Raw genomic sequence first — 99,291 nt, 5'->3', positions numbered from 1 at the left:
AACTTACACAGTTAATGAGATACTACCATCAAAATTTGAAAACCCGTTCCATAGAGAAAATGCGGTTCCTCCATTCATTACAGAGTTATTATCACCATTAGGTGTTCCAGCAATCAAATTAGCCCCCACGTTACCAGTTCCTTCTCCAAGAGCGACCCAATTGGTGTGTCTAAGACCTATACAATGACCCAGTTCATGCACCATATTGTATCTTTTTGTTCCGGTAGGAACAATCATATTATTCCAAAAATCTAAATTAATTAGTACAGTATGATGAGGTTGATTGTTAGAAGGCCACCCAGCACTTGCTATTGTATTATTGCGTAACGATCCATTATCACTGCGGACTACAATGTCTGCATCAGAATTGGTAGTTAGTACAAAATTAATACAGTTATTTACTGTGCTCCAGTCATTTATTGCTTGATTGATTTCGGTTCTCCAATTATCTGTTCCTGATGTAGGGATAGAACTATCAATGAAAACTGACATTGATGTTACGTTAGACTGAGAGACTAGATTATTAGTACTAGCCTGTTTATCAAAGATCTCATTGTTTTCATAGTCTTTTATGTTTTTTGAAAACATGAGATCTCCTTCAACTAAATAAAAATCATCTAATTCAAGGATTTGTTCTTTTATAAATCCCATTTCTAAAAGTTTATCTAATACGGGATTATCTTTTAACTGTAATTCATTCTCATGTTCCATTTCATTTTCCATGGTACAATTTTGTAGAGAAAATGTGATTACTGCGATAATCACTAATTTAAGCATGATACTAAAAAAATTGAAATTCATAACGTATAGTTTTAAAGTTTGTGTAAATGAAAATTTTTAGCAACCCTTAGGTATACATTATTTTGATGCATGAAATTTGATTTCTAACAAGTGCTAGATAGTATGAGTTCTATTCAATCTATCTTTATTTAAGAAAATTGTAACGACTAAATACATAAAAAATATTTTGTAAAATAAGGTTCTCTTAACTAATCAAAGTATTATGTAATTTTAATGATTGAAAAAGGGGATATGTGGGTTGGACTATTTTATTTTCTCAGTTATTTTTCTAAAAGAAGTTATAGAAATGAACCCTTTTAATGGCATTTATACCTGACTTTAAGAGTGGGAAAGAAGATTTAAAAATATGAACTCTATCTCGAACATAAAAAACCCCAAGAAGATCAAATCTTCTTGGGGCTTATTTTCGAATATCTTTTTTTAATTAATGGTCTTCTGGAGCTGGCCCATCACCATCACCTGGTCCATCGCCTGATCCTCCACAATTTACTACCGATATCACTTCGTAATATTCTGAAGAAGAACCACAATCATTAGTTGCTTTTACAAATATATTAGATGTATAAGGAAATCTTGTATAGGTTCTAAAATGAACTTCGGTTCCTTCTGGGTTCTGATCTACAAAACTATGGCTTCCCCCTCTCCACTCATAATGCACTCCGGCATATTCGGGATTGTTAGCCTGTAAAAGTGCTATCACATTTTGATTTAAACATGGAGAAGATGAGTAGAATGTAATATTGGTAGGGACCCTAGGTTTTCCTATCCAAACATTTTTGCTAACAGTTAGTCCTGCGATTTGGGCTTCAATAAGAGCCTCGCCATTTACAAAGCTATTGGCCGCTTGAATAGTAATACTGGTATTTGATGAAGATAAAATCTGAAGGTTTGAGGATACTGACCAATTTACAGGGCTATTGTTGGTATTTCCATCAAGACTATAAGTTAAAGATGAAGTACTGCATATAGGTGAAGATCCTGATATTTCTAATTTAGAACTAAAACAACCATACATGTCTTCAATCATTTCTAAATCTCCCGCTGAGAGCCCATTTCTTTGTATATTAAATGTGGAGCCATCAAGTCTAGTTATTGTAGGCAAGCCATTACTTGAAAAGAAACCTGATCCATACATCATAATAGAATTAAAATCAAAGTTCCCAGTTTCATATGCAGCGATTCCTGTTTCGGTATATGTTCTGAAATTATTGACTCTGATAGGTATAATATTATCCCAGTTTATAATTATCGAATCATCTCTATCTGCTCTTTGTTGTTCGTGTAATAAACCAAGTGCATGACCTATTTCATGAATAGTATTTCCGGTACTACACCCATCAGCTAAAATTATGAGCTGACGTCCACCAATCATTCCCAAAGAAGAGCCACAACCACCTCCTGGAGAAAATTCAATATAATTGGTTTGATTACTTCTTGGAATAAAATCAATTGAGGGGTAGTTTGTTTCCCAATGTGCAATCGCATTGGTTACCCTATTCTGATTTGGCAAAGAAGCATTTATAGTATAATAAACAGTACAATTGGTCCAGCGATCTGCAATTTGAGATAGACCTGTTCCTTTATTTAATGAGTGTCCTTTTGAAAGTAAATCAACTTGTTTTTCGGTTAAAAGGATATCACCAGACAGAACATATTCATTGTTAATTTTTTCTATTTGAATATCATTTGATTTACCATTACCCATAGAAATAAATTCTCCAACAGCATTTGGATATAACAATTCGGGCATTTCTTGAGTGAAATCTGAAATCAGATTTTCTTCGATTTCATCCTCACTATTTTCTTTTGTACAATTTTGAAGGGAAAACATAAATATAGCTGCCATAACTACCAAGAGAGGCCTTTTAAGTCTTTTAATTTTCATAAGTATAGAGTTTAAATAATTAATGTGAAGTGCCAATAGTAAATTAGCCGACGCTAAGAAAATTAATCTCTTTAACTTAATTTAGAAGAAAAGTATGAGCGTGCTCAAATATCAAATGAGCGTCTCTTATTTTGAAATAGAAAAAAGTATTCTTTAAGAAAATAGCTATGAAAGAATAGCTATTAAATTCGATAAATTAGGTTTATTTCTAGCCGAAATATTTATTTTTTCTTTATTCTTAAGAAGGATAGTTTCTTTTTTATAAATAGATGCTATGTAATCTATATTAATTACTACAGAACGATGTGCCTTAAAGAACCCTTGATCTTTTAATAATTCATAATAGTATTTAAGTATTTTCGAGGCTAAATAAGTTTCACCATTCAATAAATAAAACTTTGTATAATTTCCTTCTGCTGTAAACTTAATAATATCATTTACTCTTACTGAAATATATTCATTACCCGTATGCAATAAAAATTGTGGGTTTTCCCTATTTATAAAAGTTTGAAATAAATCATATTTCTTTTGAGTAAATAAACGTTCTTTTAAATTAGTATATCTTTTTACTGAAGGGATTAACTTTTGATGGTCTATAGGTTTAACGATAAAACTAAATGCAAAATGATCTATTGCTCTTTGTATGAAATGGTCATATGCCGTTATGAAAATGACCTCAAAATTAATATCATTTAGGTAATTAAATATCTCAAACGAAAGTCCATCCTTAAGCTCAATATCCATAAAAACAAGCTCAGGTTTTTCTTTGTTTATGAGCATTACGGACTTTTCTATACTATCTGCGTAACCTTTAATTTCGATATTATTAAAATTTTCATTAAGTATCGAAAATAAATATTCTTGAGCTTGAGAATCATCTTCTATAATAATAGCCTTAATTTTACTACCCTTTATAATCATAAGCCTAAAGTAATTATCATAAATGAAAACAACTATTTTTTTTATATCATTTTTGATGTTAAACCCTCTTTTTTGTCAGAAAAAAAACAGTGTAATTTTTAATCCAGAGAAAAATTATACCCAAGAGTTTGTAGACTCTATTATCAATAATCAGATTAGTTCGACTGCAGAGGAATATAGAAAAATTTTGGAATCTGATAAAAGCATTATTGGCTGGTCTACGTATTACATGAAGAAGGCTTCAGAAAGTTATTATAAGCAGAGTGATTCTACTCAACATTACGCAGATAAAAGTATTCAGCTTTTTAACAAAGCAGAAATTAAAAGACCGATTGATGAGAAAATTTTAATAACTACATACTATTTTAAGAGTGCGGATCAATTGGGTAAAAGAGAATACAAAAAAGCGATAACTAATAGTCAAAAAGCATTAGAATTAACAAATACACATTATTATAAAGGCAGAGCCCATATTCTTAATATTATTGCTGCCTCAAATTCTCATATGGGCAATGATAGCTTAGCTTTAAAATACTTCTTAGAAGTTGCTAAAGACACATTTTTTATGAGCCGCCCTTTAATGGCGATTAATACCTACAACGAATTAGGAGGGCTTTATAGAAATTATAAGAATGATAAGACCCAATCAAAAAAATACTATAAAAAAGCATTGCGTATATCAGATGATAGTAATATTAGCGATCAACTAGATGTAATCTACGGAAATTTAGGAGATATGAGCAGGGACGAAAACAAGGTTGATTCAACTATTTATTATTATAAAAAGTCTATAAAAGCTTTTGAAAAACTTGGCCCCAGTGATTATGCAGTATTGAATGATTTTGTCTTAGTCAACAAGTGCTATGTCAAAATATATGAAGGTTTGGTTAGCGAAGCTATAGACAGTTTAAAAAGTGTAATTTCTAGAACAGAAAAAGTGAAGAATTTTGATCGCAACAATAATGATCTTATGAGTATTGCAATTGAGACTCTTGCTATGGCATATCAAGAAATGGGAGATTCTAGTGAGTATACCCAACTTTTACAAATGTCTACAAGCTTTCAAAATAAGTTTTATAACCAGCAATTAAATGCCAATCTTAATGATTTAGAAATACATTACCAAAGTAAAGAAAAAGACGCTTCGATATTACAATTAGAAAAAAACAAAAAACAGCAGGAAGTGATTATAACTCAGCAAAGATATATTGCTTATGGTTTAGGGGGGTTTCTGCTATTATTCTCTGGATTTGCGTATCTTTTTTGGAGACAAAAGAAATTTAAAAATCAATATGAAAAAGAAAATCTAGAACAACGTCTATTACGTTCACAAATGAATCCTCATTTTGTATCTAATGCCTTAAACTCTATTTGTGGTTTAGTTAAAAACAATTCAACTCAAACTATTGAGTATATTAATAATTTGGGAGCTTTGTTTCGGCTTACTTTAACAAACTCTAGAGAAGAATTTGTAAGTCTAGAGGACGAACTAATTGCATTAAGAAGTTATCTAGAGTTACAATCAAAATTTTCTGTTGAATTCAAATTTAGTATTGAAGTCGAAAGCAATATAGATCAAGAAGAAGTACTAATACCTCCGATGCTTATACAACCTTTTGTTGAAAATGCTATTTTACATGGTTTTAAATACAGAAATGAAAATGCAGAAATTAGTATTAAAATATCTAAACATTTAAAAAGCGGTTTAGTGTTTTGCGAGATTATTGATAACGGTATCGGTTACTCAAAAGGTTTGAGTTTACATTCAAAAAAAAATCCTAAATCCGTTTCTGGAGATATTGTAAATGAAAGACTAAATATACTTAAAAAGAAGTTTAAAGTTGAGGCTAAGTATACTATCCAAGAGATTAGAGGTAAGGGAACTTGTATAGAAATCTATATTCCATACTTATTAGATAAATAAAACTCCAGAGAAGTACCAGCTAGAATTCATATCACTGTACATTCTGCATGTAATACTGTCTGCACAACCGAATTAATCGTGTTCTGAAAGTCTTTCGAAGGATATGTATTGTATGTCTTTCTGTTTGTAGGGGCATCAAGCCATTCACTATGATCCATTTCTAGAAAAGAAATGCGTAAAACTATGCGTAATACGTAAGAGAGGAATAATGGCTATAATTTTTTAATACAACATAAAAGAAACAAAAATTACTCCAACCATAGCTAGGGGTAGAACGATTAGCATATAAATAAAGGATATAAAATTAGCTTTAAAAAATGCTGACAACCAATGACTTTGGTAAAAAGTGCGTAAGGCAAGTGTTAAATAAATAATGAAAGACAAAAAGACGAGTACCTCAAACCAAATGGGAAGGTCTACAAATGTATTTGCCAAAATTAGGATACAAAAAGTAGTAAATAAGAAGGTGAAAAAATAAAAGCTAAATACCAAATGATGAGCAAACATTTTTCGAGTCCCGTAAAACAACTTCAATAATAAAGCAAATAAAGGAAGCATAAAAAACATAGTAATTGGAATGGTATCATAAAGTGTATTAATAATGCCTCCGCCCTTTTGTTCGTATACCTTCAATAGTTGTACATAGATCTTTGTAATAAAAACACTTGCATCTTCTTTCTTACCCATGGCCCTTAGTTTTTGGGCTTGCGAAGCTCCATTTATAATCAAAGAGTCTAATACTTTTGTTTGAAGACGTAAAGAGGTTGCTGGTATTTTTTGCGTGCTTGTGATGACTGAGTCAATGGTGCTAATTTCTTCATCAGACATTCTGCTGTGCACTTGGCTTTTCTTTAGTGCCTTTTTAACGGTTTCTACCCCTACAGAGTCTATTTGAGGTAATGAGCCCAAAGACATCTCTTTGTTAAGACTTTGTTTTAGAGCGTTAGATACTGCATTATCTGCCTTTCTCACGGTAAAAGAGAAAATGAAAAAAAAGACCACAGAAATGAAAAGGTAAAATTGTGCGGGATGTAAGTACAATAGTCGTTTTCCGTCCACAAAACGTTTGGCTAGTATCCCAGGTTTTATCATTAGAGGGATAAAACTTTTAAAAAAACGAGCATCGATACAAAAGTAATTGCTAATTGTGTTTCTAAATAGCACACCAAAGGTAAGGTTATCTGCAGTTTCTTGTCCGCAATGAGGGCAATAGTCAAAGGAAACATCAAAAGACTCCTCACAGTTTTTGCATTGATCAGTACTTGCCATAAATATGGTATTATTAAAATTATAAAAAATCTTAAACCAAAAGGTTTGAATTTCTCCCGATGCCAAAATTTATAAATAAAAAACCTGTCAACACTAATTATTTACGTACCCCTTCAGTATAATTTTCTAAAAAAAATATACAAACTATTTAAAAATAAACAAGCCTCACATCTCTGTAAGGCTTGTATTTGAAGGTGGTCCCACATGGGCTCGAACCATGGACCCCCTGATTATGAGTCAGGTGCTCTAACCAGCTGAGCTATAGGACCGCAAACGGACGGCAAATTTAAGTAATTGAAGTAAAGACGCCAAACTTTTTTCTACTATTTTATTGCAAAGATTTTTATTGTCCTAATGAACCGTTTTATGCCGTGCTCCTAATCAATTACTTGCTTGGAGATTAGGAGTTAATTTCTTGACATAATTCTATTAATACACCATTTGTACTTTTGGGATGTATAAAAGCAACCAGTTTGTTATCGGCTCCTTTTTTTGGCGTTTTATTAATTAATTGAAACCCTTCTTTTTCTAATCGTGCTAGTTCTTGCTCGATGTTATCAACATCAAATGCGATATGATGAATACCTTCTCCTTTTTTGGCAATAAACTTGCCAATAGGTCCATCTTCTTGTGTGCTTGCCAGTAGTTCTATTTTATTCTCTCCAACAGCAAAAAAAGAGGTGATTACTGATTCACTTTCTACAATTTCTTGTTTATAAGGAGGGACTCCTAATAGTTTTTCATACAAGGAATTTGCCTTGTCAATATCGTTGACTGCAATGCCAAGATGTTCTATTTTATTGATATGTTTCATAATCTATACGTACTAATATGTATCACAGTAAATTTACAATTAATATGATCAGTATATTCTAGAAAAGATACACATCTTTGTTCTAGAAGCTGGGTAGCATAATTATCCTTATTAATTATGTATTTTTGCACCATGGAAGAAACAAACAGACAGAAAAAAATTGCAGGAGTATTGCAGCGCGATGTTGCCGATGTAATACAAAATGCATTACGTGAAGCAGGAGTACAGGGGATTTTGGTTTCTGTAACTAAGGTAACAGTGACAACGGATCTCTCTATTGCCAAGGTGTACATGAGTGTTTTTCCGCATCAGGAAGGAGAAAATGTGCTTAAAGAAGTAAATGCAGTAAAGTCACAAATCAAACATCAGGTAGCACAGCGCACCAAAAATCAATTAAGACGGACACCAGAGATGGCCTATTTTATTGATGATTCTTTAGAGTACATTTCTAATATAGAAGAAGCGGTAAAGGGTAAAGAAAACCCAATAGCAAATCCAGACCTTCTAGAGAAACGAAAAAAGAAATAAACTTTTATTGATGAGACAGGATATTAAGAAAGAAACGCTGTTAGAAATGATATTTTAGTTTCCTAATTATTCACTTATCTTTAAAGCATTAAAGCAAAATATACTATTTATTTATACAAAAGGAGTATTACAAAGATTTGAATTTTTCATTACACATCGCTAAGCGGTATTTGTTTTCTCCCGGGAGTAGTAATGCCATTAATATAATTACAGGGATAGCAGCTTCTGGTGTTGTCATAGGGGCCATGGCTTTATTTCTTGTATTGTCTGGCTTTGCCGGACTCAAAGATTTTAGTCTCCAGTTTTCTACTTATTTTGATCCTGATCTTAAAATCTTTCCCGTTAGCGGAAAAACGTTTACCTGCACCCCATCTCAAAAAGACAAATTACAACAGTTAGAAGGGATTGCCCATTTTTCTGAAATTGTCGAAGAACGTGTTTTACTAAAATTTAAGGACAAACAAAAAATGTCTTTTATTAAAGGAGTTGATGCCCAATATCCCATGGTAGTGGCGACAGATAGTATTCTGGTTTTTGGAGATTGGTTAACATCTAATGACTTTCAGGTAGTGGCAGGTAATGGGATTAGTAGAGAGTTAAGTATGGGCGTTGAACAGACGTATACCAATTTATTAAGTATATATGTGCCAAAGCCGGGAACAGGAATTCCCAGTGATCCTACAAAAGCATTTCGTTCAGAAAAAGCAGTGAATATAGGCATTTATAGTGTTAATGAAGAGCTCGATAAGAAGTACATTTTTTCTACCATTGGTTTGGCCCGAAAGTTATTAGAGCTACCAGAAGACAGAGTAACGAATATTGAGATTAAACTGACACCACAAGCCAACGAATCCCAGTTAATAGATGCGCTACAGACTATATTTAACAATGAGGTGATTGTAAAAAACAGAGTACAGCTTAATGATACATTATACAAGATGCTCAATACCGAAAACTTAGTATCTTATCTGGTTATTACACTCATTGCTATCATTGCCTTGTTTAATGTAGCAGGTGCAATTATTATGATGATTATAGATAAAAAAAATAATATCAAAACACTATATAATATAGGGTCAACACTTCCTGCAATTAGAAAAATATTTTTGTTTCAAGGGTCGTTAATGACCATTTTAGGAACACTATTAGGACTCATATTAGGACTTATTTTGATTATCTGTCAGCAGCAATTTGGGTTACTAATGATCACCCCATCCTTACCATATCCTACTCGGATCACAGGTACAAGTTTTATAGTTGTGTTTTTTACAATTACTATTATAGGGTTTGTAGCCTCTTTACTGGCTTCGAGTAGAATTAACAAGCGATTACTAGCCTAAATTATACGTATAGCAGTTTCCTGGATATTATAAGAAAAGGTAGGGCGTGTCTTCCATTATATTACAGACCGGGCTCTCCGTTATATCTTTTTTATGGGTCTCTTTAGTGTATCGAGCAAAAAATAATAAATGTGCCAAGTGACCCATAAAAAAGGATGTCACTGCGATCCCTCACGCAAAAAATAATTGCGTCTTCGATCGGATATTTTTTAATTAGATTGGTGTTATTTTATGCTGTCAATCTGGGCTTGATAAAGTTTTTGATAGATTGATTTTTATAGTGATTTATACAAGCTCAGATTGACAAATTAAGACTTCAATGATCTTTGGTGATCCCTGCGTTAGTATAAAATATTCAAGGCATCAATATCTGAGGAGGTAAATTCACCATCCTCACTCGCACCAAAGCATGCGAGCATAATAGAATCTTCGTAAGGGGACCATGGTGTACCAGGGATCCATATTGCTGCTGGGCTTACAGATGGTTCGGCAGGAAGAGGTCCTGTATATCCACAACTCCAGCGGTTAAACCAATCTTGGTGTCTAAAACCGATACTATGTCCAATTTCATGTCCCATTACATGCTCGACCACATTGGTATTATAGGCGTCCAGACCAGAAAAAATGCGAATGTACCTATTCGGTTTACCATCAGAGGTCGGGAACCCTGCCGATCCGCCCGCAGCACCATTTAGTTTATAGATCACCATATCTGCCTGTGATTGATCGGTACCAAAAGTTAAGGTAAAATTAAGAGTATTAGGCAGCGCATTGTAGTTATTTACTGCCCATGATAAGGCTGTCTGCATTTTGCTAGTTAGATCATATCCTGCACCTGTCCAACCCAAAACACGGATATTTCTGTAGGCGGGTGCTACAATATAATCGGATTGATATTGTTTGTTATTTCCATCAAGAGATGTTAATTCTGCATATTTTTTTAGGTCATTGATTGGTATAGTAATATCGCCAGATACTAGGTGTTTTTCCTTCGACCCATCTGGTAATTCGATATCCTCGATGGTTACATTATCGGTATTAACTCCCATATTCGACAGTTTCTCAAGTTGTGACTTGCTGGGTTGTTGTGCTACTTCTTCTACTGTAGTGTCAGAAATGTCTTCTTTTTGGCAGGAAGTGAGATAGCCTGCTACAATGGCGCAAAGCGCCCATAGTTTTAAATTTTTCATTTGGTTGTGATTTTTAAGAATATAACATTCAGTTAGTAATACCCTAAGACTATATATCGCACGAATCTTTATTGCAAAACAAGATCTTCTAATGTTTTGAGTCCATTGAGATCGATGGTCTTTGGGATGCAATACAAGTTTGGGATAGAATACCTGTTTACTGCAGGTAATTTTGATTGTGTTTATATCATGTACCGCCGCGGTATGCTTGACTTGATATATTGACTCAAATATAGGGTAAAGATTGATTGTCAAAATTGAATTTGACTAATTTTGGAATCGTGTATAATTATAAACAACTGATATACAGTATATTAAATATGTTTTTAAGGGGAGATATCTCCTCAAAAAAATAGGTAAAAGGCCTTACAGGGCAACTGTTAAATGCCCCTTCGATTTTTGGTGATTTACCTTAGCATGTCTATGGTATCGGAGAAAACTATTCTTAGTTTTTAAACAAACTCAAAACCAGAAAATGTATCAAGTACTTCATCAAAAGCTGCAAAAACATCTGCAGAATCATCACTGGTTACCATTTTCATTCGGTATTCTTTAAAATGCGGAATCCCTTTAAAATAGTTAGTGTAATGCCTTCGGGTTTCAAAAACGCCTAATTTTTCACCTTTCCAATCAATCGCCATTTCTAGATGTCTTCTAGCAGCGGTTACACGTTCTTCTATAGTTGGTGGCGCCAGATGTGTTCCGGTTTCAAAAAAATGTTTTACTTCTTTAAAAAACCAGGGGTATCCGATACTGGCACGACCAATCATGGCGCCATCAAGTCCATAGGTATCGCGCATTTCTACGGCTCTTTCTGGAGTATCGACATCGCCATTACCAAAAACGGGGATGTGCATTCTGGGGTTATTCTTTACTTCTGCAATAGGACGCCAATCGGCATTTCCTTTGTACATTTGTGCTCTGGTACGACCATGTATGGCAATTGCTTTGGTGCCTACATCTTGCAATCTCTCTGCAACCTCTACGATGCGTATAGAGTCATGATCCCATCCCAATCGAGTTTTGACAGTTACGGGCAATTTGGTATGCTCGACCATAGCTTTGGTTAATGAAACCATTAGATCGATATCTTTTAATATCCCTGCACCAGCACCTTTGCTCACTACTTTTTTTACGGGACAACCAAAATTAATATCAATGATATCGGGTTTTGATGCTTCAACAATCTCAACAGATTTGAGCATTGAGTCTAGATTGGCTCCAAAAATTTGAATCCCTACAGGACGTTCCTTTTCGTAGATATCTAGTTTCATAACGCTTTTTGCAGCATCACGAATCAATCCTTCACTAGAGATAAATTCTGTGTATACTACATCTGCTCCCTGCTCTTTGCATAATGCACGAAAAGGGGGGTCACTTACATCTTCCATCGGTGCTAATAACAACGGAAATTCTCCTACATCTATGTCTCCTATTTTTGCCACGTCAATTATTTTTTGAGCAAAAATACGAATTCTCTATAGACTCATTGAGTTTTATAAATGATATAGGTTTAAATAATAGGATAGTTACGGTACAAAGCATCTAAAATAAATTATATTTGCAAGTCATTACTGCATGGTGGTTTTGCGTGAGGGATTGTCGTAGAAACCCCGCAGCCTGACGAAAGGAAGAGCGAGGCGTTGTAACAGAAAGCCCGGCCTGTAATGTAATGAAGGGGCACGCCCTCAAGCTTAATTGAAGAAACAGCATGAAGAAAATTAGAAATTTTTGCATTATTGCACATATTGATCACGGTAAGAGTACGCTGGCGGATCGACTTTTGGATTTTACAGGATCGGTAACTGCTCGTGAGGCACAAGCACAATTACTGGATAGTATGGATCTGGAACGAGAACGTGGGATTACTATAAAGAGTCACGCGATCCAGATGGAGTATACTTATAAGGGAGAGGAATATATACTTAATCTTATTGATACTCCGGGGCATGTTGATTTTTCTTACGAAGTGTCACGATCTATTGCTGCCTGCGAAGGAGCTTTGCTAGTGGTTGATGCTGCACAAAGTATACAGGCACAGACGATTTCTAATTTATATCTGGCCTTAGAAAATGACCTAGAAATTATACCAGTGCTTAATAAAGTAGATTTGCCCAGTGCGAATCCCGAAGAAGTAACAGATGATATTGTGGATCTTTTGGGATGTGATGCAGAAGAGGTAATTCCTGCAAGTGCAAAAACAGGTATCGGAATTGAAGAAATTCTGGCAGCAGTAATTGACAGGATTCCACCACCAGAAGGAAACCTGGATGAACCCCTGCAAGCATTGATTTTTGATTCGGTATACAACTCATTTAGAGGAGTAGAAACCTATTTTAAAGTGGTTAATGGCGAAATCAAAAAAGGACAGCAAATTAAGTTTGTTGCTACAGGAAAAACATATTTTGCCGATGAGGTAGGAACCTTAAAACTAAATCAAGTACCCAAACAGACTATAAAAACAGGAGATGTAGGGTATCTGATTACAGGTATTAAAGATGCCAGAGAGGTAAAAGTAGGAGATACTATTACAGATGCAAAAAAGCCAACCCAGAATGCGATTGAAGGTTTTGAAGATGTAAAGCCTATGGTATTTGCAGGGATTTATCCTGTAGATACCGAGGACTATGAGGAGCTGCGTTCATCTATGGAAAAACTACAACTTAATGATGCTTCTCTGATATTTGTGCCAGAGAGCTCCGCGGCTTTAGGTTTTGGTTTTCGTTGTGGTTTCTTAGGGATGCTGCATATGGAAATCATTCAGGAGCGATTAGAACGAGAGTTTAATATGACCGTTATTACTACTGTTCCTAACGTGTCCTATCATGCGTTTACCAATAAAGATCCTGATGATATTATTATTGTTAATAATCCTTCTGATTTGCCGGATCCATCGTCTATGAATCGTGTAGAAGAGCCATATATCAAAGCAACCATTATAACCAAATCTGATTTTGTGGGATCGGTAATGTCTCTATGTATAGAAAAACGTGGTGAAATTACAAATCAAACATATCTGACTACAGAACGAGTAGAATTGACTTTTGATATGCCGTTGGCAGAGATAGTTTTTGATTTTTATGACCGATTAAAGACTGTATCCAAAGGATATGCATCTTTTGACTATGCACCTATTGGGATGCGCTCTTCTAAGCTTGTAAAAGTAGATATTCTCCTTAACGGAAATATAGTGGATGCGCTTTCTGCATTATTACATAAAGATAATGCATATGATATAGGAAAGAAAATTTGCGAAAAATTGAAAGAATTGATTCCGAGGCAACAATTTGATATCCCAATTCAGGCAGCAATTGGGGCTAAATTTATAGCTCGTGAAACGGTAAAAGCGCTACGTAAAGATGTGACTGCCAAGTGTTATGGTGGTGATATCTCGCGTAAACGTAAGCTGTTAGAAAAGCAAAAGAAAGGAAAGAAGCGTATGCGTCAGGTAGGGAATGTAGAGATTCCGCAAGAAGCTTTTATGGCTGTTTTGAAGCTGAATGATTAAAATAGAGGTTTTGAAATAAGACCTTTCAGGCTTCTAAAACCTGAAAGGTCTGGAATAACTTTAATTCTTTTTATGGCGCAGGATTAGGAATTGCTGCATGGACTTCGTTAATTTCTTTGATAATCTCCTCAGAAAGAACAACATCAATACTCCCAATGTTTTCACTTAATTGTTCAATGCTTGTAGCCCCAATAATAGAACTAGTGACAAATGGTTGTTGGTTGATAAATGCCAGGGATAATTGCGTTAGGCTAATACCGTGTTTTTTTGCAATGTCATTATAGCGTCGTGTCGCTTTGTAACAATTCTCATTCATATATCGATTATAATTAGGAAAGAGATCTACACGAGAATTTTTCGGTATTTCTTCGAGGTATTTACCAGTTAGCATTCCGAATCCTAACGGAGAATAAGGCAGATGCCCTATTTGTTCTCTGTGCATGATTTCAGTAAGTCCTATTTCATCCTTTCTGTTGAGTAAACTATAAGGGTTCTGAACCGTAATCATTTTTGGCGCGCCTTTTTTAGATTCTTCTGTATATCGCATAACACCATAGGCTGTTTCATTTGATACCCCAATGTGTTTTATTTTACCTGCTTTTATAAAACTCTGTAAATGGTGTAAAATCTCTGCAAAATTGTCTTGCCAAGCATCATTAGGGTCATGAGTATACCCTAATTGCCCAAAATAATTTGTTTGGCGTTCTGGCCAGTGCAATTGGTATAAATCAATATAATCGGTCTGTAACCTTTGCAAACTTTTGTGAATAGCATCTTCGATTTCATTTTTTGTAAATCCAATATTTCTAATATGCTTAGAGAATTCTGCGGGTCCTACAATTTTTGAAGCAATGACAACCTGATCTCTTTTTCCAGTCTTTTTGAGCCAGGTACCAATAATTTTTTCGGTATCTCCATGTGTTTCTTTTTTGGTAGGTACAGGGTATAACTCTGCGGTATCAATAAAATTGACTCCAGCATTGATGGCATAGTCTATCTGTTCATGACCTTCTGCTTCGGGATTCTGTTGTCCCCAAGTCATACTGCCCAGACATATTTTACTTACGCGTATGTCAGTATTTGGTAGTGTCGTGTACTTCATCTTTTTAAGCTATTTTTTATTAGCGTATATCGTTTTGTGTATGAGTAGTTCCCAGAAAATAGGCAAGTACTTTCTGTAGTTGCTAAAGATAATTAATAGAAATGAATTCGCCGTTAGGGAAAGGGCTTTACATCGACCATGATGTTGCATAAATCGGGTTAAATCATTTGTACCCAAGCAAGCACTAAGGTGAAGAAAATTCCTAGAGAGAAAGCCTTCGTGTTGGTAATCAATATGTCGTCTGGATTAATACGATATACTTGTTGCACGATTTTTTTTCGGTTCATTATCCAAGCTAAAAGTAATGCTACAACTAATACTGTCGCAAAAAATAGGATTTCCTCATAGGACTTTAGTCCATCGAAGATAGTAGAATATGCGGAGGTAGTCAGTATAAAGTAAAAGTATGAGCAGGTCAAAATCCAACCGATTTTGTTCTGTATGAAAACGCCAATCAGTGGAAGTAACAAAAGGAGAGAAGGGCGAAAATAGGTTCTTTTTGTTGTGAGTTCAATGAAATCAGATATCGTATATTGATTTCTATGGTTAAGACCCAATTCAAATATAGTTTCTTGATACCCTCTAATCGAAACAAAAACAAATAAGTTGAGCATCAATAATTTAATTATTAAAATAGGATACTTTATTTTCTTTTTGGTGAGCGTCTGTTGCATGACATGTCGTATTGTTTATTAATAGGTATCATTATAAGACAAAATGTTACTATTGCGAGTTGTACTTTGTTGAATGGAATAAATTTTCTACTGCATAAATCGGGTTAAAATAACAAATCGGATGCGACTACCCCAAAGCCACATCCGTTTGCACTCCTAACTAACCTAAAAAAATTAACTTTTATATGAACCACTTTCCCGGTTCACGTTCTAGTACGGCATCTGTAATATGCTGTACCTGTTGTCAAATGTAATGTGCATAGACATTAAAAAAAATGCTTGTTGAGTAAACAACCGGTTTGATTGAGGGAATAAGTCGTTTGGGGTTTTTATTAGGTACATTTAAAGTGAAAGATGTCTTTCCTACAAAACAACTGTTGATATCAGTTTTTTCTTACCTGAAAACAGGGATGCAACTTTACCTGAATCTTGTATATTTGCGCTTTTTAAGCGTTTGAATTTTACATTCTGAAAACAACAAAATTATGTAGTGCATTAATCATTATAATGGCAACTACATTCTTATTGTCTTTGAGAAAAAGATCTCGATACTAAGAAATAAATTCTTTTTGATTTTTTTATTGAACAGGGTTCGTTGCTTTAAACTAAAAGTAAAAATTAGAGGTACCATTTATATGGATGCAGGCACTATGAATGGTATTTATTATAAGCCGTAAGCAATTAAAATTATCAATTAAAAAATCAATCAAAAATGAAGCAACTAATTAGTTTAATCATAATTCTACGGAGTTCGGTAATGTTGGGCAGTATATTCCCAAAATCAGAAGCTTCAGGTAACATTATTGGGACAGTTATTGATCAAAAAACTAATGAGACGATTCCATTTGTGACTATAGTGGTAAAGGATAAAGCGGATGCGATAATAGCAGGAGGAATTACCAATGAAATTGGTGAATTTAAAATTGATGAAATTTCTTTTGGATTTTATAATGTGACTATACAATATATAGGATATAAAGCTTACCAAGTGTCGGTTGAAATCGGAAAAAATGCTAGGAAAATAGATTTGGGTAGAATAGGTTTGGAAGAAGAAACCACATCATTGGATGAGGTAGTTGTGGTTGGCGAAAACTCTACAATCGTGCAGAAAGTAGATCGAAAAGTTATAACTATTGGTAAGGATTTGGCCACTTCGGCACCTACAGCTTCAGAAATCATGAATAACTTGCCATCGGTAAGTGTAGATCAGCAATCAGGAGAAATTGCATTACGCGGAAATGAGAACGTGCGGGTAATGGTTGATGGAAAACTTTCTAATGTACCAGCAGCGCAATTGTTAAATCAAATTCCATCCACTTCAATTAAGCAAGTAGAGTTAATTACAAACCCCTCTGCCAAATATAACCCAGAGGGCATGAGTGGGATTATTAATATAGTATTACATAAGAACACTTTGATGGGGTTTAACGGAAGTGTTAATTTGGGATACACTTACGAAATTAAATCCAAATATATTCTAGGATTAAATATGAACTATCGGACTGGAAAATTTAATTTTTACAGTAATTGGGGGGGTAATTTTTCGAAAAATATAAGTGGTGGAGACCTTTATAGACAGGAAGGGCAAATATTTCAGGATCTATCTTTTCTAAAAGATTCTAATTCTAACTTGGTTAAATTGGGGATTGATGTATATCTTAATAAAAAACACACACTGTCGATCTTTACTAATCAAAATTCCTTCAATGGTGGTTTGTTAAGTTCAACAGATATCACATACCTAGCTACTTCAGAGTTCAACCAATCTCAGTTCTTTGATACAGATACAGATAATCTTTCTTCTAGATATAATTTAGATTATAAACTTGATTTTGATAAAGAAGGACATAATATAGAATTAGAGGTTGATTATGATACGTATAACCAAGAAGAAGATACAAGGTTTGAATTTACTGGAGTGTCACTTATAGATGATTATGGAGATTTTATAAAAACAGAAAGAAATAGAACTACGGTTAATTTGGATTATATAAATCCTTATGATGAAAGTTCAACTTTTGAAGCTGGATTGCAAGCACGACTTTTTGAAAGTGAAATTTCTTATTCATCAACAGGTTCAACCTTTAATAGTAATGGAGATATTGTACGAACACCAAGTACAGTTTTTGATTACAAAAGAGATATTTATTCGGCCTACCTAAGTTATTTTAAGAAAGTAGGAAAATGGTCTGCAAAATTAGGTGTCAGAACAGAAATGGTTGAGGTTTTGGCTGATACAAATTCAGTAGCTGCTTTTACTAATGATTATGTTGAAGTATATCCGTCAGCACATATTACCTATTCTTCATCAGATAAAAACCAATATCAGATTAGCTATAGCCGTAGAGTCGATCGACCTGGGATGAATCAGGTGAATCCAATTCGTCAATGGAGTACACCATTATTTTCAACAATGGGAAATACACAATTAGAACCGCAATTCACTAATTCAGTAGAGGTTAATTATACTAGGAAATTAGAAAAAGGGAGTATTACCACCGGAGTTTTTTATAGAGCCATTAACAATGAAATTAATAGAGCAATTTTTGTGGATAGAAATCAACAAAATAAACAAATCATAACCTATGACAACTTTGAAGATACTAATGCCTATGGATTTGAATTGACGGGTAGTTATAAACCTCTAAAATGGTGGAGTTTTAATTCAAGTTTTGATGTCTTTTCACAAGTTCAATCAGGGGTTTCAGAAAGTCTGGCTGATACAGGGGATATAATAACTGAAAAAATAGAAGTAGACAATGTATCCTGGAATTTTAGAGTAAACAACAATTTTAAGGTTACAAAAAAATTAAAGCTTTCTGCTTTTGCATTGTATAGAGGTAGAAATAAAGGTTTGCAATTTGATGTAGAACCTATGTTTAGTATGAACTTAGGAGCAAGGTATAGTTTTGCTCAAAATAATGCAACGTTAAGTATTAACTACAAAGATATTTTTAATACGTTGAAGTTTGCCTTTAGGAGTGAACGACCATATGCCGAAACTGGAGAGTTTAACTGGGAAAGTAATACAATTTATGTAGGGATATCCTATAATTTTGGTAATGGTAAGTATAAAGCTAAATCACGTAGACGCCGAGATTTCAATGAAAAATCTGGCGGTGGAGTATTTTAAAACTTAAAAATGTTTAATAGTGAAAATTATGATAAAGGCAGATTCCAAACAAAGAGTTGATTTTGATTCTCAGAAGCTGATACAAGAGATACAACATCCTCAAAACTACTTGGGTTATACATTGGAAGAAAAAGAGAGTTGGAAGACGTTGGTTGAAAGGCAGAATAAAGTTTCTTCTGAGTATTCTTGTAATGAAATTAAAAAAGGCATTGCTAGTCTCGGAATAAATTCACTAAGTATAGCAAATGTGGCTTTATTAAGTGATAAGCTTTATATAAAAACAGGGTGGAATTTGGTGCCAATAACTGGGTTATTGCCTGAAGATGTTTATCTGAAACTACTAACAATTAAAAAATTTCCCGTTTCTGTAGAAATAAGGTCTAAAGAGGAGATCGATTTTTCTGATACACCAGATCTTTTTCACGATACATATGGACATATACCCATACTCTTTAATCCAGACATTAGAAATTTTCTAAATAGATTTGGTCAAATAGCACTTAACTATCTGGATAACAAAAAAGCATTAATGTATCTAACTAAAATTTATTGGTTTACAATGGAAACTGGTATTATTGAAGAAGATGGAGAATTAAAAGTTTTTGGGGCCTCTGTTTTGACATCATCGAATGAGTCAAAAAATATTTATAATAATGAAAATATAACATTACACAAGTTTGATTTGGATAAGATAATGAATTCTGATTATCACATTACATCATTGCAAAAGGAATATTATGTAATAGATTCTTTTAAACAGTTAACAGAAATTAACGAACACCTAGAATCTAGACTTGACGAATTAATATGAGTAAAGGAATAAATTATTGCAGATTTTGATATTTCAATAGACTTGTTTGGTAAAGCATAAATTAAAATACATGCTTAGATCTTTTTTAAAATATTTAAAAAGTTCTTTAGTATTTAAATGTACTAATTAATATTAACGATATAATTGTGGGGATTAAAAAAGAAAACATAGCACTAGATTTAGTGGAGGCAAATGAACCAATACTAAGCAAAGAGGGTTTAAAAAATACCTTTATGTTTAGTAAAGTAAAAGGAGGCTTTGATAAAAAAATATTTAGGCAGGTTTGTGATACTTTCTTACAACAAAGCGAGCTTTATAGTGTTTCTAAGAATTTAATCAATACAAATCAATGTTTAGAAGACAATATAGCGGGGAGCTGTTATATAGAATTATCACTAGATGCCAAGCAATCTGTGCAATCCAAAATCAATGATCTGAGATTGTTAGGTGGTGAATTAACCGATTCTGAAGATGCTAGGTTTATTTTTTATGACATAGAGATACTCAATAATCAAAATGTTGATAGGTATTTTTTTTTAATTGTATATCACAGGTCACATATAGATGTTAGTTTGTATGATTTTGATATTAAGATACAAAAAATCTATAATTCTGAAATACACGAGAATACAATAGTACTGCAAGATGCATATTTAGCCCCCTATACAGAAGAAGAAGTAGCAATATGTGCTATTTGGGAAAAGGAACTAGATGTAGAAAGAGTGGGTGTTACCGATAATTTTTTTAAAATTGGTGGAGATTCTATTTCAAGTTTAAAAGTCTCTCACCGTATGAGTGAGTATTTGTTTAGAGATATAAAAGTTTCTGATTTTTTTGAATACGAAACTATAACACAGTTGTTGACTCATAGTCTAAATGCTCCGTATATTGAAATTCCACAAACAACAGCAAAACAGTCTGTTTTGTCGTTTGCACAAGAACGATTATGGTTTATCGAAAAATTTGAAGAAGGAACCAATGCGTATCATATGCATTCACTTTTTGAAGTGGGGTCAAAAGCAAATTTAAAAGGGGTCAAGTATGCTTTAGAACAAATTGTGCTGCGACATGAGGTATTGAGAAGTGTGTTGACATTTGGAGAACAAAATCAAGGTATTCAAATAGTCCGTGAAGCTGCTCCAGAAATAAAAGAACTGGATTTAAATATAAACGACAGCTATGAAGAGGTTATAAGAAAAGACATTAATCGTCCTTTTAATTTAAGTTCAGAATATCCAATAAGAGTTCACATATATCATGTGAAGGATGGAAAAGAAACTGTAAAAAGACTACTATTAATTAACGTACATCACATAGCAGATGATGGTTGGTCAAAAAATATTTTCCAAAGCGAACTCTTTACTTATTACGAAGCATTTATTAAAAATAACTCTGAATTTAACTTACCAGCGTTAGATATTCAATATAAAGATTATGCAATTTGGCAACGAAGCTATTTGACGGGGGATCTATTGAAAACACAATTAGATTATTGGAGTGCTAAATTATCAGATTTTCAAACCTTAGAAATCCCAACGGATTATGTTAGACCAAAGGAAATTGATTATAAAGGATATCAAGAAGTATTTACACTTAATAAAGACTTAAGTGGGAAACTTAGGAAGTTGTCAAAAAATGAAGGAACTACGCTGCATAGTATATTGTTAAGTAGCGTTTATATTTTGTTAGGAAAACATTCTGGTCAAGATGATATCGTTGTAGGAAGTGCAATTGCTAACAGACATCATAGACAAACTGAAAACCTCATTGGTTTTTTTGTCAATATGCAAGTGAACAGAGGGGGATTAAAAAAAGGGGAAAGTTTTAAGAGTTTAATTTCAGAAGTACATAGAGATCAGATAGAATCTCAGTTGCATCAAGATGTTCCTTTTGAAAAATTAGTTGATGAATTAGGGATAGATAGAGATAATTCAAGACATCCAGTTTTTCAAGTAACTTTTAATGTACAAAGTTTTGACGGTACCAGTGAAAATACAGAAGAGCAAAAGAAGGTTCTGAACCCATATCACTTAGAAAGTGCTTATGAGGTAGCCAAGTTTGATTTGTCGATATTTATAGATGATAGTAAGGAAGAGTTAAAGGGTAAATTTATCTATGCTGCTAGTTTATTCAAGAAAGAAAGTGTAGAAAGATTAATTGAAAATTATATTCATTTGCTCACAGAGCTTACAAATTTTCCTGATAAAAATTATGATCGTCTATGTGTATTAGAAACCAGAGCTTATGATACAATTATAAATACATGGAATAAAACAAATACACTGTTCCCAAATAGTAGTACGCTGCATGGTTTATTTGAGCAACAGGTTGTAAAAACACCCAAAACACTTGCGGTAATTTTTGAAGATGATCAGCTAACTTATGAAGAGTTAAATACAAAAAGTAATCAGCTAGCAAGACATATACGTGCCGAATATGAACAACGTTTCAATGAGCCTTTAAAATCGGATACCTTAATAGCGCTTTGCCTTGATCGCAGTATTGAAATGATTGTTGGAATATTTGCGGTACTAAAAGCAGGAGGGGCATATGTGCCGATTGATCCAGATTATCCTCAACATCGAGTTGATTATATTTTAGAAGACACACAAACACCAATTATTCTAAGCAAGTTAAGTGTTACAGAGGTTTCTCTTCCTAAGGAAAAGACTATTAATATAGACCTGAATGCAGATTTTTATGATTTAGAAGAAAGTGTAAATCTCGGAGTTAGTACTTCTTCTAAAGATTTGGCTTACATCATTTATACTTCAGGAACCACAGGAAAACCTAAAGGAGTAATGATAGAACATATGGGAGTTTGTAATTATCTGCATGCACAACATACTTTTTTAAATACTCCAATTGGTAAACGATTCTATTTGTTACATTCTTATGCTTTTGATACTTCAATTTCGTGCATATTTGGTTCGTTGTGTTCATCAAACACGTTGGTAATCACCGAAAATTCAAAAAAATTACAACATAGTGTTTATAAAACATACGATATTAATATTGCATACATACCACCAGCTTTATTAGGTGCTATTGATAAAAAAGAAGTATCATCATTAGACACGCTTATTATTTCTGGAGAATTAGCAGATGCTAACATTTTGAATAAATTTTCAGGAATAAACTTGATCAATGAATACGGACCTACTGAAGCTACGGTTGGTGCGACCTATCATAGAATGACATCGCAATCAAAGATAAATGTGATAGGAAAATTATTGAACAACAAAAAAGCATATGTTTTAGATGCACAAGGAATTCCTGTTGCTATTGGCGTTACAGGAGAATTGTATATAGGTGGAGTAGGACTATCACGAGGTTATTTAAATAGAGAAGATTTAACAAAGGAGCGTTTTGTATCAAACCCATTTGCGACCGATGAGGAAATTGCTAATGGAAATCATCTATTATATAAAACAGGAGATTTAGTGTGTTGGTCATCTGATGGAAATTTAGAGTATATAGGTAGAAATGATGATCAAGTAAAAATTAGAGGGCATCGTATTGAGTTAGATGAAGTAGCTAATGCTTTAAGTAGCATAAATGGGATTCATCAAAGTAATGTTTTGGTGAAAGAACGACAAACATCGTCAGAAACTGCTTTGAAGTATTTAGTAGGTTACTATATATTAGACGATGCTTATGCTCTAGAAAATGATTCAAATATATTAAATGATTGGGAGCAACTTTATGATGACGGATATCAGAATGAAGTTGAACAATCACAAATGGAAGCTGATTTTTCGGGTTGGAATAGTTATATAACAGGCGAGCCGATTCCTTTATCTCAAATGGAAGCTTGGAGAGATTATATCATTGATACCATAAAAAGTTTATCACCAACGAATGTTCTAGAGGTAGGTGTAGGGTCTGGTCTATTAATGTATCCTTTATTAAAAGATGTTTCTAGATATGTTGGATTAGATATTTCATATCAAATAATTAAAAGGCATCAAGGGTATTTAAAAAATACAAATAACAATACAGCACTTTATCATTTAAGAGCAGACCAACTTAATTTACTACCTACAGAAGAATTATTTGATACCATTGTTGTTAATTCAGTATGTCAGTATTTTCCTAGTATTCATTATTTCGAAGATTTTTTAAATAAGTCTATCAAAAAATTATCTAATGGAGGAAAGCTGTATTTAGGAGATCTTCGTAATTATGATTTACACCATGAATTAATTATTGAGAAGTTTGATTTTGAAGGATTTGATTATGATTCTTATGATGTAGATGCTGTAGCTTTAAAAGAAAATGAATTTTTGATTAGCCCCAATTATTTTCTTGATTTAGCAACTACATACAACGAAATACAAGTAGAGGTTATAGAAAGACCTACTGATCATGAGTATACAAATGAATTATATACGTATAGATATGATGTTGTACTTTCAATCAAGGAAAATAGCAGTGTAACTAATTATACAAACTTAAAAAAAACTAAATCAAAAGAGAAAAGTACCTATAACATCCCTTTTAAAAGTCAATTAAGTAAAGAAAATATTATTGCTTCACTATCAGAGGTTTTACCGGATTATATGGTGCCTAGTTTTGTGATGCCCTTGAAAAATTTTCCATTAACTGTGAATGGAAAAATAGATAAATTAGCTTTGCCAGACCCAGATTTTGATGAGCAACGAGATGACTATGTAGCCCCAAGAACAAGTATAGAAAATCAAATATGCACACTGTGGTCAGAAGTTTTAGGTGTTAGTAAAGTAGGGGTTACAGATAATTTTTTTGCTATTGGTGGGAATTCTATTTCAGCAATTCATATTTCACATCGAATGAGTGAATTATTGGAAAAAGAAATAAAGATTTCAGCAATTTTTAAGTTCAAAAAAATTGCTGAATTATTAACACATGGTTTGACTTCATCAACTGTTAACATTCCAAAAACCAATGATAAAGTTAACCTTATGTCATTTGCTCAAGAACGTTTATGGTTTATTGAGCAATATGAAAAAGAAACCAATGCATATCATATTCCTATGGTATTCGAAATTCCTTCAGAAACGGATATTTCTGGGATTAAACATGCACTCACAAAAATAGTAGCGCGTCATAGTATTTTAAGGAGTACCTTGGATATAGGAGCAGAGCAAGATGGCTTTTTATTTGAACAAGATAATGACGTATTCATTAATGAGGTTGAGGTATCGGATACGATTAATTTTCATTCCTATATTCAAAAAGATATCAATACTTCGTTTGATTTAAGTAATGAATATCCCATCAAAATTTATGTGTATCGCATTATATCTTCTGACGATACATCGAGAAATGTACTGCTAATAAATATGCACCATATTGCAAGTGATGGTTGGTCAATTAATATTTTTCTAAAGGAATTATATGCTTTTTATGAAGAGTATATTGGTAAAAAAGAGCATGTTGCTATTCCTGAACTAACGATACAGTATAAAGATTATGCAGTTTGGCAACGAAACTTTTTTACAGGATCGGTTTTAAATACCCAGCTGAATTATTGGAAAAACAAACTTCAGGGGTATCAGAATTTACAGTTTCCTACAGATTATACAAGGCCAAACTCTATTTCGTATAAAGGCGCTAAATGCACATTTACATTTTCTAAAGAACTCAGTAAAAAGTTAAGAGAGATATCCAAAAGTTACGGAGTGAGTTTGAATAGCTCTTTATTGAGCGGAATCGGGATTCTATTAAGTAAATACACGGGGCAAGAGGATATTGTGATTGGAGGAGTAATGGCGAACAGGCATTATAAACAAACGGAAAATCTTATTGGCCTTTTTGTAAATACACTTGCTAATAGAATAGTACTTAATAATACGCAAAATTATAAAGAGCTGGTAGCACAGGTTCATAAGGATCAAATTGATGTACAGTTATATCAAGATTTTCCTTTTGAAAAATTAATAGAAGAGTTAGAAGTGGTAAGAGATAGTTCTAGACACCCTATTTTTCAAATATTGTTTGGAGTACAAAGTTTTGGAGGTAATGTAGAAACTCAAAACCAGTATTTAGTCCCCTTTGAGCTTGAAGGGAAAGAAGAGGTTTCTAAGTTTGATATGTCCATATTAATTGATGATAGTGACGAAGAAATGTTAGGAACGATCAATTATGCTACTAGTTTATTTAAAGAGGCTACCGTATTAAAACTGATAGGTAATTATAAGTATCTGTTAGAACAGTTAGTTGCCACTCCAGAAGAGGCTTATAGTGATTCTAGTTTGTTAAGGGATGAGGAATACAAGAAAGTGGTATTCGATTGGAATGCAACTGAGGCATACTATGAAGAAGATACAACTATCCATGAATTATTTGAAGAGCAAGTAGCTAAGACACCAGATGCTGTTGCATTGGTTTATGAAGGTCAGGAGTTGACATATAAGGATTTGAATTCTAGGAGTAATCAATTGGCAAGGCATATTCGTTCTGTTTATAAATCACGTACTGGTGATGAGTTAGCACCAGATACTTTGATCGCCCTGTGTTTTGATCGAAGTATAGAGATGATCATAGGAATGTTAGGTGTATTGAAGGCAGGAGGAGCTTATGTTCCTATAGACCCTGAATATCCATCAGATCGTATCTCTTATATTTTAGAAGATACCCAGTCTGAGTTAGTTTTGAGTCAGAATCATTTATGTGATTTAGCTTTACCCAAAGCTCATGTTATTTCTATAGATGAGGGATCGAATTTCTACCAAGATGAATCAACATCGAATCTACCGAGTTATAGTACATCTAGTGATTTGGCTTATGTGATATACACCTCCGGAACTACGGGTAAACCCAAAGGAGTAATGATAGCGCATGTTAGTTTACATAACTATGTAAGTAGCGTTAAAGAAATAATACTGCCAGAGGTTAACACGGTAGATTTTTCTACAAAGTTATCTTTTGATTTAACCGTCACTACTACTATTTGTCCTTTATTATTAGGTAAGAGGATAGCTATTTATTCAGGAACGTTGAACGATGTTCGACAGTATGCAAAACACATAGTTGAGAATAAGGTTGATTTTGTAAAAAATACGCCTTCTCTTTTAGGGAATATTCCATTAGATTATTTTTCTGAATATAAAATCAAACAAGCTTTTATAGGAGGAGAAAAACTAGAGAATTTTCAGTTAGTTCACGTTTTAAAGTACATAACTACCCCAATAGACGAATATGGTCCAACAGAAACAACAGTAGGTGTTACACATTCGAAAAAAGAGCAAGTGAGTTCAAACACGAATATTGGTGGTCCTATTAAAAATATAAAATTATACATTTTAGATACTAATATGCAACCGGTTCCGGTTGGTGTTGTTGGGGAGTTGTTTGTAGGAGGAGCAGGTTTGTCGAGAGGGTATTTAAATCGGCCAGAATTAACCAAAGAGCGTTTTATAAGCAATCCCTTTGCAACAGAAGAAGATATATCGAACGGGTATACTAAGATATATAAGACGGGTGATTTAGTTCGTTGGTTGCCCGATGGCAATTTAGCGTATATCGGTAGGAATGATGATCAGGTAAAGATTCGTGGCTATCGAATAGAGTTGGGAGAGATTGAGTCATCTATGAATACTATAGATGGTATTTCGCAGAGTTGTGTATTAGCCAAAGAGCGAGTTACAGAATCAGGAGTTAGTAACTATTTGGTAGGTTATTATGTATTGGATACAGATTCATTAACTGATGATTTTATTTTAGAGCACCTAAGTAAGACACTTCCTGATTACATGATTCCATCAAGTTTGGTTAAGCTCGAAAGTTTTCCATTAACCATTAATGAGAAGTTAGACAGAGCTGCCTTGCCTGAAGTGGATTTTACAATTTCAGAGTACACCTATGTTGCACCAGAGACTGCGAATGAAAAAGCAATGTGTGATCTATGGAAAGAACTATTAAAATTAGAAAAAATAGGGATAACAGATGATTTCTTTAAAATGGGAGGAGATTCTATACTGAGTATTAAAGCAGCGTATCGAATGAGTGACATATTAGGTAAAGAAATTAATGTTGCAGACATATTTAGGTGCAAGAATATCGATGCTATTTTAAAAGATGTATTCGCATCAGAAGAAGAGGAAGGAATAACATTAGAATTCTAAGTAATTAATTTTTGACAGTATATTTAAAATAATGAGAAGCATTTACACTTTTTTTAATGAGCTTAGACAAGATAAAGGAAGCATCTGGGTTGAAGAGGATCGTTTAAAACTATTTATCACAAAACAAGACAATAAGCAAGAAATAAGTGATTTTATTGTTCAGAATAAGCAAGAAATAATCTCAGTACTTCAAGAAAATTATGTTTTTTCTAAAGAGAAATTTCGTAACCAAGTCATTTTAAGGAATCACGAAACGGTGAATTTTCTATTGAGTCCCGAACAGGAGCGATTATGGTTTATAGAACAATATGAGGGAGGGACCAATGCCTATTATATTCCTGTTTTATTTGAAATTGGAGCTCAAGTAGACATAAAAGGAATACAATATGCTATCGAACAGTTGGTAGCAAGGCATGAAATTTTACGTACTACAATAACGCAAGGATCCAACCTTAATGCTATTCAGCAAGTTCATGAAGAACCACCAATAATCAAACAGGTGGAGGTATCTTATGAAGAATATAAAAAGGAGCTTACAAAAGATATCAATGTTCCATTTAACCTGAGCACAGAGTATCCAATGCGTACTTCGGTTTATACGATTTTAGATGACAATGGATTAAGACAAAGAAGGTTATTAGTCAATTTTCATCACATAGCTTGCGATGGTTGGTCGGTAGAGATTTTTACTCGAGAAATGCATGCCTTTTATAATGCATATATTCATGCTAATAAAGACTTTGAGATCCCTGAACTGAAAATACAGTATAAAGACTATGCATGGTGGAAAAGAGAGTCTCTTAAAAACTCTTTATTAGAAACTCAATTAGCATATTGGAAAAATAAACTTTCAGGTTGTCAAACTTTGGAGATTACCACAGATTATGTCAGGCCTTCTCATGTAGATTATAAAGGGAGTAGGCACTTATTTAAAATGGATAAGCAATTAAGTAAAGAGCTAAGGGCATTATCAAATCGTAAAGGGGTAACTCTAAACAGTGTACTACTAAGTGGAATCAGTATTTTATTAAAAAAATATACAGGACAAGATGATATTGTATTAGGAAGCGTAAATGCAAATAGAAACAATAGACAAGTAGAAGATCTAATAGGCTTTTTTGTAAATACGCAAGTAAATAGAGTACTCCTTAATAATTCTCAGAGTTTTGAAGAGTTAATAACACAAGTGCATAATGATCAGATTTCTGATACACTTCACCAAGACGTACCATTTGAAAAATTAGTAGAAGAATTAGGGATAGAACGTGATATGGCTAAACATCCTATTTTTCAGGTATTGTTTGGTGTTCAGAGTTTTGTAGGAAAAGAAATGAATGAATCTTCTTTGGTATTAAATCCATTAGAATTAGAAGATGCCTATCAAGTAGAAAAGTTTGATTTATCCATATTTGTAGATGATAGTAACGAGGAACTTTTGGTAAAAATAGGTTTTGCTACCAGTTTATTTAAAGAAGAAACGATAAAAAGGTTAGGGAGACACTTTGAATACTTATTATCACAATTAGTAGCAGAACCTGCCACAACACACGATAAATTTTCGGTATTAACATCTTCGGAATATAATCAAATAGTATATGATTGGAATGACACAGATACCGATGATTTTTATAACAAAACCGTGCATCAGGCATTTCAAGAGCAAGTTGAAAGAACTCCAGATGCGGCGGCATTGTTTTTTGAAGGAAAACAATTAACCTATAAAGAGTTAGATGAACGAACCAACCAATTAGCAAGACATATTAGAAAGGAGTATAATAAAATTTATGGACGTTCATTAACTCCAGGAACATACATAGCATTATGCTTAGAAAGAAGTATGGAAATGGTGATTGGTATTTTGGGGGTTTTAAAAGCCGGAGGGGCTTATGTTCCTATGGATATTGCCTATCCCAAAGAACGATTCAATTATATTTTAGAGGATACAAATGCTCCATTAGTATTGAGTCAGAATGATGTGTTTAAAAATTTAAAAATTGATTTTCCGGTAAGTAATATTATAGACATTGACTTACACAATGATTTTTACAGTACAGAGAGTATTGCAACTCTAATAGAACATACTAACTTTGAGAGCATTGCATATGTAATATATACTTCAGGAACAACGGGGAACCCTAAAGGGGTAAAAATTAAACATAAAAGTGTTAACAATTTAGTAAGAGGAAAATCGCAGGTATTAGATATCACAAAGAATGATAACCTAATTCAATTTGCCTCTTATGTTTTTGATGCTTCTGTTTCTGAGATTTTTCCAGCATTATCGGTTGGTGCGTGCTTGTCAGTAATCACAAATGAAACCCGACAAGACCCTAAATTATTGTTAGATTATTTAGAAGAGCATAAAGTTAACATAGCCACGTTGCCTCCTACATTATTACAATCAGCTGAATATAGAGCGTTAAAAGATTTAAAGACGTTGGTGGTTGCAGGAGAATCCTGTCCAGAAGAAACTATGCAACAATGGAGCAAAGGAAGAAAATTGGTAAATGGTTACGGCCCAACAGAGAATACAGTTTGTGCAGCAATGCATACTTATTCTGTGGGTGATATAAATACAACCATAGGAAACCCAATTCCTAATGTAAAGCTATATGTGTTGGATAAGAATTTAACTCCAGTGCCATTGGGAGTTACGGGTGAGTTGTATGTTGGAGGAATTAGTGTTGCCGAAGGATACTTAAATCTTCCCGAATTAACATCACAACGCTTTATAAATAATCCTTTTGCTACAGAATCTGACACGAAAAAAAGATGTACAAAACTATACAAAACAGGAGATCTAGTATGTTGGTTACCCAACGGAACCGTAAAGTACCTTGGTAGAAATGATGATCAGGTAAAAATTCGTGGATATCGTATTGAGTTAGGAGAAATTGAACGTGTATTAACAGCCATAAATGGAATAAGTCAAAGTTGCGTGGTTGTTAAAGAATCTGAAAGTGAAATAGGGAATAGAAAATATATTGCTGGTTATTATATAGAAGAAGAAAATGTATCATTGAAAGAAGAGGAAATATTTGATGAATTATCAAATGTTTTACCAGAGTATATGGTTCCTAAGTTTATTGTTAAAATGGAATCTTTTCCAGTAACAATCAATGGGAAATTAGATAAAAGAAAACTACCCGATACAGGTTTTCAATTAAATAAAAAAACATACGCTACACCCACAAATGATATAGAAAAAGCTTTTTGTGCGATATGGCAAGAATTATTAGATATCGAGCATATTGGGATTACAGATGACTTTTTTAGAATAGGAGGAGATTCTATTTTAAGCATTCAGGTATCTAGTCGTATTAGACAACTTGGGTATGATTGTGATGTACGAGATGTTTTTGAATGCAAAACCATTAAAAAACTAGCAGCCCATGTAGCAAAAAAAGTAACTAAAATAGATGTCAAATCAGAGCAAGGTATACTTACAGGAACATTTGATTTACTTCCTGTTCAGCAATGGTTTGTTGATAAAATTAATGCTGAAATCTTTACCATTCCAAATCATTGGAATCAGAGTTTGTTGATAAAAATTCCAACAACATCTATTGAGATAATAAAAGAGGTTTTTGAAAAATTAGTAGCTCATCATGATGTATTCCGAATTAAGTTTTTAAAAGAAACTTCTACAATTTGGAAGCAAGAGTACTTGCCGACTGTTTATGTGCCAGAAATACAATCATTAGATGTAAGTACACTGAGTAATTCAGAAGTTCAAGAATATTTAACAGCATGGCAAAGTGAGTTTGATTTAGAAAAAGGTTTGTTATTTCAAGCAGGATATTTATATGGGTATGATGATGGTAGTACACGATTATATTTGGCAATGCATCATATGATTGTGGATGGAGTAAGTTGGAGAATCCTTTCTGAAGATATCTTACAATTGCTAGCAGAAAAGCCATTATCTAGTAAAGGAAGTAGCTACAGACAGTGGGTTAACAGTGTAAAGAAATACGCTGTAGAAAACCCTTCTGAAAAAGCATATTGGAGTGAGCAATTAGAAAATATGCCTGTATATGATTTATTAACGTATGGAAAAGTACGAAGCAAAGCATATATACAATTTGATAAATCAAGGACCAATACCTTATTAAAAAGTGCTACCAATGCGTACAATACAGAAATTAATGACCTTTTAATAACTGCATTAATTTATACGCTTAGCGATTTTAATAAAAATGATACGCAATATATCTGTTTAGAAGGTCACGGAAGAGAGTTCATTGATCCATCTATAGATCATAGTAGGACTGTAGGCTGGTTTACTAGCGTATTTCCAATAAAATTGACATTAAAAGAAACGCTCAAAGAAAATATTCAATCTGTAAAAGAATACTTACGAGCCATTCCTAACAAAGGAATTGGTTTTGGAACTTTTGCTACTCAAGAGCGTGTAGATTTTGGACACGAAAACTTAGCACCATTTAGTTTTAATTACTTAGGACAATTTGATTCGAATCAAGGAGGAGAAGGCTGGGGAGAAGCAGGAGTTCAGGTAGATCCAAAAAATATGGATCATAATTTAATAGACATCGTAGGAAAAGTAAGTGGTGGAAAATTAGGCTTTATTGTAGTAAGTAAATTTGGAGAGGTAGCAACTCAAGAAATTAGCAAAAATTTTGAAACTCATCTTAATAATATTATCAATCATTGTACAGAAGTATATGAAGAAAAAGGAACGAATTATACTCCTAGTGATTTTGAAACAGTTACGATAAGTCAAACCCTATTAGATCGCTTACAAGAAAAAACAAAGCATGTTGGAAATGAGATTGTAACAATACTTCCTGCCAATAGTTTGCAACAAGGGTTTGTATATCAGTCTATTACTAAGCCGGAAAATGATTTTTATAGAGTACAATTATTATATGATTATTTAGGAAACCTCAATGTTGATGCTTATGTAAAAGCTTGGCAATTATGTATTGAGCAATACCCAGTGTTAAGAACAGCCTTTAATTGGGAAGAAAAATTAATTCAACTAGTATATCAAAAAGGAAACTTGGAGTATCAGGTACATGATGTAAGTCATTTACCCACTCAGAAGGCAAAAGATGAAGCAATAGGATTGATTCAGGTTGAAGATCGAAAAAAGCCATTTGATTTAACAGAACCAACTCAAGTTAGGTTACATATCATAAAGCAATCAGAGGACTGTTATGCAATTATCAAAACAGATCACCATAGTGTAATGGATGGTTGGAGTGGTCCTATTATTATGAAAAATTTACATGCTTATTACGATATCCTAAATGCAGGTAAAGAAGTAGATTTTGAAATAGATACGGGGTATATTGAAACGCAAGAATACATTGCAAAAAACAAAGAAAAAGCACAAGAGTTTTGGGCTCAAAAGTTGCAATCCGTAGAAAAAGCAAATGATATCAATGGATTGTTAACTACACCAATACGTCAGAATGATCATGAAAAGAAAAAGCAAACATCAACAGTTGCTGTAGAAATTGAAGGAGCTCAATATCAACAAATAAAAAACTTTAGTCAGCAGCACGGAATAACCGTAAACGTATTGGTACAATTTATTTGGCACAAATTATTACAGGTGTATAGTGGAGAGCGTCAAAGTATGGTCGGAACCGTGGTATCAGGTAGAGAAGTTCCGGTAGAAGGTATTGAAAGTAGTGTAGGTTTATTTATCAATACGCTTCCTTTACTAATAGACTGGGATAATGATAATACTATTTTATTGCAGTTACAGGAGATACAAGAGCAAATCTTGGCGTTAAATGCTCATAGCTATGCAGATTTAGTAGCGCTACAAAAAGAAGGAGAACGTCTATTTCATAGTTTGGTAGTTTTCGAGAATTATGCAACTCCCAAAGGAGCTTTTAAGCACAATCCAATAATAAAAGTAAAGCATGTACATGAAGGTGTAGATTATCCATTGTGCATTACTTCATTTGAGTACCTTGATGTGATTAGTCTTAAATTTCAATATGATGAAAACCATTTGACAAAAGAAAGAGCAAATGAACATTTATCAACATTGCAATATATTTTAAATCAGGTTTTAGAAGAACCTAATAAAAAACACGGTGAAATAAACGTACTCAATCCTCAAGAATACAATAAAGTGGTATTCGATTGGAATGCAACTGAGGCATACTATGAAGAAGATACAACTATCCATGAATTATTTGAAGAGCAAGTAGCTAAGACACCAGATGCTATTGCATTGGTTTATGAAGGTCAGGAGTTGACATATAAGGATTTGAGTTCTAGGAGTAATCAATTGGCCAGGCATATTCGTTCTGTTTATAAAGCGCGTACTGGTAAAGAGTTAGAAACAGATACTTTTATAGCCTTGTGCTTGGATCGTAGTTTGGAGTTGGTTATCGGGATTTTAGGCGTATTAAAAGCAGGAGGGGCTTATGTTCCTATAGATCCAAGTTACCCGAAGGATCGTATAGATTATATTTTGGAGGATACAGGATCAGAATTGATTTTGACTCAAAAAGATTTAAAAGCAGGTATGCCTTTGGATAAAGCATTGTATGTTGACTTATCTGAAGATTTTTATCTACATGAAGATACTTCTAACCCAGAAAGCATTAGTAGGTCAGAAGATTTGGCATATATCATTTATACTTCGGGAACTACTGGCAAACCTAAAGGAGTAATGCAAGCACATGGTAATGTTATTCGTTTGTTTTCGGCTACAAATCATCAGTTTGGTTTTACAAATAAAGATGTATGGACGTTATTTCATTCGTATGTGTTTGATTTTAGCGTATGGGAATTATGGGGATCATTACTCTATGGCGGAAAACTTTTGGTGCTTTCTAAAGAACAAACTAAGGACACTGAATTATTTAGTAATGTATGTTCAACATATGGAGTTAGTGTATTAAATCAAACACCTTCTGCATTTTATAGATTTATAGATATAGTTACTCATTCAGAAGCATTAGACCTAAAACTACGGTATATTATTTTTGGCGGAGAGGCATTGAATATTAAACAACTTGATCCTTGGTGGTCTTATCAGATTGGTAATAAACTAGAGACTAAGTTGGTAAACATGTACGGTATTACAGAAACTACGGTTCATGTTACCTATAAACAGTTGATAAAAGAAGAAGGGACTCAGTTGAATATAGGTAAACCTTTATCAGATTTAAAAGCCTATGTTTTAGATACGAATATGCAACCGGTTCCGGTTGGTGTTATTGGGGAGTTGTTTGTAGGCGGAGCAGGTTTGTCTCGAGGCTATTTAAATCGTCCAGAATTAACCAAAGAGCGTTTTATAAGCAATCCCTTTGCCAGTGATTTGGATATAGAAAGAGGGTATACCCGATTGTATAAGACAGGAGATTTAGTTCGTTGGTTGCCCGATGGCAATTTAGAGTATATCGGTAGGAATGATGATCAGGTAAAGATTCGTGGATATCGTATTGAGTTGGGAGAGATAGAATCCTCAATGAATACTATAGATGGTATTTCACGGAGTTGTGTATTAGCCAAAGAGCGAGTTACAGAATCAGGAGTTAGTAATTATTTGGTAGGTTATTATGTTTTAGATAAAGATTCAAGTTCATTAACTGATGATTTTATTTTGGATTCTTTGCATTCGGTACTTCCTGATTATATGATTCCATCAAGTTTGGTTAAGCTTGAAAATTTTCCGTTAACTATTAATGGGAAGTTAGATAAACGTTTATTACCAGATCCTAATTTTAGTTCTTTGGATAGTTATGTGGCGCCAACGACAGATTTAGAGAATACGATATGTAGTATTTGGCAAGAGGTATTAGGTGTTGATAAAGTTGGTATTACGGACAATTTTTTCAGGATTGGAGGAGATTCAATTTTAAGTATACAAGTTTCGGGGCGTATACGTCAATTAGATTATCAATGCAGTGTTCAGGATATTTTTGATTGTAAGACAATTTCAAAACTTGCATTACATTTATCCAAAGAAATAACAACTGTAGTTAAAAAAGAGGAAGGAATATTAAAAGGCTCGTTTGGTTTATTGCCGGTACAAGAATGGTTTGTAGACCAAGTAAATACTAACAAATTTTTAAAGCCTAATCATTGGAACCAAAGTTTTTTAGTCAAAGTCCCTCAATTAGATTTAGAAGTTCTTTCTAATGCTATAGAAAAATTAGTTTCGTATCATGATATACTTCGTGTGCGTTATATAAAAGAAGCTACCTCATGGAAGCAGGAATATCAATCAGAAATAGTAATTCCAAAATTACAGGTAATAGATGTTGCATCATTATCCTCATCAGAAATTCATGAAGCATTTACCCAATGGCATACTGGTTTTGATTTAGAACAAGGGGCGTTATTTCAAATAGGTTACGTTTCAGGTTATAAAGATGGTAGTTGTAGACTTTTCTTTGCGTTACACCATATGATAGTTGACGCAGTTAGTTGGCGTATTTTAGTAGAGGATATTCAGCAATTATATTCCGGTAAAAGTTTAATAAAAAAACAAAGTAGTTACCGTCAGTGGGTTACAACAGTCAAAGAATATTCAAAATTACACTCCAAAGAATCTTCTTACTGGTTATCAAACTTGAAAGGAAAGGCGGCATTAGAGGCATTCACCATAACACCAGATCGTACGCAAAGTCGTATGAGATTAGATCATGATTTTACGCATAATTTATTGCATACTGTTGGAGAAGCATATCATACTGAAATTAATGATATTTTATTAACAGCACTAGCATTTGCATTAACTGATATCACAGGTCATACAGCTCACAACATTACGTTAGAAGGTCACGGAAGGGAATTTATAGATGAATGTATTGATCATAGCCGCATAGTTGGTTGGTTTACGAGTATGTTCCCAGTACATATAGAACTTGGAACCGATATAGGGAAAAGTATTCAGACTATTAAAGAACAGCTACGAAAAATACCTAACAAAGGAATCGGGTTTGGATCTTTTGCTATTAGTGAAACCACATCGTATACTCAAAATGATTTGCCTCTAATTAGTTTTAATTATTTAGGTCAATTTGATAAAGGGACGAAGGAGCAATTAGATTGGCAAATTATACCAGGTAACAGCGGTTTGCAAACGGATCATTCAAATTCAGACCGCAACATTATTAATATTAATGGATTAGTAAATGACGGGTGTTTAAATTTTTATGTAGTGACTCGCTTAGGAGAGGCTATTACTAATAAACTTAATGAGTCTCTTAAATATCACTTAATACAAATTATTACACACTGTTGTGAAAAACTTAAAACTATAGGAGCAAGTTATAGCCCTAGTGATTTTCAAACAGTTCGTTTAAGTCAACAATTGATTAATAATTTGCAAAATGAGGCAAGGTCAAATCAAAATTCTATTGAGCATATTTACCCTGCCAACAGTTTACAACAAGGATTTATTTACCATGTGATTAGTCAACCAGAAGACGATGCGTATCGAGTACAAAAGCTGTATGATTATAAAGGAAATTTAGATGTAGAAAAGTACGTAGAAGCCTGGCAATATTGTATTGCACAATACCCTATTTTACGTACGGCTTTTAATTGGGAAGAAGAATTAATTCAGATAGTGTATAAAAAAGGAGCTTTACAATATACGTTTTATGATTTAAGCAATTTAAATACGCAGGAGGAAAGAGAAAAAAGAATTGATGCAATTCAAAAAGAAGATAGGATAACTGGGTTTGATTTAACGCAGCCAACACTTTTTAGACTGCATATTTTCAAACATTCTGAAAACTATTTTACAATATTAAAAAACGAACATCATAGCATTAGTGACGGTTGGAGTCTACCTGTTTTAATGAATAGTTTAGAGTCATATTACACACAATTGTTAGAAGGAAAAGAAATTGATATACAAAGTGATGTAGCCTATTTAGAAACCCAGGAGTATATAGCTGTTCAAGAATCTACAAAAAATACATATTGGGATACGGTACTAAAAAATGTAGATGGAGCGAACAATATTAATGGATTGTTAGACATTCCTATAGATTTAGAGAATTATAAACAAGTACAGGAATCAAAAATAACTTCAATTGAAATTAAAGGAGAAGACTATAACCGTTTAAAAAAACTGTGTAAAAAAGAAGGAATTACTATTAACATCATTGTTCAATTTATATGGCATAAGCTATTACAAGTTTATTGCAATAATGATTACACGGTGGTTGGAACAACAGTTTCAGGAAGGGGCTTGCCTATTGAAGGAATAGAAAATAGTGTTGGTTTGTATATTAATACGTTACCATTGGTAATTGATTGGAATACAGAATCAAGTATTTTATCTCAATTACATGCCATTCAAAAATCGATTAGTGAATTAAACGTACATAGTTTTACAAATCTCTCTTCATTGCAGAGAAAAGGAGAACAACTATTTCATAGTTTACTTGTTTTTGAAAATTACCCTATTCCTAAAGAAAGTAATCTTTCAGCTTCGAAATCAAGAATAAGAAAGTCAATTGAAAAAGTTAATTACCCTCTGGGGATAATTGCATATGAGTATAATAATACATTAGCGATAAAATTAAACTATGATGGAGCTCATTTACAAGAAGCTCAAGCCAAATTGCATTTGGAAAAGATGGAGTATGTATTACATCAAATTCTAGAGAATCCGTATACAAATTGTAACAAAGTACTTTTATTAAAAGAAGCAGAGTATTCAAAAATAATTCACGATTGGAATACTACTAATGTGTATGGTGAAGTAAATCAGACAATTAATGATTTGTTTGAAAAGCAGGTGGCAAAAACCCCTGATGCCATAGCATTGGCTTATGAAGGGGATGAATTAACGTATACAGAGTTGAATGCTAAAAGTAATCAATTAGCTAGGTATATTCGAGATAGGTATGCTACTCTTAACGGACAATCACTTGAACCAGATACCCTAATTGCGTTATGTACAAATCGTAGTTTAGAAATGGCAATAGGGATATTGGGAATTTTAAAAGCGGGGGGAGCTTATGTACCCATTGATCCGATGTATCCACAAGACCGTATAGATTTTATACTAGAGGATACAGCGGTAGATTTAGTAATCAGCCAAGAACACCTAAAAGAACATTTACCAAGCCATAATTTAATTTTAATTGACTCCAACGAAGAATTTTATAGCCAAGAAAGTGTAAGCAACTTAACAAGTTTTAATACATCAAATAACTTAGCTTATGTGATATACACATCCGGAACTACAGGAAAACCCAAAGGAGTATTAGTAACACATGATTCGGTTACTAATTTATGCAACTCATTAATTCATCATTTTAAATTAAATGAGCATACAATAGCATCACAAATGATTTCAGTTTCTTTTGACGCTTCTGTTTCGGAAATTTTACCGACGTTCTTATCAGGAGGGAAGTTAACAATTGTTCCTGATGACATTAAGAATGGCGGAAATATTGTTGCGTTTTTAGAGGAAAATAAAGTACAGCATTTAACCATACCTGCGGATCTTTTAGAGCAATTAGAAAAAACGGAGTTAAATGATTTAAAAACCATTCATGTGGGAGGGGGAGTCGCTTCTGCTACTTGTTTTAATAGATGGAGTGCTGATAAGTATTTGGTAAATGCTTATGGACCCACAGAAACTACAGTTTGTTCAACACTATTCAACTATCAAAAAGGAGATTCTAATACCAATATTGGTAAACCTATTCAAAACACGCAAATATATGTTTTAGATGCATACATGTGTCCTGTTCCTGTAGGAGTTAAAGGGGAACTATATATAGGAGGAATAGGAGTTTCAAAAGGGTACTTAAATCGCCCAGAATTAACAACAGAACGTTTTGTAGATAACCCATTAGCAAGTGATTTAGATATAGAACGAGGACATACTAAGTTGTATAAAACTGGAGATTTGGTAAAATGGTTACCAAATGGTGAAATAGAATATATGGGTAGAAATGATGACCAGGTAAAGATTCGGGGTTATCGTATAGAGTTGAAAGAAATAGAATTAGCTATTTCAGGAATAGAAGGAGTAAAGCAAGCTGTAGTGATAACAATTGATAGAGCCGAAAATGACAAGAGATTAATTGCGTTTGTGGTTAAGGAAGAAGAGGGTAATTTAAGTTTGTTTAAACTGAAAAAGTTTTTAAGAAAAACATTACCAGAGTATATGATTCCTTCAAGTATAGAAGTCATAGAAACAATGCCTATTACTATAAATGGTAAAGTAGATAAAAAAGCACTTACAAAATTAGTTTCTTCAACTCGAAACGAAGAATTTGAATACAAAGAACCTAAAACAGAAATTGAGAAAAAACTAGCAAGTATTTGGCAAAAAATTATACAAATAGATAAAGTAGGTCTGAATGATACTTTTTTCAATTTGGGGGGGCATTCATTATTAATTATAAAAAGTAATAATTTGATAAAGAAAGTATTTGATATTGAACTGCCTCACAACGTATATTTTAGCAATACACTTGAGCAAATTTCACTAGAAATTGAAAAACAAATGAGTACAAAAATCGTATCAGTTTAAAAATGGAGTATTTATATATTGAAAAAAAGAAAGATCAACTTTATAGTGTTTATCACGAACCAACTATTTTTGATTATGAAGAGTATGGAGTAATATTATGCTACCCATATGGACAGGAATATATAAGATGTCATAAGTTATATACAAATTTGGCTACCAAATTGGCTCAAGAAGGATTTCATACACTTAGGTTTGACTATTATGGCACTGGAGATTCGTCTGGGGACTTTTCAGAAATAAATTCTATGGATCAAAGTTTGGAAGATATTGAACTTGCGGTCAAAGAATTAAAAGAGGCATGTGGCGTTAAAAAAGTATTTCTTATTGGAGCGAGAATAGGAGCAACTTTGGCATTATTGCATTCAAAAAAAGCAAAGATTGATGGGCTTGTTCTATGGAGTCCTATAACTTCGGGTAAAAATTATTTAAATGAAATAAGCTCTAATTATAAAGAATGGTTAGAAGGATCTTTTACCAATGAAAATGAACTTCCAAAAGGAGCGATTTCCAGTTTTGGTTTTTTATATAATGCATCATTAGTCAATAGTATTCAGTCGATTGAATTTACAAAAGAAGATTTTTTAACGCAATTTCCCACACTAATTATAGATCAAGATGATCCAAAGAATTTAGGAACTATTGAGCAAGTAACTTTTGAAAATATTATAAATAAAGAGTTTTGGCTAAAACGAGAAAAAGAAAAGGATAAATCTTTAGTCCCAGTTCAGGAAATAAATAAAATTATTAATTGGATAAAAACGGTTTAAAATGAGTGGTAAAGAAGATATTATTTGTTTTGGAAAAAATAACGTTCTAGTGGGTGTTTTGAATCGAGATAAAGATAATTTCAAGGCAGACTCCCCTTGTGTTATATTTATTAATGCTGGGGTTATTCCTAAATGTGGTCCCAATAGGTTATATGTAAAAACTGCTAGGGAATTGTCTCGTATAGGAATTGTTAGCTTTCGGTTTGATTATTCCAGTATGGGAGATAGTGGGAAAACCAATATCGAAGGCAATTTCCAAGAAGTAAAAGATGAAGAAATTCGACAAGCAATGAATGTTATTCAAAAAAAAACAGGGATTAAAAACTTTGTATTATCAGGTATTTGTTCTGGTGCAGAAGATGCTTTTAGAAATTCATTGTTGGACCATAGAATTGTTGGTTTAGTTTTAGTAGACGGGATTTATGGAGATAAAAGTTTACTAAAAGATGTTTACCCCATTGCGAATAGAAATTTGTCAATTCGCTATTATAAAAAGAATGCATTTGATCTTAATCGATGGAAAAAGGTACTAAATGGGAATAGTAATGTTTTGAGTGCAAAGAATTTTAAAATGGTAGCTAATATGGGAGCCAATACACTCAAAAAAATGACAGGGACATCTAAAAAGGAATCCAATTCGGAACAGGAAGAAATTCCTACCGATACCATTGCAATTCAAAAAGAATATAACCTTAAAGATTGGGAGTTGCTTTTTACTAGAAATGTTAAGTCATTTTTAATTTTTTGTGAGGGAGGAATAGCTATAGATATATTCAATTTATCTATGCGTGATCTATTAACTACGTATAATAAAACTGATTTTTTACATGTAAAGTTAATGGAAAATATAGATCATACATTTACACCACAGTGGTCACAAAATGTATTAACAGAAATGATAGTTGATTGGATAGGGAATAATTTTATGGAACTGAAAGAACCAAAAGCGGGTATACTAAAAAAGCAAGCATAAGTATGAAAGTGATTGCATTTCCATTTGCAGGAGGTAACGAAAATTCCTTTAATTTTTTAAAGAAGGATCTAAATAAAAAAGGAATAAAATTAGAGGTAATAGAATATCCAGGAAGAGGGTTTCGGTTAGAGGAAAAACTTTTGGATTCAGTTGATGAAATTGTTAAAGATGTATTTGACCAGATCAAGGATAAATTACATCAAGACGAGTACATTATTTATGGGCATAGTATGGGAGCTTTAATAGGGTATTTAGTATGTAGAAAAATAGAAGAATTAAAACTTCCTCAACCTAGTAAGCTAATTGTTTCAGGAAGAGAGGCTCCTGGTGTTATAAATGAAGAAAAGAGATGTCTTTTGCCTTCGGAGTTATTTTGGGAGAAGATTTCTGAACTTGGAGGGTTTCCAGATGAAATTTTAAAAGAAAAGGGATTAAGGGATTTTTTTGAACCAATTCTGAGAGCTGATTTTAGAGCGATTGAATATTATCAACATATTCATGCTAATGTTTTACATATTCCAATTGATGTTTTGTACGGGAATAAAGAAATTCTCCATAAATCTGATATAATCGAATGGGGAACAATAACCAATAAGGTTGTGAAAATAACAAAGCTTGAAGGAGATCATTTTTTTATATATGATCATGTTGGTTTTTTAGTTGATAGGTTTTACCAAAGTTTTGAGAAAACAATAGGGGTAAGTTAATATGATTTTAATTCTAAAGTATACCCCTTGAAAACGATTACTATTTTCTATACGAAATTCGAGCAGGAATTACCTGAATTAACATACTGCTATTTTTTGAAAAAATTACCAATTGAATTTCAGAAAATAAACAAACAGTTCGTTAAATGGCAGGATAGACATGCTAATTTATTTGGGAAACTATTGCTAATGGAAGGGCTTAAAAAAGTAGTATTAGAGAGTGATCTCAATAAGATAAAATATACCAAATACAATAGACCCTATATTGATGATAGTATTGATTTTAATATTTCTCATTCTGGAGAATATGTAGTGTGCGCAATAGGAAAAAATGTTCGGTTAGGTATTGACGTAGAGAAGATTGCTGAAGTTGATTTCAATGATTTTCAGGGGGTAATGACGCCCGAAGAATGGGAAATCATACATGTTTCGGAAGATTCGAAACGAAGTTTTTTTAACTATTGGTCAATCAAAGAAAGTATGATTAAAGCAGATGGCAGAGGGGTTTCAATACCCTTGCAAGAGATAAGAATTGAAGATAATCAAGTAAGTTATAAAAATAAAAGATGGCACCAATTTAATTTTCAGATGGATGAAGCATATAGTTCGTGTTTGACCGTCAATATTCCAGAAATTAAAATAGTAACTAATTATATTGATTTTAGTAATAAAAATAGAATTACAAAATAATAGTAAAACAAAATGATAATAGCGGATAATATTTTCATGCAGTATCCTATGCCCAAAAAGTATATAGAGTACATAACTAGCCCTTTTAGGAGTCATAAATTTACAGCCTTAAAAGGCGTGAGTTTAAATATAGAGGCAGGAGACAGAATTGCTTTTTTGGGAACTAATGGCGCAGGAAAAACAACTCTTCTGAAAATAATAGGTGGGTTACTCTATCCTACAACTGGAAGTTTAACAGTTAATGGTCATGATACCAAAAAGGAGAGTCTTAAAGCTAAGAAAAAAGTAGGATTCGTTTTAAATGAGGAGCGAAGTTTTTATTGGAGGTTAACAGGAAGACAAAACTTGTTATTTTTTGCCTCATTAGATAATTTTTCTGGAGATGGTCTTCATAAAAAAGTGGATGATCTTATGGATCTTGTGGGACTTCAAGAAGCAAAGGATAAAATTTTTGCAGGCTATTCTTCCGGAATGAAACAAAAGCTAGCAATCGCAAGAGGTATGATTTCCAGTCCTGATATTTTGATTCTAGATGAACCTACCCGAACACTAGACCCTATTTCGGCAGATGATATTGCTAGTATTATCTCCAAAAGAGTCCATGTTAATAAAGATAGAACTTTGCTCATCGCAACTCATAGTCTGGCAGAAGCCCAGAGGTTGTGTGATAAAGTATGTTTTATGAAAAAAGGTGCGATAGTCGATTTTTCTTCTATTAGCGACATAATAGACAAGTATAAAACATTAGAAAATTATTATAAGCTAATTATAAATTCTGATAAGAATTTTGAATCTTAAAAACGGTTTTGTCGTAAAACGAATTAAAAGAATGAACTGGTTAAAACTTTTTTGATGTCAGCGAAAAAAGACAATTTTGTGACCAGATGAAGTAATTTTTTATAGCAAATTGTAAAAACTTTAAACCAGTTCTATAACTGATTTCTAATATATAAGATAAGTAAATGAAATTATATAAACTATTAGCCTTTTTGAAAAGAGACTTTAAAATTTTCTTGAGTTATAAAATGGCTATGATAACCACAACATTTGGAACCATATTTCCGTTGCTAACCTATTTTTTTATTAACAAATTAATACCAGAACAAACACAAGAAAGCCTGCTGCAATATGGAGGAAGCTATTTTGAATTTACATTGATTGGAATTGCATTTACAACTTATTTTACCATGGCGGTGCAAGAGTTTTCTGCAGCAACTAGAAGAGATCAAATGGCAGGTTGTCTAGAGGCCTTGTTGAGTTCGCAAACAGATACCAAAGCTATCATTTTCATGTCCGCAGTTTTTAAATTTATACATAATGGAACTATTTTAATTTTCATGTTTATTGTTGCCATATTGTTTTTGGGATTTGATATTTCTAGTATGAATATACTGTCCACTATTTTAGCTTTAATTTTATCTCTTCTAGTGTTTGTTAGTTTAGGTATTTTTTCGGCAGCAGGAACGATAATATTTAAAAAAGGAGAGCCATTTGGAATTCTATTTGGAACCATGAGTTCTTTATTGGGAGGCGCAGTATTTCCTGTAGAAATATTGCCGGATTGGCTCAAGGCAATTTCCTATGTCGTTCCTATTAGATATTCTCTGGATGCTTTGAGGTTATCAATTTTACAAGGATATTCTATACCCATGTTATCGAATCAATTGATGATTTTGTTTTTTTCGGCAATATTACTTTTTCCATTAAGTCTTAAGTTTTTCGAATGGGCAGTTAATAAAGGAAAAAGAGAAGGAACCCTAATGCAATATTAATCAAGAATTTATTCTATTGTAATAATGAAAAAAATTGTGTTAGTCAGTTCATCCCAAAGCATTAGTGGTGCAGAGATTAGTTTAAAACAATTGCTAGAAAAAATTGATCACGAATTTCAATTCTTTTTAATTGGCGGAAACAAAAGTTATTTTAAAGATATTAAGTTGACTAATTTTTTGCTAATTACACCAATCATTAATAAATGCTCCTGGATCAAATTTGTAATACAATCTTTTAGAAATAATTATATCTGTATAAAACAGTTAAGACAGTTTAAACCCGAACTTATTTATTTCAATGGAGCACATTCTTTTTTAAATCTTATTTGGGTAGCATTGTATTTTTTTAACACAAAAAAAATATGGCATGTTAGGGATGTTTTGAAATCAAAAATGGTTACTCGTCTTCTTAGTTTCCTGAGTGATAAAATAGTTTGTAATTCTAAGTTCATTAGTGAACAATTTAAGAATACACAGAAGAAAGAGTGCATATATGGAGGTATTGACGTTTTTAAATATAAAGGTGTTGAGCCCGACACTACAAAACATCTAAGAATGGATGCTAATGTTAAAACAATAGCATGTATAGCCCAATTAACCCCATGGAAAAATCAAATTGATTTTATAAAAGCGGCTAGATTAATCTATGACGAAAACCCGAATATAAAATTCCTGATTGTAGGAGAGGTTTTAAACCCAAAAGATCAATACTATAAAATAAAATTGCAGGAGGAAATAGAGGCTTTAGGTCTAAATGGTATTGTATGTTTAAAGGGTTTTGTCGAAGATATTACTACGGTAATATCAAAAATAGATGTTTTAATTCATCCTGCTACCAACGAGCCATTTGGTCGAGTTTTGATAGAATCTATGTCAATGAATAAACCTATTGTGTCATACCAATCTGGGGGAGCCTTAGAGATTGTAAAGCACAATGAGACAGGATATTTGGTCAGTTGTTATAACTATAAAAAGCTAGCAGAGTACACTTTGGTTTTACTTAATAACGATAAGTTAAGAAGGGATTTTGGGGTAGAAGGTAGAAAAAGAATCATTGAAAAATTTAATATAGAAAACCATATAAAAAAAATGAAACAGGTTTTCTCGAATTAATAAAAATAGAATAGAGAAATGAAAAAAATTAAAAAGATTAAGTTAGTGTTTTTGGCTTTTCTAGTAATGTTTATCCTAATCGAAATACTACTTAGAATAACTTCATCAGATCAACTAAGACAATTTAAAAGACCCCAATATATTGCGGATTCAGAGCTTGGATACCGATATTTGCCAGGAGCTGAAGGCTATAAAACTACAGCAGCTTTTAGCAATAAATATAAAATTAACAGTGATGGTTTTAACTGGGATGAATTTGAGGTTGAAAAAGAACCAGGGATGTTTAGAATTGCATTAATTGGAGCTTCAGATGATACAGGAACAGATACTGATGGACCCAACTGTTATGCCCGATTATTACAGAAAAAATTCAAAGAAAATGGAGACAATATCGAAATAATGAATTTTTCTATTGATGGGCAAAATAGAGCATTTTCTAATATAAAGTTAGCGTATCGTAGTATAGAAAAGTATAAACCAGATTTAATATTAACCAATGCGATATTTCCAATCGCATCAAGAATAGAGTATAGAGAAACCTATAAAGGTTTTCAAATAGGGTATTTTAATGAGAATGAATCATTAGAAGAAACTAAAAAATTTATTGATGAAAAATTTTCTAGCCCCACATTATTTACTAGAGTATATGATACCTCTTATATTTTCAGATACATGGTAAAAGTATATATAGAAAAACGTGAAAGCTCTTTTGAAAAGTTCATGACAAAATATGTTTTTAAATCAAGAAGATATGTAAGAGGATATACAAGAAATAGATTTACGTTAGAAAAACCACCTTTGAAAAAATTAACATTAGAAGAGTCTAAAAATATATATAAAAAAGCATGTGATTCAGTGAAATTGTTGAATTCAAGATTAATGTTATTTGTACCTTATAAAATACCTCCAGAAATTCCAAATTTATTAGCTGATGGAGGTATTGATTATTTAGGTTTGGATATAGAGAGATTACCAGAATATTCTTTTGGTAAAAGAGATGGTCACACAAACCAAGTAGGGCATAAAGTAATTGCTGAAGTTTTTTACGAAAAATTCTTAACAGAAAATATAATTCCTAAAAAATATTTTTCTAATAAAAAGTAAGAGTAGGTAATGAAAAAAGTTTTTTTAAATGGATTACAAATAGGAAGAGAAAATACAGGAGTTCAGTATTATGCCGAATATTTGTACGCAGAATTAAAGAAACTAAAATCAAATACAATACATATTGAGATTAGTTCATCTAATAATAGGAATAGTCTTAAGCGAATACTTTATGAGAATTTTTGTCTTGAATCTTATCTAAAAAGAAAGGAGTGTGATCTATATCATACGCCTAATTATGTCCTTCCTAGATTTTGGAAATTGCCATCTATTGTTACTATTCATGATTTGATAACGCTGGATTATCCAGATTTGTGTAAAAATCAATCTGTTGTTTATTTCAACTTATTAATGAGATCGACTCTTAAAAAGGCAAAAAAAATAATTACCGTTTCAAATACAGTAAAATTAGATATTATAAGACATTTTGGTGTTAATGAAGAAAAAATAAAAGTCATTCATTTAGGTATAGACCCCATTTTTAAAAAAACTGAAAACTCAGACATTGCGAGTAAGTATAAATTACCAGAAAAATATATTCTTTTCGTCGGAACAATAGAAGGGAAAAAGAATTTAACAAGATTATTACAAGCCTACAAAAAATTATTACAACAGGATAAGATTACGCATAAGTTAGTAATAGTAGGGAAATTAGGATGGAAATATAAATCCATGTATCAAGTAATCAAAGAGTTTGATCTGGAACAACAGATCTTGTTTACGGGGTATGTTCCGAAAGAAGATTTACCCGTTTTGTATTCTTTTGCGGATGTATTTGTTTTTCCATCGATATATGAAGGTTTTGGAATACCGCCACTCGAAGCAATGGCCTGCGAAGTACCTGTTTTGGTCTCTAGAGAAGGAGCTTCTCCTGAGATTTGTGGTAGTGCTTGTATAAAAGTCGACCCATACAATATAGACGATATAGCAAACGGAATTGAAATACTTATTCACGATGAGGAGCTTAGAAAAAAGAACATAGCCCTAAGTAAAGAATGGGTAAAACAATATAGTTGGGAGAAAACAGCTAAAGAAACAATAAAAGTTTATGAAGAAGTATTTAACAAATAGAATTTTTAAAAACGAAGTATTGAGATCATCGATTGGTCTATTAATCATTACGTTTTTAGTAAAGGCTCTTGGTTATGTAGAAAAATTAATCTTAGCAAAGTATTATGGTACAGGCTATGAAGTCGACGTATATACTGTGGTTATTACATTAGTATTAAGCTTTTTTTATTTTTTTAGAGAAATAATAGAACCGGGGTTCTTGAGAGTCTTTTTAACAGCAAAAGAAAAGGAACCTGATGACAAAGAAGCTTGGGATATTTTTAATTTCGGATTAAGAATAATACTATTTGTAACAGTTGTGGTGAGCACTATGGCGATTATATTCCCTGATTATTTTGTCTCCATTTTTGCACCAGGTTTTAGTGATGAAAAGTTTGATTTGACTAGTGAACTTATAAAAATAGGAATTCCGGCTGCTATTTTTTTAGCGTTATCAACATTAACAAATATTATACTAAACGCACAAAAGGAATTCGTTTTACCAGCATCTGGAGAGTTTTTTTTTAAAGGAGCCATCGTTTTATTAATGGTCCTTTTATATGATGATTATGGTATTTATGGTGCCGTTTTGGGAATAGTAGTGGGTTCAATAGTTCGATTAATAGTGCATCTCACAAAATTGTATAGTAAGATTTCTTTTAAAAGAACTTCGATTAAAACAGAGTATAAGAAACGATTATGGGTGCTCACATGGCCATTATTATTGGGTGTAGGTTTTTCTCAATTAAGTTCTTTGGTTGATAACGGATTTGCATCATATTTACAGGAAGGAGCCATCGCAGCATTGAGTTATTCTAAAAAAATAATTGAATTACCAGTTATAATATTTCCCTATATATTAAGTATCGTAGTATTTCCCTATTTTTCTCAATTGGCAATAGAAAAAAATACAGAAAAGTTAAAGAGTTTTTTTTTAGAGTGCTTGAAATGGATTATCATCTTGTTTTTGCCATTATCTTTCTTTTTCCTGGTATACTCTGGTTCAATTGTAGAAATAGTTTTCGAAAGAGGAGCATTTGACGCATATTCTACAGCATTAACTGCAAAGCCATTAATGGTATATGCTACAGGGTTAGTCTTTTTTGCAATAGAAACAGTTTTAGTGATTTTTTACTATGCGAATGAAGACACAAAAACACCCGTATTTGTAGGAATTGGATGTGTTATTTTAAACATGATACTTACTTGGGTATTCGTAAATATTATGGGATATACAGGAGTGGCACTGGCATATGTGATTCAGAAAAGTGTAAAAAATCTCATTTTATTATACCTTCTAAAGCATAAAATGACATTTAACTTAAAGGAACAAAAAAAGCACCTGTTCAAGTTGGTAATTGCAACCTGTATATTTGGGATGATTATAATTATAGGAAATCAGTTTTTGTTCCCCGATTTTGATACGAGCCTTATTAATAAAGTAGGTTTTATTGGAGTTAATTTTGTAGTTGCTACAATAGCATTCATATCATTTTTATTATATACCAATGTTATTAATCCCAAGGAGATAAGGAATGGAATTAGAAAATAATAATAGTAATCAGAAAAAGATAGTTTACCTGATAGAAAATTTTCCATCTCCTACAGAGCATTTCGTTTTAAATGAAATGCTAGAACTAGAACATCGAGGAATAGAATTAGAAGTATTAGTTCTCAAAAAACAAAACAAATACATGTGCATGCCTGAATTAAATGATTTAAGAGCATCAGTCATTTATTTACCAAAATTATACAGATATTTTTCTTTTTTCTTTTTGTTTAAAAACCCTTTACTGTTTCCGAAATTAATACAATTAGGTTCAATAAGTTCAGGTAAAAATTCATTAAAATCATTTAGAGATTATTGCATTGGATTGTATTTTTTTTCAAAATTAAAAAGAACTTCGATTACACATTTTCACGCTCATTTTGCCTTTTTGGCGGTAGATATTGCATCCGTTTTATCAAAGCTTTTTGGTCTTAATTATAGTCTTACCATGCATGCAAATGATATTTATACAAATACAGATAAAATTAAAAAGGTTATAAGAGAATCTAGTTTTGTAATTACATGTACAGAGTATAATAGAGAATATCTTAATAAAGTTACATGCAATAAGTATCAAGATAAAATACATAAAGTTTATCATGGTATCGATACATCAAAATGGACTTTTAGAGAAAGAAAAGATGTAAATACTTCCGAAATAAAGATCATTTCGGTTGCACGATTAGTAGAAAAGAAAGGACTTTTTTATCTATTAGAGTCTATCAAAATATTAGTAGATAAAGGAAAGAATATTAACTGTACAATTATCGGTGAGGGAGTGCTAAAAGATAAGATGATTGATTTTATTAGGACCAATAGGTTAGAAGCATTTATTAAAATAATAGGATTTCAAAAACAGGATATGGTAAGACAGATGTTTATAAAGTCTGATGTTTTTGTTTTACCAAGTATTATTGCACAAAATGGAGACCGAGACGGATTGCCCAATGTAATTGTAGAAGCGATGGCATTAGGTCTTCCAGTAATTTCTACAGCTACATCAGCAATTCCAGAAGTCATCGAAGACAGAATAACAGGATTATTGGTTAAAGAAAAGGATAGTTTAGCTATAGCAAGAGCTATAGATGAATTAATAGCCAATCAAGAACTGTATAATTTAATACGTAAAAATGCTGAAAATAAGATACAGTCTAAAATGCATATAGAACATGCTACTAATAAAATAGCCAATCTTTTTAGATCCCAAGCTACCTGCCAAATAGAGCATAGTGTCAACTAAAAAAACTATTTTTTAATTCATCTGCTCTTTTTTGATGTTGGTCATATCCTTTTGTTTTAATTTATCGATAAGGGTATGATACATTTCTTTAGGCAATCCGCAGGCGATTAAGTATTCTTTCATTAGGTTTTCTTCCTCTTTTTCGATAGCTCCATCTGCCAATAATACAACGGCTGCCTGAGCAAGAATATTAATCAAAGATTCTGATGACAATTGATTTCTGGCTTCATTAAGATAATTAAAGACTTGATTATCTATGTTTCCTTGTTCTTTTACTTTCTGGTGTATTTCGGTTAATTCGTCTTTTATATCAGGAAACCCCTGCAGCGCATCCATGATTTCTCGTTCTTCTTCTACCGCAAAATCCCCGTCTATAATAGCCATATGGGTCATAGCAGCAATTAGTGCTTTGGCGTAAGCACGTTGTGCATTCTTTTGGTTTTCGGTAATTTCTTGTTGTGATTGTTGTAATACGGTTTTTATACTTTCATTATAGGCACTTTTGCAATTATCACATTCATAGAAGCGGTCTACTACATCCAAGGGGATTACAGGAATAAAAAATAAGGTAAACCAACGTCGGTAGAGTTTATTAACCAAGTTTCCTTCTTTGCAATTTGGACATGAATTTGATAATACAGGACTTTCTTTTACTTCGTGTTTTAGTCCTCTTGTACCGAAAAGTATAAACATAGTATTAGATTATTTAGTAGTAGTATTTATTTAGAGGTAGTATTAGGTTGTTGTTCCTAAAGATACTATAATAATTAGAACTTGCTAATATTAAGTGTCTTATGTTGGTTGTGTTTTCTGTTTTCTGTATCTTTTTCTATACCAAAACGTAATAAGTATTAGTAGGATAATAATACCCAATCCAATAGACCAGTATAAAGCGGCGTGATGGTTCTTAAAATCGATAGCCCCTGTATCTCCTACCAGATAAAACCCTCCCCAATAAAAAGGATGCACTCGATTGATATCTGCATTGGCAAGATAGTTTAATTTTGCTTGCTGTAGCGCCTTGCTTTTGGTCATGTCTTTTTTGAGATTGGTATAAAAATATTTCATGACTTGTGGGGTCGTTTGATCCGATACTTCCCAGCGAGTCAATAGTAAACTTTTGCTCCCTGCGTACTGAAAAGCGGTCCCAAGACTCATGATCCCTTCTCCTGCTGCAATTTTACCGCTTCCCGTATTACAAGCACTCAATACGGTAAGTTCTGCAGGAATATCGAGTGCAAATAATTCATGACTATAGAGCATATTATCCTCTAGGGTGTCTTTACTTTTTGTAAAAAAGAGGCGTGAGTTTTCGGGACGCTCATGGTCTACTTCCCCGTGCAAGGCAAGATGTAGAATATTATACGCTCCTGCATTTTTCTTAAAATTGGCTTCGATCGCCTGCGCCCCATAATAGTATTGCCCATCGATAATATCCGCAATGGCTTTGATCTCCTCGCGTGTGCCTGGTAGGTCATCATCGGTACCTCTAAGCGTCGCCAAACTCATTGTATTCGAATTAGTACCGTTGGTGTCATCAGAGAAAGAGAACGCCAAACATTCTTTTGCGTTTTTCTAGGCAACCTTAGTACTAAAACGAGTAAATAATAAATTGGCAGCATTGGCATAGGTGATGGCTTTTTCTCGCAACCAATAAGATAATAATTGTGGGTTATTAGTATGATCATCATTTGTGAGAAGGAGTTCAAAGTTGAGGTGCCATAAAGGACCATCAGGAACAATAATAAGCTCATCGCCCAGCAGCTCATTTTGTAGTGGATTAATAAGTTGTTGGTATAATGGATGCCCTTGTTTTTTGTAGGTAGCCAGATCTCGTGAGGTAATGCTATTTCTAAAAGTTTCGACCTGCTCAGTAAGCTGTGAGGTTTTGAGCTCATGAACCGCCATATCATTTTTAGATATAGTGAAGGCATAGGTAGTACTATCGGTAGTAAAAAACTCAAGGAGTGTAGTTTTTTCGTCTAGTTTCTGCTGAATTGCGGCTACAGAGATTATAGAATCTTGATACTTGAGCTGATAATAGTTGGGATGGTTTTTTTCTAGGGTTTTGGTCAATGAATCTTGTTTTCTATTGATGGCAAAGAGTTCATTTTCATAGTTTGTAATTTTAGTTGTGTCTACCGTAGTGTTTGATTTTTCTGAGTTTGATTTTTCTTTGAGGAGTTGGGATTGATAGAAGGCTTTGTCTGTTTTTAGTGTGTTTTCTAGGTCGACTAGTTCGGTTGGGAGTCCCGCAAAGTTTTTGGCATGGGTATCGTTAAGGAGTTCTTTTAGGGTATTGGCTTTACTTTTTTCGGCATAGTAAAAGGCTTTTTCTAAGGCCTGCGTATCGTTGGTGGCTTTGTATAATAATAATTGAGCTTCGATAGCGCCCTGATAGATTTCTTTGGCTTGTTGGGCAAAAGTTATTTTGTCTTGGTGGTTTTGAAAGGATTGGCGAATTGCATTTATGGTTTGGTTCGCTTTGTTGTAATTTTTAATGCATTTTTCAAGATATTTAGCATCATCTAATTTATGATAGAGAGCCTTGAATATTTTTGCTTGAATTTCTAGGCTGGTTAAAAGAGCAGTTAAATTAAAAAAATTATTAGGAAAATTTTTGAAAGACCTATCTTTTTCATATTTCGAATTAGCAAAAAAAGATTTTTGACTATATTCTAAAGCGTTATTAAATTCTTTGTTTTCAAAGTATGCCTCTGAAATACGGTTATATAGTTTAGGAATATTGTTATTATTGGGGCCATAGATTTTTTCATAAGCATTTTTAGATTTTGTAAAATACTCTATGGCTTTAGGATACTTTTTTAACTTCATGAAGGTTCCTCCAAAATTAAAATAGGAGTGAGCTGTAAACTCATGATCTTTTCCATATTTATCTAAAATGATCTTCAATCCCTTTGAGTAGTAGTTTAAAGCAGTATCATACTTTTGTAAATTTTCATAAATAATACCAATATTATGATAAGGGCCAATTAGTTTTGGGTGGTTTTCGCCATAATGATTGCTATAAATTTCAATTGTCCTCTTGTTATGTACAAGGGCTATATTATATTTGGCAAGGTTCATGTATGAAATACTAATATTGGAATGCGATTGAGCTATAGAGGGATGTTTTTCAATTAATTTCTCTAACTTTAAGTCCAAACTTTTCTTCATAAATTCTAAAGCCTTTTCGTTTTCTCCTTTAGCATTAAAAACAACTCCTATGTTCTCATAAATACCTGCGATTTTAATTCGTTTTTCTCTAAATTTATTTTCATAAATTCTTAGGCAATTTTGAAAGTATTTTAGTGCCTCATCATGATGGTTAAGTTTGTAGAAACTTCTTCCAAGATTATTGTAGCCTTTTGCTATGAGTAAATAATTTTTAGGAAACATCATTAATCGTATATCTAAAGTTTTATTATAAAATTTAATTGTATTATTATAATTTGATTGTATATAATAGTACTCACCTATATTTTCGTAAGCATTACCTTCTTCCTGATGGTTCTTGAAATAAGAAACACTAACATCCAGTGCTTTTTTTGCATTCAAATAGGATTTTTCTAAATCATAATTACGCCACTGATTCTCAGAAATCTTATTATAACAACTCGCTACTTTTTCCCAGGCTTTGGCTTTTTGATAAATAGGTAACGCTTTTTTAAAAAGGGTCATGGAGGCATCATGTTTTCGATCGGTCAACAAAGAATCTGCCTGCTGATAGTACTGTGAGGCTAGGAGGGTATCGATTGTTGCTTGACTGTAGGTACTAAAGCAGCATAGCAGCATACATAACGCAATGAAATATCGTACCAATTGGCTCGCCTTTAATGGTTTCATAGAGATAGGTTTAAGTATATTAGTCTATATAACATAGTAACAAAATAAGTAAAAATGTTACCAGAATGGATGCGAATCCACTTGTTTTGTGTATTAGAAATTGAAAATAGGTTGTTTGAGTATGAATTTGTCTTAAGGAGGTATTCCCATAGGCCTAGACTTTTTTGTTTCTTTTTTTGGCAATGAAAAAAAGAAAAGAAAGAATGTTGATGACAGCATTGGTTGTGTACATCATATTGGCAATTTCTATAGCATATTAGGTGCGATCACTTGTTTTATCGGTAAAAGAAAGACCTTTGGCCTCATCAGATAAATGCTTTTCAAATAAATTATAGACAACTTTTTAATGTTCAGAATTTTATGTGAAAATTCGTGGCATGCTTTTTGGTTTTTATCAGATAAATTGTTTATTTTAACTTATTATTTAAGGTTATTTTAACAATAAAAATGAATTTGTTCCGTTGGATATATCGGTGGAATTAACCTAAAAAAATTAATATTTTTAACACCCAAACATTATGAAAAAATTATTTCTACTTGTACTACTTATAGGTGCAGGATTTACCTCTCAAGCGCAACAACATAATAGTAAAGAACTAAGTGAACTTTTTAGTGATGAGTTATATCCATTGGCAAAGGACATATCGGAATATACTGATAAGGTAATAGCATATGGAAATGTGGTTTCTATTGTAAAAAAGACAGGGACTACATCTTTAGCCAAAAAGAAAATAGAAGGAATATCAATTGAGGCTTATAGTTTCTCGTTACTTACATCTTCGGGCAAAGAAATTAATTTAAGTAATGATGTTCTTCTTGCTAATAAAGTAATGAATAAATTCTTTGATGTACTAAGACGCGTAAAAGATAGTATGAAAGAGGATAACAGAGAAGAAGTTGAAAATATCCTTAACAGTTTGTAAGAAAAAGAAATTCAATTTGTTCTTAATATTAAAAAAGCGGCCATACGGCCGCTTTTTTAATGCAATTTTTTTTCTGCGCTTAGCGCAGAAAAAGGATTAGATATCATTCAATAACTTAGTGATTTCATCCAACTTGGGTGTCAAAATCACTTCGATACGTCGGTTTTTACTTTTCCCTGATGAGGTATCATTACTAGCTACGGGTGCAAATTTTCCTCTACCAGCAGCAGTAAGATTTTGTGGATCTATCTGTGGGTTTTGTTCTAAAATAGCGACAATTGCAGTGGCTCTTTTGGTTGATAAATCCCAATTGCCACGCAGTTGCCCCGTTCCGGTATAAGGCACATCATCGGTATGGCCTTCGATCAGCACAGCTATATCGGGATTCTCTCCTAATACTTCTCCTAATTGTCGTACTGCTTTTTGTCCCTGAGCACCTACTGCCCAACTGCCAGATTCAAACAAAAGTTTATTTTCCATAGAGATATAGACTTTTCCATTGCGCTCTACAACCGTGAGTCCCTTGCCTTCAAAATTACGAAGCGCTTTTGAGATGGCATTTTTAAGGGTTTGCATTTTGGCATCTTTGGCAGCGATCAATCCTTCTAGCTCATCTACACGTTTAGCACGTGCAGATAATTCGTCTTGCAACCTATCTAATCGCGTGCGTTCCTGCGCTAGTGTACGTTCTTTGTCTTCTAATTGCTGTAAGAGTTCTCTGTTTTTCTTACTGTTTGCGGCAATAGCAGCCGAACTATTTTTTTCTAAAGCGGTGTAGGAGTTTTTAAGGGCTTCATAATTTGCAACAGCCGCATCGTATTTGCCCTGCAATTCGTTTTTTTCTGCTTGTGATTTTTTATAGGCTGCATCTAATTGTTCAAGCGCTTTTTGATCAGCAGCTCTGTTTTTTTCTAGAGCAGCAAGTTCATTTTCGATAGTGCGATGGTCTCGTTTAAGGGCAGCATATTTGCCTTCTAGCTCGTTGTATACTTTTGAGGTCACACATGAGGCCATCATTGTCATTGCAAATAGACCAAATCCAATTTTTTTAATCATTTGATGTGTTGTTTTTTTAAGTAATAATGTCAAATACGGTTTAGACCAAATTATAATGACTACAACCTTTCATTCATTTTCTTTCTTTGGCCCAAAGAAAACGAACCAAGAGAAAAGGTGCTTTTTCTAAGGTGGTTTTTAGCTACGCTAAAAACCAGATTCATTGTGCTAAAATCGTTGCAAGAATTCAATATTTTTTAACACAAAACAATCTTATATAGGCAGAAAAAGATTTGAAAATCGCTGCTTTTTCACGATTCTTTTTTTAGAGAATTTTTGATTACTGCATTTTCTCTTAAATCATTCAAATTGTCAAAGCGCCAATTCTACCACAATTGGGCAGTGATCACTATGTTTGGCTTCTGATAATATAACGGCTCTTTTTAATTTATCTTGTAATGGTTGGGCCACCATTCCATAATCCAAACGCCATCCTTTATTATTGGCTCTTGCATTTGCTCTATAACTCCACCACGAATATTGATGTGGCTCTGTATTAAAATGCCTAAAAGAATCTATAAAACCACTATCGATAAAATTGCCGATCCATTCGCGTTCTACAGGTAAAAACCCAGATACTTTTTTGTTGCGTACCGGATCATGGATGTCAATTGCCTGATGACAGATGTTATAGTCTCCGAGTATTACCAGATTGGGGCGTTCTTTTTTTAACTCATTGATATAGGTCTGAAAATCTGCCATATACTTTAACTTGTGCTCTAGTCGATCCATATTAGTGCCACTGGGAAGATATAAACTCATCACAGAAATATCACCAAAATCCGCTCTAATATTTCGACCTTCGAAATCCATATAGTCAATCCCGGTACCATACTCGATATGATCAGGTTCGGTTTTTGAGAGAATAGCCACGCCACTATATCCTTTTTTCTGAGCACTGAACCAGTAGTTATATGCATAGCCCGCTTCTTCGAAAATAGAAAGATCAAGTTGTTCTTTATTGGCCTTTATTTCCTGTAAGCAAATAACATCAGGATCGGCTTGTTGTAACCAGGTAATAAATCCTTTGTTGAGGGCAGCTCTAATTCCGTTGACATTATAGGAAACTATTTTCATAAGATGATTGTTTTAATTTTTAGTAAAAATAGAATTTATACCAGATAAATTTAAAGTTAAGAACCAAATCCATAAAATTTATCCTTTTTTCTTACAATTTTTCGGTACATTCAAGTCGCAAAACGATCATAATCCTAATCAACGAATTAAAATGAAAACCGTATTTATAACATGTTTAGTAGTTCTTGCAGGGTGCATGTATAGTTGTATGCCTGCAAAAGGTATGGACAATAAAGAAAATGCAACAACACATCTAAATGCTAACGAGAAAATGACGCAAGAAATTACTGCCAAAGAAATGATTGATAAGGGGTTTAGTAAAGGAACAATTACGTCTAGTAAATCTGAAGCATGTCCTTATATTCTAACGGTTGATACCTATGTAGACAGCCTGGATCCTATTAATCTTACCGATTTTTTTAAAGCAGATGCTGTACCTGAACTTGTTTGGATAAAATATGCCAATCTTAGAAGACCCAATCGCTGCGATGCCGGTAGACCTGTTTCTGTTCTAGAAGTAATGCTACGCACCGAGTAATAATTCGATGCACGCGTTTCTCCTATTGAACAATAAATTGGGTAGCTTCTGATTTTTTATCATTACCAAGTCGCGCAAAATATACACCCGTTGCGGCATACGACATATCTAATGTATAGATATAGGTATTATTATCATCTTTTTTTACTTGATTAGAAGCGATCACTTGTCCCAAAACATTGAATATATAAATACGTTTTTCGGTATCCGACCCAGAATCAGTTTTGATAATCGTAAATTGATTATCGGGTTCACTAACCACAACAAGGTCTGTATTGGTTGCAGTAGTAACAGTATTATCTATAATTTCTACGGTATAATCATGTGTGGTTCCAAACGACATAGAACCACAAGGCTCGTTTAGCGAATCTCCTGAATTTTGGTTAACATCGCCTCCTCGAATTCTTAGTAAATGAGTTCCCAGTGTAGCCGTACTGCTTAATGTAAAGGTAAACACTTGATTGACGTCAAATTCTTCGAGTATTTCATTGTCTAATATGAGTTCTGATGTCTCAAAGGTATTGCTATCATCAAAATCTATCCATATAGAGATACGTTCTGATCCATTTTCATCTGCATATCCAGATTGAACCGTAACGGTATAGGTTGGCGTAGCTAAGTCTAAGGCAATGATGAATTCTTGAGAAAAATCTTCGTAACCTGTACTACATGTAATTTCAGAATTAATAACATTCGCTAGCTCAAAATAAGTGGTGCCATCTCCATACTGTATACAATCAGAAGTGGGTTTGCAGATCTCGGCGTCTGCTCGTGTGATCGTTCGTGTAATACTATCGTTTTCATTATTTTGATCGGTATCTAAATCTGTACCTAGCTCAAATACATAGGTTCCTATTTCTGTGAGATCTGCCAAGGTAGTAAATGTGTATTCTACTTCTTCCTGAGAAGGAATAGTTCCTTCAAATATTTCATCAATTCGGTCTCCATTGTTCAGAATATAAAATACCGGAATATCGGTCACTTCTGTTCCGCTGTAGTTATAAATAGTAATCGTAACAGGTTCAGGAACAGCAGAAAATTCACCATCCTGAGCAGGATTAATCAATTCTCCGACTCCCACATCAACAGGAAGAAGATCGATTAAATTTCTGGTACTACAATTATTATCCGGAGTCAGATCTCCTACGAGACCTGTTTCTGCCGAAATAGAATTGTCTGTTTGACCAGAGAGATCTACAGTGGTTGCAAACGAAAAAGAAACAGTTTCGCCAGCAGCTAGTGGTCCAGTAAACATTTCAGTAACATCAGTCCCATTATTAACAGAATAAGTAACTGGGATATCTGATTGTGCTGTAGAACCAAAATTTTTGATAGATACTGTAATAGTTTCAGTGTCTGTATACGTTATATTATCCAAAGGAGCATCGATACTTATGACCCCAACATCGGTAGTTACATCTTCTGCAATTTTAAAAACTCCAACAACATTTCTTGCATTCTCAGTGTCAGTGGTAAAATATTCGGCAATGTGCCAGAAGGTTTGATCATCAACCGGATCTACAGTAATTTGTGCATAATCACCATAACGATCTCCTCCATTACGCTGTATATCTGTTCCTGTGGCAATGGTTTCTTCTGCAAATGTCATGGTACCCAAAGGGTCACTTGCCAGTCGGCCTGTATATCGTATAGACGCAAAACTATCAGCGTTGGCGCCCGTAGCGGTTGTACCCATGGTTGTATATCCCATCCCGATATTACCAAAAATATCCATCACCATACTACCGCACCAGGCGCTTTTGCCATCGGGAGAGGTGTAAGTTCCTTCTTGGTATAATGTCCAGGGTTCGCCATCTCCATTCTGACGGATTTCGCACCATCGTATGCCGGCAACATCATCGGTGTCTCCTGCTTCAATATCTACTGCAAAATTAAGGACTACCGAATTATAGTCGCAAAATCTTCGGTAATTAGTTGCGTACATAAGAGCGCCCTGTAATACATCAATATCTTGAGTACTTCCTGGTTGTGGGATATTGGTAAAAGATCCACCATCGAATGTAGAATCAAAGGCGGTCAAGGGTATTTCTTCTGCTTCTGAGATAGTCGACTCACTTGTAGAGACCCAATTTACATTAATTTCCCAAAGTTTGAGCATATCCTGATCTACACCAGCCCAGCCATCATCTTGATAATAAATGATTCTAGCATCGCCAATAGGAGGAGGCGTATTGCCTATAGCATGAAAAGAGGCAGGGCTATAAAAACCAGAACCTAATTCGGCCCCAGGTAATGGCAATCCTACCATTTTGATATCATCATCACCAACCAACATTTTATCTCGTTCAATAACATAAACTACTTCACTGGTTTTTTGAGATCCTTGATCTTTGTTCGCTGTGATATAATACCCATCGGACCATACCGAAAATTTTGTATAATCAGGAAAAGTACCAGTGCTAAATCGATACGTATACCACCCATCATTTACTGGGTCGGGTCCTTGACAAACAGCAACCAAAAATCCGTTGGGGGTATCAGAAAACTGTGTGATCACAAATCGGTCCGCAAAACTATCATAAAATACAATTGGATCCCCCAGACTTTCTCCCGGAAAAATATTTGTTAAGGATGAAGGGCCGACAAGTTCATTTCCTGCTCTATCATGAATGCTGAAGGAGTAATTTTTGGCACTTACATAATGATTAGGGCCAATAGCGCCTGTAGGATCAGAAGGAGCTGCCACACTTGCACCTGTCTCAAAAATCAAAGAAGGTGCTTTGCTTGTTCTTTTGCTTTGGGCACTTTTTTGTTGTATGATTAAGGGATCATCTCCTTTGGGATATCCTTTTCCCGGAACTACCTTATTGGCTCCTGTTCTTCTAGGATTGATTTCTCCTTCTCTTGGTTGTGCAGGAATTAGCTTTTTTCCTGCTAAAGGAGCAATATTTCGCATATAGGTCGAAGTACCCGTCATACTTGCATTCATAACTTCTTTCTCTTGGGAGAACCCTAAGAAGGTTAAAAATAAAAAAGCAATACCTATGGTGTTCTTCGATAGCATAGACGATATTTTATAGTTGAGTGTTGTATTTTTCTGGGACTAAAATACGATTAAACTTCAAGATATATCTGCATGAGCATCCAAATTTAACGTAATAGAGATCAGAAGATGTTGGTTTTTTGTGATCCAGTAATTTGTTTTCAAAGAAAAAGCTGCCTTGTTTTTAGTAAGACAGCTTTTTTTTTAATTTTAAATTATCGACGATATTAGGTTTTATTTTAACCAATATTCGGCATCTGTTTTTTCTGATATTAATGTTTTAAGATCTTCAATAGGAACACGTTTTTGTTCCATTGTATCGCGATCTCTGATTGTAACATGCTTGTCGTTGATTGTATCATGATCTACAGTAATACAGAACGGAGTTCCATTTGCATCTTGTCTTCTGTAACGACGACCGATTGCATCTTTTTCATCATAAATAACATTGAATTTCCATTTAAGGTCATCCACAATTTTTTGTGCAATTTCTGGCAATCCATCTTTTTTGACCAATGGGAGTATAGCCGCTTTTATAGGAGCGACAACTGCAGGTAATTTTAGTACTGTTCTGCTACTTCCATCTTCTAATACTTCTTCTTGTAGTGCTTTAGAGAATACGGCAAGAAACATTCTATCTAATCCTACAGAAGTTTCTACAACATAAGGGACATAGCTTTCTTTTAATTCTGGATCAAAAAATTGTAATTTTTTACCAGAGTATTCTTCATGTGCTTTAAGATCAAAATCGGTTCTCGAATGGATTCCTTCTAATTCTTTGAACCCAAAAGGAAAGTTAAATTCGATATCTGCGGCTGCATTGGCATAATGTGCTAATTTATCATGATCATGAAAACGATAATTCTCTTTGCCTAAACCTAAGGAAAGGTGCCAGTCAAGACGTGTCTCTTTCCAATACTCATACCACTTCATTTCCTCACCCGGGCGCACAAAGAATTGCATCTCCATCTGTTCGAACTCTCGCATTCTAAAAATAAACTGTCTTGCGACGATTTCATTTCTAAAAGCTTTTCCGGTTTGTGCAATTCCAAAAGGTATTTTCATCCTTCCTGTTTTCTGAACATTCAGGAAATTAACAAAGATCCCTTGTGCCGTTTCTGGTCTCAAAAACAGATCTGTTGCAGATTCTGCAGACGCTCCTAATTTGGTGCCAAACATGAGATTAAATTGTCGCACATCGGTCCAGTTTTTAGAACCCGTATCTGGATCTGCTATTCCTAACTCCTCGATTAAGGCTTTTACATCTGCCAGATCATCAGCTTCTAAAGATTTTGACATACGTTTGATGACTTCTTCTTTTTGCGACAAGTATTTTACAACTCTTGGATTGGTTGTAATAAACTGCGCCTCGTCAAAATTATCACCAAAGCGTTTTTTTGCTTTAGCGATTTCTTTTTGTGCTTTTTGATACAATTTCTCGGCATAATCTTCTAAAAGAACATCTGCCCTATATCTTTTCTTTGAATCTTTATTATCAATAAGTGGATCGCTAAATGCATCTACATGTCCAGAAGCCTTCCAGGTAGTTGGGTGCATAAATATTGCCGCATCAAGCCCTACAATATTCTGATGCATATGCACCATACTTTTCCACCAATATTCTCTAATATTTTTTTTTAGCTCTACTCCATTCTGCCCGTAATCATATACAGCACTAAGTCCATCATATATCTCACTAGAACCAAAAATATACCCATACTCCTTTGCATGGGCAATCACTTTTTTAAATGTATCTTCTTGTTTTGCCATTGCACAAAAATAATTGAATTTAAATGATTTGAAAACGAAACCTATTTTGTTTTTTCGAAAAATCTAATTTCTTTAAAAAACATAAAAAAACTGCCACGATACTTGATAGTATACATGGCAGTTTTTTTTAAGATTTATTTTCAAAAAATTACTTCAGCTCAAACTGGGTGTTAGAAATCATTCTAGGTCCCGAGAAAAGGTTTACTACATAGTTTCCTTTTACAAGTTCTCCTTGTGCAGCATCTACTAATACACAAACATCTAATGCATCGTTTTCATAATATACTTTATTACGACCACTATATGTTAATACAGCATCATCAAAATTTACAGATACTTTATCACCGATCAGATTATTTTGAGGGTTTATAACCTGAACAAAAAGTTCTTTATCACCTTTTTCTGTTAACTTGTTAGGAGAAAGTGTAAAACATACTCTTACTTTTTCTGCTTTGTTTGCTTTTGGAGCAGCTGATATTTTACCACTATTACGAACACGAACACCTTCTGCCTTAATATTAGAAGCAGTAAGCGCAGAACCTCTTTCTACGATCTCAGCAAGTTTACTATTCTGTGTTTGCAGAGAATCTGAGAAAATAATTCTTTGGTTTAATGCCACGGATGTACTATCTAAATCTGTAGCTAAACGCGTATTTGCAGTTGTTAAACTATCCGCAAGTTTAAATAATTTCTCACGCTCTTTTTTCAGCTTTCCTACTTCTCTTCTATAACGTGAGATTAAAGCAAGATTAGCGTCATTGTCTTTAACACTATCAAGTAGTACTACAATTCGCTCTTTTGCCTTAAGCAAATGATCGTCCATCACCTCGTTTAGAGAAATAGCATTATCGTATTTTGTAATTAATTCACCTAACTCACTTTCTATAAGATCTTTTTCTTGTTGCAAAATTGCTTTATTTTGCTTCTCTTCGTTGTAAAACTTATATGTAAATATTCCTAAAATAAGCAACAATGCAGCTAGAACACCAATTAGGATCTTCAGTGTCAAATTATTGTTTTGAGTTGTCATAGTTAATTTAGAATTTTTGAATGGTTATTTAAAAAACTAATATATAATAATTAATACTAATTCCCCTAATAAAATGCTAAGAGACTTAGCGTATTTGTTTTATCCTATATACTGTGCGGCCTGTGACAGCCCTTTGTACAGTAACGAAAGGTTGCTATGTACATCATGTCGACATGAGCTTCCTTTGGGGAATTTTCATTACGTAAACGCAAAAAAAATTGAAAAAGTATTTTACGGACGTGTCAAAATTGAAAATGCAACTGCACTATTTGTATTTCATAAGGATGGTTTAGTTCAAAATTTAATTCACAACCTTAAATATAGAGGAAGAGAAGAAATCGCTAAAGAATTAGGGCTTTGGTTAGGTTCAGAGTTGTGTCAATTATCTGAATATCAAAATATTGATGTTGTTGTACCTGTTCCTTTACATACTAAGCGTTTACGTGAGAGAGGATTTAATCAAGTAGAAAAATTTGGAATAGAAATCGCTAAGAAATTAGATGCCGAGTACATAAATAAGGTATTAAAAAAAAGTTCGTATACCTCAAAACAATCCAAACGTGATCATATGAATAGGTGGATAAATACCGCTGAAACATTTAAGGTGATCAACGAGTCTTTACTAGAAAATAAGCATATTTTGTTAGTTGATGACATTGTTACCACAGGAGCTACTATAGAAGCATGTGTTCAGGAATTGGTCAAAATAAAAGGGATTCGCATTAGTGTTGCTACAATGGCAATTACAGAATAACGGTAAGGTTTTGATCAGGTATGTTATAGTTTGTTTGTAAAAGTAGATAATCGAATACGAAGTGTAATGAGCGTAATAATAGGAGTAGAAAAATAGCGTTTTATTAAATTTTTAGTTTTTAAATATAATTGTTTCTTTGTGATTTAAAAATTCTTGCAAAAAGATGGGCAAAAAATTAAATATACTCTGGAGGGTTCTGGGACTTCTACTGTTGGTTATAGGTTGTGCTAAGAGAGGTTCTATTACAGGTGGCCCCAAAGACGAGACACCTCCTGTTTTTTTGAAAGCAACTCCTCCGAATTTTTCAACAAATTTTGATAAAAAAGAGATTAGATTATATTTTGATGAATATGTGAAACTGAAAGATGCTCAGAAACAGATTATTATTTCGCCTCCGATGGATCCAGCTCCCGAAATAACACCGTTGGGAACGGCAAGTAAATATGTCAAGATTAAGTTTATTGATACGCTCTTAGAAAATACAACGTATAGCATAAATTTTGGAGAAAGTATTGTAGATAATAATGAAGGAAATCCAAATTCCTTTTTTAGATATGTTTTCTCTACAGGAGATTTTTTGGATTCTCTGAGTATCAAAGGAACAATCAGTGATGCGATTAAGAAAAAACCAGATTCTTATATTACCGTCGCAATGTATGAGGTTGATGAAGAATACACGGACTCAATAGTCTATAATAAGGTGCCAAGATATATCACAAATACTTTAGATAGTATAGGTTTTAATTTGTATAATCTAAAAGAAGGAACTTATAAACTTGTTGCCTTAAAAGATGCGGCTAATAATTATCTTTATGAACCTAAACAAGATAAAATAGGGTTTTATGAAGAATACATAACATTACCTGAAGATACTGCCAAATTTTTTGATTTCAGTATTTTTAAGGAACAACTCGATTTTAAGGCTATTCTTCCCAAACAAGTTTCAAAGAATGAATTCTTGTTTCCGTATGAAGGAGAAAAAGACAGTATGGCTATTAAACTACTAAGTGATGTGCCAGAAGACTATGTTACCAGGGTTTTTCCGGATAAAGAAAAAGATACACTACATTATTGGTTCAAACCGTTTTTTGAGGCAGATTCTCTAATTTTTGAAATAACTAATTCTAAAAATTACAGAGATACTCTTGTCGCGCGATTTAAGGATCAGTATAAAGATTCTCTAACAATTACTTCAGAGATTAAATCTACTTTACCACTCAATGATACGTTTAGTTTTTCGGGAAATACCCCGTTAGACAGCATTAATAAATCATTGATATCTCTTACAGATAAGGATACCTTAGATGTTCCTTTTGCAATAGCATTAGACAGTATTAAAAACAGGGTGCAATTTAATTTTGAAAAAACAGAAAGTAATGTATACAACATTACTATGTTGCCAGAAGCTGTTAAAGATTTTATTGGAAATGTAAATGATACCTTGACATTTAATTTTAGAACAAAGGAGCTAACCGACTACGGGACTATTTTCTTGACGCTTCAGAATGTCGAAACCTACCCAGTTTTAGTGCAGCTAACTGACAATCAAGGAGAAGTAGTTTTAGAAAAAATAATGTCAACTGAACAGTCTTTGATATTTGATCATCTTAATCCTGGAGATTATAATTTGCGTGTTATTTTTGATACTAACAAAAATGGAAAGTGGGATACAGGAAATTTCCTGAAAAGATTACAGCCAGAAAAGATCTCCTATTATCCAAAAGTAATATCTGTAAGAGCAAACTGGGATCTCAAGGAAACCTTTATTTTGGGTCAAAAAGATTCGATACCTATAGGAAAACAAATGTTACAAAAAGGTCAGGGTAAAGAAAGTGAAAAAGGAGGAAGACCTCGTAGGGGGCGTCAGGAATGAAAGGGTTAAATAAATTCGAACGGGTCACGATCATCTAAAAAAGATAATTTTTTACGTGTGTTTTGTACATGAGATTTGTCTAAAGTAGCGTATATAATGGTTTCTTTTTCAATTGGGTTTTCTTCTAAAAGGGAGTTTCCTAATACATCATATATACCAGAATGACCATTATATTCGTATCCTTTACCGTCTAAGCCGACACGGTTAAGACCCACGCAATAAGACATGTTTTCTATCGCTCTAGCTTTTAATAATGTATCCCATGCTGCTATTCTAAGCTTTGGCCAGCTTGCTATGTATATTAACAGATCATATGCTGAGGTGTTTCTTGACCAAACAGGAAATCTAAGGTCATAACAAATTAAAGGTCTTATTTTCCAGTTTTTGTAAGTAATTGTGACCCTGTCCTTACCAGGTGTGAAAACTTTTTCTTCTTGGGCTAGAGTGAATAAGTTGCGTTTGTCATAAATAGTATAATCACCATCAGGTTTCATAAAAATTAAGCGATTATAATAATTTCCGTTTTGAGAAGCTATAAAACTCCCTATAATTGCGCACTCCTTTTGTAGTGACATTTTTTTTAACCAAGACATTGTTTTTTCCTCCATTTCTTCTGCCATCAGACCAACGTTCATAGTAAATCCAGTAGTAAACATCTCAGGAAGAATAATAAGATCCACTTTTTTTGGTATTGAATTTATTTTTTGGGTAAAAACGGCACGATTTTGTACCGGGTTTTCCCAAGCTAGGTGCGATTGAATTAGTGCAAGACGAAGTGTTTGGCTCATGATAATTGATTTTTAAACTACTTTTTTTACAATTAAATAGTTGCATTAATTGTTGTATATAATTACCGAAATACAGAACAGTACTATTTTGATTTCTATAATTTCATATAAGAAGTAGTCTAGCACTTATAAAAGTAAGTTTTTAATTGTACCGTGCAAATTTTTAGAGATTACTTGTTAATTACTAAAAAGAGGGAGTAGGTCTTGAAGATACTATATAATTCTCTCGCCATTTTTGTAGAAAATCCTTATTTTCGCAGACCTAATAGAAAGAACGATCAAATGAGCACTAAGTTTCCTGAATATAAAGGACTTGACTTACCAAAAGTAGCCGATGAAATACTAGATTTCTGGCAGCAGAATTCTATATTCGAAAAAAGTATAAATGAACGAGATGGGGCAGAACCATTTGTGTTTTTTGAAGGACCTCCTTCTGCTAATGGACTTCCGGGAATTCATCACGTAATGGCACGTGCGATTAAGGATATTTTTTGTAGGTACAAAACCCAAAAGGGATATCAGGTACAACGTAAAGCAGGTTGGGATACCCATGGTTTGCCTGTAGAGTTAGGAGTAGAGAAAGAACTAGGGATTACCAAAGAAGATATTGGAACCAAAATTAGTGTAGAAGAGTATAATGAAGCTTGTAAAAAAGCAGTAATGCGTTATACAGATATTTGGAATGAGTTGACTCAAAAAATTGGGTATTGGGTAGATATGGAAGATCCGTATATTACTTATAAATCCAAATACATGGAAAGCGTTTGGTGGTTACTTGCTCAGATATACAAAAAGGGATTATTATACAAAGGATATACAATACAACCCTATTCTCCTAAGGCAGGTACAGGATTGAGCTCTCATGAGCTTAATCAACCGGGTACTTATCAAGATGTTACAGATACAACTGTGGTAGCACAGTTCAAAGCAAAAAAAGAGAGTCTTCCTGAATTTTTATCTAAAATAGGAAAGGACATATATTTTTTAGCTTGGACAACTACTCCTTGGACATTACCGTCGAATACAGCATTGACAGTAGGACCCAAAATTGATTATGTCGTAGTAGAAACATTCAATCAATATACTTTTGAACCAATACAAGTAATCCTTGCCAAAAACTTAGTAGGAAAACAATTTGCAGGAAAGTTTGTAGCAGTTGATAATGTAGAAGAAGTACATGCATATCAGAAAGGAGATAAAAAAATTCCTTATACAATCCTTTTAGAATGCAAGGGATTAGATCTGGTTAATATTAGGTACGAACAATTAATAGATTATACACAGCCATTTGATAATCCTGAGAATGCTTTTAGAGTAATTTCTGGAGATTTTGTAACCACTGAGGATGGTACAGGAATAGTACATACCGCTCCAACATTTGGAGCAGACGATGCTTTGGTAGCAAAACAAGCCACCCCAGAAGTGCCGCCAATGTTGGTAAAGGATGAGAATGATAACTTGGTTCCCTTAGTCGATTTGCAAGGTAAGTTTACGTCACATGTTGGTGAGTTTGCTGGTAAATATGTAAAGAACGAGTATTATAATGATGGTGAGGCCCCAGAGAAATCAGTAGATGTAGAAATTGCGATTAAATTAAAAATCGAAAATAAAGCGTTTAAGGTTGAGAAGTATGTACACAGTTATCCGAACTGTTGGCGTACTGATAAGCCTATTTTATATTATCCTTTGGATTCATGGTTTATTAAAGTGACTGATTTTAAGGATCGTATGCATGAACTGAACCTTGGTATTAACTGGAAGCCAAAATCAACCGGCGAAGGACGTTTCGGGAACTGGCTTGCAAATGCTAATGATTGGAACTTGTCTAGATCACGTTTTTGGGGAATTCCGTTACCAATATGGCGAACAGAAGATGGTAAAGAAGAATTGATCATAGGTTCGGTAGAAGAACTAAAAACTGAAATGTCTAAGGCCGTAAGTGCAGGAGTTCTCGAGGAAGATATATTTGCTGACTTTGTGGTTGGCAATATGAGTGAGGAAAACTATGATAAGATTGACCTTCATAAAAATGTAGTAGATAAAATTACCTTGGTTTCTGAATCAGGAAAACCAATGACACGCGAGAGTGATTTAATAGATGTTTGGTTTGATTCGGGATCTATGCCTTATGCACAATGGCATTATCCTTTTGAGAATAAAGAAAAGGTAGAAGCAGGAGAAAAGACTGCAGATTTTATTGCAGAAGGTGTAGATCAGACCAGAGGCTGGTTCTATACATTGCATGCTATTGCGACCATGATTTTTGATGATGTAGCGTATAAAAATGTAGTGTCTAACGGACTTGTTTTAGATAAGAATGGTCAGAAAATGTCTAAACGATTGGGTAATGCTGCAGATCCTTTCGAAACACTAAAAACATATGGCCCCGATGCAACGCGGTGGTATATGATCAGTAATGCCAATCCTTGGGATAATCTTAAGTTCGATATAGAAGGAATTTCTGAGGTAAGACGTAAGTTTTTTGGAACCCTTTATAATACCTATTCTTTCTTTACATTATATGCAAACATAGATAATTTTACCTATGCCGAAGATGATATTGTATTAGCAGAAAGACCCGAAATAGATCGTTGGATATTAAGTGAATTACATACCTTAATCAAGAATGTAGATCAGTATTATAATGAGTATGAACCAACAAAAGCCACTAGAGCAATATCGGATTTTGTACAAGAAAACTTGAGTAACTGGTTTGTGCGTCTAAGTCGAAGAAGATTCTGGAAAGGAGATTATCAGCAGGATAAAATTTCGGCCTATCAGACCTTATATACCTGTATGATCACGGTTGCAAAATTAGGAGCTCCGGTAGCACCATTTTTTATGGATCGATTGTATAAAGATCTGGTTTCAAATTCTAATAAAAAATCTTTTGAAAGTATTCACTTATCGCTTTTTCCAGAGTATGATGAAGCTTTTGTAGACAAACCTTTAGAGCACAAAATGCAAAAGGCACAGATAGTTTCTTCATTAGTGCTTTCATTGCGCCAGAAGGAAAAAATAAAAGTACGTCAGCCACTACAGAGAATTATGATACCAGTACTTAATCAGGCAGAAAAAGAAGAAATTAATGATATAGCAGAGTTGATTAAGAGCGAGGTAAATGTAAAGGAAATACAGTTGATCGATGATGCATCTGGTATATTAGTGAAACAAATCAAGCCAAATTTTAAAAATTTAGGCCCTCGTTTCGGAAAAGATATGAAACTGATAGCCAATAAAATACAGTCATTTGATCAAAAAAGTATAAAAATTCTTGAACAAACTGGTGGTTTTGATATAGAAATTAATGATAAAATTATTACTTTAGGAACCGATGATGTAGAAATTAGCTCTCAGGATATAGAAGGTTGGTTGGTTGCTAACTCTGGTAGTTTGACGGTTGCATTAGATGTAACTATAAGTCCAGAATTAAAGAAAGAAGGGATTGCTAGAGAGTTAGTAAATCGTATTCAGAATATCCGAAAAGATAGTGGATTAGAAGTTACGGATAGAATAGAAATTGTAATTCAGGAAAATAAAAGTATTAGAGAAGCTGTTTCGGCAAATGAGACATATATTAAGAATGAAACCTTAACAGAAACAATTGAATTTGCGATGGATGTAATAAACGGTACAGAAATTGCGTTTGATGACATTGCAACTCAATTGGTTATAAATAAACAATAAGAATAATGGCAGATGATGTAAAAGTAAGGTATAGCGATGATGATTTAGCAATGTTCAGAGAGATTATCTTAAACAAAGTTGAGAAAGCTCAGAAAGATTTAGAATTACTTCAAAGTGCATACAAGAATGATGGTAATAATGGTACGGATGATACCTCACCAACATTTAAAGCATTCGAAGAAGGGAGTGAGACTATGTCTAAAGAAGCAAATACACAACTCGCTATCAGACAAGAAAAATTTGTAAGAGATCTTAAAAACGCTCTTCTACGAATCGAAAATAAAACCTATGGTATATGCCGTGTGACTGGTAAATTAATAAACCCTGATCGGTTAAAACTTGTCCCACATGCAACCTTGAGTATTGAGGCAAAAAATATGCAGAGTTAATTGTACTAAATAACCTTTTGTAGGAACAAAATACTATAACAGATAAAATCTAATATCAAAAGATATTGTCTGATGTAGATTTTTTAAAGATGAATAGGCATGCAAATTCGGGTAGTTCGTTTTATCAATTTGCTTTGCTCTTTTTTTGAATTTGAGTTTCATTAATAAAATACTATTTTTGTCCGTCAATTATAGCCACCGAGCTATATAAACATAACTATGTCTTTAAAAAAATCTATTTTAGTTATAATTTTGGTATTGCTGATTGATCAGATTTCCAAAATTTATATCAAGACTCATTTCAATCTTCACGAAGAGGTAAAAGTATTTGATTGGTTTCGTATCATATTTGTAGAAAATAAGGGAATGGCCTGGGGTTTTGAGCTGCCAGGAAGTTATGGTAAATTGGTCCTGTCCTTATTTAGACTTGTTGCCATTTCGGGAATAGGATATTGGTTATATGATTCTGTTCGTAAAAAGAGCCCAGCTGTATTAACATTTTGTATAGCTCTTATTTTTGCAGGAGCATTAGGAAATATTATAGATTCTGTTTTTTATGGTATTTTATTTAGTCGTAGTACAGGATTAGAAGTAGCTACTTTTATGCCAGAAGGTGGTGGTTATGAGACTGTTTTTTATGGCAAAGTAGTAGATATGATTCAGTTTACTTTTTATAATGATACGCTGCCAGAATGGATTCCTTTTTGGGGAGGTGAACATTTTTCTTTCTTTGATCCCGTTTTTAATGTTGCTGATTCTGCAATCAGTATAGGGGTATTTTTACTTATTATTTTTAATAAAAAAGCATTTCCAAAGAAGTAAGCAAATTACTGTGTTTTTTAAAATTTAAAGCAGGTTTTTTATTCAAATCTCAATCGTCTTGTGATTTTGGAATATCTTTATGCTATCTCTTACAAATAGCAACCGCATGAAACCTTTTACTATAGTTATTTTTCTTTTTTTTACGTGTATTACTATTGGTATTGCACAAAATGCTAAGGATACAATCCTGGCTTTTCAATATTATCAAAAAGCCAATTCTTTGACTTTTGATAAAAAACGAGATAGCGCGAATGTATATTTAGAAAAAGCAATTCCTATCTATAAAAAGGCTAAATCGTGGAAGCGAATTGCACATTGTTATAATACGATTTCTGATAACCTATGGGATCTCGAAGATTTTGATGGGGCTGTTTTACAAACAAAAAAGGCATTAGAAATATGTCATAACCATCTTCCTGCACTTACTGTTGAAAAAGCAATAGCTCTAGGTAAATTAGGAGAATTCAAAGAACACATAAAGTTAGATTACCCAAAAGCTCTTGAGTTGTATACAAAGTCTTTAGAAATAAAAAAACAAATTCTTACTGAGGATCATTTGTTGATAGCTGATTCATATGCTAGTTTGTCCTCGGTTTATGAAAAAAAAGGAGAGTTTGAGAAGGCTTTAAATAATTTGAATTTAAGTATTGATGTTAGAATTAAGAAATTTGGAGAAGATCATTTTGAAATTTTCCCTTCTTTGAGGAGACGCGCATTGATATATAATGCAATGAAAAGAGATGATTTAGCACTTTTTCAGTTAGAAAAAGGAGTAGAATTGAGTAAAAAGAAATTTGGAGAAGATCATATTGAAACGGTTAAATTCTATAATATAATTGGAAGTGTTTATTTTGTTAATAAGGAATATTCCAGAGGTTTTTATTACATGAAAAAAGTAAAAACCAAATTCGTCAGTCAATTAGATAATCCTTTAATATATTATAATAATATGGGGATTGTTTGTCTGTTTTTAGAAAGATACGACGAGGCATTAGGGTACTATAAAAAGGTGTTAAGTAATTTAGGTGAAAATAAAATCTTTTTCTTTGTGGCAAAGTATAATATTGCGTTAATAAATGTAAATATTGGGAAACCCGATATTGCACTTAAGTCTCTCGAAAAACTTATTTTCATGGGGGAGCAACGTTTTGGAAAAGACTATTTTGAGCTAACAAGATGTTACTTAGTTTTGTCTGAGATTTACTCGGAAAAAGGATTCTTTGATAAATCTTTCAACCTTTTAAATAAGACTTTAAGAATTTGTACAAAAGTATTAGGTGAAAAAAGTGTTAGGGTAGGGATTATCAACCAAAGGCTTGGGGATTTATTTGCGAAGCAACATAAGTATGATGAGGCTTTATTATATTATAATAAGGCTTTGGTTATTGCTGAAAACTTAAAAATAGAAAGTAATAGTAATGTATCCAATATCCATTATAAAATAGGAAAAACCTATTTCCAAAAAAAAGAACTTGAAGAAGCATTGTTCCATTTTGAAAATGCAGAACAAATTGATAGTAAATTTTTAAAAAACGCTGTAGGTGATAATAATGAATCAGCGCAAAATTTAAATGCGTTTTTTAGGCTACGTTTATTAAATTATACAGGTCGAACGTTTTATGATTTATATAGTGAAAGTAGTGAATTAATTTTTTTGAAAAATTGTTTAACTAGTTATCAAGAAGCAAATGATCTTATCAGTATTATAAGACAAGATTTAAATAAATACAATGATAAATTAAATTTTTCTAAGACGGCAAAGAGTTTGTATGAAGGAGTAATTAAGGCTCAACTGTCTCTTTTTGAATTAGAAAAAAACTACCAGAATCTACATCAAGCTTTTAGGTTTTCAGAAAAGAGTAAGTCTAATACGCTAAAAGAATTTTTAAATATTAGCGAGACCAAAAAAACTACAGAATTATCTCCAGAACTATCACAATTAGAATATGATTTAAAAATCGAACGTGCCTATTATAGATCTAAATTGTCTGAAGTGCATTTTAATAAAAGTGCCGACAGTAGTAAGCTCATTTCTTATGAGAGTAAGTTGTTTGATATTTCCAGAAAACAAGATTCTTTAAAAGAAGTATTAGAAAAAAACTATCCAAAATACCATAAATTAAAATATCAGGACAGTGTTATTTCTGTACAAGAGATTCAAGAAAAATTAGATGAGAAAACAACACTGCTCGAATTTTTCACAACCGATAGTATAACGTATGCTTTTACCATTTCAAAAAACAAAATGTCGGTAAAAGAACTGGTTGTAGAAAGATTAAGTGAAAAGATAGAAGATATAAAGACTTTGATTATCAAGAAAGATGTCAGAACATATAAGAAACAGGCATATCAATTGTATAAAGAGTTAATCGCTCCTATAAAAGATGAGCTAGTGGGCAATGAATTGGTAATCATCCCAGATGGCCCTTTGTGGCATCTTAATTTTGATTTATTGTTAAGCGAACAGAATGCTACAAATAACCCAACGATGTTGTCGTATTTGTTAAAAGAGTATGTGATTACATATGCAAATTCTGCCACATTATTGTTTTCTAAAGATCTCAATGCAATCGATGCATTTACTAAAAAAGGAGAATGCCTTGCTTTCTCTTTTTCGGATAGTACGCTTACAACCGATACAAGAACAATTCCTCTGGCTTCTCTTAGAAAATCTAACATTGATTTACCAGGAACTCGCAAGGAAATAAAAGCCATTGCAGATATTGTTGATGGGGCCTATTATTATGGCTCAGAGGCGGTGGAGCGAAATTTTAAGAAAGAAGCCAAACAATATAATATTTTGCACTTAGCTTTACATGGAGAAGTGGATAATGAACATCCTGAAAATTCTAAACTATATTTTACAAAGAATAAAGATACTATAGAAGACAACGTGCTATACAGTCATGAGTTATTTGCACTTAATATTCCGGCAGAATTAACTGTGCTTAGTGCATGTAATACGGGTAGTGGTAAAATAGCAAAAGGAGAGGGGATTATGAGTTTAGGTAATGCATTTCAGTATGCAGGAACTAAAAGTTTGTTGCTGAGTAGTTGGGAAGTGTCTGACCAAACAACTCCAGAATTGATGAAATATTTCTACAAGAATCTAAAAAAAGGAATGCATAAAGGAGAAGCGTTACAGCAAGCAAAAATTCAATATTTAAACAACGCAGATATAAATAGAACACATCCTTTTTATTGGGGCGGATTTTATTTGGTTGGTGATGTGTCTCCTGTAGAGTTTAGAGATGCTAATAGTAGTATATATTGGATTCTCGGTTGTGCAGTTTTACTAATATTCTTGCTCATTTTCGTTTGGTACAAGAAAAAGACAAGAGTTTTGTAATAATACATTTGTATTATTTCTTGAATGTATACGTTTCTATAGGCGTAACACAAAAATCCAACGCAATGTCTGTACTTATTACATCTGTAATGATTTCTTCTGCAGAAAAAAAAGAAAGTCCAATTTTGATAGTGTGAGCAGAACACTTTCCTAAAAACTGATCATAAAATCCTTGACCATACCCTACTCTATTTCCTTGTTGATCAAAAGCTAAGAGGGGCACAAAGACAACTTCTATCATGTTTTCCGGAACTGGAATTCCGTTTTCAGGCTCTGGAATTCCGATAGCATTAACCTTCAATACTGTAGTGTCTGTTAATAAGAAATGTTGTAAACTATGATCGTCAAAATTGCTTTTCGAAAGGATGATATTTTTATCCTTACCCTGCAAAATGTTTAAAATATATTCTGTATCTACTTCTTTCTGTTTATTAATTGGTAAGAAAATGTGATAATATGATTTATCCCAAATAGGTAATTGTAGTAATTGATTTGCAATGTCGATACTTAGGTCTTCTATTTTTGTTGGATTTAGATCCGACCTCAATTTTTTATATTTGACTCTAAGTGCTTTTTTATTCATATAACAATTCATTACTGATCCTAAAAATAGCATCGCCTTTGTACACGATTGGGGATTCATTGACATTAATAATATATCCGTTATTCGGCGCTTTTTCGAGATGTCTCATCTTGCCGTATGGGTCTGTAATACTTGCTAAGGCTTCTCCTTTCTCAACGTAGTTGCCAATACACGTTTTGATATGTAATAAACCACTGTGTTTTGCCCTTAACCAAGAGCTTTTTGAAACAACGAGGCTGTCTTTTTCGGGCAGTAGTATTTCAAAATCTGGATGCAACATTTCAAAATGTTGTAAGATACGCATAGTACCTAGAACTCCTTCTTTTGCAATTTCTTTGCTATTACTTTGTGATTTACCTCCTTCGAATAGTAGAATGTCTATTTCTTTTTTGGCACATATGGCACGATAAGAACCTTTTAAGTTTTTAGATAGTAGTGTAAATGGGGCATTAAAAACTTTGGCTAGCGTTATTAGTTTTTGATTCGATGGATCCACACGAATATGAGGGGCATTAAATCTACTGCCTCCTCCTGTATGAAAATCCAGACAAAAGTCTGCTACGGGCAAAATTTCTGTTATAAATTGGTAGGCAAAACGACTTGCCAAAGAACCATTTTTACTACCAGGAAAAACACGATTAAGATCTCTACCATCCGGAAAAAAACGATCCATATTCAAAAAACCAAATACATTAAGCACAGGAATACAGATAATACTTCCTTTTACAGGCTTATTAATTTTTTTTGCAATGATTTGCCGTACGATTTCTACTCCGTTTATCTCATCTCCATGAATACCTGCAGTAATAAGGATGGTAGGTCCAGCGGTGTTAGAACGCTCAATAATGATGGGTATTTCTACTTTGGTAGACGTATATAATTTGGCAATATTAAAGTTAATAGTCGTACTTGTGCCTAATGGTACTTCTGTACCCAGAATAGTAAGTATGTTTTTTGATGAGGTTTTTGACATATGGTTTTATATACTTCTTTCGATATATCTAATGATTGTTTTTGCAATGTCTTTTCCTGTGGCGGTTTCTATTCCTTCTAATCCCGGAGAAGAATTTACTTCGAGGATTAGAGGCCCCCTTTCGCTTTGTAACATATCTACACCAGCAACACCAAGTTTGAGAGCTCTCACGGCTTTTATGGCGGCATTTTCTTCTTCGTCGGATAACGAAATAATTGAAGCTGTGCCTCCTCGATGTAAATTTGATCTAAATTCACCTTCTTTTCCCTGTCTTTTCATAGCTCCGACTACTTGTCCATCAACAACAAGAGCACGAACATCTGCGCCTTTTGCTTCTTTTACATACTCCTGTACAATCACTCTTGCTTGTAAACCATTAAAAGCTTCTAGAACAGATTCGGCTGCCGTTTTTGTTTCGGCAAGTACGACTCCTAATCCTTGGGTTCCTTCTAATAATTTAATGATTAATGGTGCTCCTCCTACATGGGATATTACTTCAGAAACGTCTTTAGAATAATTAGTAAATACCGTTTTAGGAAGTCCTAGTCCCGCTTTGGATAGTATTTGTAAGCTTCGCAATTTATCTCTTGATTGTACCAGTGCTTGAGATTGAACGGTGGTAAAAACATTCATCATCTCAAACTGTCGAACGACTGCTGTTCCGTAAAAAGTAATAGAGGACCCTATTCTTGGGATGACCGCATCTACGTGATCTAATTTTTTGCCCTTATAATAGATTTCCGGTTTTTTCTTTTCGATAACGATATCACAATTAAGGGGATCGATAACTTGCACATTGTGTTTACGCTTTACGGCTGCTTGTACCAGAGCATTGGTAGAATACAAACTTGAACTTCGCGACAAGATTTTTATGTTCATTGCACGTGTTGATTATAAGACTGATTTTCTAATTGTGGGTCGACTACAAATTTCCCGCTTAAAAACTTACGTCCGATAAGAACAGGAAAGCGCATGTCATCTCTTGTAGATAATGTAAGTGTTATAGGATAATTTTTGTCAAATAGGTTAACTTTTGTCTTGATGGCATAGCGAACTTCTATTTGTCCATTACTGCTTTTTACAGCAATGATATCATAGTTTTTAAAAGTGAATTTTTTACTATTATATTCTGGATGTGTAGCGTCTAGAAAGTGACAGTGTAGTGTTTGTTCAATTTCTTTGATGTTGCTACAATGAATAGTTGACGTATAGGCGCCTGTGTCAATTTTTACATCGATACCTTCTAACGTCAAAAGTGGGAAATCCACTTTGTCAGTTCTGCCAATTATTTTCTTTTCCTTTTCCAAATGATAGGATTGATATTTGGTGTTGCTAATGTAATAAAAATCAAGAAGCATAACATAATATCCTAATTTTTTTAAAACAGAACACATTTCCTATGATAGCAGAAATTATAACTATTTCTTTTTGTTTTCGATATTAGAAAATCTACTATATAATCGAATTAATGCAACAAAAGTTACTTTTATGTTGTCTTTGTAGGTAAGAATAAAGGATTTGTTTTATTTTAGAAATAAATCATGTTTAACAAAATTTAAACTGCTTTTGATTATAGTTCAATTAAGGTAAACCCTTAACTTTACTTTCGGAATATGCAAGAAGCTACTTTAGAAATACAGGTTAAGATTTTACCCACAAGTCCGGGAGTATATCAATATTATGATAAAGATGATATGCTACTTTATATAGGGAAGGCAAAGAACTTAAAAAAAAGAGTGGCCTCCTATTTTAATAAAAATCATGATAATTATAAGACAAAGGTTCTCGTAAAAAAAATTCATTCGATACGGCATATTGTTGTAGAAACAGAAACGGATGCGCTTTTGCTCGAAAACAATCTGATAAAAAAACACCAACCACGATTTAATGTAATGCTCAAGGATGATAAAACCTATCCTTGGATTTGTATTAAAAAAGAAAGATTTCCCAGAATTTTTCCTACACGAAACTTAATTAAGGACGGTTCAGAATATTATGGGCCTTATACTAATTTTAAAACCGTACATACCTTATTAGATCTGATTAAAGGGTTATACCAACTTAGAACGTGCACTTATGATTTGTCTCAATCAAAAATAGATAGTGGTAAGTATAAAGTTTGTCTTGAGTATCATTTGGGAAATTGCAAAGGCCCGTGTGAGGATTTGCAGGATGAGAAAGAATATATGGAGAATCTCGAGGCTATTCGACAAATTGTGAAAGGTAATTTTAAAGACTCTTTGGTACGTTTTAGAAACCAGATGATGGATCATGCTAGTAAAATGGAGTTTGAGGATGCCCAACGAATTAAGGAGAAAATAGAAATATTAGAAAATTATCAGGCCAGATCTACGGTTGTTAATCCCAAAATAAGTAATGTAGATGTGTTTTCGATTATATCAGACGAGTCATATGGCTATGTTAATTTTCTTCAGTTATCTTATGGTGCGATTATACGTTCTCATACCATTGAGATTAAGAAGAAATTAGAGGAGTCAGATAGGGAGCTTTTAGAATTAGCTATTATAGAATTGCGGCAACGTTTTGGGTCTACCTCAAAAGAAATTTTTGTCCCTTTTAAAGTTGATTTGGGGTCAGGATTTAAAATTACGATTCCGCAATTAGGAGATAAAAAAAAGATTATAGATTTATCACTGCGTAACGCAAAATATTATCGGCAAGAACGATTTAAGCAAATTAAAATTATTGATCCGGATCGTCATGTAAAACGTCTCATGGCACAAATGAAAAAGGATCTTCGCTTACCAGAAGAGCCAAGGCACATAGAGTGTTTTGATAATTCAAACATCCAGGGGACACACCCTGTTGCGGCATGTGTGGTTTTTAAGAACGGAAAACCAAGTAAAAAAGAGTATCGAAAGTTTAATATAAAAACAGTAGAAGGAGCAAATGATTTTGCTTCTATGGAAGAAGTTGTATATAGACGTTATAAACGATTGGTAGAAGAAGAGCAGCCATTGCCTCAGTTGGTTATTGTTGATGGAGGAAAAGGCCAGCTTTCTTCGGGATTAAAAGCTCTTGATGCACTTAATTTGAGAGGGAAAATCACAATTATAGGCATTGCTAAGAGGTTAGAAGAGATTTATTACCCTGGGGATTCGATACCTTTATATCTCGACAAAAAATCAGAATCGCTAAAAGTAATACAACATCTGCGAAATGAAGCACATAGATTTGGGATTACTTTTCATAGACAAAAAAGGAGTAAATCTGCTTTAGATACAGAGCTAGAGACTATTCCGGGGATTGGAGAGAAAACAGTAATCGAATTGTTAAAGCATTTTAGATCTGTAAAAAGAATACGCGAAGCTTCAAAAAGTGATATCAGCGAAGTGATTGGAGAATCGCGAGCTACCAAAATATATAATTACTATCTTTCTAAAAAGGATTAACAGTGGATATAAACCGTAAACAACAGCTTTTTTTGATTAAAATAGTGTTCCTGTTTATGGTATTTTTTTCGCAAGTAATATACGCTCAGGGAAATCAAAATACAAATTCAAGTGATAGTAGTGTGACCGCAATAGCTTCGAATCAGGAAGATGTAAAAGTTGGTTTGGTATTAAGTGGTGGTGGTGCCAAAGGGTTAGCACATATAGGTGTTCTTAAGATTATAGAAGAAACGGGAGTGCGCATTGATTATATTGGCGGGACAAGTATGGGAGCCATTGTTGGGGCTTTGTATGCTTCAGGGTACAATGCCGCTGCTCTAGATTCAATATTTAGATCGGTAGATTTTGATACCTTTATACAAGATGTGTTGCCCAGAGATGCCAAAACCTTTTATGAGCGAGAAGATTCAGAAAAATATGCAATTACTCTACCTTTTGATGGGTTTAAGATAGGATTGCCTAGCGGTTTATCAAAGGGACAGAATTTCTATAACCAGTTTTCGAGATATACGGCCCATGTGAATGATGTAAGGGATTTTAATGACTTGCCTATTCCTTTTTTTTGTATGTCTACAAATATTGAAACGGGCAAACAAGTTCTTCTCGATAAGGGGTATTTGCCAGATGCTGTAGCGGCGAGCGGAGCCCTGCCATCTGTTTTCAGTCCCGTAGAAATAAATGGAGTCCTTATGACTGATGGAGGTGTTTCTAATAACTATCCGGTCAAAGAAATTAGAGAAAAAGGAGCAGAGATCGTTATTGGGGTAGATGTACAAGATAGTTTGTTAACAAAAGAGGAGCTAAATTCAGTAACCAACATTATGTTACAGATTAGTAATTTCAGGACTAATAAGCCGATGAAAGATAAAATCCCACAGACTGATATTTATATTACTCCATTGATCGCTGATTTTTCTGTGATGTCATTTGATCGTGCTGATGATATTATAGCTAGCGGAGAAGAAGCTGCTAAGAAGAATTATGAGAAATTGCAGCATATTGCAAGACGTCAAAATTCGAAACCACCTGCGGCAAAAATTCCTGAAAACTCAGAAAATTTGATTATTAATACCTTAAAAATTTCAGGAATTGAACGATATACCAGAGCATACATAAAAGGGAAATTAAAATTAAAAACACCCAGTGTTACCACATACAAAAAGTTAAATGAAGGAATTAATAACTTGTCTGCAACAGGAAATTTTGATCGAGTAACGCATAGGTTAATTGATAAAGATGATGGCAAAGAGCTTGCTCTTAAGGTAAAAGAAAGTGAGAATAAAATGCTATTGCGTTTTGCATTGCATTACGACGATTTGTATCAAACAGCAGCACTTATAAATATTACAAGAAAAAATCTCTTTTTTGATAATGACGTGATATCCGCAGATTTGGCATTAGGAGATAATGTAAGGTATAGTTTGGATTATTATATTGATAAAGGATTTTATTGGAGTACGGGACTGAAGTTTAGATACACTAATTTTAAGAAGGATATTGACTTTGATTTTGTAGGAAGATTTTTGGATCTACCAGATTTAGATATAAATACTGTAAATGTGAGTTATAAGGATTATAACTTACAGGCCTATGCAGAAACTTTATTAGGACAAACTTCTTCTTTAGGATTAGGAGCAGAATATAAGAGGCTTAGTATTATTTCTGATACTTTCGGAGAAGATGAAAACGAAGTTCCAAGAACTGTGTTTGATGATAGTAATTATTGGAGTGCTTTTGGGTATATTAAATTAGATACCTACGATAATAAATACTTTCCTAGTAAAGGTGTTTTGTTTGATAGTACTATTCATTCCTATCTTTTTTCGTCCAATTTTACAGAAGATTTTGATCAATTTTCAATCATAAAAGCTCAATTAGGATACGCTGTGCCTTTATCAGATGCATTTTCTTTTAATGTGAGCGCAGAAGCTGGAGCCAAAATAGGAAACCTCTCAATTAACTCCTTAGATTTTCTTTTGGGCGGATATGGTGCTAGAACAATTAACAATTTTATTCCATTTTATGGATATGATTTTTTGGGATTAACTGGACAGAGTTTTGCAAAGGTTTTACTTTCTGTAGATTATGAAGTGTTTAAAAAGCATCATGCTAATCTATCAGCTAATTATGCCAATTTAGGAGATACACTATTTAGTACAGGAAGATGGTTCGAGGCACCAGAATATTCTGGATATGCTATAGGATATGGGATTGATACTTTTTTAGGTCCTGTAGAGGTGAAATATTCTTTTTCACCAGAAATAGAAGAAAGTAACTGGTTTTTTAGTGTTGGTTTTTGGTTTTAAGAGTCAAAAGATTATTGATTCAGATGTAAAGTACAGACAGTATTACAGAAATATTTCCGATATTTGTAGTACTATGATTTTCTTTTGGCAAGATTTATTGCAAGCACTGCACTACCTAATTAAGCGTAATCCCGAATAGCGGATCTACGTTTATGTACCGTATATTGTTTTAATAGTAGTTTATTTCTTAATATTTAAAGAATCATGCCATGCCTTTTTACCATACCTTAGGAAAAATACCACCCAAGCGTCACACCATTTTTAGGAAACCTGATGGTTCATTGTACTATGAACAATTATTTGGCACCATTGGTTTTGATGGGATGTCTACCAATTCATATCATTGTCACAGACCTACGCAGGTAAAAAAAATAAAAGGTAGTTATTCTGTAGCTCCCAAGGTAGCCATTGCCAATAACATACAATCCTATCGCTTTCATGGGTTTAAAATACCTGCAGAAAAAGATTATTTAGACAGTAGAAAGAATGTACTAACCAACAGTGATGTAACTATTATTTTGTCTGCACCACAAGCAGCTACATCTGATTATTTTTATAAAAACACAGATGCCGATGAACTCATTTTTGTTCATCGCGGTAGTGGTAAGTTTCGAAGTCATTTGGGTAACATCGATTTTAAGTACGGAGATTATATTTTGATTCCTCGAGGAACGATTTATAAACTAGATTTTGATACAACTGATAATCGTTTGTTTATTGTAGAATCCCGAAGGCCTATATATACTCCCAAGAGATACCGAAATTGGTTCGGACAATTATTAGAGCATTCCCCCTATTGTGAGCGTGATCTTAGGGCGCCATATGAGTTAGAGACAAATGATGAAAAAGGAGAGTTTCTAATAAAAGTAAAAAAGCAAGATGAGATTTTTGATATGGTGTATGCGACGCATCCTTTTGATGTAGTTGGGTATGACGGTTATAATTTTCCATATGCATTTTCGGTACATGATTTTGAGCCAATAACAGGAAGAATTCATCAACCACCCCCAGTACACCAAACTTTTGAGACAGATGCATTTGTAGTATGCTCTTTTGTACCGAGACTTTATGACTATCATCCCGACAGTATTCCTGCTCCGTACAACCATAGTAATATTGATAGTGATGAGGTGTTGTATTATGTTGATGGTGATTTTATGAGTAGGAATGATATTGACGCTGGTCATATCTCTTTGCATCCTGCGGGCATCCCGCATGGTCCACATCCTGGAGCGGTAGAGCGAAGTATTGGTAAAACCAAAACCGACGAACTGGCTGTAATGGTTGATACTTTTAAACCTTTGATGGTAACAGAAGAGGCGCTAAAAATAGCAGATGATGAGTACTATACCTCCTGGTTAGAATAGGTGATGCAGAGGCACAAAAATAGTTGATAAAAATTCAGAAAGATGTTAAATTACAGAATTGATATTACAACTCATCTTAGAGCTATGTGGTAACTAAGTTTTAGTTCGTTTTAGAAGTCCAAAGGTTTTTAAATCAGACTATCAATGTCCTTATGGTACAGCTTTTTTGTTGGTTTCAATATATCTGAACATTCATAATTTTTGATAATAGGATATGCTTCGACAAACACAATGTGGCCCCAGATTTTTGTTTCCTAAGTAGCGACATTGCTATAAGTGTATGTAAAAACTTTGTTCGTAATGTTTTGTAGCAATAGGTTGATTACCAGTATAGGCAAAAAATCAAGACAAATTCATTAATCCATCTAATTTTAAAAACAAATGTCAACAAATATAACTCCCCAAGATTTAGAAAAAATAGTGCCTCAAGCAGAAGATTTTTTACCATTATTAGGAACAGATTATGTAGAGCTGTATGTAGGCAATGCTAAGCAAGCAGCTTATTACTATCAGACAGCCTGGGGGTTCGAACCCGTAGCATATGCGGGATTAGAAACAGGGCGAAAAGATAGTGTTTCGTATGTTATGCAACAGGACAAAATACGATTTGTACTCACCTCACCTCTGCAAGCAGATGGAGCAATAAACAAGCATATCAATGCTCATGGTGATGGTGTAAAAGTAGTTGCTTTGTGGGTAGATGATGCTACCAAAAGTTACGAAGAAACTGTTAAAAGAGGAGCGAAACCCTATTTAGAGCCCAAAGTAGAAGAAGATAAACATGGTCGCGTAGTGTTTTCGGGAATACATACATATGGTGAAACCGTGCATGTTTTTGTAGAACGAAAAAACTATAACGGAGCTTTTTTGCCAGGATATGTCCCTATTAATCCATCCTATAAAACAACATCAGTAGGATTAAAATTTATTGACCATATGGTGGGTAATGTAGGTTGGAATGAAATGAACAAATGGTGCGAGTTTTATGCAAACGTAATGGGGTTTGCCCAGTTAGTTTCTTTTGATGATAAAGATATTTCTACCGAATATACCGCACTTATGAGTAAGGTAATGAGTAATGGCAATGGTCGAATTAAGTTTCCGATAAATGAGCCTGCAGAAGGTAGAAAAAAATCACAAATAGAAGAGTATATAGATTTTTATAACGGAGCAGGAGTTCAGCATATGGCATTGGCTACTGATAATATTATTGAGACTGTTGATGCGTTACAACAACGAGGAGTAGAATTTCTTACGGTCCCGGCAAGTTATTATGATACTGTTTTAGATCGTGTAGGTGAGATCGATGAAGATTTAGCACCGCTCAAAGAACTTGGGATTTTGATCGATCGAGATGAAGAAGGGTATCTGCTTCAGATTTTTACTAAACCCGTTTTAGATCGACCTACCATGTTTTTTGAAATTATACAACGCAAAGGAGCCCAATCTTTCGGCAAAGGTAATTTTAAAGCATTATTTGAGGCAATAGAAAGAGAACAAGAACAACGTGGTACACTGTAAAACTCCTTAGAAATAACAGAAATCTTGTGCTAAATGAGCATTTTATTGAGATAATTACAAGTATTCTCTTTGAGAAAAATGTAATTTTAAGTCAAAAAAATATAATTTTTTGTTAAAATCAATAATAAAAAAACGTTTTCGTTTGATGATTTGTCAAAAAAAGTTCATTTTTGTAGTATAAGTGGAGTGGTTACCACTTTCCTAAAACAATAATTATTATAATTTAAGTTTTTAGTTGGTTAATAAAAGTAAAGAGAGCTGTGGTGGCTCTCTTTTTTATTGATAGCTATAAGAGGTACTTTACCTCTTTCTCTCTAGGTTTATGCAAAAATGAGTTTGAGATCATGATTTTTTTAGGTGATGAGGTCATATTCATTTTTATGTCTTCACATTATATAGTACTTTTGGAATGGATATTGTAATTGAAGCTTTATCAAATAATAACAATACCCTTAATTATGAAAAAGTTTATAGCAGTTACCTTTTTAATTTTAACGGCATTGACCAGCACAGCGCAACAAGGTCATAAGGCTTTTGATTCTGGAGAGTGGTTCAAGTTTAGAATTCATTACGGGATTTTTACTGCAAGTTATGCAACCTTAACAGTAAAAGAAGAGCAACTTAATGGTAAGTCTGTTCATCATGTAATCGGAGAAGGGAAATCATCTGGGTTTTTGAGCATGTTTTTTAAGGTAGAGGATTATTACGAAACATATATTGATAAAGATGAAGTGCGGCCGTATAAGTTTATTAGAAATATTAATGAAGGCGGCCATACCAAGGATATAGAGATTAGTTTTGATCATCAGGAAAAGAAAGCATTAGTATTTAATAAAAAGTATAATACCAAAAAGACCTTTCCTATAGAGGCTAATGTACAGGATATGGTTTCGTCTTTTTATTATTTGCGAAATACTATTAATACATCGTCATTAAAAAAGGGAGATGAACAATTTGTAAACATGTTTTTTGATAATGAAAACTTTCGTTTTAAGCTAAAGTTTCTAGGGCGAGAAACCATTAAGACAAAAATGGGTAAAATCAGATGTCTTATGTTTAGGCCTTATGTTCAGGAAGGTAGGATTTTTGAAGAAGAAGAGAGTATGACCGTTTGGGTAAGCGATGATGATAATCGTATGCCCGTAAGAATAAAGGCTGATATATTAGTAGGGTCTATAAAAGCCGATTTAGATGCGTTTAAAGGTCTTAAGCACCCGCTAAAAATAGTTATGGATTAATGAGTGAAGCTATCAAACCAGAAATTGCTGAAAAAATAAAGCAATTAGAAAAAAAATTCAAGAACTCAGGGCAAGATTTGGGGTCTTACTTAGATGGTCTTTTACACGATCGATATTTGACCTATTGGGATTATATACATCTAGATACGTTGTTGAGTTTGCAGATCCCCAGAACTCATTTTCCTGATGAAGAAATATTTATTACCTATCACCAGATTACAGAATTGTATTTCAAGCTTATTATTCATGAATTAAAGCAGGTGATTGACGATAAGTTACAGAATGCGGCATTTTTTACGGCCAAAATTAATAGAGTGAATCGTTATTTTAGGGTGTTAATTACCTCTTTTGATGTAATGATAAAAGGAATGGACAAAGAGCAGTTTCTTAAATATAGAATGTCTCTTTTGCCTGCTAGTGGTTTTCAATCTGTACAGTTTCGTTTGATTGAGATATATTCAACACCACTCGTTCACCTTGTAGGGACAAAAGACAGAGCTGAGTTTTCTGAGCAGGATCCATTAGGAGAAGTATTTGAACATCTCTATTGGAAATCTGGTGCCACTGATATAGAAACAGGAGAAAAAACATTGACACTCAAGCAGTTTGAGTATCGATATACTCCTAGGATGATGCGTATTGCAAATCAGGTAAAAAGCAGTACAATTTTTCATAAATATCACGAACTGCCAGAAAAAGAGCAAAATAATGTGCACCTTATCGAAGCATTACGTACTTTTGATACCAATGTTAATATTAATTGGTTATTAATGCATATGGGTGCAGCGCATCGATATCTCAATAGAGAAAAAGGTGCAGTGTTGGCAACAGGAGGAACAAATTGGAAAAGTTTTTTACCTCCAAGCTTTCAGAGGATTATGTTTTTTCCTAATCTATGGAGTGAGGAAGAAAAAGAGAACTGGGGCCAGCAATGGGTTACTCATCAATTTAATACCACACATAAATCGTCAGTTTGAAACAGTTAGGGTATCTGCTACTAATTTTGGGAGTAGCATTTTCATGCAAGGAAGAAAAAAAGAAAGCACAAGTTGTGACCTCTGAGGAAGCAGAGGAAGAGGTAGCACCAGTAATTATTAGAGAGTTTGGCTATGTTCTCAATAATTTTAATGTTGTAAAAGACACGATAAAACCAGGAGATAGTTTTGGTGCTATTATGGATGAGCACGGCATTAGCAGAGGCAAGGTTTTTGAGATTACCAATAAGATCAAAGATTCGTTTAATGTAGCCAGAATTCAGGCAGGCAAACCCTACACACTTCTTAAGTCTAAAGATACCACCGATAAAGCACAAGTATTTATCTATCAAAACAATAAAATTGATTACACGGTAATCGATTTTAGAGACAGTATTATCACCAAAAAAAATAAAAAACCCGTTACCTTAGTCGAAAAAGTAGCGTCGGGTACTATTAATAGTAGCTTGATGCAAACTTTTGACGATTTAGATCTTAATTTTTTGGTCGCTTATAACATGGCAGATATTTATGCCTGGACAATCGATTTTACAAGATTACAAGCAGGAGATCGATTTAAAGTTATATACACAGAGCGGTTTATAGATGATACTATACCTGCGGGCATTGATCATATAAAAGCATCTTATTTTGAGCATAGAAATAAGTCGTTATATGCGTTTAGGTTTATGGATGATTCTATTAACAAGTCGTTGGATTATTTTGACGAAGAGGCTAATAACTTACGAAGAGCATTTTTAACAGCACCGGTAAAATTCAGTAGAATTTCTTCGAGATATAATCTTAAGCGTAGGATTCGATATTACGGTAATAAAGTTCGTCCGCATAGAGGAACTGACTTTGCAGCTCCGGTAGGAACTCCTATTTTGGCAACTGCTGATGGGATTGTAACGAAATCAGAACGCAAAGGAGGAAATGGTAAATATGTAAAAATTAGACACAATGCAACCTACGATACGCAATATTTGCATATGAGTAGGCAAGCTGTAAAAGTGGGTGAGTACGTGAAACAAGGAGATGTGATCGGATATATTGGGATGACAGGTAATACAGGAGGGCCACATGTCTGTTATCGCTTCTGGAAAAACGGAAAACAAGTAGATCCATTTCGACAAGATTTGCCTTCTTCAAAACCATTAGCAGATAGTCTTCGCACATCATTTTTTACGCATATAGAGCCAATAAGGAACGAATTAGACAGTATACTTTTTGAACCACAAGAAATTTTATAAAAATGGGATTACCAACTATCAACCCGACCACCACAAAAGCATGGCAAGCATTGCAATCGCATTTCGAGACGATAAAAGATACACATCTAACCACTTTATTTGCACAGCAACCAGATCGTGCTAACATGTTGTCGATTCAATGGCAAGATTTTTATGTCGACTACTCTAAGAATAGAATAGATGAAACTACAAAAAAACTATTGCTAGAGCTGGCAGAAGAAGTAAAACTTAAAGAAGCTATTGGGCAGTATTTTGGCGGTAGTGTTATTAATAAAACAGAAGATAGAGCAGTACTTCATACAGCATTAAGAGCACCTAAGGATCAAACCGTAACTGTGAATGGTAAAAATGTAATACCTGAGGTAGTTGTTGTAAAAAATAAAATAAAATCATTCTGTAATCAGGTGATTTCTGGAGAATTAAAAGGTTATACGGATAAGGCGTTTACTGATATCGTTAATATTGGCATCGGAGGCTCTGATCTTGGTCCTGCAATGATCACAGAATCACTTGCGCACTATAAGAATCATTTGCAGATGCATTTTATTTCTAATGTAGACGGAGATCATGTGCATGAGCGTCTTAAAACATTAGATCCCGAAACCACATTGTTTGTGGTAGTTTCTAAAACCTTTTCTACCCAAGAAACCTTATCAAATGCAACCACAGCTAGACATTGGTTTACTCAACATGCACCGACACAAGCTGTAGGGAAACATTTTGTAGCGGTGTCGAGTAACATTCCTAATGTAACGAATTTTGGTATTGCCAAAGAAAATATTTTCCCTTTGTGGGATTGGGTAGGGGGTCGATTTTCATTATGGAGCGCCGTTGGGCTATCGATTGCCCTTTCGGTAGGGTATGATAATTTTGAAGCTTTATTAGAAGGAGCTTATGAGATGGATACACATTTTAGAGAAACTCCTTTTGATGAAAATATTCCTGTGATTCTTAGTTTGTTAAGTGTATGGTATAATAATTTCTTTAATGCAGAAAGCGAAGCGATTATTCCTTATTCACAATATTTACATAGGTTGCCAGCCTATCTTCAGCAGGGGATTATGGAGAGTAATGGTAAGTATGTAGATCGCAATGGGGAGCCTGTAACCTATCAGACAGGAACTATTATTTGGGGAGAACCAGGAACGAATGCGCAGCATGCTTTTTTTCAATTAATTCATCAGGGAACCAAATTAATACCTGCAGAATTTATAGGGTATAAGCACTCTTTGTTTAATGATAAAGATCATCATGATAAACTTATGGCCAATTTCTTCGCGCAGACAGAAGCGCTTATGAATGGTAAAACTGAGGCAGAAGTTCGTCAGGAGTTGTTGTCTAAAGAGTTGTCTGAAGAAAAATTGGAGGAGTTAGTACCTTTCAAAATTTTTGAAGGAAACAAACCAACTACGACGCTTTTAATTGATAAATTAACACCCAAAAGTTTAGGAGCTCTAGTTGCTATGTATGAGCAGCGTATCTTTGTTCAAGGTGTGATCTGGAACATCTTTAGTTACGATCAATGGGGTGTAGAGTTGGGTAAGCAATTAGCAACTAATATTTTGAGCGAGATTAATGCAGGGGTTGTTCAAGAGCATGATGCCTCGACGCAAGCATTATTACAGCAGTATCTTAAAGTGTAGTTTTGCCTTATTATAATAGTACTGGTTTATATAGAAAGTATGTAGGTCTTTTTACAGTTGCATTTTTCTTTTATTTTTCTTGGATCGTTTTCAACCAAGAGGCTTTAATGTTTGTTGTGTTCTTAGATTAGAAAATAATCTATTTTTTTACCAATAACTCTATCTGGTATTACCATTATCTTTTTTTGTCAAATGGCTAATATGATGAGGTTTTCTTTGTGCTCTTCTGGTATATATATCTGTTGTTTTCTTTTTTAAACAAATTGTAACAAAACGGTTGTTAATAAAATTACAGAGGTTATAGCTGTCTGTAGGGTATAGAAAAGTTGGGGCTTATTTCATTTTGCATAAATTTTCAAAGGGATTTTTAAAAATAAACATGAAGTATTGTTAAAATCGTGACAATACATTCATTAAACTATTGTTAGTGAAGACTCCATTTAAACAGTTTTTGTTGAAAAAACAGAAGGATTTGTGGATAATTCTTAACGTTTTCATAATGTTTAGTTGGTTAATTCTCACGTAATTTGCACGTTCAAACTAACAAAATTTAGCATTAATGAAAAAGATTACATTTTTATTTCTTGTAATCCTTATTGTAACCGTAGGGGAAACGATTGCGCAGGGGATTGTATCAGGAACAGTAGTAGACTCAGAATCGAGCACGCCGTTGCCGGGTGCCAATGTTATGGAAACCGGATCTTCTAACGGAACCACTACAGATTTTGACGGTAAATTCTCTATAAAGGTAGAGAATTCGACAGGAGAAATTAACATTTCATATGTAGGATTTGAAAGTCTCACATTGAAGTATGACGTAAGTAATGGAAATCAAGATTTAGGAAGTATCAATCTTGCTTTAGGAAACTCTCTTGAGGAGATTATTATTACGCAAACATCATTTGCTGTAGATAGAAAAACGCCAGTAGCGGTTTCTACGATAAAAGCAGATGTGATCGAAGAAAAATTAGGAACTCAGGAATTTCCTGAAATTCTTAAATCAACACCAGGGATCTACGCCACTCGAGCAGGAGGAGGTTTTGGAGACGCCGATGTAACCATTCGAGGATTTAATTCGGTAAATGTTGCTGTATTAATTAATGGTATTCCTGTTAATGATATGGAAAACGGTCGTGTATTCTGGTCTAACTGGGCTGGTTTATCAGATGTAACCAGTGCTATGCAGGTACAGAGAGGATTAGGAGCGGTAAAAGTAGCTGTGCCAGCTATCGGGGGTACAATCAATGTACTAACAAGAAATACCGATGTAGAAGCAGGAGGAAATGTAATGACTACTATTGCCAACAATAACTATCAGAAATATTCTGCATCTGTATCAACAGGACTTATGGATAACGGATGGGCAGTAACAGCCTCAGGAGCAAAAGTATCAGGAGATGGATATGTAGACGGAACTGGTTTTTCTGGGTTTAATTATTTCTTGAATATCTCTAAGGAGATCAATGACAATCACAAATTGTCATTTAGTGCTTTTGGAGCAAAACAACAGCATGGACAAAGACAAAACAAAAGTAGCATTGCTGATATCCAAAACAGTGAAAGCGGGATACGATATAACCCAGATTGGGGAATCAAAAACGGAGAAAAAGTATTCGTAGAAGATAATTTTTATCACAAACCACAGATTTCTTTAAATCACTATTGGACCATTAGTGACATCACGAATCTATCGACAGTTATATATGCTTCCTGGGGAACAGGAGGAGGAGGAAGAAGAGCTGGTGATACTTCTCTTTTTGATGTTAAGTTTGGGGATTATGACCAACCCATCGACTTAGATAATATTGTCGCTATCAACCGTGAGCTTGGTGCACAAGGACTGGGTGCAGAAGCCTATTTGGGAGCTTCAAGAAATGATCATAATTGGTATGGGTTATTATCTACGCTAAAACATGATTTTACAGATCATTTATCATTTACAGGAGGAATAGATGTTCGTACCTATAAAGGAATACATTTTAGAGAAATTACTGATTTATTAGGAGGTAACTATGCACTTATTGATGACGATGAGAACAACCCTAATACAGCTGCAAGAGTAGGTGACAAATACAGTTATTATAACGACGGATTAGTAGATTGGCTAGGAGGATTTGCACAATTAGAGTATGAGCAAGATAATTTAGCAGCATTTATGGCAGTAAACCTGTCAAATACTTCATACGCACGTGTAGATTATTTTAACTACTTAGATAGTGACCCATTACAAGAAACAGATACATACAATTTCTTAGGGTATGGTATCAAAGGAGGAGCAAATTATAACCTTGACGATAATCACAATGTTTTCGCAAATATTGGATATTTTGAGAAAGCAGCAGATTTTGATGCGGTATTCCAAAATTTTAATAACGAGAATATCAACGAAAACGCAGAAAACCAGAAGATTTTTAGTGCAGAACTAGGATATGGATACAGAAGTAGCAAACTTAATGCGAACATTAATGTATACAGAACACAATGGAATGACAGAACGTTTACCGATGTAGAGCAAGATGGCGAAGTAGAATATTTCTTAAATGCCGAAGGAGTAAATGCATTACACCAAGGGGTAGAACTAGATTTTGTATACAGACCTTCTGAGAGGTTAACGATTACTGGGATGCTTTCTTTAGGAGATTGGACCTGGGCTGATAATGTAGAGGATGCTGGATTCTTTGATGTAGATCAAAACCCATTATTAGATCAAGAAGGAAATGTGGTGACTAGAGATTTGTATATCAAAGACCTTAAGGTAGGACGTTCTGCACAAACAACCTCTGCATTAGGACTTACTTATAAATTGTTAGAAAAAACAAGTATTGCTGTAGATTACAACTATTACGCAGATCTATATGCAGATTTTGAACCAAATGACAGAACAGAAGAGCCGGCAGAAGGAGCTAGCATCGTACAACCCTGGAAAGTGCCAGATTACAACCTATTTGATGCCAGTCTAAGACACGGTTTCTTAGTAGGTTCTTTTGATACTACAATTACCTTACGAATGAATAATGTATTTAATACAGAATATATTAATGTAGCCGATGATGGGGGAGCAAGCACTGCGGCAGATGCCTTGGTATGGTATGGTCCTGGGAGAACCTATAGTATCAGTGCCAAATTTGAATTTTAAAAAAAAGTAACAAAAAAACAACGTCATGAAAAAAATACTGTATATAATGACCGGGATCCTTGGGTTGGTGTTTACCGCCTGTGATCCTTTAGAAGATACGATGGATGAAATTGGTGATATCACACCAGTGATTCAAGGAACCACGGATTATACCCTAACTGCAGAGGATTACGAAGCACTTTTGTTAGAAGATGAATATTTTACATCTGTAGAAGAAGCAGAAGCTTTGATCCCAGCTTTTTTAGAGGATTTATACCCAACAAAAGGCGCTGGTGCTATTGCAAATGTAACGTTTGATGTTAATATCGGATATGCGTTAAGTTCGTATGCCCTAACATTAGATGATTATTTAGGATTACGTAGTGGTGATGCCGAATACGAAGAAGAAAATATTGAAGGATTTGAGCAATTAATTGCAGAAGAAGATGCATTAGCGTATGTAAATGAGTTAGTCGCTACAAACCATACGGATGCAGAGGATGGTGAAGTAGTCCTAGCAACATATAGTTATTTTGAAAAAGCAGATGTTGAGAATTATTATTTTGCAGATTTCTCTATTGAAGAGGACTTTAATAGTTTTGAAAGTAAGAACGAAACAGGAGAGGATCAAGAATGGGAATATAGCGATTTCAGAGGCGATTTTTATGCAGAAATGAATGGATTTGATAATGGTGAAAATGAGAATAAGGATTGGCTTATTTCTCCAGCTATTGATTTATCAGGAGTTAGTGATGCAGGTCTTACGATAAGTCAAACACTTAATTTCAAAGATGTGGCAGAAGGGAATAATGTTTATATCGCTACGGATTATAATACCGGAGATGATAACTACAGCGCCGCAAATTGGATTAAAATAAAATTTGCTACTGTCCCAGAAGGTAATAGTTATGATATAATTACTTCGGAGGAACTTGATTTGACTAAGGTTGAAATCGAAGGAAGTGACCAAACAATAGATTTTAGCAATCAAGTAATTCATATTGCTTTTGTATATGACTATCCAGAAGGAGATACTGCTTTGTGGAGACTATTTGACGTTACTATCAAGCCTTTTGGTGTGACGACAGAAACACAATATGATCTATATGGAGTGTTCTATTCGTATTCAGAAGAATCTTCTGAGTGGGAAGCAATCGATGATCAATTTTATATTTCTGATGCAGCAGATTATGATGCAATGGGAGAAGGAAGTGGTCAACCAGGACAATATGACAACTTTAGTTCAAGTGTTTCTTCTTCTGACTATGTACCAACTTTTTTAGCTACAAAATACCCTTTTGCTTTTGAAGAAGATCAAATGTACGTAGCATATAAGTATTATTCTTCAAGTGCTGGTGGATTGCAAGTAAGAGGTGATTTGTTTACACTTACTGACGGAGCATGGGTAGAATATGATAATGTAGTTACAGAGACCATCCAATTTGGTAAAGAAGCTGACGGTTGGGTACCTGATAATACCATTTTATATACCTTAACTACAGATGACTATTCATTTGCTGCTGCAGAATTATTAGAAGAAGTAGGTTTTGAGGCTGCTGCGGGGAACCTTGATAACTTTGGTAACTTTAATAGAAATGGAGGAACCACTAACTGGAGCGATGAAATGTTAGTCACTGCTTTTGGATTGATATTAGACAAAAATGATCCTGCTGCCGAAGTAGGACAAAAATATCTGATCACATTTGCGATGTACAATGGTTCTAGCGGTACCGAAGAATTAAAAGTAATCAAGGATGCCGATGGTGCCTGGATACTTAATTAAAAGTAGCGTACTATAAAAAATTACCACAAACATATAGCATATATAGGTAAAAACCTCTTACTAGGATTAGTAAGAGGTTTTACTGTGATGTATCTACGACGTATTTACAAAGGGGTTAGGCTATTTTTATAATGGTTACTACACCTATGCGTATGTAAGGGTATTCATTAAAAATAAAATATACAATATCATGAAAAAGACACTATATTACTGTTTGGTTGGGCTTTTGTTGTTAGGATGTAATTCTGATGATGATGCTACGAATCAATCAGACGACAATGGATCGACTGTATCACTACCAGTAGCGGTGGCTGACGAACTTACGACAATGGAGGATACTGCCATAACAATTTCTTTGGCAGACCTGCTTGACAATGACGAAATTTATGAATACGGTAGAATCACTGCTTTTGATGACGAGACAGAAAATGAGGGAACCGTTGATGCTAATGACGATGGGTATACTTATACACCTCCAACAGGATTTATAGGTACAGATACGTTTACCTATACGCTGTGTGATAATCAATTTCCGGCGAATTGTGCTACAGGAACGGTTACTATCGAAGTGATCGAAATTGCACGTCCCGATGCGGCAGATGATACCATAGAGGTGATAGAGGACACACCAACAACTATAACTACCTTATTAGATAATGATACTACCTTGGTAACAGGAATGTTGATTTCTAGTATTGATGCTACCGATGCGACAGGTACTGTGGTGCTTAATGAAGATGGTACGATTTTGTATACACCGGCAGCTGATTTTGTAGGCGAAGATAGCTTTGCATATACGGTCTGTAACGACGAAGAAAATACCTACTGCGGTACAGCAACGGTAACACTTACCATTATTGACCAAGGAAATGCAGTTGCGGTAGATGACGCCGTAAATGCTGGCGAAAATACAACCGCCGTTTTTAGTACATTATTAGATAACGATACCTTACTTGATGGGGTTACAGAGATTGCTTCTATAGATGCATCAGCTTCTTTGGGTACCGTAACGCTAGAGTCTGATGGCACCATTACATATGAGCCACAAACAGATTATACAGGTGAAGATACGTTTACTTATACCCTTTGTGATGATGATACACCGGCAACCTGTGTAACAGCGACAGTAACAGTTACCGTATTAGAAGAAGTATCTTTTGATATTCCTGGTGCTATCGCAGCATATTATAATGATGTTATTTTTGTGGCAGATTCTGATTTATTATTAGAAGAATTATTGGATCTTACAGATGATGCACATACCACCAAATTATCATACGGAGATCGACATGATTACCTATATGATGCCGATGAAGATCCTGCCGAAGATGATAATGTAATTTTGGTGTATAGCGGAGAGAGCCGTGATGAGCGCGAGTATACTTCGGGTAACAATAGTCATAGTCCACAGACATTTAATACAGAACATATCTACCCACAATCGTTATTAAATACAGAAGTATCCAAAAGTGATCTACATGTATTAAGAACATGTGATAGTGGTGTAAATACACTGCGATTGGCTTATCCTTTTGCAGACGGATCAGGAGGTTATGCATTAATTAATGGCGATACCTGGTATCCAGGAGATGATTGGCGTGGAGATGTAGCCAGAATTATCATGTATATCAATATGTATTATGGAGATTCTTTTGATGAGGTAGGAAATCTGGCACTGTTCTTAGAATGGAATGCCGAAGATCCTGTTTCTGAACTAGAAAGAAACCGTAATGATGTGATCGAAGGCGCACAAGGAAACCGAAACCCGTTTATCGATAACCCATATTTAGCAACGCTAATTTGGGGAGGTGATGCCGCAGAAAATACTTGGGCAGAAGAGTAATCCGTTACAATTCGTATTGTTTGGTAAGAATTAATACGAATCGTTTGCAAATAAAACATACGTAGTTGGGCATATTAATGCCTCCGAAAACCCCACAGTCGATCACCGATTGTGGGGTTTTCTTTTTTGGATCTGTTAGGCATTTTGTCCTTCATAAAGTACGATTCATGTAGTCAATTTTTAGGCTTTTACAATTAGAGACGGCACGAGCGAGACGTTCGCGCTATCGGGGGAGCGAGGATAGCTGCAATAATTTAATATCTTCTAACATTAAACTATTCTTTTTTATTATGACTTTTGCATTATCGAAATACTTTTTATCCAAATTATCAGTATAAAGTACTATATCAAAAGAAGAGTTATCTTTTAAAGCATAATAAGAATAATTTTCACCTAAATAATAAACCTCAAAAGATTTAATGCTTGTATCACTTTCTAACGTAATAACACCACCATTATCTGTCTTTTTTGTTACATCTCCTTTAATATTTTTAATTTTAACTACAGCACCAAAACAAGGTTTGCCAGATTCATCAATAATTGTAATCTCTCTTTCTTTTTGAGAGTCAACTTCAAAAACTTCAATCATATCAGTTTTAAAAGCAACATTACTCATCAAAACGATATTTTTGTCTTTTAATTCCCAAGTCCCTTCACTCTTAGAATTATAGAGTCCAGCTACTTGTTTGTAATTAAAAGTATTATCTGCACTAAGTACTAGCTCGGTAAAAGTATTCCCTTTTTTAGATTGATATTTCCCAACTATCTTTTTGTTATTCAGCTTTTGAGCTGAACAAGAAGTAATTAAAGCGATAGTTAAAAATAAATTTGATATTGTTTTCATTCATTTAGTTTTTAATATAAATTTGCTCCGCTCCGCAAAGTCTCCTGACTTTGC

Annotated in this window: 59 protein-coding genes, 1 tRNA gene and 1 pseudogene; 38 read left to right on the top strand and 23 right to left on the bottom strand. The window is 33.7% G+C overall.

Annotation, left to right across the window (positions count from 1 at the left end):
• Positions 1 to 3 precede the first annotated feature (3 nt).
• The 3 genes from DZ60_RS0113035 to DZ60_RS0113025 all read right to left on the bottom strand — a co-directional run bounded on the left by DZ60_RS0113035 (position 4) and on the right by DZ60_RS0113025 (position 3,607).
• Positions 4 to 801: a M57 family metalloprotease gene (locus tag DZ60_RS0113035; RefSeq protein ID WP_081740494.1), complete on the bottom strand. Its 798-nt coding sequence runs from the start codon at positions 799 to 801 to the stop codon at positions 4 to 6.
• A 424-nt stretch (positions 802 to 1,225) separates the two neighbouring features.
• Positions 1,226 to 2,686, bottom strand: coding sequence for a M12 family metallopeptidase (locus DZ60_RS24300; protein WP_051477653.1), 1,461 nt, complete (start codon positions 2,684 to 2,686; stop codon positions 1,226 to 1,228).
• A gap of 165 nt (positions 2,687 to 2,851) precedes the next feature.
• Positions 2,852 to 3,607, bottom strand: a complete 756-nt coding sequence (locus DZ60_RS0113025) for a LytR/AlgR family response regulator transcription factor (protein WP_025742508.1) — start codon at positions 3,605 to 3,607, stop codon at positions 2,852 to 2,854.
• A 22-nt stretch (positions 3,608 to 3,629) separates the two neighbouring features.
• Here DZ60_RS0113025 and DZ60_RS0113020 point away from each other — a divergent pair, with 22 nt between their 5' ends.
• A complete protein-coding gene (locus DZ60_RS0113020) occupies positions 3,630 to 5,531 on the top strand; it encodes a histidine kinase (RefSeq protein ID WP_034229614.1) in 1,902 nt (633 codons plus the stop codon).
• Between the two features lie 222 nt (positions 5,532 to 5,753).
• On the opposite strand, the gene DZ60_RS0113015 is transcribed toward DZ60_RS0113020, so the two are convergent.
• The 3 genes from DZ60_RS0113015 to mce all read right to left on the bottom strand — a co-directional run bounded on the left by DZ60_RS0113015 (position 5,754) and on the right by mce (position 7,605).
• A complete protein-coding gene (locus DZ60_RS0113015; RefSeq protein ID WP_025742506.1) occupies positions 5,754 to 6,800 on the bottom strand; it encodes a DUF3667 domain-containing protein in 1,047 nt (348 codons plus the stop codon).
• 195 nt (positions 6,801 to 6,995) lie between these two features.
• Positions 6,996 to 7,069 (bottom strand) — tRNA-Ile (locus DZ60_RS0113010).
• Between the two features lie 131 nt (positions 7,070 to 7,200).
• Complete coding sequence (gene mce, locus DZ60_RS0113005; protein ID WP_025742505.1) at positions 7,201 to 7,605, bottom strand: methylmalonyl-CoA epimerase; 405 nt, start codon at positions 7,603 to 7,605, stop codon at positions 7,201 to 7,203.
• Positions 7,606 to 7,746: 141 nt separating this feature from the next.
• Between mce and rbfA the strand changes: the two genes are divergently transcribed.
• Complete coding sequence (gene rbfA / locus DZ60_RS0112995) at positions 7,747 to 8,142, top strand: 30S ribosome-binding factor RbfA (protein ID WP_025742504.1); 396 nt, start codon at positions 7,747 to 7,749, stop codon at positions 8,140 to 8,142.
• Positions 8,143 to 8,279: 137 nt separating this feature from the next.
• Positions 8,280 to 9,482 (top strand): ABC transporter permease, encoded by a 1,203-nt coding sequence (locus DZ60_RS0112990; protein WP_025742503.1) that lies wholly within the window; start codon positions 8,280 to 8,282, stop codon positions 9,480 to 9,482.
• A 341-nt stretch (positions 9,483 to 9,823) separates the two neighbouring features.
• Here DZ60_RS0112990 and DZ60_RS0112985 read toward each other — a convergent pair whose 3' ends face one another.
• Both DZ60_RS0112985 and dusB read right to left on the bottom strand, forming a co-directional pair.
• Entirely contained in the window at positions 9,824 to 10,672 is an 849-nt protein-coding gene (locus tag DZ60_RS0112985; RefSeq protein WP_025742502.1) for a M57 family metalloprotease, read from the bottom strand.
• 452 nt (positions 10,673 to 11,124) lie between these two features.
• Complete coding sequence (gene dusB, locus DZ60_RS0112980; RefSeq protein ID WP_025742501.1) at positions 11,125 to 12,117, bottom strand: tRNA dihydrouridine synthase DusB; 993 nt, start codon at positions 12,115 to 12,117, stop codon at positions 11,125 to 11,127.
• 266 nt (positions 12,118 to 12,383) lie between these two features.
• Between dusB and lepA the strand changes: the two genes are divergently transcribed.
• Positions 12,384 to 14,180 carry a translation elongation factor 4 gene (gene lepA, locus DZ60_RS0112975; protein ID WP_025742500.1) on the top strand — a complete coding sequence of 599 codons (1,797 nt, stop codon included), beginning with the start codon at positions 12,384 to 12,386 and terminating at the stop codon, positions 14,178 to 14,180.
• Between the two features lie 70 nt (positions 14,181 to 14,250).
• On the opposite strand, the gene DZ60_RS0112970 is transcribed toward lepA, so the two are convergent.
• A complete protein-coding gene (locus tag DZ60_RS0112970; protein WP_025742499.1) occupies positions 14,251 to 15,282 on the bottom strand; it encodes an aldo/keto reductase in 1,032 nt (343 codons plus the stop codon).
• Between the two features lie 158 nt (positions 15,283 to 15,440).
• A complete protein-coding gene (locus DZ60_RS0112965; protein WP_025742498.1) occupies positions 15,441 to 15,956 on the bottom strand; it encodes a hypothetical protein in 516 nt (171 codons plus the stop codon).
• Between the two features lie 712 nt (positions 15,957 to 16,668).
• On the opposite strand from DZ60_RS0112965, the gene DZ60_RS0112960 reads away from it, so the two are divergent.
• From DZ60_RS0112960 to DZ60_RS0112890, 15 genes are all read left to right on the top strand, one after another.
• Entirely contained in the window at positions 16,669 to 19,089 is a 2,421-nt protein-coding gene (locus tag DZ60_RS0112960) for an outer membrane beta-barrel family protein (protein ID WP_025742497.1), read from the top strand.
• A 28-nt stretch (positions 19,090 to 19,117) separates the two neighbouring features.
• Positions 19,118 to 19,900 (top strand): hypothetical protein, encoded by a 783-nt coding sequence (locus tag DZ60_RS0112955; protein WP_025742496.1) that lies wholly within the window; start codon positions 19,118 to 19,120, stop codon positions 19,898 to 19,900.
• Positions 19,901 to 20,133: 233 nt separating this feature from the next.
• A complete protein-coding gene (locus DZ60_RS0112950) occupies positions 20,134 to 28,008 on the top strand; it encodes a non-ribosomal peptide synthetase (RefSeq protein WP_152537428.1) in 7,875 nt (2,624 codons plus the stop codon).
• A gap of 31 nt (positions 28,009 to 28,039) precedes the next feature.
• Positions 28,040 to 40,510 (top strand): non-ribosomal peptide synthetase, encoded by a 12,471-nt coding sequence (locus DZ60_RS0112945; protein ID WP_025742494.1) that lies wholly within the window; start codon positions 28,040 to 28,042, stop codon positions 40,508 to 40,510.
• A gap of 2 nt (positions 40,511 to 40,512) precedes the next feature.
• Entirely contained in the window at positions 40,513 to 41,277 is a 765-nt protein-coding gene (locus DZ60_RS0112940; RefSeq protein WP_025742493.1) for a serine aminopeptidase domain-containing protein, read from the top strand.
• Between the two features lies 1 nt (position 41,278).
• The gene (locus DZ60_RS0112935; protein WP_025742492.1) at positions 41,279 to 42,250 is read left to right on the top strand and encodes an alpha/beta hydrolase family protein; all 972 of its coding nucleotides are present in this window, start codon (positions 41,279 to 41,281) and stop codon (positions 42,248 to 42,250) included.
• A gap of 2 nt (positions 42,251 to 42,252) precedes the next feature.
• A complete protein-coding gene (locus DZ60_RS0112930; protein ID WP_025742491.1) occupies positions 42,253 to 42,957 on the top strand; it encodes a thioesterase II family protein in 705 nt (234 codons plus the stop codon).
• A 96-nt stretch (positions 42,958 to 43,053) separates the two neighbouring features.
• Positions 43,054 to 43,647: a 4'-phosphopantetheinyl transferase family protein gene (locus DZ60_RS24295; RefSeq protein ID WP_152537427.1), complete on the top strand. Its 594-nt coding sequence runs from the start codon at positions 43,054 to 43,056 to the stop codon at positions 43,645 to 43,647.
• A gap of 12 nt (positions 43,648 to 43,659) precedes the next feature.
• Positions 43,660 to 44,445: an ABC transporter ATP-binding protein gene (locus DZ60_RS0112920; protein WP_025742489.1), complete on the top strand. Its 786-nt coding sequence runs from the start codon at positions 43,660 to 43,662 to the stop codon at positions 44,443 to 44,445.
• A gap of 164 nt (positions 44,446 to 44,609) precedes the next feature.
• On the top strand, positions 44,610 to 45,419 hold the full coding sequence (locus DZ60_RS0112915; RefSeq protein WP_025742488.1) for an ABC transporter permease: 810 nt from the start codon (positions 44,610 to 44,612) through the stop codon (positions 45,417 to 45,419).
• A gap of 24 nt (positions 45,420 to 45,443) precedes the next feature.
• Entirely contained in the window at positions 45,444 to 46,532 is a 1,089-nt protein-coding gene (locus tag DZ60_RS0112910) for a glycosyltransferase family 4 protein (RefSeq protein ID WP_025742487.1), read from the top strand.
• A gap of 18 nt (positions 46,533 to 46,550) precedes the next feature.
• Positions 46,551 to 47,636 (top strand): hypothetical protein, encoded by a 1,086-nt coding sequence (locus tag DZ60_RS0112905; protein ID WP_025742486.1) that lies wholly within the window; start codon positions 46,551 to 46,553, stop codon positions 47,634 to 47,636.
• Positions 47,637 to 47,645: 9 nt separating this feature from the next.
• Positions 47,646 to 48,707, top strand: a complete 1,062-nt coding sequence (locus tag DZ60_RS0112900; protein WP_025742485.1) for a glycosyltransferase family 4 protein — start codon at positions 47,646 to 47,648, stop codon at positions 48,705 to 48,707.
• Positions 48,685 to 50,238: a murein biosynthesis integral membrane protein MurJ gene (gene murJ, locus DZ60_RS0112895; RefSeq protein WP_025742484.1), complete on the top strand. Its 1,554-nt coding sequence runs from the start codon at positions 48,685 to 48,687 to the stop codon at positions 50,236 to 50,238. Before DZ60_RS0112900 ends, murJ begins: the two co-directional genes overlap by 23 nt.
• Entirely contained in the window at positions 50,222 to 51,475 is a 1,254-nt protein-coding gene (locus tag DZ60_RS0112890) for a glycosyltransferase family 4 protein (RefSeq protein ID WP_025742483.1), read from the top strand. The genes murJ and DZ60_RS0112890 overlap by 17 nt, the downstream gene beginning before the upstream one ends.
• Positions 51,476 to 51,487: 12 nt before the next feature.
• Here DZ60_RS0112890 and DZ60_RS0112885 read toward each other — a convergent pair whose 3' ends face one another.
• Positions 51,488 to 52,168 carry a TerB family tellurite resistance protein gene (locus DZ60_RS0112885; RefSeq protein WP_025742482.1) on the bottom strand — a complete coding sequence of 227 codons (681 nt, stop codon included), beginning with the start codon at positions 52,166 to 52,168 and terminating at the stop codon, positions 51,488 to 51,490.
• Between the two features lie 99 nt (positions 52,169 to 52,267).
• Positions 52,268 to 55,156 (bottom strand): annotated as a pseudogene (locus tag DZ60_RS0112875) (CHAT domain-containing protein).
• Positions 55,157 to 55,839: 683 nt separating this feature from the next.
• Between DZ60_RS0112875 and DZ60_RS0112870 the strand changes: the two are divergent.
• A complete protein-coding gene (locus DZ60_RS0112870; RefSeq protein ID WP_025742479.1) occupies positions 55,840 to 56,244 on the top strand; it encodes a hypothetical protein in 405 nt (134 codons plus the stop codon).
• A 96-nt stretch (positions 56,245 to 56,340) separates the two neighbouring features.
• Here the strand turns inward: DZ60_RS0112870 and DZ60_RS0112865 are convergent, their stop codons facing one another.
• Positions 56,341 to 57,300, bottom strand: coding sequence for an OmpA/MotB family protein (locus tag DZ60_RS0112865; RefSeq protein WP_025742478.1), 960 nt, complete (start codon positions 57,298 to 57,300; stop codon positions 56,341 to 56,343).
• A 312-nt stretch (positions 57,301 to 57,612) separates the two neighbouring features.
• On the bottom strand, positions 57,613 to 58,377 hold the full coding sequence (locus DZ60_RS0112860; RefSeq protein ID WP_025742477.1) for an exodeoxyribonuclease III: 765 nt from the start codon (positions 58,375 to 58,377) through the stop codon (positions 57,613 to 57,615).
• Between the two features lie 151 nt (positions 58,378 to 58,528).
• Between DZ60_RS0112860 and DZ60_RS0112855 the strand changes: the two genes are divergently transcribed.
• On the top strand, positions 58,529 to 58,915 hold the full coding sequence (locus DZ60_RS0112855; protein ID WP_025742476.1) for a hypothetical protein: 387 nt from the start codon (positions 58,529 to 58,531) through the stop codon (positions 58,913 to 58,915).
• A gap of 22 nt (positions 58,916 to 58,937) precedes the next feature.
• On the opposite strand, the gene DZ60_RS0112850 is transcribed toward DZ60_RS0112855, so the two are convergent.
• The 3 genes from DZ60_RS0112850 to DZ60_RS0112840 form a co-directional block, all read right to left on the bottom strand.
• On the bottom strand, positions 58,938 to 61,940 hold the full coding sequence (locus DZ60_RS0112850; protein WP_025742475.1) for a GEVED domain-containing protein: 3,003 nt from the start codon (positions 61,938 to 61,940) through the stop codon (positions 58,938 to 58,940).
• Positions 61,941 to 62,153: 213 nt separating this feature from the next.
• On the bottom strand, positions 62,154 to 63,689 hold the full coding sequence (locus tag DZ60_RS0112845) for a glycine--tRNA ligase (RefSeq protein WP_025742474.1): 1,536 nt from the start codon (positions 63,687 to 63,689) through the stop codon (positions 62,154 to 62,156).
• 148 nt (positions 63,690 to 63,837) lie between these two features.
• Positions 63,838 to 64,719 (bottom strand): hypothetical protein, encoded by an 882-nt coding sequence (locus DZ60_RS0112840; RefSeq protein ID WP_025742473.1) that lies wholly within the window; start codon positions 64,717 to 64,719, stop codon positions 63,838 to 63,840.
• Positions 64,720 to 64,792: 73 nt separating this feature from the next.
• On the opposite strand from DZ60_RS0112840, the gene DZ60_RS0112835 reads away from it, so the two are divergent.
• Complete coding sequence (locus DZ60_RS0112835; protein ID WP_025742472.1) at positions 64,793 to 65,473, top strand: ComF family protein; 681 nt, start codon at positions 64,793 to 64,795, stop codon at positions 65,471 to 65,473.
• A 163-nt stretch (positions 65,474 to 65,636) separates the two neighbouring features.
• A complete protein-coding gene (locus tag DZ60_RS0112830) occupies positions 65,637 to 67,346 on the top strand; it encodes an Ig-like domain-containing protein (protein WP_025742471.1) in 1,710 nt (569 codons plus the stop codon).
• A 5-nt stretch (positions 67,347 to 67,351) separates the two neighbouring features.
• Here DZ60_RS0112830 and DZ60_RS0112825 read toward each other — a convergent pair whose 3' ends face one another.
• Positions 67,352 to 68,134 carry a nitrilase family protein gene (locus tag DZ60_RS0112825; protein WP_025742470.1) on the bottom strand — a complete coding sequence of 261 codons (783 nt, stop codon included), beginning with the start codon at positions 68,132 to 68,134 and terminating at the stop codon, positions 67,352 to 67,354.
• A 282-nt stretch (positions 68,135 to 68,416) separates the two neighbouring features.
• Here DZ60_RS0112825 and ileS point away from each other — a divergent pair, with 282 nt between their 5' ends.
• The 4 genes from ileS (at position 68,417) to DZ60_RS0112805 (ending at position 76,381) form a co-directional block, all read left to right on the top strand.
• A complete protein-coding gene (gene ileS / locus DZ60_RS0112820; RefSeq protein ID WP_025742469.1) occupies positions 68,417 to 71,821 on the top strand; it encodes an isoleucine--tRNA ligase in 3,405 nt (1,134 codons plus the stop codon).
• A gap of 5 nt (positions 71,822 to 71,826) precedes the next feature.
• Complete coding sequence (locus DZ60_RS0112815) at positions 71,827 to 72,210, top strand: TraR/DksA family transcriptional regulator (protein ID WP_025742468.1); 384 nt, start codon at positions 71,827 to 71,829, stop codon at positions 72,208 to 72,210.
• 219 nt (positions 72,211 to 72,429) lie between these two features.
• Complete coding sequence (locus tag DZ60_RS0112810) at positions 72,430 to 73,032, top strand: lipoprotein signal peptidase (RefSeq protein ID WP_025742467.1); 603 nt, start codon at positions 72,430 to 72,432, stop codon at positions 73,030 to 73,032.
• Between the two features lie 106 nt (positions 73,033 to 73,138).
• Complete coding sequence (locus DZ60_RS0112805; RefSeq protein WP_025742466.1) at positions 73,139 to 76,381, top strand: CHAT domain-containing protein; 3,243 nt, start codon at positions 73,139 to 73,141, stop codon at positions 76,379 to 76,381.
• A 13-nt stretch (positions 76,382 to 76,394) separates the two neighbouring features.
• Here DZ60_RS0112805 and DZ60_RS0112800 read toward each other — a convergent pair whose 3' ends face one another.
• From DZ60_RS0112800 to DZ60_RS23045, 4 genes are read right to left on the bottom strand one after another with little or no spacing between them, the layout of a single operon-like run.
• Positions 76,395 to 76,964 carry a 5-formyltetrahydrofolate cyclo-ligase gene (locus DZ60_RS0112800; RefSeq protein WP_025742465.1) on the bottom strand — a complete coding sequence of 190 codons (570 nt, stop codon included), beginning with the start codon at positions 76,962 to 76,964 and terminating at the stop codon, positions 76,395 to 76,397.
• A complete protein-coding gene (locus DZ60_RS0112795) occupies positions 76,957 to 77,937 on the bottom strand; it encodes a succinylglutamate desuccinylase/aspartoacylase family protein (protein WP_025742464.1) in 981 nt (326 codons plus the stop codon). The genes DZ60_RS0112800 and DZ60_RS0112795 overlap by 8 nt, the downstream gene beginning before the upstream one ends.
• A gap of 6 nt (positions 77,938 to 77,943) precedes the next feature.
• On the bottom strand, positions 77,944 to 78,816 hold the full coding sequence (gene rimK / locus DZ60_RS0112790) for a 30S ribosomal protein S6--L-glutamate ligase (RefSeq protein WP_025742463.1): 873 nt from the start codon (positions 78,814 to 78,816) through the stop codon (positions 77,944 to 77,946).
• Positions 78,813 to 79,295 (bottom strand): ATP-dependent zinc protease family protein, encoded by a 483-nt coding sequence (locus tag DZ60_RS23045; protein WP_051477649.1) that lies wholly within the window; start codon positions 79,293 to 79,295, stop codon positions 78,813 to 78,815. The genes rimK and DZ60_RS23045 overlap by 4 nt, the downstream gene beginning before the upstream one ends.
• A 255-nt stretch (positions 79,296 to 79,550) precedes the next feature.
• Between DZ60_RS23045 and uvrC the strand changes: the two genes are divergently transcribed.
• The 11 genes from uvrC (at position 79,551) to DZ60_RS0112730 (ending at position 98,393) form a co-directional block, all read left to right on the top strand.
• The gene (uvrC, locus tag DZ60_RS0112780) at positions 79,551 to 81,350 is read left to right on the top strand and encodes an excinuclease ABC subunit UvrC (protein ID WP_025742462.1); all 1,800 of its coding nucleotides are present in this window, start codon (positions 79,551 to 79,553) and stop codon (positions 81,348 to 81,350) included.
• Positions 81,351 to 81,406: 56 nt separating this feature from the next.
• Complete coding sequence (locus tag DZ60_RS0112775; RefSeq protein ID WP_025742461.1) at positions 81,407 to 83,656, top strand: patatin-like phospholipase family protein; 2,250 nt, start codon at positions 81,407 to 81,409, stop codon at positions 83,654 to 83,656.
• A gap of 209 nt (positions 83,657 to 83,865) precedes the next feature.
• Positions 83,866 to 85,023, top strand: coding sequence for a homogentisate 1,2-dioxygenase (locus tag DZ60_RS0112770; protein ID WP_025742460.1), 1,158 nt, complete (start codon positions 83,866 to 83,868; stop codon positions 85,021 to 85,023).
• Between the two features lie 381 nt (positions 85,024 to 85,404).
• Positions 85,405 to 86,544 (top strand): 4-hydroxyphenylpyruvate dioxygenase, encoded by a 1,140-nt coding sequence (gene hppD / locus DZ60_RS0112765; protein WP_025742459.1) that lies wholly within the window; start codon positions 85,405 to 85,407, stop codon positions 86,542 to 86,544.
• 458 nt (positions 86,545 to 87,002) lie between these two features.
• The gene (locus DZ60_RS0112760; RefSeq protein ID WP_025742458.1) at positions 87,003 to 87,782 is read left to right on the top strand and encodes a DUF3108 domain-containing protein; all 780 of its coding nucleotides are present in this window, start codon (positions 87,003 to 87,005) and stop codon (positions 87,780 to 87,782) included.
• Positions 87,782 to 88,759 carry a tryptophan 2,3-dioxygenase family protein gene (locus DZ60_RS0112755; protein ID WP_025742457.1) on the top strand — a complete coding sequence of 326 codons (978 nt, stop codon included), beginning with the start codon at positions 87,782 to 87,784 and terminating at the stop codon, positions 88,757 to 88,759. Before DZ60_RS0112760 ends, DZ60_RS0112755 begins: the two co-directional genes overlap by 1 nt.
• A complete protein-coding gene (locus DZ60_RS0112750; protein ID WP_025742456.1) occupies positions 88,756 to 90,009 on the top strand; it encodes a peptidoglycan DD-metalloendopeptidase family protein in 1,254 nt (417 codons plus the stop codon). The genes DZ60_RS0112755 and DZ60_RS0112750 overlap by 4 nt, the downstream gene beginning before the upstream one ends.
• A gap of 2 nt (positions 90,010 to 90,011) precedes the next feature.
• The gene (pgi, locus tag DZ60_RS0112745) at positions 90,012 to 91,652 is read left to right on the top strand and encodes a glucose-6-phosphate isomerase (protein WP_025742455.1); all 1,641 of its coding nucleotides are present in this window, start codon (positions 90,012 to 90,014) and stop codon (positions 91,650 to 91,652) included.
• A gap of 559 nt (positions 91,653 to 92,211) precedes the next feature.
• Positions 92,212 to 94,788 carry a TonB-dependent receptor gene (locus tag DZ60_RS0112740; protein WP_025742454.1) on the top strand — a complete coding sequence of 859 codons (2,577 nt, stop codon included), beginning with the start codon at positions 92,212 to 92,214 and terminating at the stop codon, positions 94,786 to 94,788.
• A 25-nt stretch (positions 94,789 to 94,813) separates the two neighbouring features.
• A complete protein-coding gene (locus DZ60_RS0112735) occupies positions 94,814 to 96,550 on the top strand; it encodes a hypothetical protein (RefSeq protein WP_025742453.1) in 1,737 nt (578 codons plus the stop codon).
• A 190-nt stretch (positions 96,551 to 96,740) separates the two neighbouring features.
• Positions 96,741 to 98,393 (top strand): Ig-like domain-containing protein, encoded by a 1,653-nt coding sequence (locus DZ60_RS0112730; protein ID WP_025742452.1) that lies wholly within the window; start codon positions 96,741 to 96,743, stop codon positions 98,391 to 98,393.
• A 223-nt stretch (positions 98,394 to 98,616) separates the two neighbouring features.
• Here the strand turns inward: DZ60_RS0112730 and DZ60_RS0112725 are convergent, their stop codons facing one another.
• Positions 98,617 to 99,237, bottom strand: a complete 621-nt coding sequence (locus DZ60_RS0112725) for a hypothetical protein (RefSeq protein WP_025742451.1) — start codon at positions 99,235 to 99,237, stop codon at positions 98,617 to 98,619.
• Between the last annotated feature and the right edge of the window lie 54 nt (positions 99,238 to 99,291).

It is taken from the genome of Aquimarina pacifica, from assembly GCF_000520955.1.
GTDB classification, from domain to species: domain Bacteria; phylum Bacteroidota; class Bacteroidia; order Flavobacteriales; family Flavobacteriaceae; genus Aquimarina; species Aquimarina pacifica.
Note: the sequence above shows the minus strand (reverse complement) of the source record. Positions and strands in the feature narration are given on the sequence as shown.

Bases quoted from the DNA above. Each gene is read 5' to 3' on its own strand.
- DZ60_RS0112905 (WP_025742486.1), top strand. From the start codon at position 46,551: ATGAAAAAAATTAAAAAGATTAAGTTAGTGTTTTTGGCTTTTCTAGTA.
- DZ60_RS0113020 (WP_034229614.1), top strand. From the start codon at position 3,630: ATGAAAACAACTATTTTTTTTATATCATTTTTGATGTTAAACCCTCTT.
- DZ60_RS0112825 (WP_025742470.1), bottom strand. From the start codon at position 68,134: ATGAGCCAAACACTTCGTCTTGCACTAATTCAATCGCACCTAGCTTGG.
- DZ60_RS0112985 (WP_025742502.1), bottom strand. From the start codon at position 10,672: ATGAAAAATTTAAAACTATGGGCGCTTTGCGCCATTGTAGCAGGCTAT.
- DZ60_RS0112795 (WP_025742464.1), bottom strand. From the start codon at position 77,937: ATGTCAAAAACCTCATCAAAAAACATACTTACTATTCTGGGTACAGAA.
- lepA (WP_025742500.1), top strand. From the start codon at position 12,384: ATGAAGAAAATTAGAAATTTTTGCATTATTGCACATATTGATCACGGT.
- DZ60_RS0112945 (WP_025742494.1), top strand. From the start codon at position 28,040: ATGAGAAGCATTTACACTTTTTTTAATGAGCTTAGACAAGATAAAGGA.
- DZ60_RS0112915 (WP_025742488.1), top strand. From the start codon at position 44,610: ATGAAATTATATAAACTATTAGCCTTTTTGAAAAGAGACTTTAAAATT.
- murJ (WP_025742484.1), top strand. From the start codon at position 48,685: ATGAAGAAGTATTTAACAAATAGAATTTTTAAAAACGAAGTATTGAGA.
- hppD (WP_025742459.1), top strand. From the start codon at position 85,405: ATGTCAACAAATATAACTCCCCAAGATTTAGAAAAAATAGTGCCTCAA.
- DZ60_RS0112860 (WP_025742477.1), bottom strand. From the start codon at position 58,377: ATGAAAATAGTTTCCTATAATGTCAACGGAATTAGAGCTGCCCTCAAC.
- rbfA (WP_025742504.1), top strand. From the start codon at position 7,747: ATGGAAGAAACAAACAGACAGAAAAAAATTGCAGGAGTATTGCAGCGC.
- ileS (WP_025742469.1), top strand. From the start codon at position 68,417: ATGAGCACTAAGTTTCCTGAATATAAAGGACTTGACTTACCAAAAGTA.
- DZ60_RS0112865 (WP_025742478.1), bottom strand. From the start codon at position 57,300: ATGATTAAAAAAATTGGATTTGGTCTATTTGCAATGACAATGATGGCC.
- DZ60_RS0112740 (WP_025742454.1), top strand. From the start codon at position 92,212: ATGAAAAAGATTACATTTTTATTTCTTGTAATCCTTATTGTAACCGTA.
- DZ60_RS0112805 (WP_025742466.1), top strand. From the start codon at position 73,139: ATGAAACCTTTTACTATAGTTATTTTTCTTTTTTTTACGTGTATTACT.
- DZ60_RS0112950 (WP_152537428.1), top strand. From the start codon at position 20,134: ATGTTTAGTAAAGTAAAAGGAGGCTTTGATAAAAAAATATTTAGGCAG.
- DZ60_RS0112850 (WP_025742475.1), bottom strand. From the start codon at position 61,940: ATGCTATCGAAGAACACCATAGGTATTGCTTTTTTATTTTTAACCTTC.
- DZ60_RS0112855 (WP_025742476.1), top strand. From the start codon at position 58,529: ATGAAAACCGTATTTATAACATGTTTAGTAGTTCTTGCAGGGTGCATG.
- uvrC (WP_025742462.1), top strand. From the start codon at position 79,551: ATGCAAGAAGCTACTTTAGAAATACAGGTTAAGATTTTACCCACAAGT.
- DZ60_RS0112890 (WP_025742483.1), top strand. From the start codon at position 50,222: ATGGAATTAGAAAATAATAATAGTAATCAGAAAAAGATAGTTTACCTG.
- DZ60_RS0112930 (WP_025742491.1), top strand. From the start codon at position 42,253: ATGAAAGTGATTGCATTTCCATTTGCAGGAGGTAACGAAAATTCCTTT.
- DZ60_RS0112730 (WP_025742452.1), top strand. From the start codon at position 96,741: ATGAAAAAGACACTATATTACTGTTTGGTTGGGCTTTTGTTGTTAGGA.
- DZ60_RS0112775 (WP_025742461.1), top strand. From the start codon at position 81,407: ATGGTATTTTTTTCGCAAGTAATATACGCTCAGGGAAATCAAAATACA.
- pgi (WP_025742455.1), top strand. From the start codon at position 90,012: ATGGGATTACCAACTATCAACCCGACCACCACAAAAGCATGGCAAGCA.
- DZ60_RS0113035 (WP_081740494.1), bottom strand. From the start codon at position 801: ATGAATTTCAATTTTTTTAGTATCATGCTTAAATTAGTGATTATCGCA.
- DZ60_RS0112965 (WP_025742498.1), bottom strand. From the start codon at position 15,956: ATGCAACAGACGCTCACCAAAAAGAAAATAAAGTATCCTATTTTAATA.
- rimK (WP_025742463.1), bottom strand. From the start codon at position 78,816: ATGAACATAAAAATCTTGTCGCGAAGTTCAAGTTTGTATTCTACCAAT.
- DZ60_RS0112910 (WP_025742487.1), top strand. From the start codon at position 45,444: ATGAAAAAAATTGTGTTAGTCAGTTCATCCCAAAGCATTAGTGGTGCA.
- DZ60_RS24300 (WP_051477653.1), bottom strand. From the start codon at position 2,686: ATGAAAATTAAAAGACTTAAAAGGCCTCTCTTGGTAGTTATGGCAGCT.
- DZ60_RS0113015 (WP_025742506.1), bottom strand. From the start codon at position 6,800: ATGGCAAGTACTGATCAATGCAAAAACTGTGAGGAGTCTTTTGATGTT.
- DZ60_RS0113025 (WP_025742508.1), bottom strand. From the start codon at position 3,607: ATGATTATAAAGGGTAGTAAAATTAAGGCTATTATTATAGAAGATGAT.
- DZ60_RS0112815 (WP_025742468.1), top strand. From the start codon at position 71,827: ATGGCAGATGATGTAAAAGTAAGGTATAGCGATGATGATTTAGCAATG.
- DZ60_RS0112845 (WP_025742474.1), bottom strand. From the start codon at position 63,689: ATGGCAAAACAAGAAGATACATTTAAAAAAGTGATTGCCCATGCAAAG.
- DZ60_RS0112955 (WP_025742496.1), top strand. From the start codon at position 19,118: ATGATAAAGGCAGATTCCAAACAAAGAGTTGATTTTGATTCTCAGAAG.
- DZ60_RS0112810 (WP_025742467.1), top strand. From the start codon at position 72,430: ATGTCTTTAAAAAAATCTATTTTAGTTATAATTTTGGTATTGCTGATT.
- DZ60_RS0112840 (WP_025742473.1), bottom strand. From the start codon at position 64,719: ATGACAACTCAAAACAATAATTTGACACTGAAGATCCTAATTGGTGTT.
- DZ60_RS0112770 (WP_025742460.1), top strand. From the start codon at position 83,866: ATGCCTTTTTACCATACCTTAGGAAAAATACCACCCAAGCGTCACACC.
- DZ60_RS0112885 (WP_025742482.1), bottom strand. From the start codon at position 52,168: ATGTTTATACTTTTCGGTACAAGAGGACTAAAACACGAAGTAAAAGAA.
- DZ60_RS0112870 (WP_025742479.1), top strand. From the start codon at position 55,840: ATGAAAAAATTATTTCTACTTGTACTACTTATAGGTGCAGGATTTACC.
- DZ60_RS0112920 (WP_025742489.1), top strand. From the start codon at position 43,660: ATGATAATAGCGGATAATATTTTCATGCAGTATCCTATGCCCAAAAAG.
- DZ60_RS0112935 (WP_025742492.1), top strand. From the start codon at position 41,279: ATGAGTGGTAAAGAAGATATTATTTGTTTTGGAAAAAATAACGTTCTA.
- DZ60_RS0112970 (WP_025742499.1), bottom strand. From the start codon at position 15,282: ATGAAGTACACGACACTACCAAATACTGACATACGCGTAAGTAAAATA.
- DZ60_RS0112960 (WP_025742497.1), top strand. From the start codon at position 16,669: ATGAAGCAACTAATTAGTTTAATCATAATTCTACGGAGTTCGGTAATG.
- DZ60_RS0112760 (WP_025742458.1), top strand. From the start codon at position 87,003: ATGAAAAAGTTTATAGCAGTTACCTTTTTAATTTTAACGGCATTGACC.
- DZ60_RS0112830 (WP_025742471.1), top strand. From the start codon at position 65,637: ATGGGCAAAAAATTAAATATACTCTGGAGGGTTCTGGGACTTCTACTG.
- DZ60_RS0112755 (WP_025742457.1), top strand. From the start codon at position 87,782: ATGAGTGAAGCTATCAAACCAGAAATTGCTGAAAAAATAAAGCAATTA.
- DZ60_RS23045 (WP_051477649.1), bottom strand. From the start codon at position 79,295: ATGCTTCTTGATTTTTATTACATTAGCAACACCAAATATCAATCCTAT.
- DZ60_RS0112940 (WP_025742493.1), top strand. From the start codon at position 40,513: ATGGAGTATTTATATATTGAAAAAAAGAAAGATCAACTTTATAGTGTT.
- DZ60_RS0112835 (WP_025742472.1), top strand. From the start codon at position 64,793: ATGCTAAGAGACTTAGCGTATTTGTTTTATCCTATATACTGTGCGGCC.
- DZ60_RS0112725 (WP_025742451.1), bottom strand. From the start codon at position 99,237: ATGAAAACAATATCAAATTTATTTTTAACTATCGCTTTAATTACTTCT.
- DZ60_RS0112735 (WP_025742453.1), top strand. From the start codon at position 94,814: ATGAAAAAAATACTGTATATAATGACCGGGATCCTTGGGTTGGTGTTT.
- DZ60_RS0112800 (WP_025742465.1), bottom strand. From the start codon at position 76,964: ATGAATAAAAAAGCACTTAGAGTCAAATATAAAAAATTGAGGTCGGAT.
- DZ60_RS0112900 (WP_025742485.1), top strand. From the start codon at position 47,646: ATGAAAAAAGTTTTTTTAAATGGATTACAAATAGGAAGAGAAAATACA.